This is a genomic window from Kribbella pratensis, from assembly GCF_004365355.1.
GTDB lineage: Bacteria > Actinomycetota > Actinomycetes > Propionibacteriales > Kribbellaceae > Kribbella.
The window spans coordinates 1,117,995-1,230,358 of record NZ_SODP01000002.1 but is presented as its reverse complement, the minus strand read 5'-3'; the positions used below and the strand labels follow the sequence as shown (position 1 = coordinate 1,230,358).

Genomic DNA, 112,364 nt, shown 5'->3' with positions numbered 1-112,364 from the left:
CCCGCGCGCTGTGGTCCGGCCCGGAACTGGCCGAGCGGCTCGGAGTGACCACGCGGACCATCCGGACCGACGTCGATCGCCTGCGGCAGCTCGGCTATCCGGTGGAAGCCGCGCCCGGTCTGACCGGCGGCTACCGGTTGGGCGCAGGCGCGGCGCTGCCACCTCTGCTACTGGACGACGACGAAGCGGTGGCGGTCGCGATCGGACTGCGCACCGCCGCCAACGGAGGTGTGGAGGGCATCGGCGAGACCTCGATCCGGGCGCTGGCCAAACTGGAACAAGTTCTGCCGCCACGCCTGCGCCACCGGGTCAGCGCGATGCAATCGGCGACTCTCGCCGTACCGGGCGCCGGGCCGAAGGTCGACGCCGACGTGATGATCGCGATCGCCGCGGCGATCCGCTCCGAACACCGCCTGCGCTTCGACTACGCGAACCACGACGGGCGGTTGAGCAGCCGTGAAGTCGAGCCGCACCGGCTGGTCAGCATGGGCCGGCGCTGGTACTTGATCGCGTGGGATCCGGAGCGCGACGACTGGCGGACCTTCCGGGTCGACCGGATCACGCCGAAGATCCCCGGCGGCGCGCGCTTCACTCCCCGGGAGCTGCCGGAGACCGAGGTCGCTGCCTACCTACAGCGCGGCGTCGGGACGGCAACCTGGCGGTACTTCGCCCGCGTCCTGCTGCACACCTCCGCGGCCGAGGTCCGCGCGAAGCTGCCGCTGCCGGTCGAGATCGAGGAGCTCGGACCGGACCGCTGCCAGATCCGGCTCGGATCGGACACCCCGCAGATGCTCGCGCTCTATCTCGGGCTGCTCGACGTGGACTTCGAGGTCATCGACGCGCCGGAACTCTCGGCCGCGCTGACCGCACTGGCCGATCGTCTGCACCGCGCTGCCCGTTCGGATGCCCCTGGCAACGATCAGTCATCCTGAGGTAGGAGACCGGAACCATCCTGACGGCCGATGGGCGACGGAGTTCCGCGCGCGACTCTTGAATCATGACTGGGGATTTCCTACCCCGGCGCCAGAAGGCGTCGGTGCTGAGCCAAGCTCTGACTGTTGTGATTCTGCTAGCCGTGGGGGCGGTCGTGCTCTGGCTGTATTCCTAGGAATCCCAGCGGACGTCGGCTTCGCCCGGGCGAACCACGCCGGCCTCGTAGGCGACGACGACCGCCTGGACCCGGCTGGACAGCCCGAGCTTCGACAGGACCGAGCTCACGTGGGTCTTGACCGTGGTCTCACTGACGAACAGCTTCGTCGCGAGGTCGCGGTTCGACAGGCCGCGAGCCATCCAGACCAGGATCTCGCGCTCCCGTTCGCTGAGCTGGGCCAGCAGTCCGACCCAGCGCGGATCCGGCTGGGCGGGCGCGGCATTCGGCGTACCGCCGCCGACCTGGCGCTCGAGCTCCATGCAGCGCTCCAGCAACACCCGCGTCGACGCCGGGTCAACCAGGGAGTCGCCTCGGTACACGGCGCGGACGGCTGACACCAGCAGATCCGGATCGGTGTCCTTCAGCAGGAACCCGGACGCCCCGGCGCGTACCGCTGCCAGCACATACGCCTCGTCGTCGAACGTGGTCAGCACGAGTACGGCGGGACGTGCGCGTCCGGCCGCCCGATTCGCCGTCGTGATCCGCTCGGTCGCGACCAGACCGTCCATCACCGGCATCCGGATGTCCATCAGAACGACGTCCGGGTCGTACTGCTCGATCAGCCGCAGCGCCTCCTCGCCGTTCTCGGCCTGGGCGACCGTGGTCAGGTCGGGTTCGTGATCGAGGATCATCGCCAGCCCCATCCGGATCACGCCCTGGTCGTCGGCGACCAGGATCCGGATCGGCTCGTTCAGTTCTGCGGCGGCAGCCATGCCTGCACTCTCCATCCACCCAGGGGGCCGGCCGCGACGGCGAGGGTCCCGCCGACCGCTGTGGCCCGCTCCCGCATCCCGATCAACCCGTTGCCGCGGCCGCTCTCGCTGCGCCGCGCGGTCTCCAGCACGTTCACCGGCGGCGGCCCGCCGTTCCCGTTGTCGTCGATGGTGAGCAGCTCACCCTGCGGCCCACTCTGCCAGGTGACCCGCGCCGCGGTCGCCTTCGCGTGCACCATCACGTTGGTCAGCGCCTCCTGGATGATCCGTACCGCGGTCAGGTCCGCCGCCGACGTGAGCTGGCGCTGCCGCGGCGGCAGGTCCATCGTCACGTCGATTCCGACCGCCTTCAGCCGCTCACCCATCCGCGCCACATCGGCCAGATCCGGCACCGGCGCGGTCCCACCGCCCGATCCCGTGTCGCCGGCGATCTGGGGCGAGGCCGTGTTCAGCACCCGGACCGTCTCCCGCATCGCGGTCAATGCTTCCTTGCCGCTGGCAATGATCCAGCGGATCGCCTCCCGCAGTACTTCGGGGCGCTGGTCGGCCACCCGGTCGGCTGCCTGCGCGCGGATCACGACCGCGCTGACGTGGTGCGAGATCACGTCGTGGAGGTCCCGAGCGATCCGCGTTCGCTCCGCCACGGCCGCCCGCTCGGCCTCGACCGCGCGGAGGCGGATCAGCTCGGCGTTGCGCTGCTCCAGGAGCGCGACGCTCTTGCGTCGACGGCGGGCGTCCGCGCCGAGCAGCACCATCCCGCAGATCAGTGCCTCCGCGAACACGAACAGCGACACGTCGATATAGCTGTACAGGCTCGGCACGTCGCGCGGGAGGCTCCGGTACCGGTCGCCCAGCAAGACGTCGCGGTTCACGTGGCTGAGGACGAAGGCCACCACGGTCGGCAGCCCGATCATCAGCCCGGCCAGGCTGCCCATCGTGAAGAACAGGCAGGTGAAGCGCCGTACGCCGGCTGACGCGGCCAGGTAACCGACGACGAGCAGCGGGACCAGATGGATCTCCGACTGCAGCGCCGCGTCGCTGATCTCGGGCTGGCCGAAGATCGTCAGCCCGAGCTGGGCTGCCAGTCCGGTGCCGGCGGCGGCGTACAGGAAGGGGTAGAGGACCGAGACGATCACGAGCATCGTGCGCGGGATCCGGCGTACGAACGCGACCGTGGCGACCAGGAAGACGCCGGTCACCACGGAGACGGCCGGGTTGTGCGGGCGGAGGCCGGTGCCGTTGATGAGGTTCAGCGCGGCGAACCAGACCAGGCCGATGACCGCAGCGAGCAGCAGATCCTGCTGCCCCTGCGACATCCGACGCCAGAGTCCCATCACTTTAGTGACCCCTCGGCGTCGTGGCTCGGCGCTGCTCGCGCCCAGGCACGCACCTCCCGGCACTGGACGAGCGCCCACGATGCTCCGCATCGAGGCCACTCGTCCAGCACCGCGATGCACGCACCTGAACACGAGCATCACTCGAGCCACAACGCCGAGGGGTCACTTGCCCAGCGTAGTCAGTCGGTGTTTGCCGAAGCTTCATCTGCGCGGAGGGGCAGTTCCTCCAACTTTTGGAGGAGGCTCGGCGTCCGAACTGATACTCAGGGGCTACAGGTGGGGCGCGAGGACGGTCCCTGAGACCGATGTGTCGACCGCGCTGATCCGAAAGGCTGTACCCCATGAGGAACGACCTGCCGCCACGCCGTCGCGGCGCGGTGCGGACGCGGTTGCTGTCCGTGATCGGTGTGGTCGGGGTCGGCGCGGTCGCCGGCTCGCTGCTGCTGTGGCACGCGCAGGTCGGGGACTTCCTCGGTCTCGCCGCGGACAAGGAGCCGGTGGTGTCGACCGTGAGCGCGCCGGCGGTCGGTGCGCCGCCCGCCACGACCCCGGCGGCCAGTACGCCGACGCCGACCCGTCGGCCGACGTACCCGCCGTCCACTCCGCCGAAGACCCCCACGACGACTCCGACGACTTCGACGAAGCAGAAGACGACTTCGGGCGTGCGGGAAGAGAGCATCAACGGGCTGTCGCCGAAGCTGAAGGCGCGCCTGAAGAAGGCGATGGCGGCCGCGAGGGCCGACGGCATCACGATCAGCATCACCTCGGCCCGGCGCAGCGCGACCAAGCAGCAGCGGCTGCTGAACGCAGCGATCAAGAAGTACGGCTCGTACAAGCTGGCGACGCGCTGGGTGCTGCCGCCGAAGTACTCCGCTCACGTGCAGGGCAAGGCCGTGGACATCGGTCCGGCGGCCGCGATGACCTGGCTGAACAAGAACGGCTGGCGGTACGGCGTGTGCCGCCGGTACGACAACGAACCATGGCACTTCGAGGCGCTGACCGCGCCCGGTACCAAGTGTCCGCCGCGCGAACCGCACGCGGTCGCCAAGGCCGACTGAAACCCAAGGGGGAACTCACCATGACCATGACCTACGCGCAGCCCCTGACCCGGCGCTACACCCGCGCCCGCCTGGCCGTGCCCGCTCTGTGGCGGCAGGTGATCCGCTCGAACGACAAGACAGACGTGACCACCGTGGCGGAGCCGGACCGATCGGCGTACACGCAGCTGGAGATCTACGACGGCGTACTGGCCGCGTTCGAGCGCCGGGACGAGGTCGCCGAGGTACTGCGGACGTCCGCCGACCGCGACACCGCCGTACGCCGGCTCCGCGCGCAGTTCGGACTCAGCCATCTGCAGGCGACCGCACTGCTCGATCTGCCGCTCACGACCGAGTGCCGGGACCGGATCGCGCACCGCGCTGAGGAGCTGCGCAGCGCGCTCGGCCGCTGACCTTCGTCCCCCCGCGGCTCGCCGCGAATCTGCGCAGTTTGCGTGCCGTGGGGAGGATGGAAGGGTGATTACGATCGAGCAGGCCGGACGACTGCGTAAGGCCGGGGTGCTGTGGGCGCCTGCGGCAGGGGATCGTTTCGTCGTACCGGACCGGGATATGGACGACGACGTGTTCGTGGTGAGCGACATGACCGTCGAGGTGCACGACTACCAGGGCAGCAAGGTGATCGGCTTCAACGGCACCACCGAGTGGGCCTTGGACAGCATCGAGCAGCGCGAGGTGATCTGGCTTCCGCGCGAGGAACAACTCCGCGCTCTCCTGGGCGAACACTTCCGGTCCCTGGAGTCGGTCCCGGGCGGCTACCGGGTGAGTTTGGCCGAAAGCACCCACACCGCCGAGGACGCCGAACAGGCCTACGCGCAGGCAGTCATCCACTTGCTGGGCGCTTAGCCGAACGTGAAGACGTAGGCCTCGGCGCCGGGCGCGAGGAACGTGAGCTCCAGCGTTCGCTTGCCGACTTCGCCTTGCCGGCGGAAGAGCTGGTAGAGCCGTCCGTCGTCGATGAGACCTTGTCCGTCGGCGGACACGTCGACTCCGTGAGATTCTCCGGGCGGCTGCCCGTCGATCAGTAGCCGGAACGGCACGGGCTCAGCTCCGCGGGCGAGTACGAGGTTGGCATCGCGGGCATGGAAAGTGAAGGCGATCTGACCGCCCGCTTTCATGAGCACCACCCGCTCCTGCTGGACCTTCCAGTCGCCGGCGAGCGCCTGGGATGCGACCCCGCCGCCCCTCCCGCTGCCGAGGTACGTCTCGGGTGTCTGCAGATCGGCCCAGTCGGCGGCCGCCTCCACGCCGAGGCCGGTGACGCTGACGGGCTCGCGGTCGATGCCGAGCAACCGCTGGATCACCCGCTCGGACTGCTCGTAGCGCCCCTCGCCGAAATGGGTGTCACGGATCGAGCCGTTGCGATCGACGAAGTACAGAGCGGGCCAGTAGTGGTTGCTGAACGCACGCCAGACCTCGTACTCGTTGTCGATGACGATCCCGTATTCGATCCGCCGCTCCTCCGCTGCCCGGCGTACTCGCGCGACGTCGTGCTCGAACGTGAACTCGGGGGTGTGCACTCCGATCACGACGAGGCCGTCGTCCCGATAGGCCTGCGACCAGGCGCGAACGTACGGTAGTTGGCGCAGCCAATTGATGCAGGTGAACGTCCAGAAGTTCACCAGTACGACGCGCCCGCGCAGCTCGTCGGGGCCGAGCGGCCTCGAGTCCAACCACTCAGCTCGAGCGAGCGACGGCATCCCGATCGGCGCATTCATGACCCACCCCGCCAGTACTGCTTCTTGTCCCTGTCCTTCACTGTATAGCCGAGGTTGGTGAGCTCGTTCCGAAGTTCGCGGAGGTCTGCTTTGCCTTTGTCGCCTTGGTCGAACGCCTTGGAACGGACCTTGAGGATGGCGTCGACCGCGGGCGGAAGCTCGGGGTCGTCCTCGATCCAGCGGCGGAACTCGGACTCGTGCGGGTCGCCGGCGTCGGACCACGGGTAGCCGTGGGCGCGGAAAGCGAGCGGGATCTGCTTGGCCTCCGACTTCAGCTGGTCGTGCTTCTCGCGGGCCAGCTCCCGCGCCGACGCGTCCTGCAGGACGATCTCCTTGCCGTCCAGGAACGCGACCGCGACCTTCTCCCGCGGCACCGTCACCGTCTTCTGGTTCTTCAGGAACTCGACCGACTGGTGGGTGATCGTCACCTTGAGGATGTCGTCGAGCGCCACCGCGGCCAGCAGTACGCCGGCGACCAGCCCGACGACGATGCAGATCGCGACTACCCACCACCCGTCCCAGGCGGCGATCACCGTCAGCACGCCCTGGAACGGCACCCACGCCCGCCCGGTTGCCCAGTCGGCGATCCGCGGCAGGAAGAACCCGAGCGCCAGCCCGAGCAACGGCAGCCCGCCGAACAGCAGCACCTTGTCACCGGTCGAATGCCCGATCACGGTGCGCTGCGGCGTCCCAGTCGTCGACCCCATGAGCCGAACGTAGCGTGACGAAGGGAAACTTAAGTATCAACCGACGACAACCGAAGGAGCCACGTGGCGGACGGCATCTGGTTGAGGTTCATCAGCGGCCCGGACATCGACGAGCTGGGGCTGACCCGGCTGGAGATCGTCGATGCGGTCGAGGATGCGGTCCGCGAGCACGGCGAGGGACGGACGGCGTTCGAGCCGCGGGTGCACCTGACGCCGGACAACGGCGGCATCGGCCACTTCAACGTCCTCCGCGGCCACCTCGACCGGCTCGGTGAGCGCGGGATCAGCGGCGTGAAGGTCGTCGGCGACTTCGTCCCGAACTACCAGAAGGGTCTGCCGAGCGAACTCGCGATGGCGACGCTGTTCGACCCGACGACCGGTATGCCGCTCGCGGTTCTCGACGCGACGATGATCACCGCGGCCCGGACCGGCGCGATGACCACGGTCGGCGCCCGGCATCTCGCCCGGCGGGACAGCAAGATCCTCGCGCATGTCGGCGCGAGAGGTACGGCGTGGTGGAACGTGACGATGCTCGACGATCTGCTCGATCTCGACGAGATCCGGGTGACGTCGCGGCGGCCGGAGTCGCGGGAGAAGTTCGCCGCGGAGTTGTCGGCCGAGCTGTCTACGCCGGTGCGGGTGGTGGCGACTGCGGAGGAGGCGTTCGACGGGGCCGACATCCTGGTCGAGGCGACCCGTCTGACCGAGCCCGAGCCGCTCCTCCGGACGGCTGCGATCAAGCCGGGAGCCTTCGCCATACCATACGGTACGGTATCCGCGGTTGAGCTGGATCTGCTCGACGTGATGGACAAGGTGGTCGTGGACGACTGGCGCGAGGCGCAGTCCGGGCGCTTCGGGGCATTGCGTAGGCACGTGGACACCGGGCGACTGTCGCCGGAGACGCTGTACGCCGAGATCGGCGAGATCGTCGCGGGACGCAAACCCGGCCGCGAGAACGATGCCGAGCGCAACCTTTTCTGGCATCGTGGGTTGTCGTTGCTCGACGTCGCGATCGCCCATCTGATCCTCCGCCGAGCCGAATCCGCCGACGTCGGCACGATGCTCCGCTTCCACTGATGATCAACGAACCCACGGAACTCGATCCAGCCGGACTCGAGCCGATCGAGCTGGCGCCCGCGCTGCTCGAGCGGATGGCCGCGGTTCGTGCTGCGGCTTTGCGCACTCTCGAGTCGGGGTATCCGGTGTACGGCGTCAACACCGGGATGGGCAACCTGAGCAAGGTCCGGCTGAGCGACGCCGAGCAGCGCGTCCACCAACGCAACCTGCTGCTGGGCCGAGCCGTCGGCGGCCCACCGTGGTTGTCACCCGAGGAGTCGCGCGCGGTTCTGATCGGCCGCCTGAAGACCTTCCTCACCGGCGACTCAGCCGTCTCCGTCGGCCTGATCCAGCAATTGGTAGCCCTGATCAACAGTGGCTTCACCCCCGCCATCCCCGCGGAGGGAGCCGGCTCCGCCGGCGAAATCATCCCACTCGCCCACGCCACCGGCCCCCTGCTCGGCATCGGCTGGCTCCTCGCCCCACCCATCCCAGCTGACTCGGCGAGCACGGGCAGCACGGGCAGCACGGGCAGCACGGGCAGCATGGGTGCAGGCGACGCGGGCCATGCGGGCGAGGCGGCCGCGGGGAGCGCGCGCGGTGCAGGCAGCATGGGCGCCTCGGCCGGTGCGGGTGGCATAGGCGGTGCGGCCGGTGCGGGCGGCGGCATGGGCGGCTCGACGGGGGCGGGCGCCATGGGCGGCGCGCTGCGGCCTGCCGCCGGGTTGTTGCCGGCGTTTGAGTTGGGGCCCAAGGAAGGGATTGCCTTGCTTGCCGGTACGCCTGGGGCGGCTGGGAGGGCGGCGCTGGCGGTGACGAAGGTGCGGCGGCTGGCGGAGCGGCTGACTGCCGTCGCGGCCGGGGCTATTGCTGTGGTGGGAGCCAACCGGGATCCGTACGAGCCGGCCGCGGCGCGCGGGGACGACGTACTCGCAAGCGAGTTCGCGCTGCTTCGCCAGCTCGCTGGTCCCGAGCCTGAGCCGCGCAGCCTGCAGGCGCCGGTCTCGTTCCGGGTAGCGGGTCACGTGAACGCGCACGTGCGCCGGACCGCGGAGCAGTTGGACGACGCGGTCGACCGCGCGTTCAAGGGCGTGTCCGACTCACCGGCGTACCTGGACGGCGACTTCGTCGGCACGGCGGGCTTTCATGGCATCGACCTCGCCGCGTACTGCGACCACGTGACAACCGCCCTGGCCCACGCAGCCGAGGTCTCAACGGCCCGACTGCATCGTCTCCTCGACCCCAATGTCACTGGCCTGACAGCCCAGCTCGCCCGCGAGCCGGGTCCGCAGGCCGGCCTCGTCGCAGTCCACAAGCGCGCCGTCGCCACCACTCACCAGCTCCGCCGCCTGACGTTGCCCACAGCAATCAGTACGGCGGAGACGTCCAACGGTCAGGAAGACGTGCAGACCTTCTCCTGGGAAGCGGTCGGCAACCTCGCCGAAGCGATCCGCCTCACCCGCGAGGTTGTCGCCTGCGAGCTCCTCGCCGTACGCCAAGCGTTCGCGCTCTCCGGCAGAGCGATCCCACCAGGACTGCAGGATCTCATCCAGGCGGTCGACCACGTCGTACCTCCGATCGACGCCGACCGTCCGTTCGGTGAGGACCTCACCCGCCTGCTGACCAACGTGCTCTAGCCGGCCGACGCGCCAACGTGGCCTGCAGCCGTGTAACCCAGGGGATTTATCGAAAAAGCCAGCCCGACACGCGGGTGACGCCGAGTCGCAAGTAGCCTGCATCGGGTCTGAGTCGTTGGCTTGGGTGCGCGCGCCTGCACGAAGAGCTGGAGGATATTTCGAGTGAAGCGGTTCGCGGTACCGCCTAACTGGCCGTCCCCGCCCCGTCGCAGCTGGGTCCCACCGAAGACGTGGCGGCCGGATCCGTCCTGGCCGCCCGCGCCGGAGGGCTGGCGCTTCTGGGTCGACGGCAAGGGCAACCCGGTCCGCGGACCGATCGGGCAGTACGGCGGTCCGTCGCGGCGGGTTGTCTACGCCGGCGGCGCGGCGCTCGTCCTGTTCCTCGCTGTCAACCTGTGGGCGGTGTCCGCGAGCGGGCTGTTCGGCGGCGATTCGGATGACGCAGCCGTGAAGGTCATGGGCGATCAGTCCCCGTCGCCCACGGCCTCACCCAGTACGACGCCGGCAACTCCGGCCGCACCGCGATCGACGGTCACACCGCCGCGCGTCCCGACGACGACCCCCGTGCCGACCCACGCGCCGACGCAGCGGCCGACGCAACAGCCGACCCGGCGTCCGAGCAGCACCAAGACCACCGAGCGCACGCAGACTCCCGATCCGAAGCCGACGCGGACGACGACCAGCACGAAGACCCCGACGCCGACGCGCCCGACCAGCCGGCCGTCGACCCGCGAGGAGATCCTCCGGCAGTACTGCATCGATCACGGCTGGGACCCGTCCCTGTGCGACCCGAACCGCTGGGAAACGCCGCGGCATCCCTGATCGGGCCTTGACGATCGGCGTACGCCGGACGCATCCTTAACCATATGGTTCTGAAACCGTCTGGTTCTGAAGTCGTGCTGACCAGCGTCTTCGCTGCGCTCGCCGACCCGACCCGCCGGGCGATCCTGGCCCGGCTCAAGGACGGTGACGCGACCGTCGCGGAGCTCGCGGCGCCGTTCAGCATGTCGCAACCGGCCGTCTCCAAGCACCTGAAGGTCCTCGAGCAGGCCGGACTGATCAGCCGCTCGCAGCGGGCGACCGCGCGGCTGAGTCACCTCGAGGCCGGGCCGCTCCGCGAGGCGGTCGGCTGGTTGATGGACTACCGCGCGTACTGGGCGGAGAGCTTCGACCGTCTGGACGATCTGCTCGACGACCTGAAGGAGCAATCGTGAAGATCGTCGCGGAGCCCGGCGTACCGCAGGTCCTCATCGTGCGGGAGTTCAATGCGCCGCGGGAGCTGCTGTTCCGCGCGTACACCGAACCCGAGCTGGTGAAGCGCTGGCTCGGACCGGCCGACCTCGAACTGGTCGTGAACCAGCTCGATCCGCGGCACGGTGGCCGCTGGCGGTGGACGCACTACGACGGGGACGGCAAGGGCTATGTGTTCCACGGGCTGTACCACGGGGAGCCGACGCCGGAGCGGATCGTGCAGACGTACGAGTTCGACCAGGCGCCGGGCACCGTCTACCTGAACCTGATCACCTTCGACGAGGCCGACGGGGTCACCACGCTGACCCAGAACACGGTGTTCTTCGCGGTCGAGGATCGCGACCTGTACGTCGCCGGCGGGATGGAGCGCGGGATCCGCGCGTCGATGCAGAAGCTCGACGACCTCGTCACCGAACTGGCCGAGGAGGCCCACTGATGATGCTCACCGACAAACACGCGATCGTGTACGGCGCCGCCGGACCCATCGGCAGCGCGGTCGCTCGCGCGTTCGCGGCCGAGGGTGCGACCGTGCATCTGGCCGGACGTACGGCGGAACGGCTGGAGCGGGTCGCCGACGAGATCCGGACCGCGGGCGGGACCGCTGACGTCGCCGTGGTCGATGCGCTCGACGAGAAGTCCGTGGACGAACATGCCGATTCGCTCGACCGGATCGACATCTCGTTCAACCTGATCGGCCACCAGCAGTTCTTCGGTACTCCGCTGGTGGACATGCCCCTCACGGACTTCGAGCAGCCGATCATGACAATGGTCCGCACGTTCTACCTGACCTCCCGGGCGGCCGCGCGACGGATGATCCCGCAAGGCTCGGGCGTGATCCTGACCTTCGGCGGGTACGGCGACCCGGCCGCGAACCTCGGCGGTTTCCAGATGGGCTTCGGTGCGGTCGAGGCGTTGCGCCGCGGTCTGGCGCTGGAGCTCGGGCCGTACGGGATTCGGGTGGTGACGTTGCAGACCAACGGAATCCCGGAGGCGGTCCCGGCCGACTTCCCCGAGAAGGCGGCTCAGGCGATCGCGAAACACACCGCCGACAGCACGATGCTCAAGCGCGCGGCGACCCTCTCCGACGTCGGTGCTCTCGCCGCCTTCGCGGCCTCGGACCTGGCCCGCTCCATCACCGGCACCGCGCTCAACCTCACGGCCGGCGCAGTCGTCAACTAACTCAGGAAGTCGATCACCTGCCCGCGCCCCTGCGCTGCTTGGAAGACGGGCCAGGCAATCGCAAGATCCTGCCAGGGCAGGCCGACGGGCGCGTACACCGTGATCTCGTCATCCGTGCGACGTCCGGGCGCGACACCCGTCAGAACTTCGGTCATCGTCGCGCTCACTGCATCGTGGGACAGCCCAACGTTGCCCAGGGCACCCATTTGTGCTGCGAGCGCCCGGTCGTCGACGACCACCCGCGCGGCGGACAACAGGTCTGCGGACAGCTCCACCTTGCCCGGTTCGTCGGCTCCCAACGTGGTGAGATGCAGCCCAGGCCGCACGTCCGCCGCCGTCAGCAACGCCTCCCGAGACCAGGTAGCCAACACAACAACATCCGCCCCCTCAACCACGGCCCGCGGCGAGCTCACCACCCTGCCCGGAATCCCTTGCTGAGCAAGAAATCGGGTCGCTCGCTCGGGATCGACGTCGTACACGACGAGACGGCTGACATGGCGCAGTGCCGCCAGCCCCACAACCACCATCGCGGCCTGAGCCCCCGCCCCAATCACCCCAACCACTCCACCCCTCCCCGCGCCAGCCCCGTCCGCGCCAGCCCCGTCCGCGCCAGCTCCGTCCGCGCCGAGGCCGGTCGTGCCGGCCCCGGTCGTGCCGAGGCCGGTCGTGCCGAGGCCGGTCGTGCCGATCCCGGCTGTGCCGAGGCCGGTCGTGCCGATCCCGGCTGTGCCGAGGCCGGTCGTGCCGAGGCCGGTCGTGCCGAGGCCGGTCGTGCCGAGGCCGGTCGTGCCGAGGCCGGTCGTGCCGAGGCCGGTCGTGCCGATCCCGGCTGCGCCGGCACCGTCCGTGCGGGCACCCGCGGTGTCCGCCGCCGGTTCGGGGCGGGCGAGTAGGTCGGTTGCGAGTGCTGCGGCGAGGCCGGTTCGCCAGCTGGTGATGGTGGTTGAGTCGAGGACTGCCAGGAGGGTGCCGTCGGTCAGGTCGTGTAGGCAGACGATGCCGCGGAGGGCGGGGGAGGCGTCGGGGAACTTGGCGTTGACTTTGACGGTGTAGGCGGGGATGCCTGGGATCAGACCCGGCAGGAGAGTGGTCGCGGTGCCGGGCGCCGGGAGATCGGTGCGGATTCTCAGCGGCTCGATGTCGGCCGACTGGAGGAATCCGGTGCGCAGGGCCGCGAGGGCGGTGGATACGTCGAGTGCCGCGAGGATGTCGGAGCGGGTGAGGAGAAGCGTCATCAGACGATGTTTCGTTCGGCGCGGTTTGCGGAGTGTGCGAAGCGGCGCGCGTTGAGAGGGCTGACGTCGACGAAGGGCTTGCGGTCGAGGTACAGATCGCGGATGACCTCGCCTACGGCTGGGCCCTGGAGGAAACCGTGACCGGAGAAGCCGGTCGCGTAGAGGAAGCGGGAGACCTGGTCCGCCTCGCCGATCAGCGCGTTGTGGTCCGGCGTGATCTCGTACAGCCCGGCCCAGCCGCCGGTGAGGCCGACGTCCAGGAGCGACGGTGCGCGGCGGCCCATCACGTCGGTCAGGCGAGGGATCCAGGTGTCCGTGCGGTCCAGATGGAAGCCGGGCTGCTCGTCGGGATCGGACAGGCCGACCAGCAGACCGGGACCCTCGCGGTGGAAGTAGAACGTACTGCCGAAGTCGATCGTCATCGGCAGCGCCGCCGGGAGATCGGGAATCGCTTCCGTCACCACGATCTGCCGACGGAGCGGGGTGACCGGCAACTCGACCCCGATCGACGCAGCGAGACCCTCGGACCACGCACCGGCTGCGCAGATCACCGTGCCCGTCTGGACGGTACCTCGACTGGTCCGCACCGCGGTCAGATGGTTGCCAACAGCATCGATCCCGACAACCTCGCACCCCGTCACCAGCGTCGCACCGAGTCGGCGGGCCGCGGTCGCATACCCGAGGACGACGGATTCCGGCGTACAGTGCCCGGCTGTCGGTGAGAAACACGCGCCGACCAACCCGTCGGGCGCGACGATCGGCGCGAGCTCGACCGCTTCGTCGACCGAGATCATCCGCGTCGGCTGGCCGAGCGTGTTCTGCAGCTGTGTGCTCTCGCGAAACTGCTCCACCTGCTCCTCGGTGTCCAGCAGGAACAGATACCCGACCCGATGCAGATCGATCTCCTGGCCAGGCCGTTGGCCGAACGCAGCGAACGCCTCCAGACTGCGCGCCCCGAGCGCGATGTTCACCGAGTCGGAGAAGTTGGCCCGCACTCCGCCCGCAGCCTTGCACGTCGACCCGGAGCCCAGCTGATCCTTCTCCAGCAACAGGATCCGCTCCACCCCAGCCTCGGCCAGATGGAACGCGATACTCGTCCCCATCACCCCACCACCAACAATCACCACATCGGCGGAATCAGGCAACTCCCCGCCCCGACCCACACCCGCCGCCATCACCGCACCTCCACCATCACCGCACCTCCACCATCACCGCACCTCTACCATCACCGCACCTCCACCATCACCGCACCTCCACCATCACCGCACCTCCACCATCACCGCACCTCCACCATCACCGCACCTCCACCATCACACCGCCGCCATCACACGCACGTCCGCCAACTCCAGCCGCCACCACCCCAGCAGCGTCACCCGTCGCGGGCGTGAACAGGGTGTGGTGGGTCGGGACAAGTTATTGCCTGTTCCATCTCCCGAGTTCCTGTTCAACGCCCCGAACGGTTGACGCGCGCGGCGGTGCCGGGGCCGCGGCGGTGCCGGGGCCGCGGCGGTGCCGAGGCGCGGTGGTGCCGGGGTGCGGTGGGAGCCGGCTCGGTCATGGGAGTTCGAAGGACAGGTCGGCCTCTACCGTTTGTGTATCCATCTGGGCTTTCTGGAGTTTGCCGGAGTAGTCCCAGTTCATCGACTGCCAGCGGGTGAACTGGTCCAGCACCCAGATCCCGCTCTGCCGCGATCCGTTGCCCGACTTCCCGTTCCCGCCGAACGGCAGGTGCGCCTCCGCCCCGGAGGTCGAGTTGTTCACACTCACCATCCCGGCCGAGATCCCCTGCGCGAAGCGGAACGCCTTGTTCGGGTCGGTCGTGTAGATCGAGCTCGACAGCCCGTACCCCGACTTGTTGCCCAGAGCAATCGCCTCGTCCAGTTCGGAGTACGGCGTGACGCCGACGATCGGCCCGAAGGTCTCGTTCATGAACAGCTCGTCGTCCGGGTGTACGCCGGCGACGATGACCGGGTGATAGAACAATCCGTCCGACGGATCGCCGACGAACCCGGCCCGCGGATTGTCCGCGGTGACCCGACCGGTCCGCCCGAGCACCCGGTGGTGCGGCTCGATCCACCCCAGCGACTTCTCGAACCCGGCCGCGAACTTCTCGTCCAGCAACGGCCCGAACAACACGTCCTGTGTCGGATCGCCCATCGCCGCCTTGCCGACGGCGGAAGCGAACCGGTCGAGGAACTCCTCGTGGACGGATCGATGCACGATCGCCGTCCCGAGCGAGGTGCACCGCTGTCCCGCCGTCCCGAAGCCGGAGAAGAGAGCGCCCTCCACCGCCAGGTCGAGGTCGGCGTCCTCGGTGATCACCATCGGGTTCTTGCCGCCGAGTTCGAGGCACGGCGTCTGCAAATGCCGACCGCACAGCTCGCCGATCCGCTCACCGACGACGCTCGACCCGGTGAAGCCGACCTTGTTGACCAGTCCAGCCTGCAGCGCCTGCTCGAGACCCGTGAACGTGTCCGACCCGTCGGCGTACACCACATTGAAGACCCCGGCCGGTACGCCGGAATGCGCGAAGATCTCGTAGAACGCGTCCGAAACCACCGCCGAGTACTCCGCCGGCTTCCAGACGACCGTGTTGCCGCAGAGCAAGGCCGGCACGATGTACCAGGACGGCACCGCGACCGGGAAGTTGCCGGCCGTGATCACCGCGACTGTCCCGACCGGACGGCGGAACGTGAACAGCTGCTTGTCCGGCATCTCCGACGGCACCGTCTGCCCGTACAGCCGCCGGCCCTCGCCGAGGAAGAAGTCGCAGGTGTCGATGATCTCCTGCACCTCGCCCAGCGCCTCACCCAACGGCTTTCCGATCTCCCGGGTGACGAGCGCGGCCAGTCGCTCCTTGTTGGCCCTCATCAGCCGGCCGACGTTCGAGATCACCTGACCGCGTTGCGGCGCCGGCGTCGCGGCCCACGCGGCCTGCGCGGAGCGGGCGACCGAGGCGGCCCGGACGAACACCTCCGGGCCGGCGCTGCCAACCGTCCCGACGACCTCGCTCAACCGGGCAGGATTGGTCGACGGAGTACGCCGTACCGCGTCCGCCACCCGCTCGCCACCGACAACCGAAACAACGTCATCCGCCATCCCAAACCCTCCGCTCGTCTGCCCCAACCCTCAACCACCACTCCCACCCTCGCAACCCGGCACCTCCCTCCGCGTCTGGTGGGTATACCCACCGAACCAGGGGTTGGCCCACCGGATTCAGGTGGGCCAACCCACAATCCGGTGGGTATACCCACCAAACCGGGACGAGGGGTGGGCGGGGTCAGCGGGTGGGGGGCAGGCTTTGGCTGGGGTAGAGATCCGGAATCGGGATCGGCATGCGCCACAGGTGCGAGTCCGGGTGGATCATGCCGTGCCGGATCGCGACGTACCTGAGCAGGCGGAGCGGGCCGGCGATGAGGACGAACGCCAGCGGCAGCTCGACCAGCAGAGCGCTGAGCAACGCCTGAGTGAGGTCGCCGCCGCGCTGGCTGGTCATCACGTCGAACCAGGCGTCGCAGATCAGCAGCACCCCGGTCGCGAACGCGGTCGGGAACACGAACTGCTTGCGCTTCCAGCCGGCCAGCGCGGTCAGCACCATCATCGCGAGCAACAGGATGTCGAAGCCGACCCACGTCGCGACCCAGTTCCGGGCGACGTAGTGACTCGGCAACGTGATCGCCAGATACACGGTCCACGGGATCAGGGCGGCCGCGCAGACCAGCATCAGCACGGTCCGCCACTTCCGCAGCCGGTCCATGGTTCGCCGGGACGGCAGTCCGCCCGGATGGGGCGCCAGCCGCAGGATCAGGTCCCGCCGCTCGGCAGGCGTCATCGCCGCGATCTCTTCGTCGGTGAGCTGCACATTCCGAGTATGCCTTGTGATTGCATTCACAAGCCAGTAATCTGTATCGAAGCAACTGTCGACGCTGACAGCGAGGTGTCCTGATGACCAAGCGCAGACCACCGGGTATGAGCAACCAGGATTGGGTCGAGTCGCAGATCAAGCTGGCTCAGAACCAGGGCGAGTTCGAGAACCTGCCCGGCGCCGGCAAACCACTGAAGCTGGCCGACCAGCACGATCCGGACTGGTGGGTCAAGGAGTTCCTGGACCGCGAGGACATCGAGACCGAGGCGCTGCTGCCGCCGGCGATGCTGCTCCGCAAGGAGAAGCAGCAGGTGCACGAGAAGATCCGCGGCATGCGGCGCGAGTCCGAGGTCCGCGACTATCTGGCCGATCTGAACAAGCGGATCCGGCTCAGCATCCGCGACACCACGGGACCGGTCGTGCCGACAGGCCCGGTCAACGAGGACGCGATCATCGCCCAGTGGCGGATGGATCGCCCGTCGACCGCGCCCCGGCCCAAGGTCGAGGAGCACCGGCCGGCCAGGAAGAAGTCGATCTGGCAGCGGCTGTTCAGCTGAGCATCGAGCGGGCCGCCGTCTCGATGGTCCGCTCACTCAGCAGTACGTCGTGCGCCGCCGCGCCGAGCGGGACGTACGAGTCGTAGCTCGTGACCCGGGCCAGCCGCCCGGTGTAGCCGTGGTCGATCAGCGTGGCCAGGATGCCCTCGGACACGCCACCGGACCGCCGGGTCTCGTCCGCGACCAGGACTCGGCCCGTGATGGTTGCCTCGTGCAACAGATCCTCGACCGGCAACGGCGCCAGCCAGCGCAGGTCGAGGACCCGGACGCCGGGCACCCGGGCCGCCACGCGCAGGCTCATCGGCACGCCGTTCCCGAACGTGACGATGGTCAGCTCGGTCCCGTCGCCGTACGTCCGGCCGCGCCCGATCGGCACGGGTTCATCGGGGTACGCCGAAAGCCACCGGTCGTCGCCGTCGTCGTACAGATCCCGGCGGTGGTAGAGCGCGATCGGCTCGAGGAACACGCTGACGGTGCCGGACGAGCGCGCCGCCGCCGTACAGGCATGGAGCATGGCGGCCGCGTCGTCGGGCCTCGACGGTGACGCGATGACGATGCCGGGGATGTCCCGCAGTACGCCGATCGCGTCGTCGTTGTGGAAGTGACCGCCGAAACCCTTCTGGTATCCGTACCCGGCGATCCGCAGCACCATCGGATTCGCGTACTGCTCCTGCGAGAAGAACTTCAGCGAGGCCGCCTCGCCGCGGAGTTGGTCCTCGGCGTTGTGCAGGTAGGCGAGGTACTGGATCTCTGGGATCGGCAGCAGCCCGGACACGCCCGCGCCGAGCGCCAGCCCGAGGATCGATTGCTCGTCGAGCAGCGTGTCGAACACGCGCGCCGGACCGAAGACCTTCTGCAGTCCGCGCGTGACGCCGTACACCCCGCCTTTGCGGCCGACGTCCTCGCCGAAGACCATCGCCTCCGGGTACGACGCGAGCACGTCGCTTAGTGCGCGATTGATCGACTGGCTCAGCGTCAAGAGCTCGGTCGACGGAGTGGCCTGTGGCAAGGCCCCGGCGACAGCGTCCCGGGACGGGAACCGGAGCGGGGCCGCGACGGTCTCGGCGGATGAGAGCTGCGGAAGACCGGCGACCTCGGCCGCGATGCGGAGCGCCTCGGCGTGCTTGTCCTCGTACAACTCGATGATCTCGTCGGCGGTATAGCCTGCGTCGAGCAGGTAGCGCGCCGTACCGAGAAGTGGGTCGCGTTCCTCGTCCGCGGCCAGCTCGGCGGGAGAGCGGTACGCCGCCTCGACGTCGGACCCCGCGTGGCCGAGCAGGCGGACCGTGCGCAGGCGAAGGAAGGCCGGACGCCGGTTGCGCCGTACGAAGGTCGCCGCCTCGGTCGCCATCGACAGGGCGGCGTCCAGGTCGGTGCCGTCCGCGTCGAAGTACCGCAGGCCGGGGCGGGAGCCGTACGCCTGCCGGATCCAGCCGTCCGGGGTACGCACGCTGATCCCGATCCCGTTGTCCTCGCAAACCAGCAGCAAGGGCATCGGCAGACCCTGGTACGACGCGTGCAGCGCAGCGTTGATCGCACCGGTCGCGGTCGAGTGGTTGGCCGACGCGTCGCCGAAGCTGGTCACGACGATCGCGTCGGCCGGCCACGGTGACGGTACGCCGAGCTTCGCCGACCGGTTCAGCGAGAAGGCGACCCCCATCGCGCGCGGCAGGTGGGACGCGATCGTCGACGTCTGCGGGATGATCGAGAGCTCGTGCCGGCCGAACACCTTGTGCCGACCACCCGCGATCGGCTCGCTGGTCGCCGCGGCGACGCCGAGCAGGATGTCGCGCAGCCCCTCCTTCGAGCCGCACTGGGCGGCGCGGGTCAGGTAGAAGGCGCCGGAGCGATAGTGCAGCAGCGCCGGGTCGGTCGGCTCCAGGGCGGCGGCGACGGCCGCGTTGCCCTCGTGACCGGCCGAGCCGATCGTGTAGAAGCCGGTGCCCTGCGACTGCATCCAGCGGGCGGCGAGGTCGGCGTGCCGGCTGCCGAGCTGAGCGTCGTACAGACTGCGGAGCAGCTCTGCGTCGTGCTCCCACGGGGCCGGGGCGAGGCCGCGGACGCGTTCGGCGAAGGTCCTCATCTGAACATGATCCGTGATGACGGTCCGTGCCACAGCTCGGCCCACAGGTTGAACAGGTCACCTGGTTGAGGCCACGCTGGACGGGGAACGGTGCCGATGGCTCGTTCGTTCGTCGGGGGAGGGGACCTGGGTTGTGGTGACGGTGAGTGAGTTGCGCTGATGCATCGGTCTGCACTGGTACGGCGAATGGGGGTCGCGGCGGGTCTCGGAATCGGGACAGCCGGGGCGCTCTGCGGTGTGCTGCTGTTGGGTCCGCTGGCCGCATCGATCCTGCTGGCGGTGGTGTTCCTGCTCGTCTGGCCGCTCGCGGCGGTGGTTCGGCATGTGGCCGACGAAGGGTCGTACGGCTCGTCGGCGGTGATCGCGGCTGCGTGCTCGGCGGCAGTGCTGTGCTTGCCCGGACTGGTGCGACTGCTCGCCTGGGGCGCGCTCGGGATAGCGGCGGCCCTGATGCTCGCCGCCCTGTTCATCGTGATCGACCTCGCCGTGCCGGACCGGCCGCCGCGCCGGCGCCGGTCCCGGAAGCAACGCAGGCTGGAGCGCCTCACCGAGGCTCAGTTCGCGGACGACGAGCGGCTGATCGAGTCCCTGCAGTGCCCGCTGAGTATCGAGGAGCTCTGCGGCGTCTGGTCCGACACCGCGATGCAGCTCTCCCGGGGTGCCGGCCTCCGCGACCGGCAGGCCGTCGCCGAAGTACGCCGCATCTGCCTCGACGAGTTCGAACGCCGCAACCCGGAAGGCTTCCACCGCTGGCTCGACGCCGGCGCCCCGGCGAACCCGAGCCGCTACCTCCTCGGCAACTAGGCAGCCTTCTTCCGCGCCGGCTTCTTGGCAGCCGGCTTCTTGGCAGCCGTCTTCTTGCCGGCGGCGGTCTTCTTGCCGGCGGCGGTCTTCTTGCCGGCGGCGGTCTTCTTGGTCGCTGCCTTCTTCGTGGTGGCCTTCTTCCCAGTGGTCTTCTTCGCGGCGGTCTTCTGGGTCCTCGAGCTGCGGTTCTTCCGGGCCTGCTCGACGCTGGCCCGCAGGGCGGCGACCAGATCGGTCGGGTTGGTGGCCTGCGGCTCCTCCTCGGAGTACACGACCTCCTTGCCCTGGTGCTTGGACTTGACCAGTTCCTTCACGCGCTCGGTGTAGATGTCCTGGTACGCGGCCGGCTTCCACTCGCCGCTCATGGCCTCGATCAGGTCGACCGCCATCGACAGCTGCTTGCCGGCGCCGGACTTCCGCGGCAACGAGCCGAGCTCCTCGTCCGGGTCACGGATCTCGTCGGCGAAGAACATCGTCTCGAGCACGAGCACCCGGTCGTCGGCCCGGATCGTCGCCAGGTACTCCTTGCCGCGCATCACGAACTTCGCGATCCCGGCCCGGTTGGTCTTCGCCAGCGCGTCCCGCAGCAGGGCGTACGACGACGCGTTCTCGGAGTCCGACGGCGCCAAGTAGTAGCTCTTCTGGAAGTGCATCGGATCGATCTCGTCGAGGTCGACGAACGTGTCGATCTCCAGCGACCGCGACTTGCCCGGCGCGATGTCGTCCAGCTCGTCGGGCTCGACGATCACGTACTCGCCGCCGCCGACGTCGTGTCCCTTGACGATCTTCTCGAACGGGACCTCGCGGCCGGTGCGCTCGTTCACCCGCTTGTACCGGATCCTGTCCGACGTCCCCTTCTGGAACTGGTGGAAGTCGATCTCGTGCTCCTGGGTCGCGCTGTAGAGCCCGACCGGAACCGAGACCAGTCCGAAGTTGATGTACCCGCTCCAGATCGCCCGTGCCATCGACGGCTCCTCTCCGCGTCGGCCCGGCCGGTACCCAGTTCAGAGCCGGTTGTACCGTTTCCGCGCCTCGCGGCTCTCCTTCTGGGCCTCCCGGGCGGTACGCCGGGCCTCGTCGAGGTCGGCGCCCAAACGGTGGACGAGGGCCTGAGCCTCCGCGAGCGCCTCGCGGGCGTTGTCGAGCTGGGCGTCGAGGTCCTCGACCTTCGCTTCGGCCTCCTGCGCCGCTGCGACCGCCTCCTCGAACACCTGCCTGGCCTTGGCCCGCTCGGCAGCCTCGCGCTCCTTCTCTTCCTGCGCGGCGGCAGCCTTCTCCTGGGCGGCGTCAGTCTCGGCCTGCTGGGTCTTGCGGCGGTCGCGGGCGGCCTGGCGGCGTTCGTCCGTCAACGGAGTGACGTTGGACGGTTCGCCGTTCTCGTCGACGACGCCGAAGCCGACGTGCCGGAGTGCGCTGCTCAGTCGGCCCTCGCGGACGGCATCGCCCGCGGCCGGGTCCACCAGGGCAGCGTCGAGCGTCTCGCGCAGCTTCTGGCCGACGTCCGCGCTGATCTTCTGGCCGTCCTCGGCCGCCAGCCGAGCAGCCTCCTTGGCCAGTTTGTCCAGCAGCTCGTGGCGCTTCGGCGTCAGCTCCCGCAGCCGGTCGCCGTCGAGATCGGCGGTCGCCTCACGGAACTCGTCCCCGAGCGCCAGCAGGTCGTCCAGCTCGTCCGGCGCCTTACGGGCGACCAGGTTCGTCACCCAGGCCGCCACGGTCGGCTTGCGCATCGCCTTCAGCCGCGTCGACCCGACCGGGTCGCCGTCGGCCTTCAGCTGCTTCGCGAGCTGGTTGCGAGTAGCAATGAAGTCCGCCGCCGGGGCCGCATACAGCGCATCCGCCGCCTCCTCGAAGTCCACGGAAGCGACGCTACCGCACCGACCTCGACTTACTGCCCGTTCGCCGGTACGCCGCTGGCGAGCTCGCCCCGGAGCTTCTCCAGGATCCCGCGGAGCAGACGGGACACCTGCATCTGGCTGACCCCGAGCTCCTGGCCGATCTCCTCCTGGGTGAACCCGTTGCAGAACCGCAGCTGGAGGATGCGCTTGTCCCGATCACCAAGGCCGGCGACCGCCGGCGTGAGGGTGTGCACGTCCTCGACCAGGTCGTAGCCGTCCTCGGCGTTGGCGACCGTCTCGATCAGGCTCGAGCCGCCCTCCGGCACCCCCGGCGCGTCGAGCGAGAGCGTGCTGAAGCAGCCGCGGACCGAGGCGGCCTCGGCGACCTCGGCCGGATCCGTGCCGAGCGCCGCCGCGGTCTCCTCGTCGCTCGGCACGTGACCGAGGCGCTGGATCAGCTCGGGCTCCGCCGCGGCGATGCTGCCCTGCATCTCCTGCACCCGCCGCGGCGGGCGGATCGTCCACGCGCAGTCGCGGAAGTACCGCTTCAGCTCGCCGCGGATCGTGGGTACGGCGTACGACAGGAAGGGTGTGGAAGCGTCCACGCGGTACCCGTTGGCGGCCTTCACCAGGCCCAGATACGCGACCTGTTCGAGGTCGTCGGAGTCGACACCTTTGCTGCGGTAGCGCGAGGCGATCGACCTCGCGACCGGGGCGTTCAGCAGAACGACCTCGTCAAGACAGGCCTGGCGCCGGGGATCGGGGACGCCGTCCGCCTCGAGCAGAAGCTCATGGGTGGTATCGGCGATGGTCTGCTTGCAATCTTCGACGTTGACAGCTGCGATCGTCACGGGAGAAACCTCGTCGTGTCGTCGTACATGTCCGGTGGCAAGGGGCTGAACCACTGACCTCCACCAGATCAAACTCGGCCGGAGCTTTCAAGTACTTGCCTGTTACGAGTGTTTCAAACGACTGTCGCCTGACAGTAACTGTCAGGTTTCGATGCTTGGTTTGCACCTATGAACGAGTGCTGCGCCGTCGTGGACCTGCGCCAGTACACGCTGCACCCCGGGCAGCGTGACACCTTGATCGAGACCTTCGACACGTACTTCGTCGAAGGTCAGGAAGAGACCGGGATGCATATCGCCGGTCAGTTCCGCGATCTGGACGATCCGGACCGGTTCGTCTGGATCCGCGGATTCCAGGACCTGCCCGCACGGGCGGACGCGTTGAAGGCCTTCTACTACGGCCCGGTCTGGCGCGAGCATGCCGCGGTCGCGAACGCGACGATGATCGACTCGGACAACGCCCTGTTGCTGCGGCCGCTCCGGCTCGACGATCGTTACCCCGAGAGCGACGCGCCCCGGCCGCCGATCGGCAGCACCGCTCTCCCGCCGTCGGTCGTCGCCGGGGCTGTCTATCACCGCGGGTCGGAGGACGACGGTTTCGCCGAGTTCTTCACCGATCAGGTCGTGCCGGTGCTGACTGCCACCGGAGCCGAACCGGTCGCCGTGTTCGAGAGTTTGGTTGCCGAGAACAACTTTCCGGCCTTGCCGTTGCGGGACGAGGTGGTGCTCGCCTGGTTCGCGTGGTTCGCCGACGACACGGCGTACGACGAGCATCGGCGCGAGCTAACCGGGTCGCGGGTCTGGCAGGAGCGGGTGCTGCCGGAGCTGGTCTGCCGGACCGTGGGGCCGGCGCAGGAACTGCGGCTGCGGCCGACCTCACGTTCTCACCTGCGTTAAATACGTTGCGGGACCCGGGAACGCCGGGCATCCTGGTTTGACCGAGCGGCGGCGAACGCTGCCTGGACCTAAGGAGGGCTGACGGATGGCCATCACTGTGCTGCGGCATGTCCGCATCAGTTCCATCTCTAGGTTCAGGAGCACCCCAGTTGTCTTCAGAGTACGAACTCACCGATAACTACTTCCCCGATCTCGACTCCCGCTGGTCGGAACTCACCAGCGACGAGTCCCAACCAGATCCGGCTGACGCGTTCGTCTTCAAGTTCCACTCGGTCGACGAGCAGCTCGGTCCGGATCAGCGGTGGTCCACCTGGCTGGACGTCGAGCGCGGTTCTCGCGGCCCGGAACCACGCCCTTCGTGGGTTGTGACGGAACAGGCTGCGATCGACACCGAGCTCGGCGTCCTCAAAACCGGTAAGGAAGCAGACGTCTTCCTGGTCGAACGGGCCGTCGAAGCCATCGGCGACAACCCGGCGAAGTCCTCGCTGCTGGCCGCGAAGCGGTACCGCACCGAGGAGCACCGGTCCTTCCACCGCAGCACGTCGTACGTCGAAGGCCGGCGGACCCGCAACAGCCGTGACAGTCGTGCCATGCAAAAGAAGACCGCGCACGGCCGCAGCGTCGCGGCCGGCCACTGGGCGTACGCCGAGTGGGACGCGCTGAACCGGCTGTGGAAAGCCGGCGTCCCGGTGCCGTACCCGGTCCAGATCGACGGCATCGAGCTGCTGATGGAATTCATCGACGACGGTGAGGGCGGGGCCGCGCCACGGCTCGCCCAGGTCCGGCCGTCGAAGGAACTGCTCGGTCAGTACTTCGAGCAGCTTCGCGGCGGGATGCGTGAACTGGCCAGGGCCGGGCTGGCGCACGGCGACCTCTCGCCGTACAACGTCCTCGCCCAGGGGGACCGGATCGTGATGATCGACCTTCCGCAGGTGGTCGACATCGTCGGCAACCCCAAGGGCATGGACTTCCTGATGCGCGACTGCCACAACATGGCGACGTGGTTCACCAACCGCGGGCTGGAGATCGACGACCAGGAACTGTTCGCCGATCTGCTCACGATGGTGTACTGATCGCCTCGCGCAGCAGGGGAACGAGTGGTACCAGCCGGTCGGGGTGGGCGTCGACGAGACCGTCGAGATGATTGCCCGCCTCGACCCGCTGGTACGTGTGCAACTCCGACCGACCCGCCTGGCGGACGAGTTCGGCGTACGCGTCGGAGTTGGCGCCGATCGGCAGCAGGCAGTCGTACGTGCCGTGGATCGTGACGAGCGGGCGCTCGATCCTGCCGGTCAACGCGATCCGCTGGAGCGCTTCATGTGCCGCAGGACGTTGAGCGTAGTCGTACTCCGCTTCGTCGCCGTCGTACGCCGGATCGAGCTCCGCGGTGTAGATGCGCTGGGTCAGCCGCCAGTAGATCGTGTAGTGGTACTCCCAGAGGAAGTCCGACGCGGGATCGAAACCTGCTGCGACGATCGTCTCGGGTGACTGCTGCTCGTAGCCCTTGATTGCTGGGGGCAACGACATGAACGGATTCGGGCCGTCGGCGGTCCACAACGTGCCCTCGAGATCGACGCCGCGGGTGTAGAGCTCGGGATGGTTCTCGAGTTGCCAGCGGACGAGGTAGCCGCCGTTCGAGATGCCGGCCGCGATCACCTCGTCGGCCGGGCGTCCGTAGTGCTGCTCGACCGTCTCTCGCGCGGCACGGGTCAGCTCGGTCATCCGTTCGTTCCACTCGACCATCGCGTCGCCTGGTCGCTGCGAGCCGGTGTAGAACTCGACGCCCGTGTTGCCCTTGTCCGTTGCGGCGTACGCATGTCCGAGCGAGAGGACGTAGTCCGAGATCGCGACGTCGTTCGCGTACTGCGTTCGTACGCCAGGCGCGCCGGAGACCACGAGTACGCCGCTCCACTCCTCAGGGAGGCGGATGACGAACTGCGCGTCGTGGTGCCATCCGTGTGTGGTGTTGGTGGACGACGTACTCGGGAAGTAGCCGTCGATCTGGACGCCGGGCACCCGGGGCGGCGCAGGGAGACCGGCGTGGGTGGTGCCCGCGTAATCGGCCGGATTCGTGTGGCCGGAGACAGCTGTGCCGGTGGTGCTCAGGTCGTCGAGATGAGCGAGCTCCTCGTACTCCGCGCCCGGGACGGTCACGAGACCGCTTTGGCTGCGGCGCGGCCAGCCGTACGGCCGGTGAAGAGGCAGCCGCCGACGAACGTGCCCTCGAGCGATCGGTAGCCGTGGACACCGCCGCCGCCGAAGCCCGCGACCTCGCCGGCCGCATAGACGCCGGGTAGCGGGCTGCCGTCATCGCGCAGTACGCGCGAATCCAGGTCGGTCTGCAGGCCGCCGAGGGACTTGCGGGTCAGGATGTTCAGCCGTACGGCGATCAGCGGGCCGGCCTTCGGATCGAGGATCCGGTGCGGTGACGCGACCCGGATCAGCTTGTCGCCGCGGTAGTTGCGGGCGCCGCGCAGCGCGGTCACCTGCAGGTCCTTGGTGAACGTGTTGGTCAGCTCGCGGTCCCGCGCGACGATCTGCCGCTCCAGGTCGTCGAGGTCGATCAGGTTCTCCCCGGTCAGGTCGTTCATCCCGCGGACCAGGTCGGGAAGGTTGCTGCGGACAACGAAATCGGCGCCGTTGTCCATGAACGCCCGCACCGGCGCGGTGGCCCCGCCGCGAGCCCGGCCGAGCACGCCCTTGATGTCCTTGCCGGTCAGGTCCGGGTTCTGTTCCTGGCCGGAGAGGGCGAACTCCTTCTCGATGATCTTCTGCGTGAGCACGAACCAGGTGTAGTCGTACCCGGTCGTCATGATGTGCTCGAGCGTGCCGAGGGTGTCGAAGCCGGGGAACAGCGGCACCGGCAGTCGCTTGCCGGTGGCATCGAACCAGAGCGACGACGGCCCCGGCAGGATCCGGATGCCGTGCATCGGCCAGATCGGGTCCCAGTTCTGGATGCCTTCGGTGTAGTGCCACATCCGGTCGCGGTTCACGTACCGGCCGCCGGCCTTCTCGGTGATGGCGAGCATCCGCCCGTCGACATGCGCCGGTACGCCGCTGATCATCCGCTTCGGCGGCTCACCCATCCGTTTCGGCCATTGCGACCGGACCAGGTCGTGGTTGCCGCCGATGCCGCCCGACGTGATGATCACCGCCTGGGCCGACAGTTGGAAGTCACCGACCTCGACCCGCGAGCTCGACACCCCACGCGGTACGCCGCTGGGCTCGAGCATCTTGCCCGCGACACCGTCGACGACCCCGCCCGTGACGGTCAGCTCGTCCACCCGATGCCGGAACCGGAACTCGACCAGTCCCTTCGCGACCGCCTCCCGCACCCGCCGCTCGAACGGCGCGACCAGGGCTGGACCGGTGCCCCAGGTGATGTGGAAGCGGGGCACAGAGTTCCCGTGGCCGTCCGCGTTGTACCCGCCGCGCTCGGCCCAGCCGACGACCGGGAAGAACCGCACGCCCTGCCCATGCAGCCATGGACGCTTCTCGCCGGCGGCCCAATCGACGTACGCCTCGGCCCATTGCCGCGCCCACTTGTCCTCGTCGTCCAGCCGGTCGAATCCGGCCGAGCCGAGCCAGTCCTGCAAGGCGAGATCGCGGGAGTCCTTGATGCCCATCCGCCGCTGCTCCGGAGAGTCGACGAACAGCAGCCCGCCGAACGACCAGAACGCCTGCCCGCCCAGAGACGCCTCGGGCTCCTGGTCGAGCAGCAACACCTTCCGCCCCGCATCGGCCAGCTCCGCAGTCGCAGCCAGCCCCGCCAAACCCGCTCCGACCACGATCACATCAGCGTCCATGTCGACCATGTATAGCGCACTTGCGAAGATGAGGCAGTGACGATCCTTTCTGCGCAAAACCTCGTACTTCCCGCAGCTTCGCTCGGTCCGGAGAACCCGCTCGCGCCGCTCCGGACGCAACGCGAACCGCATGTGGTCGAGAACATCGCCGACCTTCCGGACGAGCTGCGGGAGAACATCGAGTACGGGCGTCTGCACAGCACGCTCCCGTGCCTTGACCAGGACGGGTACGACCGCACCCTGGTCGAGACCTCGTTCCCCGCGCTCGTGCTCGAGAACGACCACCTGCGCGCGACCGTCCTGCCGAGCCTCGGCGGACGGCTGTACTCGATCGTCCACAAGGCGACCGATCAGGAACTGCTCTACCGCAACCCGGTGTTCCAGCCCGCGAACCTCGCCCTGCGCAACGCCTGGTTCGCCGGCGTCGAGTGGAACGTCGGCAGCACCGGCCACTGGACCGGCACCTGCGCGCCGATGCACGCCGCCCGCGTCGAAGGCCTGGACGGTACGCCGGTCCTCCGACTGTGGGAGCTCGAACGCACCCGCAACCTCGTCACCCAACTGGACTTCTGGCTGCCGGCCGACTCCGAGTTCCTGTACGTCGGCGTTCGGCTGCAGAACCCGTCCGACGTCGAGGTCCCGGCGTACTGGTGGTCGAACATCGCGGTCGCGCAGACGCCGGAGAGTCGGGTGCTCGTGCCGGCGGACCAGGCCTGGCGGTTCGGCTACGGGAGCCGGCTCGATCTGATTGACGTCGGGACGGACCTCACCTATCCCATGCGGCATCCGCAGGCCGTCGACTACTTCTTCGAGCCGATGGCGGAGGAGCAGTCGTGGATCGCGTCGGTGGACGGCTCGGGGACCGGCTTGGCGCAGGCGTCGACCGACCGGCTGCAGGGACGGAAGCTGTTCGTCTGGGGCCAGGGCGATGGTGGGCGGCGCTGGCAGGAGTGGCTGTCGCCTGGTCTGGAGGGCGACGGGTACGCCGAGATTCAGGCGGGGCTCGCTCGGACGCAGATGGAGCACTTGAAGCTGCCCGCGCGCAACGAGTGGCACTGGGTGGAGGCGTACGGGCGGCTGTCGATGGACGCCGGTGCTGCGCATTCCGAGGACTGGAAGACAGCTCGATCAGCCGGGGCCGCTGCGTTGGCGGAGGTGCTGGATGGGTTGGCCGGGCGGGAGGCTGACTGGTTGCGAGTTGTGGATGCTCCTGCGGTAGAACGGCTCGGAGTCGGGTCGGGGTGGGGAGCGTTGGAGCTGGCCCGGACAGGATGGGCGGTGTCGGCAGGTACACCGTTCGACGACGACACGATGACTGCCCGGGAGCGGGCGTGGTTGCCGCTTCTCGAAGGGCGGCTGCCGGCTGTTGACGGCGTACCGGATGGGACGTTGGTGGCGTGGCGTGAGCTGCTGGAAGCGGCCGAGGACAACTGGTTGGTTTGGTATCACAGGGGAGTCGCGCGGCATTACTACGGTGATGCCGATGGTGCGATCGACGCGTGGAAACGGTCCGGTGAGAACGCCTGGGCGCTGCGCAATCTCGGCTTGGTCACCGGCGAGCTGGCGTACTACGAACGTGCCGTCGAATTGCTGCCTGGCCTGGTTCCGTTGGTGGTTGAGGCGGTAGCGGCCGCCCTTGACTCGGACGTCGTACGGGCGGAACGGCTGCTCGAGCACGCCCCGGACGACCCGCGGATCCAGCTCCTCCGCGTCCGGCATGCCCTGGAGACCGGCGATCCGGCCGCGGCACACGACCTGCTGGCCGCGGGTATCCAGCTGGCGACGGTCCGCGAAGGCGCGAATCCACTCACCGACTACTGGGTCGCAGCCGAACAGGCACTCGGCACAGAGCGGCCGGTACCGCCGCAGTACCAGTTCGGTATGGGCGGAATCTGACAACTTCAGGTCAACTCTACCTCTAGCTCCACCGCTCCACCGGGCTCTACCATGATGCTGTAGAAAAGAATTTGTCTTTACCTGGAACCGAGTGGAATCCGGTGGCGTCTCACCGGTGTGCGGCAAGGGCCGCACGAGGCAGGAACGACAACAACGACCGCGTCGCTCGCGGGCGGCGCGTCGGGGGTGAGTGCCATGTTGACGATCGTTGTACTAGGTGGGTTCGGCCTGGTGCTGGTGGTTGCAGCCTTCATCGTGACCGACGTTCTGGCCGGAATCCGGCGGAGCGAGCCCAGCCGTACGGAGGAGAAGACCGCGGGACGGGTGATCCGGGTGCGTGGCCCGGTCCGCGGCCAACTGGAGAGCGGTGCCCCGGCGGTCTACACCGAGGTCATCGTCGAGTACTACACCCGCCGGGGCGAGGGACCGTACGAGGTCGGCCGCAAGTTCCCGGTCGGGAGCAGGATTACTTACGCCAAGGGTGACCGGGTGATCGTCGCGTACGACGTCCGGACCCCCCGCCGGGCCCGCCTGGCCGGCCGGGTCAGCCACTGGCCGACCCTCGGCCCGTACGCGGCCGCGGTACCGCAGCCGTAAGTCGCCGGCCGCACCGCCGGCCAGAACAACCTGCTTGAGCCGCTACCGGCTCAAGCAGGGAGATGAGGGGCGAGCAGGTTGTACAGCACCGGCCGACCCTGATCCAGCACGTACTCCGCCTCGTCCGCGGACAGCCGATCCGCCAGATGAGCCAGCGACTCGCCCATCGCGATGCTGAGGGTGACGGCCAGGCGGAAGTCCCGCGAATCCCGCGCGCCGAACCGCGCCGCGAGCAGCTCCGCGAACTCAGCGGCGTGCTGATCGTCGAACTCGCCCGGCTTCGACTCCAGCTCCGGATCGCCGAGGCCGCTGAGCACGACCGCCTTGAACCCCGGATCGGTCCGGTGCATCTCCCGGAACGTGTCCAGCGTGACGTCGACCGCCGCCCGCCAGCTCGACACGTCGGCCAGCCGCTCGCTGACCGCCTCGGTGTAGCGTGCCTGGTTCCGGCGCTCGATCGCCTGGATCAGGCTGCGCTTGTCCGGGAAGTACCGGTACACGCTGCCGACCGCGATCTCGGCCCGTTTCGCGATCCCGCTCGTCGACGCCGCGTCGTACCCGCGCTCGACCACCTCGGCGCAGGCCGCGTCCAGGATCCGCTCGACCTGCCGGCTGGCCCGGTCCTGGGTCGGCGTCCGGCGGAGCGGATACGCCCCCGAAGTCACCATGTCGCTCATTGTCCATCGTCCGGGGGGACAACGTTGCCACCTTCCTGTGACAGATTGCCCTCAATCGCAGTCGACGGAGGGGACGTTTTCGCATGCGCATCAGCAGAACCGCGGTGGCCGGCCTGGCTTCGGTGGCACTCGCCGCATCCGGGGTCGCCGGTACGGCGGTCACCAAACACGACTCACACGGCGGCGACGGCCTGCGGCTGAACCAGATGCAGGTGGTCGGCTCGCACAACTCGTACCACCGGGAGCTCAGCCCGAACGAGCAGAAGGTCCAGCAGCAGCAGAACGCCGGCTCGGTCGACCTCTGGTACTCGCACGCTCCGATCTCCCAGCAGTTGGAGGACCAGAACGTTCGCTCGCTCGAGCTCGACCTGTTCCCGGATCCGCAGGGCGGCCTGTACACGTATCCGCTGATCCGGAAACTGACCGGCCAGGGTCCGCTGACCGATCCGGCGATGGCCAAGCCCGGGATCAAGGTCATGCACATCCCCGACTTCGACTACAACACCAACTGCGACACGTTCGTGCTGTGCCTGCAGCAGGTGAAGACCTGGTCCGACGCGCACCCTAGCCACGTGCCGATCGCGATCAATCTCGAACTGAAGCAGTCCGACCCGAACGTGGTCGCGGCCGGCGGCGTCGTCGCGCCGCCGTGGGACGCCGGCAACCTGGACAGCGTCGACACCGAGATCCGCTCGGTGTTCACGCAGAACGAGATCCTCACGCCGGACGACGTACGCAAGCCCGGCCTGACACTCGAGCAGTCCGTGCTGACCAAGGGCTGGCCGAAGCTGAAGGATGTCCGCGGCCAGGTGATGTTCTACTTCGACAACGGCGGACCGGGCGCGATCCGCGACACCTACACCGCCGGCAAGCCGAACCTGGAGGGCCGGGCGGTCTTCACGCGCGGACCGGAGGGTGCGCCCGACGCAGCGGTGACCGAGGTGAACGACCCGCGCGGTACGGGCCAGGCTGAGATCCAGCGGCTGGTTCGCAAGGGCTACCTCGTGCGGACGCGGTCCGACGAGCCGATGGCGACGATCCGCGACAAGGACTACACGCGGCTCGGGATCGCCCTCGACAGCGGCGCACAGTGGGTGACCACGGACTTCCCGGTCGCCGGTATGGCTGCTCGCTACGACAGCGACTTCGTCGCGAAGCTGCCGGGGCACACTCCCGTACGATGCAATCCCGTCACCGCAACCGCGAAGACGGCCGTCTCGGAAGGGTGAGCTGAACATGTCGGAGCACGTGGTCGATGTGAGTTGGAGCCGTGGTGAGTACGACTTTGCCTACGACAGCTACAACCGCGACCACGAGTGGCGCTTCGACGGCGGCATCACGGTGCCCGGCTCGGCGAACCCGAAGTACCTGGGTAACCCGGGCCCGGTCGACCCGGAGGAGGCATTCGTGGCGGCGCTGTCGTCCTGCCACATGCTCACCTTCCTGTCGATCGCGGCCCGGAAGCGCCTGGTGGTGGACGCGTACGACGACCACGCCGTCGGCGTGATGGCGCCGAACGCCGCGGGCCGGCTCGCGATCACGCAGGTAACCCTGCACCCGAAGATCGTCTGGAACGGCCCCGAGCCGGACGCGGAGACGATCGACAAGATCCACCACCTGTCCCACCAGGAATGCTTCATCGCAAACTCGGTAACCACCGAAATCACCGTCGCGTAACCTCACCCCGAGCGAAGCGAGGGCATCTTTCCTTCCTTCATTTCCTTCAGACAAAAACCACCCGCCGGACCGGCCTGAGCCTCGCGCAAGCGGCGTCAGGAAGGTCGGCGGGTGGTTTTGGGTGCACCTCTGTGGCGGTGCACCGGTAACGGATCCGGCGGCGCCTCGCACTGGGCGCCTCTGCGTTGGTGCGACTTCCGTGCGGTCCAGCTCGGTGGGCAGGACCGTGCGGCGCGCCGCCGGGATCCGTTCGTCCGGTTCGCGCCTTACTGCTCGGCGGCGGCGTCGCTCCGGTCGTCAGTGGTCTGGTGGTCGACCGCCAGCAGGTCCTCGAGCTCACGGACCTGCTCGTTGGCCATCGTGGTCATCAGTCGGTGGATCGTCATGCCAGTGAGACGCGGCCGGTGCGCAGGTATGACGGGAATTTCCGATGTGACCTGAACCACTACTTCTCGTCGAGCCCGTCCAGCCGCAGCGGGACGAGTTTCCGGGCGTCGTCGTACGACGTGCCGGTCAGCTCGAGCAGGTCGACGATCGTGGACCGGAGCTGGCCCAGGACGACGACCGCGGACAGGCCGGTCGGCAGGGGCAACTCCGCAGTACGCCGCCCGAGCTCGCCCAGCACGCGGTGTGCGGCGACCTCGGCGGCCGGCTCGAACAGGGATTCGGCGATCAGGCGTGTGCCGTCGGCGAGGCGCTCGAGCAGCATCGGGTACTCCGCGGGCATCGCCTCGTCCCGCCACACCGACACCGCGCAGCGCCGGACCAGGACACGGATGTTCCGGATCGCGCGATCCAGCGGTACGACGAGATCAGCGATCTCCTGGACCCGCCCGCGGTGCCTGCGGCGGAACGGCGACAGCCGGACGACCGCGACACCCTCGTCGGCGGCGCTGCGCAATTCGTCGAGCCGGGACTCGCTCGACCGGGCGCGCCGGAGCGCATCGGTGAGCGCTTCCTCGTCGCGGGAGCGGAGGCCGTCCGCGGTCTCGATCAGGATCTCGGCCAGCTCATTCAGTACGGCGGAAGCTTGCTGCCGCGGACGCCTGATCGCGGCGGCCGGGGCGATCGTGGCCGCGGCCAGCGCGACGAGCCCGCCGAGGACCGCGTCGAGCCAGCGGCTGAAGCCCGCCCCCGGGTTGGGCAGCAGAGTGGTGACGATCGCGGCCTGGACACCGGCTTGGGTGGTCATCAGCGTGCCGGCGCCGAGCAACACGGCGACGCTCATCGCCAGCGCGATCACGAAGATGATCTGGGGGATCCCGGTGCCGAAGACGTGGACGAACAGGTCACCGACACCGACACCGACCGCCACGCCGACCATGACCTCGGCCACCCGGCGGAGTCGCTGACCGTAGCTGAAGCCGAGGCAGACCATCGCGGCGACCGGCGCGAAGAACGGTTGTTTGTGGCCGACGACGTACCGGCCGAGCGCCCAGGCGACCCCGGCGGCGAGGGCACACTGGGCGATGAAGAAGGCCCGGCTGCGCCAGCGTTCGACCCGACGGCGGATCGAGGCACGCGACCGCTGGGCCGCTTGCGGCGCGATGTCGTCGCGCAGTTCCCGCAACTGGTCCAACGTCAGCCTGACCGGATCCACCTGCCCCATTCTGCGTCGAGCTTGATTCCAGTGCCTGCGACGCGCCAAGGTTGCCCCATGAGCGACGACAGCCGTGAGGATTACGGCAGCTACTCCGTGGACGACGAGGATCAGCTGCAGGCCGAGGACACCCTGAACGACCGGGGCGTCGACGATCTGCTTGACGAGGGGTACTCGCCTCCGGAGAAGTGGTCCGCGGGCGAAGGATTCGGCACCACGGCCGACGAGGCGGTGCAGGGAGAGACCCTGGACCAGCGGATCGCCCAGGAGATCCCGGACACCGATCCGTACGCCGAGGACGGCGAGGACGTCGGCGGCCCCGAGGTCGGCGTGGTCCGGTCCGGGCGCCTGGTCGCGCCCGACGAGGGCGCGCACGGTGATGACGACGACGAACTGTTCGCCGAGGACGTCGGCATCGACGGCGCCGCGGCCGGAGCCGAAGAGGCGGCCGTCCACCTCGTCGACGACGAGGACAACTTCGAGCTCGAGGACGACGACGAGGAAGACCTCGAGAGCTACGACGACGTCGACCTCGGCGACGTCGGCGACCCCGAGGACTGACGCAGGAGCGCCGCCGGCGGGTTATGTCATCGATGACGTCGTACTTCGCGCTACCGACGACATAACCCGCCAGTGAGCTAGCGCCGGGTGACGCTGACGACGGAGCCGTGGCGCGGGACGAGGGTGACGTTCTTCGCCTGGGGCGGCTCGGGCTTCGGGTGCGGGGCCTGGAAGTTGTAGGCGCTGAGGGCTGCCCGGAGGATCTCGGTGCCCTCCATCAGCGAGAAGCCGGCGCCGATGCAGCGCCGGGCGCCACCTCCGAAAGGCATCCAGGTCCCGGGCGCCGGCGGGTCGTCGGACAGGAACCGCTGCGGGCGGAACTCCTCCGGCATCGGAAAGTGCTCCGCGTCCCGGTGGACCAGCCCGATCGCGGCCATGATCGTCGTACCGCGGGGCAGGCGGTAGCCGGCGATGTCGGTCGTCTCGGTGAGGCGGCGGCCGACCTGATACACCACGGGATGCACCCGCAGGGCCTCCTTGACCATCGCCTCCAGCTCGTCGTCCGCGCCGGCATCCGCGGCCCGCTGCCCGAATGCGAGGTCCTCCGGCCGGCGCGCCAGCTCGTGGAACGCCCAGGCCATCGCGGTCGCCGTCGTCTCGTGGCCGGCCAGCAGCAACGTCACCAGCTGATCCCGCAGCTCGACGTCGGACCAGTTGCCCGCAGCAAGCAGTCGCGAGAGTACGTCGTTGCGTCCGGCGAACGTCTCGCGGCGCTTGGCGATCTCGTCGTACAGGATCTCGTCGACCTTGCGCTGGGTGTCGAGGTACGTCTTCCACGGCCGGATCCGGAGCAGCGGCGGGTAGAAGCCGCCGAGCATGATCACCGGCGAGACCGAGACGATCTTGTCCATCAGCGGGCGGAGGGTGTTCAGCCGGTCGATGTCGGTCACGCCGAAGATCACCTGCAGGATGATCTCGAGCGTCAGGTTCCGCATCCGCTGGTGCACCTTGAACGGCTTGCCCACCGGCCATTTCGCGACCTCGGCCCGGGCGAGCTCCAGCACCATCCCGGCGTACCCGCGCAGTGCCGCGCCGGAGAACGCCGGCATCAGCTGCTTGCGCATCCGGACGTGGTCCTCGTCGTCGAGCAGCAACAACGAGTGCGAACCCATGATCGGCTCGAGCACCGTGTTGCCCTCGCCGGCGTGCATCACCGCGGGCGGGCTGCCGAACACCTCGCGGATGTGGTCCGGCCGGCTCAGGACGACGCAGACCCGGCTCGACGGCACCAGGCGGATCGTGAACACGTCGCCGTACTTGTCCCGCATCCGCGGGAAGAACGTCCGGCGGTGACTCGCGAACAGCACGGTCTGGACGAGCGTCGGGAGCTTCGGGCCCGGCGGCAGCGTGCGGGCCGTCTGCCGGTCGAGAGTCCGGGAACCGAGCAAGGGTGTCGGAGCCATACCTTCACGCTACGTCAGGCGGGTGAACGCCGGGCATCGAACGCACCAAGGGCTGCGCCGATCCGCTACAACTCGCTACAACTACCCGCGCCCGGCTCCGCTGAGCGGGGCCGGGCGCGGGTTGGGGAGGGAGGGCTCCCGGGGTGGGGGGATCAGGAACGCTTGAAGCGCAGCGTCAGGATCTGGAAGGGGCGGAGGTCCAGGGAGACCCCGTTGTCCGTCAGCTCGCGGTCGGCGAGATGGCGTTCGAGGAGGTCGACCTCGGTCGCCGATGCCGCCTGGAAGGACGGGGTGATGGTGGCCCGGGACCGGCCGCCGGTGGACTCGTACAGCCGGACGACGACGTCGCCCGACTTGTCGTCGGCGAGCTTGACGGCCTCGACGATGACGTTGTCGTTGTCCAGGGCAACGATCGGCGCGACGCCGTCGGCGCCGGTGACGACGCGCTCGGGGAGGTTGATCGCGTACCCCTCCTCGATCGCCTCCGGGATCCCCGCGCCGACGACGAGGGCGTGGTTCACGGTGTGCACGCCCTGGTCGGTCTTCGGGTCGGGGAAGCGCGGCGCGCGGATCAGCGACGTCCGGATCGTGGTCGTCGTACCGCTGTCCTCGCGCGCGGTCCGGTTGATGTCGTGGCCGTACGTCGAGTCGTTGACCACGGCAACGCCGTACCCGGGCTCGCCGACGTGCACCCAGCGGTGCGCCGCGATCTCGAACTTCGCCGCGTCCCACGAGGTGTTCTGGTGGGTCGGCCGGAAGATGTGCCCGAACTGCGTCTCCGACGCCGACCGGTCCGCGTGCACGTCGACCGGGTACGCCGCCTTGAGGAACTTCTCGGTCTCGTGCCAGTCCATCTCGGTCTCGATGTCGACCCGCTTCGCGCCCGGCTGGACCCGCAGCGTCTGCGTCACCGTGGACCGGCCGAACGACCGCTTGACCACCACGGTCGCGACACCCTCGACGGTGCTGAAGTCGACACTGTCGACCTCGGTGACGTCGCGGACGTTGTTCTTGTAGAACGAGTCGACGTCCCACGCGTCCCAGTGGTTCGGGGTGTCCACGTGCAGCTGGAGAAGGTTGCCCACGGCACCTGGTGCGATGACCTCGCGGTCCGCCTCCACGTCGTACAGCGAGGTGATCAGACCGCGCTCGTCGATCGTGACCCGGATCCGGCCGTTGTCCAGTACGCCGTTCTCGATCGTGACGGCCTGACCCGCGCCGGTGGTGATCCCCGCGCCGAGCCCGGCGACACCGTTACGGCCGTGCGGCGCCGCGTTGAAGACGATCTGCGCGTCACCCGAGCCGGCCAGCGCCTGCTGGGCCTTGGCGATGATCGCGTTCAGCTCCTCGGCCACCTTGGCGTACGTCGCCTCGGCCTCGCGGTGCACCCACGAGATCGACGAGCCCGGCAGGATGTCGTGGAACTGGTGCAGCAGCGCGACCTTCCACAGCCGGTCCAGGTCCTCGTACGGGTAGGTGTCGAGCTTGCCCGCGACAACCGCCGCCGTGGTCCACAGCTCGGCCTCGCGCAGCAGGTGCTCCGTCCGCCGGTTGCCCTGCTTGGTCTTGGCCTGCGAGGTGTACGTCGCGCGGTGGATCTCCAGGTAGAGCTCACCCGACCAGACCGGCGCGTTCTCGCGGTACTCGTCCTCGGCGGCCGTGAAGAACTCGGTCGGGGACTCGATCGTCACCTTCGGCGAGGACTCCAGGTCTTTGACCCGGCGAGCGGTCGCGACGAACTCACGGGTGGGGCCGCCACCGCCGTCGCCGTACCCGAACGGGACCAGCGAGCGGGTCGCGGCGCCGTTCTCCTGGAAGTTCCGCTGCGCGTGCGCGAGCTCGCGACCGGACAGGTCGGAGTTGTACGTGTCGATCGGCGGGAAGTGGGTGAACACCCGGGTCCCGTCGAGACCCTCCCACCAGAAGGTGTGGTGCGGGAACTTGTTCTCCTTGTTCCAGGAGATCTTCTGGGTCAGGAACCACTTCGAGCCGGACAGCTTCACCAGCTGCGGCAGCGCCGCGGTGTAGCCGAACGAGTCCGGCAGCCAGACCTCCTGGGTGTCGATCCCGTACTCGTCCAGGAAGAACCGCTTGCCGTGCACGAACTGCCGGGCCAGCGCCTCGCTGCCGGGCAGGTTGGTGTCGGACTCGACCCACATACCGCCCACCGGGACGATGGTGCCCTCGGCAACGGCCTTCTTCAGCCGCTCCCAGACCTCCGGGTAGTTGTCCTTCACCCAGGCGTGCTGCTGGGCCTGCGAGAACGCGAAGACCAGCTCCGGGTACTCCTCGGCCAGCGTGGCAACGTTGGAGACGGTACGGGCGACCTTGCGCCGCGTCTCCCGCAGCGGCCACAGCCAGGCGGAGTCGATGTGCGCGTGACCGACCGCGGACAGCTGGTGCGCGCTGGCGTGGGCCGGACGGCTCAGTACGTCGGTCAGCTGCGCGCGGGCGTCCGCGGCGGTGCCGGCGACGTTCTCGTAGTCGAGCGCGTCCAGCGAACGGCTGATGGCGCGCAGGATCTCGCGACGGCGCGGCTCCTGGGCGGACAGCTCCTTCTGCAGGCTGTCGAGCGCCTCGAGGTCGAGGATCAGGTCCCAGACCTCGGCGTTGAACACGGCCAGGTCGGCGCGGGCGAGCTGGTAGATCGGGTGGTCGCCGAGCTTGGCGCCGATGTCGACCTTCGCGTAGGCGTTGTCGAGCGGGATCTCCGGGTTCGCGGCGCCCTCGACGTAGAACTCGATGTGGTCGCCGGGGGCGGCCGCCGTACCGTCCGGGCCGAGGATCGAGAGCGGGGCGTAGGTCTGCCGCGGGTGCAGGCCCTTCAGCGGCTTGCCGGAGGTGGTGTGCACCAGGCCCTCGGCGGAGAAGCCGGGACCGCCGCTGAAACCGAGGTCGATGACCGCCTCGATCTCGCTGCCGGCCCACTCGGACGGGACCTGGCCGCTGAACTTGAACCACGCGGTGCCCCAGGCGGGACCCCACGGCAGGCCGATCTCGGCCTTCTCGTAGGTCTGCGCCAGCGCCTCGGCGGGTGACACGGGCTCACCAGGTGCGTGCCACACCTCGATGTCCAGGGGGACCGCCGCGCCGTAGATCGCGGGGCGGAGCCGCTCCCGCAGGGCGCGCCTGAGCCGCTCCTCGATGAGTTGACGGTCGTCGTGCACGAAATCAGCCTCCGGGGAAGATCCTCACGCGGCCGCCACGGCCGCACGGATGACAACGCTGTCACACCTACCCCTGGCCCGTCCAGACGCAGTTTGGCCACGGTATCCAGCCTTACCTGTCGGTAGCGGTTCGGTTGCGGCCGTGCACACGGCTACCCCGAAGGCCCGGTTGTTGTCTAGGTTGTGTGCATGGATCGCCCCCGCCTGCTGACCCCTGCCCGGCCGACTGGGATGACCAGACGCAGCATTCTCGGCTTCGGAGCCGCGGCCGCGTCGGCACTCCTGGTGCCCGGCTGCTCCCGCGGCCGCGCGGACGAGCCCGCGCCTGCCGAGGCCGGGACCTTCGTCACCGGCAACCCCGGCGGGGTCTACAACTCCTTCGGCACGGCGCTCTGCGAACTGGTGAGCGAAGTCACGGGCATGGAGCTGAAGCCACTCCCGAGCAACGGGTCGGTCGACAACCTGACCAGGGTCGCGAGCCGCGCCGGCGACCTCAGCTCGAGCCGCCCCGCCGACCTCGGCTTCTGTACGTCGGACTCGGCGCTCGCGGCGTACGAGGGCACCGGTCAGTTCAGCAAAGGCCCGCTGCGGTTCACGGCGCTCGCCCGGGTGTACGACAACTACGTGCACGTCGTGGTGCCGATGGCCTCGAAGGCCAAGGAGCTGACGGACCTGAACCCGGCCAAGAACGCGCCCCACCAGAAGATGGTCGTCAGCGTCGGGCCGAAGAACTCGGGCACGCAGGTCATCGCCGACATGATCCTGGACGAGGCGAAGGTCGATGTCACGCGGGTCAACATGACCCTGGAGGAGTCGGTCGACGCGCTGGTCCCGAAGGGCAGTGCCCGCCGGGGCTCGATCGACGCGTTCATCTGGAGCGGCGGCGTACCGACGGTGCCGATCGCGGAGCTGCAGAGCACGCTCGGCTTCCGGCTGCTGGACATCGGCAAAGTGGCCCAGATGATCGCGTTGAAGGAGTTCGGCGGTTTCGTCGTGTCGTCGATCCCGCCGTCGCAGTACGGGCTGGCCAGCGCGGTGCAGACGCTGGCGGTCCCGAACTACCTGATCGCGAAGCCGGGGTTGTCCGACTCGTGGGCCTGGTGGACGGTCAACACGCTGTTCCGCCGCCAGAACGACCTGATCCCGAAGCACCCGGAAGCCGGTGCCCTCGACCCTCGCTCGGCGATCTCCACGATGCCGGTCCCGCTCCATCCCGCCGCCGAACGCTGGTACCGGCAGAATCACATCTGAGCCGGGTGTCCGGGTCGTCTGAGTCGTCCGCGGGTCAGCGTCGTCCGGGTCAGGCGTCGTAGTCGTCGATCAGCGGGACGCGGACCTCGATCACGAGGCCGCCGCCGATCGGCGGACGGGCGACCACTCGGCCGCCGACCCGGGCCGCCTCGGAGCGGACGATCGCCAGGCCGAGACCGGTGCCCGGCATCTCCCGGTGGTGTGCGCTGCGCCAGAACCGCTCGCCGACCTTCTTCAGATCGCGTGAGCCGAGTCCGAGGCCGTGGTCGCGGACCGACATCACGACCTCGGTGCCGTCCCGCGTGACCGAGACCTCCACCGGCGGGGCGCCGTACTTCGACGCGTTGTCGAGCAGTACGTCGAGGATGTCGTCGACCTCGAGCTCCGGAGCGACTCCGCCCGGGACCATCTCGCCGACGATCAGTTCCAGGTCGTCGGCGGCGTACACGGCCTTCCAGCCGACCAGGCGCTCCTTCACGGCCTGGGCCAGGTCCAGCGGCTCTTCGTTGCCTTCGGCATCGGCTGCCGAGGGGCGGTCCGAGCCGGCCAGACGGGACAGCCGCTGGACGATCCGGCCGAGCCGGTCGATGTCGCTGAGCGCGAACCGTGCGGTCGGCGACAGCCGGGACAGGCCCTCGATGTGGATCCGGGCCGACGTCAGCGGCGTACGCAGCTGGTGCGAGGCGTCAGCGACGAACTCACGCTCACGCTGACGGGCCTGGTGCAGGCTGAGCGCCATCGAGTTGAAGCTGTCGCCGAGGCGGCGGAGCTCTGGTGCACGGCCGTCGGTCGACACCCGGGTGTCGAGCGCGCCGCGGGTGATCTGGTGGGTCGCGTTGTCGAGGTCCTGCAGCGGCCGCAGCACCCAGCGGGTGATCGGCCGGACGATACCGACGATGATCGCGCCGATGCTGATCAGCAGGCCGCCGAGGAGCAGCAGCAGGCCTCGCTGCACCTGGTCGCGGGCGTTCTCGGTCGGCACCCGCAGTACGGCGGCGCCGAGGACGCTGCCGTTGTTGACGACCGGACGGGACACGATCATCTCGCCGGAACGCCACGGCCACAGTGCGGGCGGCTCGGGCGGCAGCCGGCCGGCCAGCGTGCTGTGCAGCGCGGTCGCGATATCCGGCTCCTTCACGTCCACACCGGACACGGAGGTCGCGATGACGCGGGAGTCGACGTCGACCACGAAGACCGGCGTGTTGTACAGCTCCTGGTACCGGACTGCCAGCTCACGCAGGTTGGCGATGTCACCGGTCTGCAGCGGGGACTCCGCCATGGTGGCGAACCAGTCCGCGTCGTTGCTCCGGGACAGGAAGAGCGTGCGTGACGTACTCGTGGCGATGAAGTTCGCCAGCGGGATCACCGCGACGATGGCCAGTGCGACGACCATCGGGACGAGGGACTGCAGTAATCGACGGCGCAACGGTCAGTCCGAACCCAGGCGGTAGCCGACGCCGCGGATGGTCTGCACGAGTTCGGGCCGGCCGAGCTTCGCGCGCAGGCTGGCGACGTGGACGTCCATGGTCCGCGAGGACGCCTCGAAGACCGACTGCCAGGCGTACAGGGCTACCTGCTCGCGGGGGACCACCCGGCCGTGGTGAGCGGCCAGCACTGCTAGCACGTCGAACTCCTTGCGGGTCAGGCTGATGGGCTTGTCCGCCACCTGAACCGTCCGGGCCTCGATGTCCACGGTCAGGTCACCGACGGTCACCCGGGGGCGGGGCTGCAAGAGACCGGTACGACGTAGTACAGCATCGATGCGGGCCAGCAGTTCGGAAATCGCGAACGGTTTGACCACATAGTCGTCGGCGCCGCTCCGCAGGCCGCGCACCCGGTCCGCGGCCTCGCCGCGCGCCGTCACCGCGATCACCGGCACGTCGGACACCGTGCGGATCTGCCGGCAGACGTTGATGCCGTCCCCGTCCGGCAGTCCCAGGTCCAGCAGGACCAGGTCGCCCGGATCCGCCGCCAGGGCGTCCGCGGCGGTGCGAACGTGCGTCACCATCAAGCCGTAGCGCCGCAAAGCGGGTATCAGGGCATTGGCGATATCGAGATCGTCCTCGACCAGCAGAATCCGGACCGCGCCACTCATGCGGTGATCGTAGGCCAGGTCACGTCCTCATGTGTCAGATCTTGGTAAAGACGTAATCACGCGACTCCACGCAGTGTTCGGCAACATTAGCCTTCCGACCACAGGAGGGAACCGGTAGATGACTGTCGGTGTTCGTACCGGGGGAAGCGTGACCACGCCCTCCGAGGAAGACCTGGCCGAGTATGAGCAGGAACGCCCCGCTCGGCGGCTCAGACCTGCCCTGGACCTGGTTGTCTCGATCTGGTGCGCAATCGTCAGCCTCGGCGTGCTTGCACAGGTCTTCTTCCCATTACCACAAGGCACGCAGTTCTACTTGGTGATCTTTCTCGCAGCGGTTCTGCCGATCACGCTGCTGTGTTACCGCGGGTTTCGTCTTCCCGGCCGGACTCGCACGCATGACGATCCGGGTGTCGTGGACTGGGTTCTCGCTGCTGTCGCGCTGGCGGTCTGCGTCTATCCGCTGTTCGATTTCGACGGATTCCTCGAGCGCAGGCAGACGCCGACCAGTCTGGACGTCATCGCCGGTGCTCTTCTGCTGGTGCTGTTGCTCGAGGCATGCCGGCGTACGACGGGCTGGGTCCTGCCCGTGTTCAGCCTGGTGTTCATCGCGTACGCGTACTACGGCGGCTACCTGCCCTACACGTGGTCGCTCGCCCACCAGGGCTTCAACTTCGACGCGATCATCGCGCAGTTCACGATGGGTACGGCGGGCTTCTACGGGACGCCGTTGAGCGTCGCCGCGTCGTACATCGTCCTCTTCACCATCTACGGCGCAGTGCTCGACTACTCGGGCGCCGGCAAGTTCTTCATCGACCTGTCCTTCGCGGCCTTCAAACGCAGCCGTACGGCGCCGGGCCGCACGGTCACGCTCGCGGGTTTCCTGCTCGGCAGCGTGTCAGGCTCCGGTACGGCGACCGCGGTGTCGCTCGGCACCGTGTCGTGGCCGATTCTGCGCCGGGCCGGCTACCCGCCCGAACCGGCCGGCGGAATGCTCGCCGCGTCCGGTATCGGCGCCATCCTGTCGCCGCCCACGCTGGGTGCGGCCGCGTTCATCATCGCGGAGTTCCTGCAGGTGTCGTACCTGAAGGTTCTCGGGTTCGCGGTGATCCCGACGATCCTGTACTACCTGGGGATCCTGCTCGCGATCGAGATCGATGCCCGCAAGCACGAGACGACGTCCGCGGAGACGTCGACGGACTCGGCGTGGCGGTTGCTGCTGCGGTTCGGGTACCACTTCTTGTCGTTGTTCGTGATCATCGCGTTCATGGCGGTCGACGTACCTCCGTTCAAGGCGGTCGTCTACGCGGTGATCATCCAGTTCGGGCTGTCGTTCCTGGACCGCGAGCACCGGCTGACCGGCCGGCCATTGTTCAAAGCGCTTGCCCAGGGCACCCGTTCGGTGCTGCCGGTGGCGGCGACCTGCGCGACCGCGGGAGTGATCGTCGCGGTCACCACCCAGACCGGCCTCGGGCTGAACCTCGCCGAGATCATCGTCAACGCCGCGCACGGGCTGACCACGAATCCCACCGCGGTGCTGATCCTGACCGTGGTGCTGTCCGGGTTCGCCGTACTGATCCTCGGGCTCGCGGTGCCGGTGACCGCGTCGTTCATCATCGCGGCGGTAATCATCTCGCCGGCGCTGGTGAACCTCGGGGTGACCCAGCCCGAGGCGTACATGTTCATCTTCTATTACGCCGTACTCTCCGAGGTGTCGCCGCCGACCGCCCTGGCCGCGGTGGCGACGGCCGCCATCACCGGCGGCAAGGTGATGCCGACGATGTGGCAGGCGTGGAAGTACACGCTGCCGGCCTTCCTGGTGCCGTTCGCGTTCGTGCTCACCGACAACGGCGCGCACCTGCTCGGTCAGGGATCGGTGATCGGGATGGTCTGGACCACGCTGGTGTCGATGCTCGCCGTCGCCGCGCTCGCTGTCGTGACCGGCGGGTGGGTCTTCGTCCGGGCGACCTGGCTCGAGCGGGCGGTCTGTGTGCCGGCCGCGGCGTTGCTGCTGTACCTCGCGCCCGTAACCATCACGGCCGGAATCTGTTTGCTACTTGTTGCCGTCGTCATCAATCTGGTCCGGCGGCAGCGCCAGGCCTCTTCCGCGGAAGGAACCGTTGCCTCATGAGACTCCGCACCACTGTCGTGGCGCTTGCCGCTGTCGTCTCGCTGGCTGCCTGTGGCGGGCAGCGTCAGCCTGTCGGGTCTTCGGACAGCGGCGGCCGACTGACGATTGCCACCGGCAACACGACAGGGGTGTACTACCAGCTCGGCGGCGCGCTGGCCTCGGTGATCTCGTCCAAGGTGTCCGGATACCGCGCGACCGCCAGTGAGACCGGTGCCTCGGTGCAGAACATCCAGGGCCTGGTGGCGGGCAACTACGACATCGCCTTCTCGCTGGGTGACTCGGCGTCGGACGCTGTGAAGGGCGAGAACAGCTTCAAGTCCAAGCAGGACGTCGTCGCGCTGACCCGGCTCTACAACAACTACACACAGGTCGCCGTCCGGACGTCGGCCGGGGTCAACTCGATCGCGGACCTGAAGGGCAAGCGGATCTCGACCGGTTCGCCGAACTCCGGGACAGAGGTCATCGCGCGGCGGCTGCTGGAGGCGGCTGGGCTGGACCCGGCTCACGACGTCACTGCCCAGCGGCTCGGGTTGCCGGAGTCGGTGGACGCGATGAAGTCCGGCTCGATCGACGCACTGGTCTGGTCCGGCGGTCTGCCGACCGGCGGGATCACCGACCTGACCACGAGTATGGGCAAGGGGGTGAAGCTCTTGCCGATCACGGACCTACTGCCGAAAATGCAGGAGAAGTACGGCTCGGTCTACACCCAGGCGCCGATCCCGGCCGCGACGTACAAGCAGGCGGCCGACGTACCGACGATCGTCGTGCCGAACGTGCTGCTGGTCCGCAAGGACATGAAGGACGAGCTCGCCGAGCAGCTGACGAAGGTCATCTACGACAACATGGATGCGCTCGTTGCGGTGAACGCGGCCGCGAAGGGCATCACGCTCGAGAACGCCGAGAAGACCGACCCGGTGCCGTTGCACCCCGGCGCGAAGAAGGCGATCGACGGGCTGAAATAGCAGTTCCCGGTTTACGGGTGGGCACCGGACCTTAAGGGCTCCGGACCGGCTCGTGACCAGGTCACAGACCGTCCTCCCTCGCACACCAGGCGCAGCGGGGGAGGACGCAGGGCCCGTCTCCGCACTCCAGGCGCAGCGGCGACGGGACAAACGCCGGCCCCACAACCAGGCGCAGTGAGTGCCGGCGGACCGGGTCCCAGCGGAGGCATCCGCTTCGGGGCCCGGTCACCTTTTTACTGCGGTTCCTGTTCGTGTATCGGTGTGCCGTACAGGTAATGCGACAGCGCGGAGTCGCGCTTGGGATGCGCGTGGTACTTGATCGGCACCACCCGTCCCTCGGCGCTGTCCCACGCGTTGTCGGCCATCCGCCACATCCGGTGCGCCAGCCGGCCTGCCATCCCGGTGTGCGGCGAGGACGGGTGCGCCCGGGTCGGTGCGACCTCCTCCGCCTCCAGCAGGTCTTCGGTCAGCGTGTTCACATCCAAGCTCTCGAGCTGCTCGCAGATCTGGCGGCTGTACGTCGCCTCCAGCTGCTCATGCTGTCCGAGCAGCCGGTCGATGTGCTGCCACAGCTCGGTGTGCTGGAGATCCACGAACCGGCTGTCGCCGTACTGCCGTCCCTTGAGGAAGCGCAGTGAACGTTCCAGTTCCTTGGCGTTGCCGACGTACCTGGTGACCATGTGCGCGCCGTCGGGGAGACGCTGGACGTGCGGGAGGAGCACGTCTTCGGCGGCGGCCAGGTGCTGGGCGGCGATCGCGTAGAACCAGTCCGTCTGGTGCCTGTGCTCAGGGTGGGCCGCATCCGGGTGATGCGCCGGCTCAGCCAGCTCCCGGATCTTCGCGTGTTCGTAGCCGAGGGCCATTTCGAGCGTCGAAGCGGTCATTTCAACCACCTCCAGGGGGTCTTCTCCAGCGTGTGCCCAACCCGGCCGGACCGCAACCACCCCACCCCGCTCCGTAACCTTCCGTCAAGACAGAAGCGCCCGCCGCAAGGGGTACGGCGGGCGCTTCGGCCTGGTGGTTCAGGGGACGGTCAGGCGTCCGAGCTCTTCTTCCACAGGTTGATGCCGGCTTCGACGGCGTCGGCGTCGATGGCCTCCAGCTCCTCGGGGGAGAACTTCAGGTTGCGGACCGTTGCCAGGTTGTCCTCGAGCTGCGCGACGCTGGAGGCGCCGATCAGCGCGCTGGTGACGCGGTCGTCGCGGAGCGTCCAGGCAAGGGCCAGCTGGGCGACGGACTGGCCGCGCTCCTTGGCGATCTCGGCGAGGGCGCGGACGTGCTTGAGGGTGTCCTCGGTGAGCGAGTCCGGGTTGAGCGACTTGCCCTGCGCGGCGCGCGAGTCGGAGGGGATGCCGTCCAGGTAGCGGTCCGTGAGAACGCCCTGCGCCAGCGGCGAGAACGCGATCACGCCGACACCGAGCTCACCGACGGCGTCGAGCAGGTCCTCCTCGATCCAGCGGTTCAGCATCGAGTAGGACGGCTGGTGGATCAGCAGCGGCGTACCGAGCTCGCCCAGGATCCGGGCAGCCTCGCGGGTCCGGTCCGCGGAGTACGACGAGATGCCAGCGTACAGCGCCTTGCCCGAGCGGACGGCCGCGTCGAGCGCACCCATCGTCTCCTCGAGCGGGGTGTCCGGGTCGAACCGGTGCGAGTAGAAGATGTCGACGTAGTCGAGGCCCATCCGGCTCAGCGACTGGTCGAGCGAGGCGAGCAGGTACTTCCGGGAGCCGCCGCCCTGACCGTACGGCCCCGGCCACATGTCGTAGCCGGCCTTGGTCGAGATGATCAGCTCGTCACGGTACTTGCTGAAGTCCCGGGCGAAGTGCGTCCCGAAGTTCGTCTCGGCCGAGCCGTACGGCGGGCCATAGTTGTTCGCCAGGTCGAAGTGCGTGACGCCGAGGTCGAACGCCCGCCGCAGGATGTCGCGCTGCGTCACGAACGGCTTGTCGTCGCCGAAGTTGTGCCACAACCCCAACGAGATCGCCGGCAACAGCAACCCACTCCGCCCGGTCCGCCGGTAACTCATCTGGTCGTCATACCGGCCTTCGGCCGCCACATATTCAGTCACAAAACCCCAGTCTGCCCCATCCCCAACCAATCGCAAACCCCTTGTTTTCAAGCAGAAACCCCACAACTAACACCAAGAACCCCACCTTCTTGATCAGGTCGGTTGGGGCGGCTGCAGAAGCCGTGGGTGGGTCTGGTCGTGGAGTCAGTCGCCGAGCTCCAGCCGGATCATCCGGCGTCGGCCCGCACGGTAGATGAACGGTCCTGGCTCGTCGGCAAGCGCCTCGATTTGTCGCCACCGCGTCATCACGACCTCGAGCTGTCCCCATTTGGTTCGCGCATCGTCGCCGGCCAGCGCGATCATCTTGACGCCGCTCTCGCGGACGGCGCGGCGCTCGGCCAAGTTCTCGCGGATGTTGCGATCGCGCGAGATGACGAGCCAGCCCTGCGCCGCCGCGACCGGTAGCCAGGCGGTGTCAGGCGTGCGGGTGTCGACAATCGGGCAAGGCGGACGCTCGCGCTTGTGTACGACAGCCCCTGGATCGCCAGGGCACGTCATGTCGTTACGGAGCGGACAGAGGACCTTGGCCAGACCGAGGATGTCGGCGTCGAGGTAGTAGCGGACGACGGATTCGCGCATGGTGAAGCGGGTGGGCTCACGCGGCAGCGTGACGCTGCTCCTCGTACGACAACGCCCACCGCACCTCCGAGATCGAGATTCCGAAATCTGTGGCGAGCTCGTCGGCCGATGCGCCATCTTCCGCCTGCTCGAAGATGCTGACTGTGCTGATGCCGGCCACTGCAGGACGACCGAATCGCACGTCAGGGCGAACCTCCACCGGCGAGTCGGCGCTGTGTGGCTTCCAACCGGCAGCCACGTCGCCGTCCCAGACGACTCGCTCCAGGAAGACACCCCCCGCATACGTGAGCATCAGTTGATCGCCGACACTGCTGACGACCTGGAACTCTGGGGCCAGGCCTGCTTCCTCTTGCGCACGCAGCACCAGGGTGCGTCCGCTGACCCACGGCTTGCTGTGTGCCAGTGGATAAGGAATCCCGAACTCCGAGCGGAGAACGCCGATGAAGGTACGCAGCTGCGACATCGGAATCTGCTTCCGCCGACGGTACGCGCTCAGCCAGCCTGCTTCGATGAACTCGGCCCAGCTGACCGTACGACGACCGACGGGCTCGCTCCGGATGATCGGGTCGTACTGCACGCCCCTGCGCTCGCCACCCTCAAGCCAGTAATGGAGCGTCGCCGCGGGCAGGCCGAGTAGGCGCGCTGCCTCGGCCTCGGTGAACAGCTCGCGCTCGAGCACAGAAGGGGCGGTGGTCACATTTCCAAGTCTGCCAGACAGATCGCCTCTCACTGATGAGTCCTTTCGGGTGTTGAGGGCAACCAGTGCTGTGGATCGCCTTCTAGGTGAGGTCGGGCCAGGGTGGGGGTGGGGTGGTGGTGAAGAAGTGGAGGATGTTGAGGAGGCGGCTGGTGGTGGGGGCGGTCCAGTGGCGTTGGGCGGGCCAGGGTGGGGCTGGGAGTTTGGCGAGGGCCCAGGAGAGGTGGAACCAGAGGATGGCGGCGGCCAGGTCTTCCTCGGGGGTGGGGGACTGGGCGGCGTATGCGGGGAGGATCTTGGCTACCTGGGTCAACGGGAGTTTGGCGAACTCCATGGCGCGTGGGGCCCAGGCTGCGTCGCCCCAGTCGATGAGGGCGCGGAGTTCATTGCCGGGGCCGGCGAGAAGGTTGTGTGTGGCAACGTCCCCGTGGATGAGCACCTTGGGTCCGCTGTCGTCGAAGCGCTCCGCGAGTCGGGTGAACCAACCGGTCAGCCAGCTTGCCGTCACGGGATCGACGTAGCCGCGGGTGGCCAGGTCGTCGACCGTCCGCCACGGGTCGCCCCAGTCGTCCTCCGGCACGCCGGGGAGGTCCAGAGCCCTCTGCGGTCGAGACTCGCGGCCATCACGGCGCCGGTCTCCTGGCTGAGCCTCGCTCCAGAGGTCTCGGGATGCTCTGGGGCCGCCGCCCGGCTGAGCTTCGGTCGAGCGGTCTGGGAGTGTTCCGGGTGCGCCGCCTGGCTGAGCTTCGGTCCAGCGGTCTGGGAGTGCTCCGGGGGCGTCGCATGGCTGAGCTTCGGTCCGGGGGGCGAGGGGTGCTCCGGGTGCGCCGCCTGGCTGGGCTTCGGTCCGGTGACTTCGTGGTGCAGGGGTGTCGGCTGGCTGAGCTTTGGTGGGGAGGTCTTGTGGTGCGGGGGTGTCGGCGGGCGCGCGTTCGAGGTGGTGGAGGCGGGCGAGTTCGTCGGCGAGGCCGGTGGGGGCTTCGGTTGGTTCGGCGCCGTGGATGCGTTCCATGACGACGTACGGAGCGGCGAGGAGGCGGTGGGTTTCGTCGTACTCGAGGATCTCCGGGGTGAGTACGCCGACGAGGCGGGCGGCGGGGACAACGTGGGTTTCTTTGCGGAGATCGTCCTCGTAGCCGGGGCGGGAAGCCCGGAGGAACAGGTCGTCGCCGAGGATGAAGGCGCGGTTGGCCACGCCGCCCGCGACCTCTTTCACGTGTTCGGCGTCGACGCCGTGGCGACGGGCGACCGTGGTCACCTGGTGCAGGAAATCGTGATGCTCGGGCAATCCACTTCTCCGTCGCGCGCGGGAGTTGCCGGCCGGATCCGCGAGGCGGGGTGGGGCGGCATCCACCGAGTTTGATGTACTGCGGGCGTGCGTGTCGATGTAGATCCGGAGACCGTCGGGCGACGGGAGTTCTACGCGCTGCTGAACTCCGTGGTGGTGCCGCGACCGATCGCGTGGGTGTCGAGCCGGTCCGCCGACGGCGTGCTGAACCTCGCGCCGCACTCGTTCTTCACGGTCTCGTGCGTCAAGCCGCCGATGGTGCAGTTCACCTCGGTCGGGCGGAAGGACAGCCTGAACAACGTCGAGGCGACCGGCGAGTTCGTGGTGAACTTCGCCGCGGAGCCGCTGTACGAGCAGGTGAACGCCTCCGGGACGAACTTCCCGCCGGAGGTCTCGGAGTTCGAGGCGATCGGCGTGACCACCGAGCCGTCGCGGACGGTCTCCGTCCCACGCGTCGCCGAGTCGCCGGTCGCGATCGAGTGCACTCTGCACACCACCCTCGAACTCGGCGACTGCACCCTCGTGATCGGTCGGGTCCGGCACATCGCGATCGATGCCGCGATGATGGACGGCGATCACCCCGAGGTACGTCGACTCCGCCCGCTCGCCCGTCTTGGCAAGGACGAGTGGACCACCCTCGGCGAGGTCCGCTCGATCACGCGCATCCGCCACTCCGACTGGCCTGGTCACTTCACACCTCCTGGTAGCTGACTGGTAGCTGACGGGTAGTTGAACGGCGCGGATTAGTTGCTGAGGGCACCTGTCATGACCGCCGCGGCAGCTCCGACGTCGCCAGGACCTTGGTCAGGGTTTCGAGCTCGGAGGACAAGCGCAGTGGCGTGTAGTCCGGCGACAGCGTCGTCGCAGGAAACCAGCGGAAGTCGGGCGTCACCATGAAGACCTCGGGCGACAGCGGTCCGGGGTCGTGAGCATGGCTGCGCGCCGCGACGTTGAGCAGCAGACCCAGCGCCGGGATCACGGACAGATCCCGGATCACGTGCAGCATGAGTGTGTCTCGGGCCGGCACAGCCGCGAGCACGCCGTGTGGTGCATGGTCCACACGCAACGACTCGCGGAGAACGGTGTCGAGGACGAGCGCCCGTGAGGCCGCGAACGGTGTCCCGGTGACGAAGTCGACCTGTAGGCCCTCGTGTTCGACATGCTCGACGTGGTCGGTCAGGCCGCGAAGATTGGCGAGGCCGAAGCGTTCGGCCTCCCCCCAGGTGATGCCCATGTCCGCGGGCTCGAGGAACATGGTCACGATCCCGTCATCGGTCGTGGACGGAACCGACACCAGGCCGGGCAGGAAGTCAGGCCGGTCGGCGGTCCAGTCGGCAGGCAGCGCGTCGCGAGGCACGAGTCGCTGGATCAGCTCGCGCTCGGGATCTGTCGGTGGTGTCGGTGGACCGTGCCGGAGTTGCTCCAGCAGTTGGTCGAAGTGGTCCTCGACGAGCACCGGCCAATGATCCTCGTCGAACTGGGCGACGATGCGGGCTAGGTTGCTCAGACCGAGCATCGGATTGTCGGCAGAGCGATCGGCCGGAACCAGAGCCCCGCCGCCCAGGTAGGCGAGATCGAGCCCGCGCTCGGCCGCGGCGGACAGGGCGAGATGCACGAGTCGGGTGGCCTGGCGGCGGGACAGCGGGGTCAGGGTCGGGTCGGGACGGCTGGAGTTGTTGCCTCGGGCATATTCGGTGGCTGCGTCGATGGTCATCGTGGTCCTCCTTCTCGGCAGAGAAAGTACGAGGATCGGCGCCTGCCGGAGACCGCGATTTCCGAATCTGTGGACAACTCCCGGGATACTCTGCGCAGACCCGTCCGGGAGCCCGAAGGAGTCTGTATGTCCAGCAGCCCGTCGTCGCGGCCGACCTCCGAGACCCGGCTGTCGCTGTCGCACATCACCGCGCAGAACGAGACCAACCTGCTCGGGACCGTGCACGGTGGCGTGATCATGACGCTGGTCGACTCGGTCGCGGGTGTCGTGGCTGCGCGGCACTCGGGCGGGCCTGCGGTAACGGCGTCGATGGACGAGATGGTGTTCCTCGTCCCGGTGCGGGTCGGTGATGTCGTGCATTTCAGCGCGCAGGTGAACTGGACCGGGCGCAGTTCGATGGAGGTCGGCGTACGGATCACGGCCGATCGATGGGATGCGGTGGGTCCGCAGATGCACGTGGCTTCGGCGTACCTGGTGTTTGTCGCGGTGGACGAGGACGGCAAGCCGCGCGAGGTTCCGCAGGTCGTCCCTGTGACCGACGAGGACCGCCGGCGGCTGCGTGAGGCCGAGATCCGGCGGAGTCACCGACTGGCCCGCCGCGCGGCCATCATCGCCTCCCGCGAGCAGTCGGGCGAAGAAGCGGATGAGGGTGGTGGACGATGAAACTCCTCGGCAGCGCCAGGCGGAACTCGTCGGCCGTGCTGCTGGTGGTGCAGTTGCTCGGCGTGCTGGCCCATCCGGCGATGGAGGGATCGCCGCCGGGCCGCGTCGCGGTCGAGATCCCTCGGCATCCTGGCCGTCGGACTGTGATTGCTCGACGCGTTCGACCTGAGCTCTTCGCGACCGGTGCGACCTTCACCTTGGTGGCTTGGGGTTTCGCCTACTTGTACGTCTTCGTCCAGGTCGTGTCCCGCCTCGTCGGCCTCACTTTGACGAAGCCCAGCAACACCTAGAGCCGCGGCCACCCGGCCAGCAGATCGGCTGCCGCGCGTGCGGCGACCTCCGGCGCTTCGGTCATCGCCGCGACCCGGTAGCTGATCAGCGCTCCCTCATGGAGCAGCAGCAGACGATCCGCCAGCTCACCCGGATCTGCGAAACCGGCCGCGCGCGCCTGCGCTTCGAACTCGGATCGCATCCAGCGCTTCTGGCCGACGATCACTGGCATCGCCGGGTGGTCCGGCGCCGCGAGCTCCACGCTTGCATTGATGAACCCACACCCGTTGCGCGACCCGGCCAGCCAGTCCGTCAGCGCCGCGAACAACGCCAGGATCACGTCTTCCGGCGTCGCCGGCTGCCGCGCGGCCAGTTGCTCGTCGAGGAACAGGTGCCACGCGCGGTCCCGCTCCTCGAGGTACGCCGCGATCAGCCGGTCCTTCGACCCGAACCGGTCGTACAGCGTCTTCTTCGTCACGTCCGCCGCCGCGGCGATCGCATCCACACCGACCGTCCGGATGCCCTGCTCGTAGAAGAGCGTCGACGCGGCCTCGAGAATGCGCTCGCCCGCGGGGGTCAGCCGGGGCGCCGCGCGCACCTGCCGGTCCACGATCAGTCTCACCTGCTGGTCGAGCATACTGACAGTATACCGACCGGTGTGGTTACTGTCGCTGTCATGACCACACCCAAGGCGCTCTCGCTGGCGGCCGGAACCGGATTCGTCGTGTTCTGGAGCTGCGGCTTCATCGGCGCCCGCTGGGGTACGCAGTACACGAACGCGTTCGACCTGCTCGCCTGGCGATTCCTCGTCGCGGGCGCGATCGCCGCGGCGATCCTGGCGATCAGGCGGCCGCGGATCTCCCGCCGGGACCTTGCGACGCAGATCTCGATGGCGTTCCTCACCCAGTTCGTCTACCTAGGCCTGATCTTCACCGGGATCGACCACGGGATCACGGCCGGCGTCACCGCACTCATCGGGTCGCTGCAGCCGCTGCTCATCGCGACCGTGGCGGGCCCGCTGCTGGACGAACGGGTCAGCCGGCGCCAATGGCTCGGCCTTGTTCTCGGTCTGGCAGGTGTGGGCCTGGTGGTCGCCGACGACCTCGGAGCCGGCCACGGATCGCCCCTGTTGTTCCTCCTGCCGATCGCCGGCCTCCTCGGTCTCGTGGCAGGCACGTGTCTGGAGCGCTCCCGCAAGCCGAGTACGAGCTCCCTGGATGCGTTGGCCGTGCAGAGTCTTGTGTCAGCTGTGCTCTTTACCGCGTTGGCCACCTCGACCCACAGGATGACCGTGCCGGATCAGCCCGGCTTCTACGGCGCAGTGCTCTGGCTGGTGCTGCTGGCAACGGGCGGTGGCTGGGGTTTGTACCTGGTCAATCTCAAACTGTCCGGCGCAACTCGCATCAGCTCGCTGCTCTATCTGGTCCCGCCGACCACGATGGTGTTCGCGTTCCTCATCTTCCACGAGACCATCGGCGCACTCGCTGTCGCGGGCATGCTGGTTTGTGCGCTCGCCGTACTGCTGATCCGGATCCGTGAACAAGTACGCTGCGGGGATGGCGGAGACCCGGTGGCTGGACCAACGAGAAGCACAGGCCTGGCGCGCGTACATCGCGGCGCAACGAGTAGTGAGTAGCCGCATCGAGCAACAGCTGCAACGCGACGCCGGAATCCCGCATACGTACTACGAGATCCTGGTCCGGCTGTCCGAGGCGCCGGGCAATCGGCTGCGGATGAGTGAGCTCGCCGTCGCGACACAAGGCTCGCGTAGCCGGCTCTCACACGCGGTCAACCGGCTCGAGCAGAACGGCTGGGTCAAGCGCGAGGGTGTCGAGTCCGACCGCCGCGGCCAGGTCGCGATCCTCACCGAGCTCGGCCGGCAGAAGCTGGTCGACACAGCGCCCGGACACGTCGAGGAGGTGCGCAAGTCGATCTTCGACGCACTCACCCCGGAGCAGGTGGAGCACCTGTACGACGTGTGCGCGACGCTGGCCCGGCACTCCGGGGACACTGTCGACCGCGCCGCCTGGGAGCGAAACTGAGATGAGGCGACGACCGGTCGCGCTGATCGCGCTGACTGCTCTCGTGGTCGCCGGCTGCGGCGACAGCAACTCCCCAACCGCAGGTCCAAGCACCGTGCCGTCCTCCTCCGTGCCGACCACGGAGGAGCCCACATCCGAGCCCAGCGAGCAGCCGAGCAGCCCGGAACCCACACCGACCCACACCCTGACCGAGACCCCTTCCGAGACGCCGACCGAAGGCTGCATCGACCAGAAGCTCCAGAGCCTCACGCTGCGCGAACAGGCCGCCCAGCTCATCATGACCGGCATCGACGCGAGCGGTATGACGTCCGCTCAGAAGGCCGTCGTACAGCAGAAGTCAGGCAGCGTCTTCCTGATGGGCAGCAGCGGCAGCCTCGCCCACACTCGCTCCGCGATGAGTGCAGTGAACACAGCGGGCACAGTGAAGGGCATCAAGCCGCTCATCGCCGCGGACCAGGAGGGCGGCCAGATCCAGCGCCTCAAGGGCCCTGGCTTCGACCGCATCCCCGCAGCGACCGTCCAGGGCACGTGGTCCAGCTCCAAGCTCACCGCACAGGCACAGCTCTGGGGCGGCCAGCTCAAGCAGGCCGGCGTCACCGTCGACCTGGCACCGGTGGCAGACGTCGTGCCCAACTCGTTGAAGTCGCAGAACGCTCCGATCGGCCAGCTCAACCGTGAGTACGGCGACACGCCGGCGGACGCCGCCCGCGGCGTACAGGCCTTCGTGCAGGGGATGCGCAAGGCCGGAATCGCGACGTCGGTCAAGCACTTCCCCGGGCTCGGACGGGTGCGCGGCAACACCGACTTCTCGTCGGGCGTCGTCGACAACGTCACGGTTCGCGACGATTCCTACCTGCAGCCGTTCGCCGACGGGATCAAGGCCGGTGCGTCGATGGTGATGATCTCGACGGTCACGTACACCAAGATCGACCCGAACAACCGCGCGATCTTCTCGCCGACCGTCATCCAGGGCATGGTCCGTGGCGACCTGGGCTGGCACGGCGTCGTGATCACCGACGATGTCGGCGCGGCCGCGGAGGTCGCATCGGTCCCGGCCGGCGCCCGCGCGACCCGGTTCGTGGCGGCCGGCGGCGACATCGTCATCAACGCCAAGGCCGGGCTGACCGCGACGATGGTGGACGCGCTCGTTGGCAAGGCCCGCCAGGACCAGTCGTTCGCCGCGAAGCTCGCGAGTAGCGTGCGGCGTGTGCTGACGCTGAAACAGGACCAGGGCCTGGTGAATTGCGGATGACCGAGGACGAGCCCGATTACCGGTTCACACTCGCGAACGAGCGCACCTACCTCGCCTACCTGCGGACGTCGCTCGCCTGCTACGCCGGCGGACTGTCCGCGGTCCAGTTCCTCGACCTCGGCCCGGACCGCTGGCCGGCCCGGATCATCGGCGTCATCCTGGTCTGCGCCGGCATCGTCACGACGGCCGGCGCCTTCCGCCGCTGGCAGCAGAACCTGACCGCGATCCGCCGTGGCGGCGCGTTGCCCGTGACCCGGCTGCCCTTGATGCTCGGGGCAACGATCGCGGTCGTCGGCCTGATCGGCCTGCTGTTCTCACTGTGGCGATGAGCACACCTGATCCCGGCCGGCAGCCGGAGCGGACGCTGCTCGCGTGGCGCCGTACCGCCCTGGGTCTGATTGCCAACGGCGCCCTCCTGCTTGCCTCCGGCCACGGCTCGTCGGACGTCCGCACCGGGCTCGGAATCGTCGTACTCGTGCTGTCTTTGGGCTGCTGGACGGCCGTCAGCGCCGTCTACCGCCGGTCCGCGGGCGGCGCAACGCACTACCTCGGCCACGAGCATGTGCTCCGGGTCGCGGCAGGCTTGGTGCTGGTCGTCGGGCTCTTCGATCTGTACGCCGTGATAACGCGATGAAACCGATCGGTTACCGACTGTGCAACGCTCCGCTGCACGGTTCATCACAACGCGATACGTTGCCCCGGGCGGATGCCGCATCAACTGCATGTTCCCCCTAGCATGTTCACGGTTTGTCCCTCGTTCACCCGGAGCTTGAAGTGCCGTTACGTCTGCGTCCGAACGACCCGACGTTCTACGACCTTTTCACCGAGTCCGCCAACCACCTCGTGGACGGATCCCGGATCCTGGCCGAATTGCTCGGCAGCACGGCCGGCACCGGGCTGGCCTCGAGCCACCAGATCGCCGCCCAGATGAAGGACGCGGAGCACGCGGCCGACGAGACCACCCACTCGATCATCCGCCGGGTGAACTCGACGTTCGTCACCCCGTTCGACCGCGAGGACATCTACCGGCTGGCCTCCGATCTCGACGACGTGATGGATTTCATGGAGGAGGCCGTCGACTCCGTCCACCTGTTCAACCTGGAGAAGCTGCCGGAGGAGATCGCCGAGCAGATCGAGGTGCTCCAGCGGGCCGCGCAGCTGACCGCGGAGACGATGCCCAAGCTGCGGACTATGAAGGACCTGGCCGAGTACTGGATCGAGATCAACCGGCTGGAGAACACCGGTGACGCGGTCCACCGGCGGCTGATCGCCAAACTGTTCAGCGGCGAGTACGACGCCCTGACGGTGATGAAGGTCAAGACCGTGGTCGACCTGCTGGAGGCCGCGATCGACGCCTTCGAGCACGTTGCCAACACGGTCGAGCAGATCGCCGTCAAGGAGAGCTGAGCGTGGAGCTCGCGCTCGTCATCGCCCTCATCGTCATCGCGCTCGGGTTCGACTACACCAACGGCTTCCACGACGCCGCCAACGCGATCGCGACCTCGGTCTCCACCCGTGCGCTCACGCCGCGGCTGGCGCTGGCGATGGCCGCGGTGTGCAACTTCCTCGGCGCCTTCGTGGGCACGGCGGTGGCCGAGACTGTCGGCAAGGGCATCATCAGCACACCGTCCGGCACCCACGGCCTGGTGGTCGTCATCTCAGCGCTGATCGGTGCGATCACCTGGAACCTGGTCACCTGGTACTTCGGCCTGCCCAGCTCCTCGTCGCACGCGCTGATCGGCGGACTGGTCGGCGCCGGTATCGCCTCGAGCAGTGTGGTGATGTGGTCCGGCATCGTCGACAAGGTCGTCATCCCGATGGTGTTGTCGCCGGCGATCGGTTTCGTCGGCGCGTTCCTGCTGATGACCGCGATCCTCTGGCTGTTCCGGCACCGCAACCCGGGCAGGACGACACGCGGCTTCCGGATGGCGCAGTCGGTGTCGGCCGCCGCGATGGCTCTCGGCCACGGTCTGCAGGACGCACAGAAGACGATGGGCGTGATCTTCCTCGCCCTGGTCACCGTCGGGTATGTGAACAACGGCGACGCGATCCCGCTCTGGGTGAAGCTCTCCGCCGCGACCGCCATCTCGCTCGGCACCTACTCCGGCGGCTGGCGGATCATGCGGACGCTCGGCCGCCGGATCATCCACCTGGACCCGGCCCGCGGGTTCGCTTCGGAATCCGTCGCGGCCGGAGTCTTGTACGTCATGGCGATCGGCCTGCACGCGCCGGTCTCCACCACCCACACGATCACCTCCGCGGTGATGGGTGCCGGGTCGACCAAGCGGCTGTCCGCGGTCCGCTGGGGCGTCGCGAAGGGCATCGTGACCGCCTGGGTGCTGACCATTCCCGCCGCCGGGCTGGTCGCCGCACTCTGTTACGGCCTTGCGCACCTGATCTTGGAGTGAGTTCGCGGCCAGGAGTTCATTTCGAATTCACCCACTAGGCCTACCGTCGAGCGACGGTACCGTCCGTCCGCCTAGGGGGAGTGATCGCGATGGACCTTTCGTTCCTGGTCGTGGTGGTGATCATCACCGCGTTGGTCTTTGATTTCACCAACGGTTTCCACGACACCGCCAACGCGATGGCGACATCGATTGCCACGGGCGCGCTCAGACCCAAGGTCGCTGTTGCCGTGTCCGCGGTGCTGAACCTGGTCGGCGCGTTCCTGTCCACCGCAGTGGCCAAGACGATCTCCAGCGGCCTCGTCGATGACACGAAGGTGACGGTGCCGATCATCTTCGGCGGCTTGGTCGGCGCGATCCTGTGGAACCTCGTGACCTGGTACTTCGGCCTGCCGAGCTCCTCGTCGCACGCCCTGTTCGGCGGCCTGATCGGCGCCACCTGGATCGCGGCCGGCAGCAGCGCGGTGAACTTCGCCACGGTGGTGCAGAAGATCATCATCCCCGCGGTCGCCGCGCCGATCGTGGCCGGCGTGGTCGCGATGCTGGGCACCTTCGTGGCCTACAAGATCACTCAACGAGCCCGGCAGAAGTCGGTCAACGACGGGTACAAGTCCGGTCAGGTCGCGTCCGCGTCACTTCTCTCGCTCGCCCACGGCACCGGTGACGCACAGAAGACGATGGGCGTCATCACACTGGTCCTGATCATCTCCGGCAGCCTCGCGCCGGGTTCGGGCCCACCGACCTGGGTGATCTTGACGGCCGGCCTCGCGATCGCCCTGGGCACCTACTTCGGCGGCTGGCGGATCATCCGGACGATGGGCAAAGGCCTGACCGATGTCGAGGCGCCGCAGGGCTTCACCGCCGAGACCAGTTCGACCGCGGTGCTGCTGGCCTCGTCCCACCTGGGCTTCCCGCTGTCCACCACGCAGGTCTGCTCCGGCAGCATCCTCGGCACCGGTGTCGGCAAGCGGCTCGCGCAGGTGCGCTGGACGGTCGCCGGGCGGATGGTGATGGCCTGGCTGTTCACGCTGCCCTCCGCCGCGATCGTCGGCGCCATGGCCGGCCGGATAGCCGATACCGGCAATGCCGGCGTCGTCATCGTCGCGACCCTCGCGATCGTGGCCGGCGGCGGACTCTACGTGGCGTCGCGGCGCAGGCCGGTGACGCCGCAGAACGTCAACGAGTACCCGGCCCCGGACCCGATCCCGGCCCCGGCCGCGACGACGGCCACGACGGTCTGAGAGGAGTACTGCGATGCATATCCACTGGAGTGCACTCGGGCAGGTGGCTCTGGTCAGCCTGCTCTTCGGGGTCGGGCTGGCGATTCTGTTCGCGCTCGGTGTGAACGCGATGTCACGGCGGACGGTGGCGCTCGACGAGAAGAGGCAACCGTCGATCATCGACACCTCGGTGGCCGGCGTCTGCTTCGCCGCGTGCGTGGGAGCGGTGCTCTACGGGCTCTACCTGATCATCCCGCAGTTCCACTGATGCGCTGAGAGGTACGACGGGCGGTCTGGCGGCTGCCCGTCGTACGCCTTCTCAGCGGTTCCTTCTCAGTGGTTCCAGCTCAGCGGTTCCAGCGCCGGACCGACTTCGCCACGTCTTTGGCCCGGATCGAGCCGAGGTTGTACTCCCACGCGGCCAGCAGCCGGTCGCCCAGCACCTCCGCGTCGAGATACGTCCGCGGCCGTACTGCGACCGCCCACGTCGCAGCGGCGGCGTGGCCCTGCTGATGCAGCAGGTGGTCCACCGTGGCCTCGATACGGCCCACCTGCTCGTCCCGCAGGCCGTCACAGGCCCACTCCTGCAGGATCCTGGGGTCGTCTGCGGTCATCCGGGCCAGATAGGTCAGCGGCCCGCGCCAGAAGCCTCTGCTGCCGATGCTGTCCAGCGTCTCGAGCGGGAACCAGCCGTTCTGGTTGCGCCGGCCGTTCACCGCGGACTCGATCTCGCGGGCGCGATCCTGGTTCAGCCCGCGGGTCGCCCAGTCGACGAAGAACGCACCGGCGTCCGGGATGTGCTCGGCCACATGCGGCGCCGGAGTCATCGCGCCCGGGTCGAACAGATGCAGCTCTTCCGGTGAATCGAACAAAACCTTCCCCGCCCGTTCGTGTCTGCGAGCCATCGATGCCGGCCCGCCGCACAGGGACCCCCCAGGTTCCTGCTCTGTCAACGAAGGCCTTCGTACCCTCGTTCCGCCCCGAGGGTCAAGGTCCTGTCCGCCGTCTTAACGACGTTTGGCGGCTCGGCGGGCGAGCTCCTCCTGGTCCAGGCGCTCGGCCTCGGCCGGGGTCGGCGCACTGCCGCCGTACGCCGCGGGCAGCCACCAGGCACCGGCGGGCTGCTCGGGGTAGGCGCGGATGGTCTCGTCGAGCATCCCGGCCATCGTGGATCGCAGCTGCGCGGTCGCCTCGCCCGCGTCGTCGTCCCGCGTCACGGTGATCGGTGCGCCGATGGTGATCGAGATCGGGCGGTGCCGGGAGAAGTCCCGCGGATGGTCCTTGGTGAACATGCGCTGCGTGCCCCACAGGATCATCGGGATGACCGGCACGCCGGCTTCGGCCGCCATCCGGACCGCGCCGGACTTGAACTCCTTCAGCTCGAAGGAGCGGCTGATCGTGGCCTCCGGGAACACGCCGACCACCTCGCCCGCGGCCAGATACTCCAGCGCCTGCTGGTACGACGCCGCGCCCGCGTCCCGGTCGACCGGGATGTGGTGCATCCCGCGCATCAGCGGACCGGAGTACCGGTTGCGGAACAGCACCTCCTTGGCCATGAAGCGGACCAGGCGCTTGCTCGGCAGGGCGCCGTACCCGCCGAGGATGAAGTCGACGTAGCTGATGTGGTTGAGGGCGATCAGCGCACCGCCGGTCCGGGGCACGTTCTCCGCGCCGGTCAGGTGGAGCTTGAGGTCGAGAACCTTGAACGAGGTCTTCGCGAAGGCGATGACAGGCGGATACACGAGGTCGCGCATCCCTGAACGCTACAGGCTTCGTCTAGGGTGGTCGGTGACAACTTGAGATCGCGGGAGCTCGCACCGTAGTGGGCTGAGAGGGCGGCTGGACCAGGAATCGCACCTGGCCGGCGCCGCCGACCGCCGAACCTGTCCGGGTAATTCCGGCGTAGGGAGCACCAGCATGGTGAATGTCAGCACGATCCGTCCGGCCGTCACCACGGGTCCGATCTCGGGCTCGGAGAAGATCTATCGCGGGGAGCTCGGCGTACCGGCTCGCCGCGTGCATCTGACCGACGGCGAGCACTTCGACCTGTACGACACCTCCGGCCCGTACACCGACGCGTCGGCGCGGATCGACGTACAGGCGGGTCTGCCCGCGGTGCGGCGGGAGTGGATCGCCGGGCGCGAGCCGCGGACCCAGCTCGGGCATGCGCGGGCCGGAGTGATCACCGACGAGATGAGGTACGTCGCTGTCCGGGAGGGCGTCGATCCGGAGTTCGTCCGGGCCGAGGTGGCGCGCGGGCGGGCGGTGATACCGGCGAACCGGCGGCATCCCGAGAGCGAGCCGATGATCATCGGCAAGAAGTTCCTGGTGAAGGTCAACGCGAACATCGGCAACTCCGCCGTCACCAGCTCCGTCGAGGAAGAGGTCGAGAAGCTCGTCTGGGCGACCCGGTGGGGCGCGGACACGGTGATGGACCTGTCCACCGGGAAGAACATCCACGAGACGCGGGAGTGGATCCTGCGGAACTCACCGGTCCCGATCGGGACGGTGCCGCTGTACCAGGCGCTGGAGAAGGTGAACGGCGATCCGGCCGCGTTGTCGTGGGAGGTGTACCGCGACACGGTCATCGAGCAGTGCGAGCAGGGTGTCGACTACATGACCGTGCACGCCGGCGTGCTGCTGCGGTACGTGCCGCTGACCGCGCGCCGCATCACCGGGATCGTGTCGCGTGGCGGATCGATCATGGCGGCGTGGTGCCTCGCGCATCATCAGGAGTCGTTCCTGTACACGCATTTCGCGGAGTTGTGCTCGATCCTGCGGGAGTACGACGTGACGTTCTCGCTGGGCGACGGGTTGCGGCCGGGGTGCATCGCGGACGCGAACGACGACGCGCAGTTCGCGGAATTGCGGACGCTGGGTGAGCTCACCCGGATCGCCTGGGAGCACGACGTACAGGTGATGATCGAAGGTCCGGGCCACGTGCCGATGCACAAGATCGCCGAGAACGTGCGGCTCGAGGAGGAGCTTTGCGGCGAGGCGCCGTTCTACACATTGGGGCCGTTGGCAACTGATGTGGCGCCCGCCTACGACCACATCACGTCGGCGATCGGCGCCGCCCAGATCGGCTGGCTGGGTACGGCGATGCTCTGCTACGTCACGCCCAAGGAACATCTCGGCCTGCCGGATCGTGACGACGTGAAGACCGGCGTGATCACGTACAAGATCGCTGCCCACGCGGCGGATCTGGCCAAGGGGCATCCGGGTGCGCAGGCCTGGGACGACACGTTGTCCAAGGCAAGGTTCGAGTTCCGCTGGGAGGATCAGTTCAACCTGTCGCTGGACCCGGACACGGCTCGCTCCTTCCACGACGAGACCCTGCCGGCCGAGCCCGCGAAGACGGCTCACTTCTGCTCGATGTGCGGGCCGAAGTTCTGCTCGATGCGCATCACCGCCGACATCCGCGCGTATGCCGAGGAGCACGGCCTGACGTCGACGGAGGCGATCGAGGCCGGCTTCGCCGAGATGTCGGAGACCTTCAAGGCCGCCGACCAGAAGCTGTACCTGCCGCTGGCTGACTGAGAGCCTGTGTCCGGCCCGGTTCACCGTCCTCCCGGGCCGGACACGGGGAGTAGTCGGGTGAAGCGATTCAGGTTTTGTCCTTCACTCTACGTGAATAAGACTGTAGCCTTAAGCCGTTCAGAAGGAGGTGCAGGGCGATGGTCTTCGTTCTCACGGTAGATCAGCGAGGCAGCCGAAGCACGACCGATCTCGTACCCGAGCTGCTGAACTCCCTGAACCGCCGCCCGCGCCGGTCCGGACTGCTGCGGCGGTTCGAGCGGACCGCCGGCGACGAGGTGCAGGGCGTGCTGTCCGAGGCCCGGCCCACCATCGACGTGATCGTCGAGCTGCTGCGCGCGGACTCGTGGTACGTCGGCCTCGGTGTCGGCGAGGTGGCCGAGCCGCTGCCCCGCAGTACCAGAGCCGGGAGCGGGGAGGCGTTCGTGTTCGCCCGGGAGGCCGTGACGCGGGCCAAGTCGAGCCCACACCATGTGAACGTGGTCGGCGCGAACCCGCGGGTCGCGGAGCAGGTGGAGACGGTGCTGTGGCTGATGGCGTCCGTACTGCGACGCCGGAGCGAGCGTGGCTGGGCAGTGGCGGACCTGTTGGCTGAAGGACTCACCAGGCGGGAGATCGGCGTGAAACTCGGCATCAGCCAGTCAGCGGTGACACAACGCGCGCAGGCGGCGGGATTCGCCGAGGAGCAGCGTGGACGGGTGCTGGCCGCGGACCTGCTCGGTGCTGGAGTCGCTGCGTGACGGCTCTGGTCCTGTCGTTGACGGCTGCCGGCCTGATCCTCGCTGTGCTCGCGTGGGTGCCCAGATCCGGTTCGAACCTCGAGATCGCGATCAGTGGCGTGATGCTCGCATGCCTGGCCGCTGTGGGTGTTCTGCTGCTCTCAGGCCACGGAGTGGCCGGCTGGGCCGAGCGCTGGTGGAATGTGCTGCTCCTGCTCGCAGGTGGGTTAGCCGTCACAGGGGGCGGACCACTGACGACCTCTGTGCTCGCCCTGGTCGACCGGAACAACACCAGGGCTCAGTCGACCCAGAAAGCCGGCGAGGTACTGCGTGGTGGCGCGCTGATCGGCGCTCTCGAGCGGACTGCGATCTACGCATCGCTGGTAGCCGGTTGGCCGGAAGGTATCGCAGTAGTACTGGCGATCAAGGGCCTCGCCCGTTACCCAGAGCTCCGCAGTCCGGACCAGCCTGCGTCGGTGACTCCCCAGGCTGTCGCCGAACGGTTCATCATCGGCACCTTCACCAGCGTGCTGTGGGCAGTGACCTGCGCTGGTCTCCTACGTTCACACTGACGTCAGACGCGGACGACGACGTCGTCGGCGACCTTGTCGTGCCAGGTCTGCTGCTTGGCGTCCCACAGCGGCCAGAGCAGGTTGAGGATGCAGAGCTGGTTGAAGATCTGGGCGCAGACCTCGCGACCGAGGTTCTTGCCCATGCCGATCAGCTGACCGGTGTGCGCGTCTACAACCCGCAGTCCGGTCACTTTCTTGCCGAACGACTGACCGGTGCGGCCCTGCTGGATGATGCGGTTCCACACCCAGATGCCGAAGGCCACCAGGAATCCACCGATCATCGCGATCCCGCCGGCCAGGCCCAGCTCCTCCTGGTCGCCGTCGATGATCAGTGCGGCCAGCACTCCGGCGATCGACGGAATGACCATGATCAGCGTGTCGACCAGTGAGGCGCCGACCCGGATCGGCCAGTCCGCCAGCCGGCCGGGCGGTGCGTACCCGTACCCGCCGCCCGGAAAGCCTTGCCCGTAAGGGTTGTAGTCCTGAGGCGGATACTGACCAGGCGGCGGATACTGACCGTCGTACGGCCCTGAGGGAGGGGTGCTCACGTCAGGTCAGAGCTTGATGACGTAGGTGTTGTTGATCTTGTCGGCGAACGTCTGCCGCTTCTCGTCCCACAGCGGCCACAGGTAGCCGATATAGCAGGCGGCGCCGTCGAGGATGTGGGTCAGCTGCCGCAGGAACGTCTTGCCGGCGCCGATCGGCTGGCCGGTGTCGGCGCCGACAAGCTTCAGGCCGAGCGCCTGCTTGCCGACGGTCTGACCGCTGCTGCCCTGCCGGATCAGGATGTTCCAGATCGCCAGACCGACGCCGCCCAGGTAGAAGATCAGGCCGATGATCGCGAGTACGGAGTTGTTGCTGTTACCGGCGATTGCGGAGCCGATACCGCACGGCACGCCGATGATCAGCGCGTCGACGAACCAGGCGCCGACCCGGTTCGGCCAGGCCGCCAGGTTGCCCGGGATACCGCCGAAGCCCGGCTGGCCGTACGGCCCGAAGCCCGGCTGCTGTCCGTACGCCTGACCGTACTGACCAGGCTGGCCGTACTGACCAGGCTCGCCGTACTGACCAGGCTCGCCGTACTGACCCGGCTGCTGCCCGTACTGCGCGGGCTGCTGGGGATAACCAGGCTGCCCGTACTGACCCGGCTGCTGGCCGTAACCCGGCTGCTGACCGTAACCCGGCTGGCCGCCGTACCCGGGCTGCTGCCCGTACTGGCCCGGCTGCGGCCCCGGCTGACCGGGCTGACCGTACTGGCCGGGCTGGCCGTACTGACCCGGTTGCTGGGGGTCCTGCGGGCCGTAACCCGGCGGTGGCGTCGGAGTGCTCACGCACGATCCCTTCTACTGAAGACACATTGAGGAGTGAGTTGCAGGCTACGGGTCCGACGGCTCAGACCCGTCGACGGATCCCACCGGTCGAGAGTTACCGTTGTGGGGTGAGCGTCTCGCAGAGCGTCGTACTCCGGCCTGCCGGTCCGGTCCAGCCGCTGGACCGCCGGGTGTGGGGCCTGTCCGCGGTGGGTGTCGGCGGGTTCGCGCTGGCCGGGCTGTACCAGCTGTCCGGCGACCGGATCGGCGTTCCGTGCATCCTGCACGCCACCACCGGTCTGAACTGCCCGCTCTGCGGGTCGACCCGGATGGCAGCCGCCTTGCTGCGCGGCGATCTGGACGCCGCCTGGCACTTCAACCCCGTGATCCTGGTGCTGGGCCCGCTCGTCGGTGTTGCCGTCGGCTACCAAGTGCTTGCCTGGGGCCTCGAGTCGCTGCGGCTGGTGCGCCTGCCCAGGCTGTCGATGAGCCCGCGGGTCGCGGACTGGCTGATCAAGGGTGTCATCGCCCTGCTCGTCGTGTACGGCGTCGCTCGCAACCTGAACTGACCAGCCACGACCCTGCCGACCCTGCTGACTCTGCCGCGGGGCCATGCGGGCCCCGCGACAGGACAGGTCAGTTGGACGCGAGACCGATGATGTAGAACAGCAGCCCGAGTCCGGTCAGGGCGGCGCCGCCGATCCACGCGACCTTCGCCAGCGTGTCCGAACGGCCTTGCTCACGGAACTTGCTCTGGGCAATCAGGCCCAGCACGATCGAGGCCGGCGTACAGATCACCAGGCAGACGATGCCGATGATCGCCAGCGTCTGCGGGGTGTTGTTCTGCGGTGCGGCGCCGCCGTACCCGTATCCGCCCTGCCCGTACGCGCCGTACTGGCCGGGCTGCTGACCGTAGGCACCCGGCTGCTGCTGGCCGTAACCGCCCCGCTGCTGGCCATAGCCCTGCTGCCCGTACTGACCGGGCTGCTGGCCGTACCCCGGCTGCTGCTGTCCGTATTGACCAGGCTGCTGGCCGTACTGACCCGGCTGGCCCGGGTACTGCGGCTGGCCGTACTGCCCAGGCTGCTGGCCGTACTGGCCGGGCTGGGGCTGACCGTACGGCCCCGGCTGCTCGGGCTGGGTCTGGCCGTACGGATTCGGCTGACCGTACTGGCTCGGCTGTTCACCCGGAGTCTCGGGAGTGTCCTGCGGCCGGTTCTGGTCGTTCTGGTCGTCGCCGGGAGGTGGCGTCGGAGTGCTCACCGCGGTTCCCTTCTGAGAACGTCGAGGAATCCCCGAAGGCTATCTTTTCCACAGGTTCGCGGTCACGTCCCCACACCGGACCGCCCGTTCGCTCCGCGGCTGGAACGCCGACGGCCGCCGCGACGAACCTCGTCCCGGCGGCCGGCAGCAAACCGTCGTACGGCGGATCAGCCGAAGCGGCCGGTGATGTAGTCCTCGGTGGCCTTCTCCGCCGGGTTGGAGAAGATCTGCTTGGTCGGGGCCATCTCGATCAGCCGGCCCGGCTTACCCGTCGCGGCCAGGTTGAAGAACGCGGTCTGGTCCGAGACCCGGGCCGCCTGCTGCATGTTGTGCGTGACGATGACGACCGTGAACTGGTCCTTCAGCTTCTCGATCAGGTCCTCGATCGCCAGCGTCGAGATCGGGTCCAGGGCCGAGCACGGCTCGTCCATCAGGATCACCTCGGGCTCGACTGCGATCGCGCGGGCGATGCACAGCCGCTGCTGCTGACCACCGGACAGACCCGCGCCCGGCTTGTCGAGGCGATCCTTGACCTCGTTCCACAGGTTCGCGCCGTGCAGGGACCGCTCGACCACCTCGGTCAGCTTCTTGCGGTCCTTGACGCCGTTCAGCTTCAGGCCGGATGCGACGTTGTCGAAGATCGACATGGTCGGGAACGGGTTCGGCCGCTGGAACACCATGCCTACGACCCGCCGGACCGCCACCGGGTCGACGCCGGACGCGTACAGGTCCTGCTGGTCCAGCATCACCTTGCCCTCGACCCGGGCGCCGGGGATCACCTCGTGCATCCTGTTCAGGGTCCGCAGGAACGTGGACTTGCCGCAGCCGGACGGGCCGATGAACGCGGTGACCGAGCGGGGCTCGACCGTCATCGACACGTCTTCCACGGCCTTGAAATCGCCGTAGTAGACGTTGAGGCCGCTGACCTCGATGCGCTTAGCCATATCGACTCAGAACCTCTCGTGACTATTTCGACTTGATCGCGCTGAACCGGGCGACGAGCCGGGCCAGCACGTTGAGGACAAGGACCAGCAGGATCAGCGTCAGCGCGGCCGCCCAGACCCGGTCCGCGGCCGGCTGCAGCGCCAGCTCGGTCCGGTCCTGGTTGATCATCGTCGGCAACGCACCCATGAATCCGTTGAACGGGTTCAGGTTGATGTTCTTCGAGTAGCCGACCAGGATCAGCAGCGGCGCGGTCTCGCCCATCACGCGGGCCAGACCAAGCATCACGCCGGTGACGATGCCGCCGAACGCCGTCGGCACGACCACCTTCATGATCGTCTTCCACTTCGGCACCCCGAGCGCGTACGACGCTTCCCGCAGCTCGTCCGGGACCAGCTTGAGCATCTCCTCGGTGGACCGCAGGACGACCGGGAGCATCAGCAGCACCAGGGACAGCGACACCGCGAAACCGACCCGGTTGAAGCCGAAGATCGTGATCCAGACCGCGTAGATGAACAGCGCGGCGACGATCGACGGGACACCGGTGAGAATGTCGATCATGAAGCTGACGACCCGGGCGGCCCTGGTGCCTTTGCCGTACTCGACCAGGTAGACCGCGCCGAGGACGGCGATCGGCACCGCGATCAGTGCCGTGATCAGCGACATGATCAGCGTGCCCATGATGGCGTGGTACGCGCCGCCGCCTTCGCGCCGGACGGTGATGCCGCGCTGCGACTGGCTCCACCAGTCCGCGCTCAGCAGCAGGTGGTAGCCCTTGCTGATCACAGTCCCGAGGATCCACAGCAGCGGGATCATCGCGATCACGAAGGCAAGCACGATCAGTACGGTCGCCAGCGTGTTCTTGAACGCGCGGGCCCCGGACTTCCCGGTCAGATCCAGCGCCTGACCGTCGTACGCCGGCTTGTTCTCTGCGATCGCGGTCATGAGGATGCTCCTTGGGCGACACCGGCACCGCGCTTGCGGCGGGGACGGCGGCCGCCGGGGCCGCTGCGGTCGACGATGATCCGGGCCGCGGAGTTGACCAGGAACGTGACGACGAACAGGACCAGGCCGGCCGCGATGTAGGCGCCGGTCTTCTCCGGCGAGTCGAACTCGGCCGCGTTGTTGGCGATCTTCGACGCGAACGTCTCGCCGCCGGCGAAGATCGACGAGTTCCACGGGTCGTTGCCGTTGGGCACCGACAGGATGATCAGTACGGCGACGGTCTCGCCGAGCGCGCGGCCGAGGCCGAGCATCGACGCGCTCACCACGCCGGAACGCCCGTACGGCAGGACCGACATCCGGATCATCTCCCACTTGGTCGCGCCGAGTGCCAGCGCGCCCTCACGGTGCGCGATCGGCGTCTGCGCGAAGATCTCCCGGCTGATCGCGGTGACCACCGGCAGGATCATGATCGCCAGTACGACGGAGGCCGTGAAGACCACGCCGACGTTGTCGCCCGGCGGCTTCTCGAACAGCGGGATCCAGCCGAGCGCGTCGGACAGACCGTTGATCACCGGCAGCAGGATCGGGGCGAAGAACAGGATGCCCCACAGGCCGTAGATGATCGACGGCACCGCGGCCAGCAGGTCGACCGCGTACGCCACCGGCTGGGCCAGCCGCTTCGGTGCGTAGTACGTGATGAAGAGCGCGACGCCGATCGCGACCGGGACCGCGATCAGCATCGCGATGATCGAGCTGACCACGGTGGTGTAGAACATCGCGGCGATACCGAACCGGGGCTGGTCGCCGCCGGGCTCCCAGATCCGGGAGAACAGGAAGCTGCTCTTGTCGTCGGCCAGCGCCGGGATCGCCAGCGCCAGCAGGAAGATGCCGACGAACGCGACGATCAGCACCACCAGGCCGCCGGAACCGCGGGCGAACGCGCTGAACAAGCGGTCACCGAGGTGACCAACGGGGCCGAGCTCCATTTTCTTGCCGGGCTCGGTCGCGACGGCGGTGCCGGTGGCCGCGACGGCGGGATCCGCGGCCGCGGGCTCGGGGCCGGACTCGGTCATCACTTCGGCCGAGAGCTCCGCCTCGTGCTCGGCGTGCTCCTCGGCCAGGTCCTCGAACCGCGGGGTCGGTCCCGCGTCCTCGTGGACCAGGTCCTCGATCTTGGGTTCTTCCTGTCCGGCGGCCGTGCCGTCCGGCCGGTCGGGCGGTGCCGTGCCGTCTGGACTACTCATCGATGGTGCTCCAAGCGCCTGAGTCGTGAATCTGTCACGTCTGGTCTGACGAGGCGAGCCCCGGCCGTCATCCGATGCACGATCGGACCGCCGGGGCTCGCATCAGTACTGCTTCGAGGTCAGCTGATCGCCTGGATGGCGGCGTCGACCTTCGTCTGGATCTCGGCCGGGAGCGGCGCGTAGTTCAGGTCGGTCAGCGAGGCCTGGCCGTCCTTGCTGACGAAGTAGCTCAGGAAGCTCTTCACCAGCGCGGTCTTCTCGGCCGGGAGGCCCTTGGTGCAGGCGATCTCGTAGGTGGCCAGGATGATCGGGTACGCACCCGGGGCCTTGGTCGCGTAGTCCAGCTTCAGGGCCAGGTCGGACCCGGTGCCGGCCGGCTTCGCGGCGGCCAGGGCCTTACCGGCGGACTCGGCGGACAGCTCGACCGGGGTGCCCGAGCCGGTGTCGATCTGGGCGGTGGTCAGCTTGTTGTCGACGGCGTACGACCACTCGACGTACGTGATCGAGTTCTTGGTGCTCTTGACGCCCTCGGCGACACCGGCGGACTTCTCCTTGCCGGCGCCCGTGCCGGTCCACTTCTTGGCCGGCTCGCCGGTCCACGCGCCACCGCCCGCGGCCTTCAGGTACTTGGTGAAGTTCTCGGTGGTGCCGGACTCGTCGGAGCGGAAGAAGACCGAGATCGGCGCCGACGGGAAGGTCACACCCGGGTTCAGCTTGGCGATGGCCGGGTCGTTCCAGGTCTTGATGGTGCCCTGGAAGATCTTCGCGGCGGTCGGGCCGTCGAGAACGAACTTGTCCACGCCGTCGACGTTGATCGCGATCGCGATCGGGCCGATCACCATCGGCAGGTCGATGGCCGGGTTGCCGCCGCAGCGCTTCGTGGCCGCGGTCATCTCGTCGGGCTTCAGCGCCGAGTCGGAGCCGGCGAAGTCGACCTGGTTCGCGTTGAACTGCTTGATACCCGCACCGGAACCGGTCGGGTTGTAGTTCACCGTGACGTCGGCGCACTTCTCGTTGTACTTGCTGATGACCTCGTCGATGGCGTTCTTCTGCGCCGAGGAGCCCTCAGCGTTCAGGGTGCCCTGCGGGCAGTCTGCACCGGCGGACGACGTCGAGGAACCGGGGCTCGAGGAGCCGGACGGCGTGGGGTCACTGCCACAGGCGCTCAGAGCGAGGACGCCGAGGGATGCCACGGCGACGGAGCCGACGCGGAGCAGGCGATTGACGGACACGAGAGTGTTGCCCTTCTGCGGGAATCAGACTTCTTGAACTTCCACAGACGGTAGGGAGACCAGATGACCGACCGGTCCGTCACTGGTGAACGAGCGGTGAACGGTTCCGGTAGCCTGTGCGACGGCTGGCATGCCGACAGGCGGCCATTAGGTGAACTGAGTTAAGAGCCGTCACGCTCTGTCGATGTAAACGGCTGTTTGCTCACGTTCCGGTAACGCTCAGCGCACTGTCAGCGTGAACGATCGACTGCCCGTCGTTTGGATCGGCAGCCCGTGATACGTCATCCCTGGGACGGCAACACGGTAGTACGTCGTCGTGCCGCGCCCGGCAGCCCGGACGTACATCGTTGCCTTACCTTTAGCAACCGGCACGGTCAGCACGCTGCGCCAGTACTTGCCGTCCCAGCGCTGCAGCGCACCCTTCACGGTCCCGCCCGGCTTCACGTCCACGGTCAGCTTCACCATCTGCCCGACCTGCGCGGTCCTGACGTTGAACCCGGCAACGGCGAAGTCCGCCAGCGTCGGGATGTACTTCGTGCCCGAGAACGCCATCGCCGTGACGATCGAATAGCCCTTCCAGGCCGGGGCGTAGAAGCGATATTCGCGACCGCCGACCGCGATCGGTCGGGCCTCGAACCCGTACAGGTCGAGCGAGGTGTAGCGGCCGGCGTACTCCCAGGGCTTGGCAGCGCTTGCCCTGGTTTGCATCGTGACCGGAATCCCGGCGCCACCGAACAGCCGGCCCTTGCCGCAGTTGCCCGGGTCGTCGCAGAGCAGCGCGCCGGCGATACCGGAGATCGTCATCGGCTTGCCGAAGACGCCGTACGCCGGTCCGGCCTTGAGACCGAACTTCACGTCCGTGTAGTCGACCTGCTCGGGTGACATCCCGCCCCACTCGTTCGTCGCAATGACTCGAGCCGTCAGCGGGCGCGGGCGCGGCGGCACGACCACGGTCGTGGTGCCGAGCGGGTGTGAGAACTGCTCCGTCGTGTCGGCGGGCCTGGACCAGACCCTCACGATCTCCTCGCCGACCTTGCCGACCGGCAGGTCCAGCGGGTCGCCTGGGGTGTTGTCCTTCGGAGCCGGCGGGTTGGTCCAGGTGAGCCGTAGCGACCCGTCCGCCTGCGGAACCGCGGCGGTCACTGTCGGGGCCGTGGGGATGTTCGTGTCGAACCAGGGTGAGTACGCGGCTGCGCTGTCGCCGGTCGCGTCGGTCGTCACCACGGCGATCCGCGCAGTCTTCCCCGACTGCACTGCCCAGTGATGGTTGAAGTCGTTGTTCGAGGTAGCGAGCCAGTCCGTCGGAGCTGTTCCGTCCTGGTACTCGATGCGCAGCCTGTTGGAGGCTCCGGCATCCGTCCAGTGCACCCCCATCAGGCTGGTCGCCGCATCCGACCAACCGACCTGCACATCGGTCGGCGGCGGTGGTGCGGCGTGGGCCGTGGTGGTCTGGAGTGCGCCGAGCAGTACGGCGGCGGTCGCGGTGGCGACGATTCTGCGCATGTCGGAGTCCCCCAGGTGAACGGCGCCTGGAGGTCACCCCTGCCACCAGCGCGCTGTCGGAGCGTAGCGCATCGGGGCGCACGGTCAGCTGGAGAAGTCCTCCGGGGCGACGCTGTCCAGGAACTGACGGAAGCGCTCGAGTTCGGCCTGTTCTTCCTCGGGGGTGGCGATACCGGCCTCGCGGAGCACCTGTTCGGTACAGCGGATCGGCGTACCGAGGCGGACGGCGAGTGCGACCGAATCGCTCGGTCTGGCGGAGACGCGGGCGCCGTTGGCGAGCACGAGTTCGGCGTAGAAGACGGCGTCGCGCAGCTCGACGATCTCGACTGCCTCGATATGTACGCCGAACGCCTCGATCAGGTCGCGCATCAGATCGTGGGTCAGCGGTCGCGACGGGCGCAGGCCCTGCTCCTCGTACGCGATCGCGGTTGCTTCGACCGAGCCGATCGAGATCGGCAGGTAGCGGTAGCCCTCGGTCTCGCGCAGCATCATCACCGGGGCCCGGTTGGGCGATTCCATCCGGATCCCGATCAGTGTCAGTTCTCGCATCATCGTCATGGTGCGCCCCGAACCTCTCCTCAGACCGGCACCCGGTGGGACGCCGGTTCCTCGGGTAGGAACATACCCGTCACCTCCAGTGTCACCCGGCCGCCCCGTCGGCTGTGCCTGGATCGTCACCGAGCCGTGTCGCGGGGCTACGGCGCACCGAAGCGTTCATGCACCAGGCGGCCGTCAGCGAGCCGATGTGCGACCAGGAACGATCCCGTGGAGAACTTGCCCACCTTGAGGCCGAGCGCCCGGCACAGCGCCGGCAGCACCGGCCGGTGCGAGCAGACGACCGTCACCTTGCCCTCCCGCCAGACCCGCTCCGCCAGGCCCCGCAGTCCGTCCGGATCAGCGTCGTACCCACGCTCCGAGATCTCCGGCCAGAGGTGGATGTGCCGGTCGATAGAGGCGGCGTACGGCGTCAATGTGGCGACACAGCGCTCCGCGTCGCTGCTGATGATCCGGTCAGCGCCCAGAGCGGCCAGTACGTCGGCCAGCCGCTCCGCAACAGCCTCACCGTTGCTGGTCAGCGGGCGGACCGTGTCCTTGCTGTCCCAGTCCTTCCGCTTCACCGCCTCCGCGTGCCGCACGACCACCACCGTGGCCACCACGGGAACTGCATGCTCCAGTGCGTCGAGGATGTCCACGTCACGCGGGTAGCTGAGCTTGTTGCGGGCCTTGTCGACCGGGAGCCAGCTGATCTCGTCGACTTCGTCGTTCGGCTCGAAATCGCCCTCGTTCACAGGTATAGCGGCCCAGTAATGGACCAGCTTCTCGGCGGTCCCGCCGTTCTTGCGGACGGCGTACCGCTGCACGCCGAGGGGCGGACCGAGCACGACCTGGACCAGGGTCTCTTCCTCGATCTCGCGGCGCGCTGCGACCAGCACGTGCTCATGGGCGGTCAGCTTGCCCTTCGGCAGGGACCAGTCGTCGTACCTGGGACGGTGCACCAACAGCACCTCACGGGTGCCGCGGCGCTCTCGCCAGACGACACCACCCGCGGCGATAACGGTCGCCGGGTTGCTCATGCCTTCACCTTAGGAAACGTGCTCCGCCAGCTAGCTGATGGGGTCGATCGCACGGCGGCGCCCGCGTGTCGCGATCAGGCGCTCCTGCAGGTCACGCAGCGGCTGCCCGTCCGGTCCGATCAGCCGCGGCTCCCAGCTGTCGTCCGGCTGCAACCACCAGGAGCCCGTGGTGTCGTCCATCGCCAGGTCGAACATCTCGCCCAGCTCGATGACGTGGTCCGGCTCCTTGAGCTGCACCAGCACCTCGACCCGGCGGTCCAGGTTGCGGTGCATCAGGTCGGCCGAGCCGATCCACACCTCCGGCTCACCGCCGTTCTCGAACAGGAACACGCGGCTGTGCTCGAGGAAGCGGCCCAGGATGCTGCGGACGCGGATGTTCTCCGACAGACCAGGTATGCCGGGACGCAGCGTGCAGATGCCGCGGATCCACAGGTCGACCGGTACGCCGGCCTGTGACGCCCGGTAGAGCGCGTCGCACAGGGCCTCGTCGACCAGGCTGTTCACCTTGATGCGGATCCGTGCCGGGCGGCCGGCCAGGTGATGCTGCACCTCGCGGTCGATCCGCTCGACAAGCCCCCGCCGTACCGACTGGGGAGCGACCAGGATCCGCCGGTACCCGGCGCTGCGGCCGAAGCCGGACAGGTGGTTGAACAGCAGTGCGACGTCCTCGGTGACCACCTTGTCACTGGTGAGCAGGCCGAGGTCCTCGTACAGCCGGGCGGTCTTCGGGTGGTAGTTGCCGGTCCCGATGTGCGCGTAGCGGCGCAGGCCGTCGGGCTCGTCGCGGACGACCATCGAGAGCTTGCAGTGCGTCTTGAGACCGATCACGCCGTACACGACGTGGCAGCCGGCGTGCTCCAGCTGACGGGCCCACTTGATATTCGCCTGCTCGTCGAAGCGCGCCTGGATCTCCACCAGCACCAGGACCTGCTTGCCGGCCTCGGCCGCGTCGATCAGTGCGTCGACGATCGGCGAGTCACCACTGGTCCGGTACAGGGTCTGCTTGATCGCCAGCACGTGCGGATCGGCAGCCGCCTGCTCGATGAAGCGCTGAACGCTTGTGGAGAACGAGTCGTACGGGTGGTGGACCAGCACGTCGCGCTGCTTGAGGGCGTGGAACATGTCGGCCGGGTTGGAGGTCTCCACCTCGGCCAGGTGTGGATGCGTCGACGGCACGAACCCGGGGTACTTCAGCTCGGCCCGGTCCAGGCTGGCGATCGTGAACAGACCACGCAGGTCCAGCGGGCCGGGAAGCTCGAACACCTCGGACTCGGTGACGCCCAGCTCGGACAGCAGCAGCGCACGCACCTGCGGGTCGATCGACTCCTCGACCTCCAGCCGGACGGGCGGACCGAACCGGCGACGCAGCAGCTCCTTCTCGAGCGCGGCCAGCAGGTTCTCCGCGTCGTCCTCTTCGACCTCGAGGTCCTCGTTGCGGGTCACCCGGAAGGTGTGGTGCTGGGTGACCTCCATGCCCGGGAACAACTGGCCCAGATGGGTCGCGATCACGTCTTCGAGCGGGACGAAGCGGCCCTCGTCGACCTTCACGAACCGGGGCAGCAGCGGCGGCACCTTGACCCGGGCGAAGTGCTCGCCGCCGGTGTCGGGGTTGCGGACCACGACCGCCAGGTTCAGGCTCAGGCCGGAGATGTACGGGAACGGGTGCGACGGGTCGACCGCCAGCGGCGTCAGCACCGGGAACACGCGCTCCCGGAAGAAGCGGGTCATCTCTTCGCGTTCGCTGTGCTGCAGCTCGTCCCAGCGGAGGATCTCGATGCCCTGGTCGACCAGCGCCGGCTGGACCGACTTGCGCCAGGTCTCGGCCTGGCGGTCCATCAGCTCGCGGCTCCGGGCCAGGCTGCGGTCGAGAACCTCGCGGGGGAGCAGGCCGCTGGCCGCCCGCACCGCGACGCCGGCCGCGATACGGCGTTTCAGGCCGGCGATCCGGACCATGTAGAACTCGTCCAGGTTGCTGGCGAAGATCGCGAGGAACTTGGCCCGCTCGAGCAGCGGGATCCGGTCGTTCTCGGCGAGCTCCAGGACACGCTGGTTGAACGCGAGCCAGCTCAGCTCCCGATCGGAGAACCGGTCAACTGGAAGATCGCCGGCCGCACTGATGTCGTACGGCGGCTCGACGTCGTACTCCCGGTTGTGGGATGCCAGCAAGTCTCCAGCCACGCCGTCCAGCATCGCACCCTTTGGTGAACGAGGGGTAGCCGTCCGCGTTTTGCCAGATGTGACGTTTTCGTTGCCTGTGGACCGCTTCTTGGGCCTGCGGTTGCTAGCGTCACTCCTTGTGAACTCACGACTGGATTCGGTACTGCGAGACACGGTGAACGCCGTACAGGCCAATGCGCTGACCCCGCTCTACGCCCTCCCCGCGGCCGTCCGGCGCCGCCTCGCGGGCGCACCGATCCAGATCGACGGCAACGTCCTCGACCCCGACCTCCAGCTCCTCCTCCGCCTCGACAACCTGTTGCCTCACACAACAAAAACCGACGCGGCCACGGCCCGCGCCCACTTCCGCAACCTCTGCAAACTGATCCCCGGCAACCCCGCCGAACTACAGCGAGTAACCGACCTAACCGTCCGCGGCGCCGCCGGCCAACTAGGAGCCCGCCTCTACATCCCAAAACCGGGCACCCCGACCAGCTCTGGCGCACGCTCCAGCTCCACCTCGGGTTCTGGCTACAGCTCCACCTCCGTCTCGGTCTCGGAGCCCGCCACCGACCGCAGCTCCGGCTCCGGCTCGGGGCCTGGCTCAGGCTCCGGTTCCGGCTCGGGACCCGCCACCAGCACCAGCTCCGGCTCCGCCTGGGGTTCTGGATCCGGCTCCGACTCGGATTCTGGCTCTAGCTCCGCCTCGGCCTTCGCCACCGGCCCCATGGCCGGCTCCACGACCGGCCCGAGCTCCGCCTCGGGGTCCAGGTCGGGCTCCGCCACCGGCCCCGTGACCGGCCCCACCACCGGTTCTGGCTCGGGTTTCGGTTCCGGCTCGGGTCCTGGCTCCGGCTCCGGCTCAAGTTCACGTCTCGGCTCGGGCTCGGGCTCTGGTTTCGGTTCCGGCGGGGTGGGGCAGGGGTTGTTGGTGTTCTTCCATGGCGGCGGTTGGGTCGTCGGCGACCTCAACACCCACGACGGCCTGTGCCGCGCGATCGCCGCCGACGCAGGGATCCGCGTCCTGTCCGTCGACTACCGCCTCGCCCCCGAAGCCCCCGCACCGACGGCCGCCGAGGACGCGATCGCCGCCTTCACCTGGGCAGTCGAGCACGCCGAGGACCTCGGCGTCGATCCGGACCTGGTCGCGGTCGGCGGCGACAGCGCCGGCGGCAACCTGGCCGCCGTAGTAGCCCAGCAGACCGTACGCCGAGGCCTCCCGCACCCCGCCCTCCAGGTCCTGCTCTACCCCTCAGTCGACCTGGTAGCCCGCCGCCCCAGCCGAGACCTGTTCTCCGAAGGCTTCATCCTCAGCGAGAACGACATCATCTGGTACCGCGACCACTACACCCCCGACCCCACCATCCGCCCCGACCCGATCGTCTCCCCGATCCGCTCAGACGACCTGACCGGCCTCCCACCCACCTACCTCACCACAGCCGGCTTCGACCCCCTCCGAGACGAAGGCCTCGAATACGCCGCAGCCCTCCAAGCCGCCGGCAACCAAATCACCCACGTCCCCCACCCCACCCTCTGCCACGGCTACGCCAACCTCCTAACCGTCCCCGGCAAAATCCGACAAGCCCACACCCACCTAACCAACCACCTCCGAAACGCGCTCTATTAGAGCGTTCTAGTGCTACGTCAGCGCTCTTCCAGCTCGATCTCGAACATCACCCAATTGCCTTTGCTCGGAGACAGGACGACCTGCTCCGTGTATCTCGCCGCCTTGCTCACAACCGGTGCGGCGGCGGGTGAATCCTTCGTCGTGTATCGCCCAACGGTGACGGCTGCCGAGCCGCGCAGACGACCATTGCTTCTACGGACCAACTCGCTGACATCAGACACGCGCTCGCGGTAGTCCCCACTGAGGCCCCCATTCGAGGCATTGGTCCTCACGGCAATATCGGCGTACTGCTTGCATCCCACACAGCCGGCATCGCTCGCCGCAAGCAGAGGCCCGCTGTCGCCCGTCTGAGAGGCGTAGTTCATCAAATCAACGTAGTGACGAACGAACTGGTCAGCGGCCGCCAGACTGAGCCCGTACGCCGCAACCGGCCGCTCGGGAGCCGCAGGCGTCGCGGAGGCTAAGTCCCTTGACGGACTCACCTCGCCCCGCGCGCCGCCACCACACCCACCCAGAAGGACGACGACACTCGCAAACACCGCTGCCCAACCGACGAGCCGAACTGACATGTGTACGACGCCGGGCACGGCTCAGCGGCCTGGGTCGACAAGGACGGGAACGGCCTCACGCACCAGAATCGGCGTCGCCGGGCCGGTGATCGGGACGGTGCCGTCGATGTAATGCCAACCGGTGTCGGCGACGTTGAAGCGGGCCGCGTAGTTGGTCGTCAGCGTCAGGCTGACATCGGCGCGCTTCATGTATTTGTGGGTGATCTCCTTCGACGGGTAGGCCTTTCCCGGCGTACTCGTCGTCAACGCAGGGCTGCCGTCGCCGAAGCTCCACGTATAACTGATGGGGGTCGCTTCGATGACTACGGGAAAGCCAAGCAGTGTCACGGTTGTCGTCGAGACCTTGCTCTCGTCGGTGTAGACAATGGTGTCCAGATTGACGAGAGTCCGCCCGTTGGGCTGCACCTTCACCGACAGTCCAGGGAAGATTACGTTCTTCGTCTCCGAACGGATCAGCTCCCAAGTGACATCCTCTGGCCGCGGACGCACCACCTCCGGAGGCATCGTGCGTGCCGTAACTCGCCGATCGTCACCGCCAGGCTGGCATCGGGTCGGACCGGGCACCGTTCCATCTGGCTGCATGCGACCGCAGAGTCCGACGTTGATTTTGAGGTCGGTTAGGTCCGTGGAATCTCTGCCGGGGTCTTCCTTCGCACCAGATGAATCAGTTGACCCTTCGGGAGACCGCGTAGAAACCGTCCGGGGGGTCTTCGATGTCGCTGTTGGATAGATTGACTTGTGGACGTCAAGGCGGTCGGTGGCTGTTGCCGATGCACCTTCTTTATCGTCACTTACATTCACCGTGGGTGAACTTGGCCTCGTAGTCACGCCCTCCTGCGGAGAGAGCGGCGTGTTGCTACCGGCCCAGACGCTGCCTGACGCGGCTATCAATGCGATCGGCAATGCGGTGGACGTGACGATCACGGCACGGATCTTCTTCATTGCTTCACAAGCTTCATCTCATACATTACCCAACTACCGGCTTTCGGCGACAATGCGAACTCGCGCTTGTACTTGGCTGCCGGTATGTTGCGCGGGGCCGCAGATTTCGATTTCTGGCTCACGTACGCGCCGACTGTCACCAAGGCTGATCCGCCAACACGCCCGCTGTCGCCGCGATACAATTCTGGTACGTCGGTGATTTGCTCGCGGTAGTCGCCCTTTATGAGACCATTTGCAACATTCGCCTGTGCCACAAAGCTCGCGTATGACTTGCAGTTTTCGCAGCCGGCCTCGCTAGCCCCGAGTAGTGGGCCGGTGTCGCCCGTTTCGGCGGCGTAGTTCAACAGAGTGTTGTAGTACCGAACGAACTGCTCGGCTGCTGCGAGAGTGAGCCCGTTGGCGTTCGCCGGCCGTGTAGGTGGCCCGCTGGGCGTCGTTGACGGAGGAGGGGTCGCTGTGGACTCGGTCGGGGAGCCGGTCTGGGTGTTCACCGAGGGCGATGGCGGAGCCGTGTTGGGACGCCCGGCCTCGGGGCTACCGGCACCACATGCTGTCAGGAGTGTGGCGGTGCCCAGGCAGGCCAGGAACGTGCGGGTTGGCCTGTTGCGGTGTGTCACGAGTGTCTGCCCTCCGTAGTCGAAATGATCGTAACGGGGGTTGGGCTCGGGGTTCGATGTCAAAAGGTGCAGTTGTGGATAACTGGGGGCCAGGAGCCGCCCGGCTGGGGGGTTAGAGGCTCGGACGGCTCCTGGTTGGTGGTGGGACGGGTGGGTGCCGGGGGTATGACGCGAAGTGAGGGGGTGACTTCGGTGTGAGGTCGTTCACAGGAGGGTCAGGCGGGGTGAGCCGCTCGAGTACAGGTCGGGCGAGGCGAGCGGCTCGAGTACGGGTCAGGCGGGGCTAGCCCCACGAGTAGATCTGGGAGGGGCGAGGCGCTCGAGTAGGTCTCCGGACGGGCGAGGCGCTCGAGTGCGCGTCAGGCGGGGCCAGGTGCCCGACTGCCGGCCAGGTGGGGTGAGAGCGGCTCGGGTGCGGGTGGGCGGGGGGAGCGGATCAAGCGTGGGTTAGGCGGGGGCGTATTGGACGTCTAGGGCGGCGGTGGTGAAGTTGAGGGAGGTGTAGAGGGATCGGGCTGGGGTGTTGGTGCCGTCTACGTAGAGGACTATTGAGTCGAGGTGCCGGTCCTCCTGTAGGTGGTGGAGGCCTTGGAGGGTTAGGGCTTTGCCTAGGCCGGAGCCTTGGTGTGTGGGGGAGACGCCTACTACGTAGACCTCGCCGATGCCGTCCTCGACCTTTGTCCAGTGGAAGCCGGCCAGGGCGCCCGTGGTGGAGTCGACGGCCAGGAAGAAGCCGTTGGGGTCGAACCACGGCTGCTGGATGCGGTCGGTCAGGTCGTCGGCGGTCCAGCTGCCCTGTTCCGGGTGGTCGGCGAAGGCTGCCGCATTGACGGATAGCCAGGCGGCGTCGTCCTGTCCGGAGACAAATGTGCGTACTGCGATTCCGTCCGGCCAGACCGGGTCCGGCAGCGGAGCCCTGGTGCGGCGGAGGAAGTAGAGCTCGCGGGTGACCTTGAGACCGAGACGCTGGGCCAGCTCGTCCGAGCCAGGTAGACGTCCGTGGGCCCAGACACGAGTGCGGGAACCGCCGTGGTCGAGCAGCATGCGCAGAAGCGCCGTACCGAAGCCTTGTCGCCGGAAGTGCGGGTGGACGACCAGTTCGGCCGAGCCGTCGGGCGCAAGAGCGGCGTACCCGACGAGGTTGCGGGCACTCTGCAGGCCGGTGACCTCGATGGTGCCGGGATCGCCTTCGTACGCGAGGACGTGGAGGTCGTTCGGATGCTCGCCGTCGAGGTGCAGGAGGGTGCGTTCGGACAGGGGGTTCACGCCGTCGCTGTGTGCAGCCGCGCGGGCGAGTTCGGTGACGGCGGCGGCGGTGGCCGAGGGCAACGGTGAGGGAACGGCTTCGAGGGTCACCAGAACACAGTAAAAGGTTTCAGCTGAGTTCCTTCTCAGGTTCTGGCAAGAGGGTTTGCTGCTCAGGTAGCTTCAGCGGATTCACAACCAAGACAACGGAGTAGACATGGCTCTGACAGGACGAGACAAAGCGCGGCTGGGGGGACGGCGGGCGGTCGGAGTGCTCGCCGCCGGGACGGCCGCTGTGCTCGCCTTGGCCGCGGGGGGATCCGTGAGCCAGGCGGCCGCGACGCAGACGGCCAAGGAGTCGCAGACCGCCGTACAGGCGAAGAAGCCGAAGCCGACGCACACCCAGATCCAGCTGCTCTCGATCAACGACTTCCACGGCAACCTGGAGCCGGCGACGGGTTCGGGCGGCAACATCAACGGCATCCCGGCGGGCGGCGCGGCGTACCTCGCGACGTATCTGAAGGACCTGCGGGCCGCTGCCAAGGCTAAGGGCCAGGACTCGGTCACGGTCGCCGCCGGTGACCTGATCGGTGCCTCGCCGCTGCTGTCGGCCGCGTTCCACGACGAGCCGACGATCGAAGCGCTGAACGGGATGGGACTCGAGGCTGCGTCGGTGGGCAACCACGAGTTCGACGAGGGCTGGCACGAGCTGCTCCGGATGCAGACGGGCGGCTGCCTGCCGGACGGGGACGGGCAGAACAACCAGAACTCGTGCCCGGACCCGGCGCACCCGTTCACCGGCGCCAAGTTCAAATACCTGTCCGCGAACGTGTTCTTCACCAACACCCAGAAGACCCTGTTCGCGCCGTACACGATCAAGACGTTCGCGGACGGCCAGAAGGTCGGCTTCATCGGCATGACGCTGGAGAACACGCCGAACATCGTCACCAAGTCCGGTGTCGACGGCTTGACCTTCAAGGACGAGGTCGAGACCGCGAACGCGCTGGTTCCGGAGCTGAAGAAGAAGGGTGTGAAGTCGATCGTCGTGCTGCTGCACGAGGGCGGTTTCCCGGCCGACCCGAAGGCGTACAACAGCTGCCCGGGCATCTCCGGCCCGATCGTCGACATCAACGCCGGCCTGGACCCGGAGATCGATGCGATCCTCTCCGGCCACACCCACCAGGCGTACAACTGCTCCCTGCCGGACAAGGCCGGCAAGCCGCGACTCGTCACCAGCGCGTCGTCGTTCGGGCGGCTGGTCACCGATGTCCGGCTGAGCATCGACAACGCGACCGGCGACGTGGACCGGGTGAACACGCTGGCGAACAACCAGATCGTCACCCAGGACGTCGTGCAGGACCGCAAGACGGCCGACCTGATCGCGAAGTACAAGAAGCTGGTCGCCCCGATCGAGACCAAGGTGATCGGCCACATCACCACCCCGTCCGTGGTGCGGACGCCCGACGACTCGCTCGAATCGCCACTGGGCAACCTGATCGCCGACGCACAGTTGGCCGACCCGTCCGTGGTGTCCGGTGGGAAGACCCCGGTCGCCGCGTTCATGAACCCGGGTGGCATCCGCGCGGACCTCGCGTCGAACAACGGTGAGGTCACCTTCGGGCAGGCGTTCACCGTGCAACCGTTCAACAACTTCCTGGTCTCGATGGACATGACCGGGGCGCAGATCAAGACGCTGCTCGAGCAGCAGTTCTCCGGGCTGAACGGTCCGGACGCGCCGAAGTACAAGGTCCTCCAGGTCGCGGGCATCACCTACACCTGGAACCCGGCCGCCGCAGCGGGCTCGAAGGTCGTCGCCGGCTCGATCAAGATCGGCGGGCAGCCGCTGGTGGACGGTACGTCGTACCGCATCGTCACGAACAACTTCCTCTCCGACGGCGGCGACGGCTTCCCGGCCTTCACCACCGCGACGAACAAGGTGTTCGGCGGCCTCGACATCGACGCTTTCGCCAACTACCTGACCGCGCACGACCCGTACACCCCGGTCGCGACCGACCGGATCTCGATCGGTTCGTGAGCCTGACCGAAGACTGAGCGAGAGCCGGTACGTCGCGCGCCCGCGCGACGTACCGGTTTTTCGTCCTCACCGACCTTCCTGGTACCTTGCGTGCTCAGGCACTTACGGAAGGTGAGTGAATGGCGCACGTTGCTCCGACCTCACATCGACGGGCCCCTCGCGCGTCGCATCGTGGGCACCGCAGCGATGCAGGTGATGGATCGGTCCGGACTGGTAGCTGGCTCGGATTGGCTTTCGCGTTCGTCGTCGGCTGGCTGCTGACGCTGCAATCGCACGTCGGCGTTCATGCAGCCGGCGTCACCTTGCTGGTGATGCTGGTGCCGGTCACAGTCGGGACGCTCGTGGCGGGGTTCCGGCAGGGGTTCGGGTCCTGGAAGGCGGCGCTGTGCGCGGCGGCCGGGCTCGCTTTTACGGTGCTGAAGTTCTTCTTCTGAGCCGGGCTCAGACCTTCGCCTCGGCGGCCTCACGGGTGGTCGGCGGTACGACGAAGCGGTAGCCGACGTTCCGCACGGTCCCGATGAGGGACTCGTGCTCGGGGCCGAGCTTCGCCCGCAGGCGGCGTACGTGGACGTCGACGGTCCGCGTGCCGCCGAAGTAGTCGTAGCCCCAGACCTCCTGGAGCAGCTGCTCACGGGTGAACACGCGGCCCGGGTGCTGCGCCAGGAACTTGAACAGCTCGAACTCTTTGTAGGTCAGGTCGAGCGCCCGCCCGTTGAGCTTCGCCGTGTACGACGCCTCGTCGATCACGACGTCGCCGCTGCGGATCAGCGTGGACTCGGGCTCGTCGTTCCGCGTCGCGGCAAGCCGGCCGATGACGAGACGCAACCGCGCCTCGATCTCGGCGGGACCCGCGGTGTCGAGCAGTACGTCGTCCGCGCCCCAGTCGGCGTTCACGGCGGTCAGACCGCCCTCGGTCACGACCAGGATGAGCGGTACGTCGATGCCGGTGGTGCGGATCAGCCGGGAGGCGCTCCGAACGGCGACCAGGTCGCGGCGGGCGTCCAGCAGCACCGCGTCCGCGTCAGGCGCGTCGACCAGCGCGGCGACCTCGGGCGGCAGGATGCGAATCTGGTGCGGGAGCAGAGCGAGCGAGGGCAGGACCTCGGCGGAGGCCTGCAGCGCGTTCGTCAGCAGAAGCAACGTGCTCACGCCGTCTCCTTGTGCTGATCATCGGATCCCGAGGGTTGGATCCGGTCCTCGTGCACGTCAGGCCCCGACGGCGTCGTTGCCGGGGGCCTGAGACACACTGGGCATAACAGCAAGCTGACATAATAGCCGAAGACTTAACCGATTAGTGAGGCGCCGACCAGATGCCGGAAGTCACCATCAGGTACTTCGCTGCCGCGCGTTCAGCCGCAGGGGAGTCGTCGGCGACCGCCGAGGCGGGCTCCATCCGCGACCTGGTCACCGCCGTTTCGACCGACCGGCCGGAGCTGGCGCGGGTGCTGTCGATCTGTACCTTCCTACTGGACGGGGAGCGCGCCGACCCGGCCACGCCGCTGCGCCAGGGCGCTCTGGTCGACGCGCTACCACCCTTCGCGGGCGGCTGACCGACCCGGCCGGGGCGAGCTTCCCGAGAGGTAGATTTCGTCGCGTGGCGATGGAGTCGGGGACGCTACTCACTACGGTGGGGCGGGCGGGGGTCCTGTTCGGCAAGGCCTGGCCGCGCCTGTTCGCGGTCTTCCTGGTGGCGCAGCTGGCGCACCGGGGTCTGCAGTGGGTCGCGGTGCAAGCGGGCGCCAGAGCTGAGGCTGCCGGCATCGCAGTACTCGCTCTGCTCGTCGTGGTCTCGCTCGCGATGTACGTCGGCATGTTCCTGGTACTGCGTGGTGAGCTGCGCTTCCACCGGCGGGCTGTGGCCGAGGGGACGCTTGCTCCGGACGGCATGGAGCCCGGCAACGAGCACAAGCCGCTCGACGCGCTCGCTGCGGCGCTGCTTCCGTTCCTGGCGTTCTATGCGGCGTACAAGTTCCTGCAGAACGAGGCGCTCGACTACGAGTACCAACTGGCCGTTCACAAGGTCAACGAGACCGCAGCGACCGTTCTGAACGGCGGTGCGGTGCCGCAGCCGTCGGAGGGTCTGCAGTCGCTGTCGACCTGGCTGTTCCTCGGCCTCGGTGTCACGGCGTACCTGCTCCGCTTCGTGTTCAAGAAGTGGAAGAAGGAGAAGGAAGGCCCGGTCCGCAAGCTGTTCGTCACGTATCTCGAGGCGCTGTGGATCTTCGTGGTGGTCTACCAGGCGACGTCGGTCATCCCGCCGCCCAAGACCTGGCTGAAGGAGCGCGTGGTCTGGCAGTGGATGCATGACGGCTACACCTGGGTGCTGGACCACCTGCTCGGTGTCGACCAGGTCCGCGCGGTGTGGGATGCGGTCACCGGCTTCGTCGCGGCCGGTATCGGCGACCTGTGGGATGCCGCCGTACTGCCGTTGATGTGGATCACGATGACCGCGGTCATCTACGGCCGCGTCGTGCAGAAGCTTGACGCACCACGCTGGCGGTTCGACCGGATCACGCATCGCTGGCAGCAGACTCCGCGGATCGTCCGCATCGCCGGGAACTCAGTGGTCTCCGACTGGAAGGACCGCTGGATCCCAGTGGCCAATGCGTTCCGGCTGGTCGTCCGCTCTGGGCTGCGGCCGATGTTGGGGTACTTCCTGGCCTGGGCGGTCGTCACGTTCGCCGCCAGCGCAGTGTGGATCGCGCTGAAGCTCTGGGTGCTCGGTCCGCACACCCTGCAGTTCTGGATGGTCATAGACGAGCCGTTGAACCTGATCACCGACGGCCTGAAGATCTCGCTGCAGGTCAGCCTGCTCGCCGCGGCGTACGACCGGATGATCGGTGGACTGGCCGGATACCTGACGCCACGGACCCGCGCGGTCCACGAGCAGTCGGCCGGCGACCACGGCGTCACCGACCTGAGTGCTGCTACCTCGGGAATGCCAAGTACTGAGGGAGCTTCGTAGCGAAGGTGATCGTCGGCTGCACGGTGCCGGCGACAGACGTCGGTACGACGAACACCGCGACCGTCTCGAACGGCTTCCCGGCCACCGGCTTCACGTAGTACTGCGCCAACTGCCCGCGCCAGCTCTCCGGCTTGTCGTCGTACCCGCCCGTGCAGCCGGTCGGACGGTCCTGGTAGTCGTCCGCGATCAGGGTCTCGTCCCAGATACGACCGTCCGGTGCGCGCAGGTGGACCTGGCAGCCGCTGAGCCCTTCGAGCGCAGACAGCTGGTTCACCTGGATCCGGAAGTACACGCGGATCCGCGTTGTCCCGTCCGGCAGGGCGTCACCCGAACCGGTCCGCACCGGCCGCGGATCCTGCTCGACGCTGGCGCCGTACCAGATCGCGCCGTTGTACGACGTACCGCCGGCCGACACGACGACGGGATCGCGGGGCTCAGCGTCGTACCAGGACTTGTAGTCGCTCCGGGTGGTCCACCAGCCGGCGAGCGGGATCGCCAGCACGAGCGTCGCGAGCGCGACCGTGTTCGTCCGGAACCAGCCGCGGCGGGCGCGGCGCGCGCCGGTCATGTGTCGCTCGCGGGGGTCAGCGCGACAACGTCTTGCACCTTCGGGGCGTCCGGGCCGAGCGGGACGGTGACCTGGGGCTCGAGGTCGTTGAGAATCGACTTCTCCATCACCAGCAACGTTGCCCCTGGCACCTTGTCGGCCGGCATCTCGACCACGAACGAGCCGCGAACCGGGATGTCCGGCGAGAGCTCGCTGCCGGTCAGGTCGACCTCGTTCAGACCGTTGCGGTTGGCACCGAGATAGGTGACGCCGTCGGACGACCTGATCCGCACGTTCGAGACGTGGATCGGTTCGCGGGTGGCGGTGATGGTGGCGTCGACGACCACGAAGTCGGTCAGCGTGTCGCGGTCCGGCGTGGAGTGCGGGATGCGGAGCTTCCTGCCGACGCGTACGTCGCTGACGGTCAGGTCGAACCGCGGTGTCTTCACCGTGCGGCCGATGATGCCCTTGACCGGCGTAGGGTCCTGGATGTCCTTCTGCGTGGGCGTGAGGCGATACAGGCCGACTATCGCGACGAGCACCGCCAGCGTGAGGCCGAGATTGAGTACCCTCCGCGCCCTCACTTGCGAGTCACCTTGACGGTGCTGTCGGCAACTACCTTGTCCGGCAGCCACTTCTCGTGGTGGTCGAGGATCGACTCGTCCTCGTGCTCGTAACCCTGCACGGTCAGGTCGACCTGGGTCGGGAGTTGCGTGGCCTTGGGCAACTTCCAGACGTACGCGATGTCCTCGCCGGCGTCGGGCGTGAGGACCGGATCCATGGTCTCGTCGCCGACGTTGGTGGTGCCGAGCGGCGGGTCGGTGTCCTTCACCCCTGGTACGCCGATGAGCCGGATCAGGTCGGACGGCGGCGTCGTACCGGTGTCGTCGGTGACCTTCAGCTTGGTCACGACCGCGATCAGCGCACCGCCGTCGTCCGGGGTGAACAACGGCTTCAGGTCCTTCACGGTGACGACGCGCTGGATCGTCACCTCGAACTGGCCGGCCTCGATCGCGGTGCCCGCATCCACGTGCGGAGTCTCCGCTCCGGCCTTCTTCAGACCGCCGAAGGCCGCGGAGATCGCCAGCAGCACGACGCCCGCGCTGATCGACCACGTCCGCAGCGTGCGGCCGCGCACCGTCAGGTCCTGGAACTCCGGGAGCTCTTCCGGCTCCTCTTGTTCCGACCCCCCGCTCCCCGTTTCCTGCACGTCGGAAGCGTAGCCAGCCAGAGGGCCTCGTCAGTCGTCCGGGCGACCGCGCAGCCGCTTGGTCTGGCCGCGGCGCTTCTTGTCGTCCAGGCGCCGCCGTACCGACGCTTTGCTCGGTTTGGTGGGCCGCCTCTTCCGGGGCGGCGGTGCGATCGCTTCACGCATCAGCGTGACCAGCCGCTCCCGAGCAGCCTCCCGGTTACGCCATTGCGACTTGTACTCCGAGGCCGCGATCGTCACGACCCCGTCCACCAGCCGCGACTGCAGCCGCTCGAGCGCCCGCGCTTTCAGTACGTCGCTCAACGCCGACGTACCCGCCACATCGAAGCTCAGCTCGACCCGGCTGTCGGTGGTGTTCACCGACTGCCCGCCCGGTCCACTCGACCGTGAGAACCGCCACGCCAGCTCGCCCTCAGGAATCACCACCCCGGACCGCACCACCAACCCACTCTCCACACGCCCATTAAGTCAGAATCACCGGATGAACGCCTGCGTGTTCTGCGCCCTCATCGCCACCAACTCACCTGACCTGTTCAAGAAAGAGGACGCCGCCGTCGCGTTCTTCCCCCTTCCGGGCGAGGAAATCGCACCGGGCCACACCCTGGTCGTCCCGCGCCGTCACACCACCGCGGGCGTGCTGGATGCCCCGACCGCCGATCTGGCCAAGGTCATGGACCTGGCGCAGCGCATGGCTCAGCGGATGATGACGGGGCTCGGTGCGACCGGTGTCTGCCTGTTGAATGCGAGCGGGCCTGGCTCCGGTCGCGGGCTCGACCACCTCCACGTCCACGTGGTGCCGCGGTACCCGGGCGACGGTGACGACACCCTGCCCTGGCCGACCGGGCACTCCCGGCACCAGCTGACCGTTGACCCGCGTGCTGTTCTCAGTGGGTGAAACGGGTGGTTGAAAGGTGGATGAGGGGTCGTACCGTGGATAACTGTGAGTCTTGGTGTGTGGGTGCTCGTCGCGGCTGTGGTCGTCGGCGTGCTGCTCAGTGCGCTCAAGGCCTGGGCTGACGGGCGGTTCCGTGGGAAGAGCGAGGACGACGTGGAGCGGGTGACGGCCTCGGAGGTCGGTGGGGAGCTCGGCGAGCGGGCAACCCTGCTGCAGTTCTCGTCGGCGTTCTGCGCGCCGTGCCGGGCGACCCGGCGGACGCTGGCCGAGGTCGAGGGCATGGTCGAGGGAGTGCGGCACGTCGAGCTGGACGCGGAGTCCCACCTCGAGTTGGTACGCCGCCTCGACATCCTGCGTACGCCGACCACGCTGGTGCTCGACAGCACCGGAGCCGTGGTCAAGCGTGCCAGTGGAGCACCGCGCAAGCCCGACGTGATCGCCGCGCTGGCGACCGCGATCGACCGCCAGGCGAGCTGACGACCGTCCGGTACGTGCCACCGAATGGCGCATGGACCTGCGCGTAGGCAAGACTCTCCAGGTGAGCTCTCCAGCCGGTTGGTACGACGACCCCGCGGACCCGACCCAGCAGCGGTACTGGGACGGCAACACCTGGACGGACCAGCGCCGTGCGCAACAGGGCCCATCGCCGTACCAAGGGCAGTTCGGCGCCGCATCGCAGTACGGTCAGGCCGCTCAGCACGGCCAGGTGTACGGCGGTGGCGCGGCTCCGAGCGAGCCGACCCGCCCGGCGCAGCCGCAGTACGGCCAGTACGCCCCGCCGCAGCAGCAGCCGCAGCAGCCGCAGTACGGCCAGTACGCCGGACCGCAGCCGCACTATGGCCAGCAGGCGCAGTACGGGCAGCCGCAGTACGGGCACCCGCAGCAGCAGGGTTACGGCTACCCGGGCAAGCGTCCGAACACCACTCCGGACGGTCAGCTCCTCTCGGGCTGGTGGCGGCGGGTGTTCGCGCGGATCATCGACTCGATCATCGTCGGCATCATCGGACTGCCGCTGACCGGCTACTTCTACTACAAGTACTCACAGGTCCTCTGGGACTACTTCAAGACCACGATGGACGCGGCCGCGGCCGGCACCCCGACGACCACGACCTCGCTGCCGCCCGAGGTCTACAAGTGGATGATCCCGGCGGTCCTGATCGGTCTCGTGGTGTCGTTCGTCTACGAGTACCTGTTCCTGACCAAGAAGGGCGCCACCCCCGGCAAGATGCTGCTCGGGATCGCGGTCCGGCTGCGGGACGTCCCCGGCAACCCGCCCGGCGCGGCGGTCGCCAAGCGGTACGGCTTCGACATGGGGCTCAGCGTGCTCGGCCTGGTCCCGTTGGTCGGCACGCTGGCCGGCTTCATCGCGCTGCTCAACTACCTCTGGCCGCTCTGGGACGACAAGAAGCAGGCGCTGCACGACAAGGTAGCGGCCACGAACGTGGTCCGGGTCTGATATCACCATGTGATCAGTTGTCTCAACTAATGGGACCACGTTCGGCAGGCCCCTCCGGGTTCCGTACGCTCGATCCGTGGTTTACACGACATGGCTGACGAAGCGCAGGGCAGTGGACAACTGCCGGGTGCGCTCATCGCTGTGTCGACGCCGCTGACCAGGCGGCGTCCCGAGCGCTGCGGAACCGGTCGCTGAGCACGGTTCCGCGTACGTCGCCTCCCCGCACACCCGGGCGGGTCCGGCTCGACAGCCCTCCTCCTCGCAGGAGTCGTCATGTCCGAATCATCGGCGGCACAGAAGGTTGATCCCCGCGGACTCCGGTTCGCGGCCGGGGTGACCACGGTCGTCCTGGCGTTGACGCTCGTACTGAACAACCCGTGGCCGCTGGCCGTGCAGGCCGTGGTGTTCGCGATCTCGGTCGCGTTCGGCGTGCAGGCCTCGCCGTACGGGCAGCTGTTCAAGCGGCTGGTCCGGCCACGGATCGGACCGCCGCAGGAACTGGAGGACGCGGCCCCGCCGCGGTTCGCCCAGTTGGTCGGCCTCGTCTTCGCGGTCGCCGGTCTGATCGGGTACCTGACCGGCGTCACCGTGCTGGGCGTGGTCGCCACCGGATTCGCCCTGGTCGCCGCGTTCGTGAACGCGGCCGTCGGGCTCTGCCTCGGCTGCGAGGCCTATCTGCTGATCCACCGCATTCGTACGCCAACCACCGCTACCAACTGAGAGGCAGCACACATGAGCAGGGAATCCGCGCTCGTCTCGGCCGACTGGGTCGAGGAGCACAAGTCCGACGACGGCGTTGTCCTGATCGAGGTCGACGAAGACGTCTCGGCGTACGACGCCGGCCACATCGCCGGAGCCATCAAGCTGGACTGGAAGGACGACCTGCAGGACGCGGTCCGCCGGGACTTCGTCAACCAGGAGCAGTTCAGCGCGCTGCTGTCCGAGCGCGGCGTCAAGAACGACGACACGGTCGTGCTGTACGGCGGCAACAACAACTGGTTCGCGGCGTACGCGTACTGGTACTTCAAGCTCTACGGCCACGAGGACGTCCGCCTGCTCGACGGCGGCCGCAAGCGCTGGGAGCTGGACAGCCGCGAGCTGACCGACGAGGTCGTCAAGCGCGACGCGACCGAGTACGCCGCCAAGGAGCCGAACCTGGAGATCCGCGCCTTCCGCGACGAGGTCCTGGAGGCCATCGGCGTGAAGAACCTGGTCGACGTACGCAGCCCTGACGAGTACGCCGGCCGGCTGCTCGCCCCGGCCCACCTCCCGCAGGAGCAGGCGCAGCGCGCGGGTCACATCCCGACCGCGGCCAGCATCCCGTGGAGCAAGGCGGCCAACGACGACGGCACGTTCCGTGCGGACGACGAGCTGAAGACGCTGTACGCCGACGCCGGCGTGGACTTCGGCAAGGACACCATCGCGTACTGCCGGATCGGCGAGCGCTCGGCGCACACCTGGTTCGTGCTGCACGAGATCCTCGGCCAGGAGAACGTGAAGAACTACGACGGTTCCTGGACCGAGTGGGGCTCGCTGGTCGGCGTACCCGTTGCCCTCGGCGACGAACCCGGAAAGGCCTGACACATGTGTGGAGCAACGAAGGGCGGCCTCGACCTCAAGGGCGTCGACGTCGACAAGGAAGCCGTGATCCAGGGCCAGGTGCTGCGCGGCGAGGAGCCGGTCGGCGGCGCGTACGTGCGGCTGCTGGACTCGACCGGTGAGTTCACCGCCGAGGTGCCGACGTCGGCCACCGGGCACTTCCGGTTCTTCGCGGCGCCGGGCAGCTGGACGCTGCGGACGCTGGCCCCGAAGGCCGACCCGGTCGACCGCCAGGTGGTCGCGCAGTACGGCGAGGTCGCGGAAGTGGCCGTCACCGTCTGAGCAGTCGGTCGTTACACAAGGTGCCACCACCACCCATCGGTGGCCCACCCTGAAGTAGGCACGAAGGGCCCGGACCTTGCGCGTCCGGGCCCTTCGGCATGCCCGGGATTGCTTACGGGGCAGGGATTTCGGGTCATCGCTGCCGAGTTACGGGTCGGTGGGGGAAATCTCGCGGGACGAGCGGCAATGTAACGGTTAGGTCTCAGAGCGCGGTCGGCTCGTCACCTACCGCAATCGGCTGAGTTGTGTCTGTGTCCTGACCCGCGCTTCGGGTCACGTCATCACTCAGGGAGGAGGGGTCAATGCGACCCCGCATCGGATACAAGAAGCTCGCTGCCGTCGGAGTTGCGGCGGTCGTCGGCGTGGCTTCTACGATCGCGCTGACCTCGGGTTCGGCGTCCGCCTCGCCGGTTTTCGGATACAGCGGTTACTCGTACGGCACCGACGTCGAATCCGGCCTGGCGAACAGCGGTCCGCAGGTCATCAGCAAGTTTGGTTGCACCACTGACGCCACCAAGCACGACAAGAACGACCTGTCCACGGCGAACGTGAACAACCAGGCGATCGCACGCTCGGTGAAGACCGACACGCACGCGTTCAACAACAAGAGCGGGACGGGCGTCACCAGCACCGCGACGGCCGCCGACATCCGCGTCGGCAACCTGCTCACGCTGACCGGCGTGAAGACCACGACGACGGCGAAGTACTACAAGGGTCAGCTGTCGTACACGGGTGACACCACGTTCGCGGGCGTGAAGATCGGTGCGATCTCGGTGCCGTCGCTGCTCAAGCCGAAGTGGAACACCAAGATCGCGGTTCCGGGTCTCGGTTACATCGTGCTGAACCGGGTCGGCGGCGTGAAGACCGCTTCCGGCATCTACTCGTACGCGCAGGCGGTCGTGCTGCACGCGACGGTGAAGAACCAGTACATCCCGCAGGGCGTCGACGTCGCGGTGCTCAAGACCCGCGCGGAGATCTCCAAGCCGGCCACGGCACTGGTGATCGGCTCGGCGTACGGCACCAAGGCCACGGCCGACAAGCTGGTCGTCTCCGACGCCACGTCCCTTCAGACCACCTGCCAGGGCACTGAGGGCAAGACGGTCCGGGTCGCGGTCGGCGAGCTGAACATCCCGAAGGTTGCCTACGTGGGTGGCGTCTACACCACCAAGAACGGCGCCATCGGCACCGACAAGTCCTACATCAACTTCACCTCGCACGTCGCGGGCGTGAAGGTCGGCAGCCTGTCCATCGGTGCGATCGAGTCCTCCGCGTCCGCGTGGAAGACCAAGGACGGCAAGGGCGGCGTGAGCTCGTCCTCGACGATCGCCTCGATCAAGGTCGGCGGCAAGACCTACGCCGTCCCGACCGGTGAGAACAAGACGCTGAACATCCCGGGTATCGCGAGCCTGACCTTCAACAAGGTCCTGCGGCAGAAGCGCTACATCGAGGTCGACGCGCTGGTGATCAACGTCTACAGCCTGAACACCAAGGTCGTCGTCGGCCACTCGGCCGCCGGCGTCGTCAGCTGATCCCAGCAGACGCCGTCTGAGTCGAACCTCACCGACCCAGAACACCTCGGCCCCCGGATCCCGCACGGATCCGGGGGCCGGTTCTGTTTATGCGTCGAGGATGAGAGTTACCGGGCCGTCGTTGGTGAGGGAGACGTCCATGTGGGCGCCGAAGCGGCCGCGTTCCACCTTGGCGCCGAGGGCTTCCAGGGACTCGCAGAAGGTGTTGTAGAGCGGTTCCGACACCGGGCCCGGGGCGGCGTTGTTCCAGGACGGGCGGCGGCCCTTGCGGGTATCGGCGTACAGGGTGAACTGGCTGATCGCGAGGATCGGGGCGTGCTCGTCGGCGGCGGAGCGTTCGCCGTGCAGGATGCGGAGGGTCCAGATCTTCGCGGCCAGCGCGGCCGCCTTCTCGGCGGTGTCGTCGTGGGTCACGCCCAGCAGGACCAGCAGTCCGGGCTCGTCGACAGCTCCGACCACCTCGCCGTCCACGGTGACCGATGCCCGGCTGACTCTTTGTACTACGGCTCTCATGAGGCCATCCTCTCCTGCCGGAGATCGTCCGGTGATCGGACCTCGGGACCGGCAAATATCCGCTTTCATGACCGATCTGGCAGGATTCGTCCATGGCGTCGACTCTGATCACTGTTGCTCCCACCGGTGCCGAGACCGCGAAGGCGGACTGCCCGGCGTTGCCGACCACGCTCGACGAGCTGGTCGAGACCGCGAAGCGGTGCGAGGCCGCGGGAGCGGCGATGATCCACATCCACATCCGCGACGGGGAGCACAAGCCGACCCTCGACCTCGGCCGGCTGACGGAGACCGTCGCCGCGGTCCGGGAGAACACCGCGCTGATCGTGCAGCTGTCCACCGGCGGCGCGGTCACCGATCCGTACGATCACCGGCTGCGCGTGCTCGACGCCGTACCCGACTCCTGCTCGCTGACGATGGGGACGGTCAACTTCGGCGACGACGTGTTCATGAATCCGTGGCCGTTTGTGACCCAGCTCTACCAGCTCACCCAGGAGCGGGAGGTCGTGCCCGAGTTCGAGCTGTTCGACCTAGGCCATGTCGCCGCGCTGCACCGCCTCCTCGGCACGTACGGCCTGCCGTACGGCGAACGCGTGCACTGCGACCTGGTCATGGGCGTTCCCGGTGGCATGCCCGGTACGGCGGACGCGCTCGTCGCGGCCGTCAACGCGTTGCCGGATGCAGTCACGTCCTGGTCCGCAACGGGCATCGGCCGTACGGCGATCACGGTCGCCCTGGCCGCTTTGTCGAAGGGCGGCAACCTCCGTGTCGGTATGGAGGACACGCTCACGCTGGCGAAGGGGCAGCCGGTCACTCATAACGCGGAGCTCGTCGAACGCGCCGCAACCCTCGCCACGCTCGCGCAACGACCGCCGATGTCGCCGGACGAAGCGCGTTCCCTGCTGAACGTGAAGCGATGAGGTAGCCGACGATCCCGGCCGCGATAATCGTTGCCTCCAGCAATAACCAGTCCCGGAGGTAGTCTCGGGGCAGGATCGTCGGGTTCACGCCCTTGCCCTGACGCAGCATCAGCGGCACCGCGATCAGGCTGGTGATGCCGACGTACAACAACGTCGTCCGGATGGCGCCCACGGTCCGATGGCCGTCCGGCCTGCTCGCCCACCGCGTCACCAGCCATCCGGCGGTGACGGTCAACGGCACCAAGAAGAAGTCGTCCGCCAGCACCGCGCCACCCAGCCAAAGCGGCAGCCGGACCAAACCGTGCAGGTCGACGGTGGTGGCCAGCTTCCAAACGCCCCAGAGGCCAAGCAGCACGCCCACGCCTGCCAGTCCCATTCGGGTCTTCATGCGATGACCTCCAGCCGATGGACCCATTTGGTTTGGAGTACGCCGGGCCGGTTGGGCGCAATGATCCTCGCCGGGAATCCGTGGTCCAGCGCCAGCTCTGTGCCATTGAGCCGAAGCGCCAGCAGTGTCAGCGAGTCAGCTGCGAACTGTTCCGGCAGCTCACTGGTCGCGTAGAACCCGCCCTTCTCCATCGACACCACGCGCACGCGCGAGTGCGCCGGCGCGCCACACAGCTCGAGCAGATCCCGGATCCGCACGCCCTCCCATCGCCCGCCCTGGCTCCAGCCCTCCACGCACGCGATCGGCAACGCCGAGCGACTCTGCGGAAGCTGCTGCAACTCCTCGAGGGTGTACGAGAGCTCTCGTGGTCCTTTGACCGTGAACCGCCAGTTGTCGTCGATGCCGGTCACGCCGGCCGCGTCCGCCGTACGGTTGACCGGGAGTCCTTGCGGTCCGATGTTCGGCTTGCGTGGCGCCAGTACGGCAACCGGCCCGAGCGCGGGCACCGATTGGCCGACCGAGGTGATGCCTACCACCGCGGCCGCGCCGGCCACTGTCCGGAACAGGCCGCGGCGGGTGAGCCCTGAGATTGCCGGAGGCAAGGAGTTCGGCACGATCTCGGCGATGCGCCGCCAGTTCGCCCGGATCAGCGGGAGCTTGACAGCGATATGCACGAAGAGGGCGCCGACGATGATCCAGGCGAGCGCGTAGTGCGTCTGGCGGAACGGGAACGGCCACGGATACCACTGCAGGGTGTTGAGGAACCCGATGAAAAGCTCGAGAGCCATCGCCGACACCAGCACCAGGATCGACGCCCGCTCGAGCATCGTCTCGAGTGCCTTGCGACTCGGCGGCCACGGGAGCTTCGCGAACAGCTTCGGGTAGACCGTCCACAACTTTGCCAGTAGCAACGGGACCGCGATGGTCCCGCTCACTACGTGCACGCCTTGCGTCACGCGGTACAGCGTCGCGGGACGGCTCGGGATCGGCAGCCAGCTCGGGGTGTCCTGCTGGAAGTGGCTGTACAGCCCGGTCAGGAAGCAGATCACGACCACGGTGCCGAGCCAGCGCCCGATGACCGTCGCCACCCTCGGGTGGTGCAGGGACGACTGGAACGACTTCTCGGTCGGCAGCGTCGGCAGCTTCATGTTTCCACTACAACCCCGCTGGGGACGTCTGTACGGCGTACACCGGTTACTGCTCGCGAACGGCGTATTACTGGTCGCGAACGAGATCGGCGGGGAACAGTTATCCACAGGTCTGCGTCTGTACGGCGGATGGTGATACCGATCGGGGCATACTCTGAGCGAACTGATCGCTGGCTGGAGTGATTTCTGGGCGGACCGATCCCTCTTGGCGGACGGGGCGAAAGGAGTGAGGCGGAGTGAAGACGCAGGAGCGGTCGTCCGAGGATGACGAGCGTGCGATGGCGGATCTGGCCGAGGTCGCGGACTGGCGAACGGTCTGGGGCCCGCCGGACACCGGCATGGACGCGATCCGTGCCCTGGTGAACCGCGTCACCGCCGCCACCGGCTGGCGTCCGTGGGCGCCGGGCAACATCGACCCCGATCGGTACACGTGGGGCTTGGTGACCCAGCGCGAGACGGTGATGCTCGTGCTGCCGGACGCCGTGCTTCCGGAGAGCCCGCGAAGCGGCTGGTCGGCGTACGACATCGCTTCCGGTGAGCTTCCACTGGCCGAGGAAGGTCTGGACGACCACTGGCCGGGTCAGCTCGAGCTCGCCCGCCGCTACTGGGGCCCGCCGGTCTTCGTCGGGCCCGGGAGCGATCTCCGCGTCCCACCGGAGTGGCGCGGCCGCCGCCGACACCTGGCCGTCTGGCTGCGCCCAGGAGCCGAGATCCACCTGTACGCGTCCCAGCCGGGCCCGGACGACACTGCCGCCGGATTCGGGTACTCCGTCTACGCCAGCGAGGTGGCCTGATGGCCGAGGAAGAAAGCGCGGAACATTACCTCCAGATCCTCTTCGCCAAAGGCCGTGAAATCTGGGCCCAGTGGAGGCGGATGACCGGCGCCATCAGGGACAACTGGGGCCGTCGGCAAGGAACGCGCGCCGTGGTCGAGGAGGGACTCAGACGGCGGAGCTGGGACCAGGATCACTACGACGCGACGCGCGACCAGGACCCGCGTGACCGCACCCGGGATTACGAGCGCACTGCCGCCGAGGTGCGGGCGGCCGAGGAGTTGGCGGCAGACAACCGCGGCCTGGAGCAGCAACGGCAGGCGCTGCAGGCGGAGGTGGACGACGCCCAGCAACGCCTCGATCAGCAGGACGCCCAGCTGAACGCCGACCGTGACCGCGACGGCATCCCCGACGACATCGAGAACCGGACCGACCGCGACCGGGACCACATCGACGACGCGACCGAGCGTCGTGACGAGATCGACGAGCAGAACGCGGACGCCCACGACCGCGACGGCGACGGCGTGGACGACGCGGTCGAGAATCGCGAGGCGCAGCAGGCGCGCGACGACGAGGCAAGGCGTAAGCAGGAGGAGGACCGGCGCCGCGATCAGCAGCGCGAGGACGGCCTCGATGCCGCGGACGCCGTGCCGGCAGCCGTCGGCGCGGCCGAGGCCGCCACCGCACTCGACAACGAACTGAACGACGAGCGCACCGACGCCCTGCAGCAACAAGACCTCGCAGCCGACGGCGAGTTGCAGGACCCGGCAACCCAATCCGAAAACCTCCAGCAAGCCGAAACCGCCGTCGCTGACCAGGACCAGCTCAACTCGCCCGCAGCCGACCAGCCCGGCCTCGACGCAGACAACACCCAGACCGACCTTTCGCAGAACGGTCAACTCCTCGACGAGGACGGCGTACTCCGCGACTCAACAATCGGCGCCGAGGGCCGGCAACAGCCGTCGGACCTCGACCAAACGGGCCAGTTCGTCGATCAGGACGGCGCTGTACGGAGTCAGACGATTGGTGCTGAGAACCAGCAGGACGCGGGCTTGGATCAGGGCGGCGAGTTCGTCGACCAGGATGGTGCCCTGCGGGATCAGACGATTGGTGCTGAGAACCAGCAGGACGCGGGCTTGGATCAGGGCGGTGAGTTTGTCGACCAGGACGGCGCCGTACGGAACCAGACGATCGGTGCCGAGGGTCAGCAGCAGGACGATCTGACGCAGCAGACGACCGGGCCGGATCAGCAGTTGTCTGGGCAGGATCAAGAGGTTTCTGCGCCGGAGCCGCAGCGGGTACAGGGTCCTGAGCAAGGGCAACAGCAGGCGCAGGCGGCCGAGCAAGGGATGGGCGAGCAGAACGCCAACCCTGCCGGCCAGCAGTTGAATGCGCAGCAGGTCGGCAGCGCTGCCCAGTCCGGCGTCGACCAGAGCGCCTCGCTCGGTTCCGATGAACAAGGCCAGAGCCAAGGTGGTCAGGCAAGCCAAGCTGAGAGCCAGTGGCGACCGCCCGCCGAGGAGCCGGTGCTCGACGAACAACGGGCGAAGAGCGGGCCAGCCCAGCCGGGAAGCGAGATCCCAGCGGGCGAACGTGACACGCTGACGCGCACTACCCAGCAGGGCCACGCCCCAGCCGCCGGTGCCACCAGCCGCGAAGGCGGCGGCGTAGCAACCAGCGAACGCCCCGGCACCCCCGCCCAGCAACGCGGCCAGGACCGCAACCGAGCCGACCGAGGCCGAGACGACAGCGGCCGCGAACGCTAACCACCAACCATCAAAACGGTCCCCGCCAACCACCAATCATCACCACGGTCCCCCGCCAAACACCACCCGGCGGGGGACCGCTGCATTTCCCCCGAACAACATCCCGCAGCCAGCCCCGCAGCCGTCTATCTCCAACCGACAGCGGCCTGGGTTGGGTTAGTAGACGATGGCTTGGGTGGATTCGGTGAGGATTTCTTCGGTGAAGGTGGGGGCGCCGGCTAGGCGGGTGCCGGGGCGGAGGTCGGGTTGGGTGAGGTTGCGGCGTTTGGCGCATTGGGTGCAGACGGTGAGTTGGCCGCCTTCTAGTACTGCGGTGAGCAGGTCCGTGAGTGGGGCGGCGTGGGGGAGTTCGAAGGCTTCGGCGCGGCCGGGTACGGCGAACCAGACGGCCTCGCCGGTCAGCCAGAGTGAGACCGTGGCGCCGGCCGCGACGGCTGAGGCGGCGACGGTGAAGGCCTGGTTGGCGCGTTCGGGTTCCTCCGCGCCTGCAGTCAGTTTGATCACCAGCGTGCGGGACATCCCGCCACGCTAATGGAAGCCGCGGGGGACGCGGGTGCGGGAGGTCACGTCGTGGGAGGCGGGGCGCCGGGAGAGGGATCCTCTAGAGTGGGATCCGTGCTGCATGTCGTTTTCACCTCGTTGCTGGTGCTGGTCTGTGTGTTCATGGGCTGGTTCTCGGCGTTTGTCGTCTACCGGCTGTATCGCGGCCGCAACGCGGGCTGAGTGATTCGATGGCGTTCGAGATTCCGCAGGACCTGCACCCGGACCTGATGCCGCTCGCGTGGCTGCTCGGTCGGTGGGAGGGGCGCGGACACGGCGACTACCCGACGATCGAGAAGTTCGAGTTCGGGCAGCAGATCGACTTCAGCCACAACGGCAAGCCGTACCTGCACTACGTCAGCCAGACGTTCGTCGTCGGCGAGGACGGCACCAAGGAGCGCCCGCTCGCGGTCGAGACCGGGTTCTGGCGGCCGCAGCCGGACAACAAGGTCGAGGTGATCCTGGCGCACCCGACCGGTATCGCCGAGATCTGGTACGGCGACGTCGACGGCGCAAAGATCGAGCTGCAGACGGACGTCGTGGCGCGCACCGTCACCGCGAAAGAGGTCACCGCCGGCCACCGCCTGTACGGCCTGGTCAACGGCGAACTGCTCTGGGCGTACGACATGGCCGCCGAGGGCCAGGCACTCCAGCCCCACCTCTGGGCCACGCTCGTCCGCTCCTAGACACCGTCCAGAACCATCGCGTGTTGCTGCGAGGGCCCAGGCCAGAGAACTGACCTGGGCTTTCTGTCGCTGTCCTGTCGTCAGACCTTGGGGTGGCTCGGGGTGATCTGCGTCGCGACCGAGGTCCAGCTGATGACGTCGCCGCTCTTGTACGGAATCGGGTCACCGTCACCGTTGAGCGGTGCCGTTACGGTAGCGACCTCACGGAGACCGATGAACTGGCCCGTCTTCGAGTCGATGATCAGCTCCTTGCGGACACCCCACATCTCCACCAGCCCGATCGCCCGACCGGCCTTCCCGTCCAGGTTCACCACGTCCGGAAGGAGCCGGATGCCGTGGATGCCGCGCAGTGCGTTGTACACCGTGGCCCGCTGCTCCGACGTCGCGAACCCGGACACCAGGATGCTTCCGGCGCGCTCGAACGCCCGATAGTCGCCCTGTGCCGGCGCGTCACCCAGCCCCGGCCAGGTGTGGTCGTTCTTGCGCAGCGCCGCGAGCAGGGCGGCCGGGTCCCGGGGGAGCCGAGCGATGAAGTCGGCCGACGGGGCCAGCCAGCCGGCCTTGCAGCTGCTCGTCGTGCCCTTCGGCTGCAGCAGAATGCTGCCCCCGGTCATGACGGCGCAGGCGTCCGCGGTCTTGATCTGCTGCGGCTTGACGTTCAGCGGGTCGATCCTGCGCCAGAGCTGCTCAGCAGCCTTGCTGGAGAACTCCCGCTCGGCGCCGAGCACCGAGATCGCGGTGAACGGCGGCTTCTGGGTGGACGGAACCCACCACTCGCTGACTGACAGGCGGGTGCCGTGGTAGGCGTTGCGAGGACCGAAGTTCCATCCTTGCTGGATCCGCTGGGTGACGTGGCGGTACTGGCCGGCTGGGATCGGTGCGTCCTGGACACTCGTCGACTGGTTGGCGGCGGTCGCCAGGAACGTGCCGGCGTCGGCCGACGCGCCAGGCGCAACAGTCCCGTCGGTCCTGGTGACGACGTCGTTGACCAGGAAGCCGACGGCCAGCGTCCCGGCGAGGGCGCCGGCGAGCACCATCCGACGTCGTCCGGTGGAGCGGCGCTCGGCCGACTGCCCCGACAGCACCCGCTGACGGGCGCGGGCGAGCGCCAGCGGAGTGGCCGGCGGTACGTCGTCGTTCAGGCGCTTGAGCGCATCGATCTCGGTCATGAGCGGTTCTCCTGGAAGTCTGAGCCGAGCGCCGCGCGCAGGACTCGACGGGCACGGTGCAGGCGGGACGCAACCGTCCCGGCGGGGATGTTCAGGGCAGCGGCGATCTCGGGATAGCTGAGGTCTTCCCACGCGTAGAGCAGCAGGACGTCCCGGTCGGTCTGCCGGAGGCCGGCCAGTACGCCGGCCAAGGCGCGTGAGGTCGCCTCTGCGTCAACCCGGTCGACGACCTCGGCGGACAGACTGTCTGTGCCGGCCGGCGCTGCGTCCGGGGCGGAGCGCGAGTACGCCCGGTACTGGCGTATCTCGTCACGACGTCGGCGACGGATCAGATTGGTCGCGATGCCGTACAGCCACGGCCGCACACCGGACGGTGCCCCTCGGTAGCGATCCTGACGCTCGAAGGCGATCAGAAAGGTCTGAGCGACGAGGTCGTCCGCCTCGTCGGTACCGATCCGACGAGCGATGTACCGGTGGATCGCGGGGGCGTGCAGGTCGAACAGCAACGCGAAAGCGTCAGCGTCCAACGGTATCCGACCTGGTATCGAGGGCGGGCCATGGATCTCTGGTATGCGTTCGCGACCGAGCGACGCGGTCTGCGGCTGATTCATACCTGTTGTTGTCCGACTCCCATGCAGCGCTTCTCGACAGATCCCGACTAGCTCTCGGCGACCCAGGAGTACTCGACCTTCGGGCGCCCGCTGCGGCCGTCGTAGCGTTGGGTGCGCAGAGCTTGGCCCTGGTCGGCGAGGTGTTCCAGGTACCGGCGGGCGGTTATGCGCGATGTGCCCAACGACGCGGCGATCTCCTCGGCGGTCCAGCCTTCACGGTCGGCGAGTAGCTGGACGACGCGGTCCAGGACCGAGCCGGCCAACCCCTTCGGCACTGACGAGACCGTTGCTGGATGCAACAAACGGTCCACCTCGTCCTGATCTGCGACCACCTGTCCCGCCTCAGCGGCCCGGCGTTGGCGTGCGTACGCCGACAACCGGTCCCGCAACGTCTCGAAGGCGAACGGCTTCAGCACGTACTGCACGACGCCGATCCGCGCGGCGGCCTGGACGGCGGCGACCTCGCGCGCGGAGGTGACCGCGACGACATCCGTTTGGTTGCCTAGGGCTCGCATTCGGCGGACCACGTCGAGACCGTGGCCGTCGGGTAGGTGCATGTCGAGCAGGACCAGGTCGACGTCGCCGCGCGCGAGCACCTGCAGCGCGCGTCCCGCCGTACCGGCGACTCCCACGCAGGCGAAGCCCGGCAGCCGATCGACGTACGTGCGATGGGCTTCCGCGGCGACGGGATCGTCCTCGACGACGAGGACGCGGAGTGGGTCAGGCACTCGCGCCCACCGCCCGCGGCAACCGCACTCGCACCGTCAGCGCCGGTACTTCGTCCAGCTCGGAATCCGGATCGACCATCAGAGAACCCTGCCACCGCTCGACCGTGCTCCGCACCAGCACGAGCCCCAACCCGTGCCCGGGCTCGGCCTTGGTCGACCACCCGCGCTCGAACATGTGCGCCAACTCCACCGATCCCAGCTCGGCGCCGGTATTCGTCACGATCAGATCGATCGCACCCGGCAGAGCGGCCGCGCGGAACTCCACCTTCCGCGGAGCCGGCCCACCGCGCGCGGCCTCGATCGCGTTGTCCAGCAGGTTTCCGACCACTGTCACCACGTCCTGCGCAGGCAGCCGCGTGTTCAGCTGCTCCTGCCCGAGGTCGAGCGAAAGCACCACACCGCGTTCCTGAGCCTGCGCCAACTTCGCCAACAGCAACGACGCCAGCACCGGATCCCCGACCGTGCCGACGACGCGATCCGTCATCGCCTGCGCGAACTGCAGCTCCGACACCGCGAACTCGCGCGCCCGCTCCGGCTTCCCGATCTCGATCAGGCTGACCACCGTGTGCAGCCGGTTCGACGCCTCATGGTTCTGCGCCTGCAACGATTCCGCCAGACTCCGTACGGCGTCCAGCTCGCCGAGCAGCCGCTGCAACTCGGTGTGATCCCGCAGCGTGACGATCCGCCCGCGGCCCGACGGCTGCTGGTTCACGACGACAACGCCTTGGGCACCGAGATGGAGCTCGTCGTACGCCGTGCGCCCGGTCGCGAGCAGGTCGGCCAGTGGGGCGCCGAGATGCAGGTCCTCCAATGGCGTGCCTGGAGCAACGGAGCGTAACCCGAGCAGCTGCAGCGCCTCGTCGTTCGCGAGCTGGACCCGCCCGTGGAGGTCCAGCAGGATCAAGCCCTCGCGCGCCGCGTGCAGCACGCCTTCGTAGAAGTCGAGCATCCGCGCCAGGGACTGCGTGCCCATGCCGCGTGTCGCGCGACGTACCCGCCAGGTGACGAGCGCGTTGCCGGCGATCGCCACCCCGAGCATCAAGCTGGCGATCCCGAGCATCGAGCGCAGGTCGAGCCGGGCCAGCTCCCACCAGCTCGGCGCGGCCAGGCCGGTGGCCGCCGCGTCCCGGAGGGCCTGGGCGCGGGACCGGCTGACCATCACGATCCAGACCATCGCGATCAGGACGGTGACCGTGACGGTCTGCAGCCAGAGAACCTGGCGGCGCAGCTCCCACGGACGGTGTCGCATGCGGACAGTCTGCCCCTGATCCACACTGCGAACGATATGAACGAAATGAGCACTTCTCCTGTGCGTCACGTCACAGTTACTCACCAGGCCGCAAAATACCCCTCCGCCAGGCCGATACAGGGAGTCCCACCATGTCGAGCCCGACCGAACCCCGCCCCACTCCGGTACGTAACGACCGGACCCATTTCCTCTACATCGCCGTCATCGTCGCCGTCCTGCTCGGTATCGGTGTCGGGTTCCTGTTCCCGGACTTCGCGGTCGAGCTGAAACCGCTCGGCACCGGGTTCGTGAACCTGATCAAGATGCTGATCAGCCCGATCATCTTCTGCACGCTGGTGCTCGGCATCGGCTCGGTCCGGCAGGCCGCCAGCGTCGGCAAGGTCGGTGGCCTCGCGCTCGTCTACTTCCTGGTGATGTCGACGGTCGCCCTGGTCATCGGTCTCGTGGTCGGCAACCTCGTGCAGCCGGGCGCCGGGCTCGATCTGACCGACAAGCTGCGCAAGACCGGCCAGGCCCAGGCAGCCGGCGCGCACACGAGTACGACGGACTTCATCCTCGGCATCATCCCGAAGACGCTGCTGTCCTCGCTGACCGAGGGCCAGGTGCTGCAGACCGTACTGGTCGCGCTGCTGATCGGGTTCGCGCTGCAGGGGATGGGCTCGAAGGGTCAGCCGATCCTGACCGGCATCGGTCACATCCAGCGGCTGGTCTTCAAGGTCCTGTCGATGATCATGTGGACGGCGCCGATCGGTGCGTTCGGTGCGATCGCGGCGGTCGTCGGTGCGACCGGCTGGGATGCGCTGGTCAGCCTGGGCAAGATCATGCTGGCCTTCTACATCACCTGCCTGCTGTTCGTGATCGTTGTCCTAGGCACCATTCTGCGACTGGTCACCGGACTGTCGATCTTCTCGCTGTTGCGCTACCTCGGTCGTGAGTTCCTGCTGATCGTGTCCAGCTCGTCGTCGGAGACCGCCCTGCCCCGACTGATCGGAAAGATGGAACACCTCGGCGTCGACAAGTCGGTGGTCGGTATCACCGTCCCGACCGGCTATTCCTTCAACCTGGACGGCACCGCGATCTATCTGACGATGGCGTCGCTGTTCATCGCCGAGGCGATGGACCAGCCGTTCTCGATCGGTCAGCAGATCTCGCTGCTGCTGTTCATGATCGTCGCCTCGAAGGGCGCCGCCGGTGTCACCGGTGCCGGCCTCGCCACCCTCGCGGGCGGTCTGCAGTCGCACCGGCCGGAGCTGCTCGACGGTGTCGGTCTGATCGTCGGCATCGACCGGTTCATGTCCGAGGCCCGTGCGCTGACGAACTTCGCCGGCAACGCGGTCGCGACGCTGCTGGTCGGGCACTGGGTCGGCGAGTTCGACAAGGAGCAGGCGCAACAGGTGTTCGCGGGCAACGACCCGTTCGACGAGGTCGCCTTCGCCGCCGGCGACACCCACGCCGGCGACATCCCAGCCGGCGACACCCCAGCCGGCGAGACCCCGGCCGGTGTCGCCGCCGGCCAGGCGAGCGTCGGAGCCGGCCCCGCCGAGACCCGCTAGACCGACCACTAGACCAACTTCCACCCCTCCACGCGCTGCCCGCCGGGCCACAGACCGGCGGGCAGCGCTGTGCCTGCGGATCCCCAGGCCATCACAATTGCCGCGCGGGCGGCGTCTCCTGCGGCGCGACCGCGTCAGGTGCGGGCCGTGATGGCCTGGGGATCCACGCCGCGGCGCGCCACGAACGCGCGGGTGGTCTACTTCCCGTCGAGCAGCTCGATGACGGGAGCGAAGTCCTCGAGGTAGCCCGAGTTGACGCTGATGTAGCTCGCGCCGATCTGGTCGCGGCGGCGCAGGAGCTCGTCGGCCATCTCTTGCGGAGTGCCGCGGAGCAGCATCAGCGAGTCCATCGCCTCGAGCTCGTCGGGGTCCACTCCGGAGGCGCGCTTCGTCCAGGGCGGCAGCGGGCGGGTGCCGGCGGCGAGCAGGTTCATCGCGAGCTCGATGTCGTCGGCACGGGAGCCGGCCAACTCACGCAGCTCACGCGCGACGGCCGCAACCTCCGAGCGAGGTGTCGTAGCGTCTTTGGCAATCGAGACGATGTCTGCCCGCGCGGCCGCCAGGGCGAGCGCCTTCGGTCCGCCGGCAGCCAGCATGATCGGCGTACGCCGCTCGCCGTCGAGCTCACGCAGCAGGTCGAGGGTCGCGATGACCTGCTCCCGTCGCTCCCGCGCCGTTCCCCAGGGCAGACCGATCTCCGCCGTCTGCTGCTCCGCGACCGGCCGACCGGTCCCGATGCCGAACTCGAACCGCCCGTCGGTGAGCACGGTCAACGTATGCGCCTCCCAGGCAGCCTGCCGCGGCGTACGCAGCGGTGCCGCCGCGACGAACGTGCCGACGCGGATGTCCGCGACCGCGGCCGCCATCGCCAGCGAAGCGAACGGCGCGGGGAGCTGCAGGCCGTCCGGCATCAGCACGGTCGAGTAGCCGAGATCCGCCGCCTGCCGGACCGTCTTCACCCACTCCTCGCCGGTCGTCGGGCTCCCCGCTACGCCGAACCGGAATCGCCTGTCGCTCATCACCCTGTCCCTCCGTCGTTTGATGACTCCAGCCTCGCTGCACCAACGGTCTGTCCACATCCCACGACGGGAGGCGTTCGCCGTACGCCGCGCGACGTACTCTGGTGACATGTCACGCAAGCGCAGCCCCCTGCTGGACCGACCCGGCGCGGTCGAGGCCGACGGACTCGACGCCGGTGTCGCCGCGCACTACGGCTCGGATCTCCGCGAACAGCGGGCCCTGATCGCCGGTGAGGCGTTCGTCGACCTGTCGCACCGCGACGTGGTCACGATCACCGGTCCGGACCGGCTGACGTGGCTGCATGCGCTGACCACCCAGTTCTTCGAAGGTCTCAAGCCTGGTACGTCCACCACTGCGCTGCTGCTCTCGCCGACCGGGCACGTTGAGCACGTGATGTACGGCGTGGACGACGGCCAGACATTCTGGTTGCACACGGAGCCTGGTGCCGCTGAGGCGCTGGTGGAGTGGCTGCAGAAGATGGTGTTCATGTCTCGCGTGGAGATCGCGGACGTGAGTGACGAGTACGCGATCATCTGGCGGCCCGGGCCTGCTGAGGGTGAGTATCTGACCCGCTCGGGTGAGGACTCGTTGGGTGGGCATGAGGTGTTCCTGCCGCGCGCCGAGCTGGCCAACCTGGAGGGTGCGGCCGCGGGTGTCTGGGCGTACGAGGCGCTACGGATCGAGGCGGGGGCGCCGCGGTTGGGGCTGGACACCGACGAGCGGGCGATTCCGAACGAGCTCGGCTGGCTCGGGGTCGGCGTACATCTGAACAAGGGGTGCTACCGCGGGCAGGAGACGGTCGCGCGGGTGCACAACCTCGGTCGGCCGCCGCGGCGGTTGGTGCGGCTGCACCTGGACGGCTCGGTCGACCGCCTGCCGCAGCACGGCGACGCCGTACTCGCAGGGGAGAAGCAGGTCGGGGTCATCGGGTCGGCGGCTCGGCATCACGAGCTGGGTCCGATTGCACTGGCTGTCGTGAAACGCAACGTCGACCCGGAGGTCGTGCTCGACGTGGTGGCGGAGGACCAGCCGACGGTGAAGGCGAGCCAGGAGGTTCTCGTCGACCCCGAGGTCGGGCTGCACGTGCGCTCGCGGCTGTGAGGGGAATCATTCGCAACACGCCGTTTTGCACCTGTACAGTTCAGCCGTGACCGAACCTGTGATCCTGGCCGACGTCGTCCGCAGCGATTTCGTCGAAGGCCACCACCGCGGCTCCGTCGTGGTGACGCGTCCCGACGGCAGTGTGGACTGGTCCGTCGGCATCGTGGGCGAGCCGATGTTCCCCCGCTCGTCCAACAAGCCCATGCAGGCACTCGGCATGCTCCGCAACGGGCTGCCGCTCACCGACGAGCTGCTCGCCCTCGCGGGCGCGTCGCACTCCGGTGAGCAGTTCCACGTGGACGGCGTACGGAAGATCCTCGCGACGGCCGGTCTCGACGAGAGCGCGCTGCTCACGCCGGTTGCGTACCCGCTGGACGACGAGACCCGGGACGCATGGGTCAAGGGCGGTCACGGCAAGGAGCGGGTGGTGATGAACTGCTCCGGCAAGCACGCCGCGATGCTGCTCACCAGCAAGCTCAACGACTGGGACCTCAAGACGTACCGCTCGCCGGATCACCCGCTGCAGAAGGAGATCCGGACCGCGATCGAGGACACCGCCGGCGAGAAGGTCTCGTATGTCGCTGTCGACGGCTGCGGCGCGCCGATCTTCGCGCTGACGCTGTCCGGTCTCGCCCGCTCGTTCGGCCTGTTCGCGGGCGCGGCCCCGGAGACCCAGGAGGGTCGGATCGCCGACGCGTTCCGCGCGCACCCGGAGTACGCCAGCGGGAGTACGCGCGACGAGGCCGAGCTCATGCGAGCCACTGACGGCCTGTTCTGCAAGGCAGGCGCCGAGGGTGTGTACGCCGTCGGTCTCGCGGACGGCACCGGGATCGCGCTGAAGCTCGAGGACGGTATGCCGCGCGCCCGCAAGGTCGTGATGGCCGCAACCCTCCAGCGCCTCGGCATCACCAACGAGACGATCGAGAACCACCTCCACTTCGACCTCACCGGTGGCGACAACGTCGTCGGCCAAGTCCGCCCGCACGCCCCGACGTTCAGCTGATCGGCGGACCGCCCGCGGTCACTTGGCGCGGAGTCGGTCGACCGGTGGCGACGCGATCGGGAGTGGCGCGACCGGGGCCGGCAGGTCGTACCCGGCGTACAGACGGCGCCGGATCGCCTCGAGCGGGAAGGTCTCGCGGTAGATCGCGAGCTTGACCGTCACGCCCTCCAACGTTGCTCTGAGCAACATTTCCTCGACGGCGGGGTCGGCGGCGCCGCGGGCCGCGAAGACGTCGCGGATCGCGTCCTCGACCAGTGACAGCCGGTCGGACTTGGCCTGCTCGACGCGGGCGAACACGTCGTGCGTGGTCGGCAGCATCATCAGGCTGATCGCGAGCCGCTGGATGTGCAGCGTGGTCGCGGCCGCCATCAGGGCGCCGTCGATGATGCCGGCCAAACGTTCATCCGGTGTTCCCTGGATGGTCAGGATGCCGGCGATGCCGTCCAGCCAGCGGTCCAGGAGCTCGGCGGCGAGCTGTTCCTTGGTGGCGAAGTAGTACGCGACAAGACCGCGGGAGACGCCCGCCGCGGCGGTGATGTCGGAGATCGAGGCGGCCTCGTAGCCGTTGGCTGCGAAGACCTCCAGAGCCGCCGCCAGGATGCGTTCGCGGGAGCGTTCGCGCATCTCCCGGTTGACGGTGGCGGATCGGGGCACTGATTCCTCTCCTGGTCGGAACCCTGAAGCGCCGGGCAACCCCCATCCTCGTGCCCGACGCCTCGGGGCAGACCCCCCGTGATTACGGCCCCTCCCCAGGCGCCAACTATAGACTGGACGTCCAGTCAACAAATGTCAAAGGATTGCCCGGTTCGTGGGACACACGCAGTAACCGGTAGGATGGATGCGCTGCGCCCTGTGTCGAGTGGCCCAATGTGGTTTTTGACAGCAACGAGCCGTAGCCACCGCCTGAACCCACCTGACTGCTTGGAGCGCTTCCTCATGCCTGTCCGTAACGACCTGCGCAATGTCGCGATCGTGGCCCACGTCGACCACGGGAAGACCACCCTCGTCGACGCGATGCTGTGGCAGTCCGGCGCGTTCGGTGCCCACCAGCACGTCGACGAGCGGGCGATGGACTCCGGCGACCTGGAGCGTGAGAAGGGCATCACGATCCTCGCCAAGAACACCGCCGTGCGGCACAAGATGGCCAACGGCGAGCAGATGACGATCAACATCATCGACACCCCCGGCCACGCCGACTTCGGCGGCGAGGTCGAGCGCGGGCTGTCGATGGTCGACGCGATCGTGCTGCTGGTGGACGCCTCCGAGGGCCCGCTGCCGCAGACCCGGTTCGTGCTGCGCAAGGCGCTGGCGCGGAAGATGCCGGTGATCCTGGTGGTGAACAAGGTCGACCGTCCCGACGCCCGGATCTCCGAGGTCGTCGACGAGACCTACGAGCTGTTCCTCGACCTGCTCGACCACGACGCCGACCAGAGCGCGCTGGACTTCCCGGTCGTCTACGCGTCCGCGCGGGCCGGCCGTGCGTCGCTGACCCAGCCGGCCGACGGCGGCATGCCGGACTCCGAGGACCTCGAGCCGCTGTTCGAGACGATCCTGAACAACGTTCCCGCCCCGGAGTACACCGAGGACGCGCCGCTGCAGGCCCACGTCACCAACCTCGACGCCTCGCCATTCCTCGGCCGGCTCGCGCTGGTCCGGGTGCACGAGGGCACGCTGAAGAAGGGCGCGCAGGTCGCCTGGTGCAAGCACGACGGGTCGATCGAGCGCGTCAAGATCACCGAACTGCTGGTCACCGAGGCCCTGGAGCGGGTCCCGGGCGACTCGGCCGGCCCCGGCGACATCGTCGCGATCGCCGGTATCCCGGAGATCATGATCGGCGACACCCTCGCCGACCCGGAGAACCCGAAGCCGCTGCCGCTGATCACCGTGGACGAGCCGGCCATCTCGATGACGATCGGCACCAACACGTCCCCGCTGGCCGGCCGCCAGAAGGGCACCAAGGTCACCGCCCGCCTGGTCAAGGACCGGCTCGACAAGGAGCTCGTCGGCAACGTATCGATCAAGGTGCTCCCGACCGAGCGTCCGGACGCGTGGGAGGTGCAGGGCCGTGGTGAGCTGGCGCTGGCCATCCTGGTCGAGCAGATGCGTCGCGAGGGCTACGAGCTGACCGTCGGCAAGCCGCAGGTGGTCACCCGCGAGATCGACGGAAAGCGGCACGAGCCGGTCGAGCGGCTGACGATCGACTGCCCCGAGGAGTACCTCGGCACAGTCACCCAGCTGCTCGCGGTCCGCAAGGGCCGGATGGAGCAGATGACCAACCACGGCACCGGCTGGGTCCGGATGGAGTTCCTCGTGCCGGCGCGTGGGCTGATCGGGTTCCGCACCGAGTTCCTCACCGACACCCGCGGTACGGGCATCGCGCACCACGTGTTCGAGGGGTACGAGCCGTGGTTCGGCGAGCTGCGGACCCGCCCGAGCGGTTCGCTGGTCGCGGACCGGGCCGGCGCTGCGACGTCGTACGCGATGATCAACCTGCAGGAGCGCGGCACGATGTTCGTCGAGCCGACGACCGAGGTGTACGAGGGGATGATCGTCGGCGAGAACTCGCGCGCCGACGACATGGACGTGAACATCACCAAGGAAAAGAAGATGACCAACGTCCGGTCGTCCACCGCCGACGAGTTCGAGAAGCTCGTGCCGGCGCGCAAGCTGTCGCTGGAGCAGTCGCTGGAGTTCTGCCGCGAGGACGAGTGTGTCGAGGTCACGCCGGACGCGATCCG

The 112,364-nt window shown here is 68.1% G+C and carries 119 protein-coding genes (2 of these 119 cut by a window edge); 58 read left to right on the top strand and 61 right to left on the bottom strand.

The features are described from left to right. On the top strand, window positions 1–932 hold the 3' portion of the coding sequence (locus EV653_RS22590; protein ID WP_134105703.1) for a helix-turn-helix transcriptional regulator. The gene continues 49 nt to the left of window position 1, outside the view; 932 of the gene's 981 nt are visible here — the last part of the coding sequence; its start codon lies beyond the left edge, outside the window; the stop codon is at window positions 930–932. 172 nt (window positions 933–1,104) lie between these two features. Here the strand turns inward: EV653_RS22590 and EV653_RS22585 are convergent, their stop codons facing one another. Further along, on the bottom strand, window positions 1,105–1,845 hold the full coding sequence (locus EV653_RS22585) for a response regulator (protein ID WP_166679590.1): 741 nt from the start codon (window positions 1,843–1,845) through the stop codon (window positions 1,105–1,107). Then, window positions 1,842–3,197: a sensor histidine kinase gene (locus tag EV653_RS22580; protein ID WP_134105701.1), complete on the bottom strand. Its 1,356-nt coding sequence runs from the start codon at window positions 3,195–3,197 to the stop codon at window positions 1,842–1,844. The genes EV653_RS22585 and EV653_RS22580 overlap by 4 nt, the downstream gene beginning before the upstream one ends. 344 nt (window positions 3,198–3,541) lie before the next feature. Here EV653_RS22580 and EV653_RS22575 point away from each other — a divergent pair, with 344 nt between their 5' ends. From EV653_RS22575 to EV653_RS22565, 3 genes are all read left to right on the top strand, one after another. After that, window positions 3,542–4,258 (top strand): M15 family metallopeptidase, encoded by a 717-nt coding sequence (locus EV653_RS22575; protein WP_134105700.1) that lies wholly within the window; start codon window positions 3,542–3,544, stop codon window positions 4,256–4,258. A 20-nt stretch (window positions 4,259–4,278) separates the two neighbouring features. Beyond that, a complete protein-coding gene (locus tag EV653_RS22570; protein WP_134105699.1) occupies window positions 4,279–4,650 on the top strand; it encodes a hypothetical protein in 372 nt (123 codons plus the stop codon). A 64-nt stretch (window positions 4,651–4,714) separates the two neighbouring features. Continuing rightward, window positions 4,715–5,101, top strand: a complete 387-nt coding sequence (locus tag EV653_RS22565) for a pilus assembly protein CpaE (protein ID WP_134105698.1) — start codon at window positions 4,715–4,717, stop codon at window positions 5,099–5,101. Here EV653_RS22565 and EV653_RS22560 read toward each other — a convergent pair. Further along, on the bottom strand, window positions 5,098–5,973 hold the full coding sequence (locus EV653_RS22560) for a redoxin domain-containing protein (RefSeq protein WP_202871782.1): 876 nt from the start codon (window positions 5,971–5,973) through the stop codon (window positions 5,098–5,100). The genes EV653_RS22565 and EV653_RS22560 overlap by 4 nt on opposite strands. Then, window positions 5,970–6,680, bottom strand: coding sequence for a YqeB family protein (locus EV653_RS22555; RefSeq protein ID WP_134105697.1), 711 nt, complete (start codon window positions 6,678–6,680; stop codon window positions 5,970–5,972). Before EV653_RS22555 ends, EV653_RS22560 begins: the two co-directional genes overlap by 4 nt. Before the next feature lie 63 nt (window positions 6,681–6,743). Here EV653_RS22555 and EV653_RS22550 point away from each other — a divergent pair, with 63 nt between their 5' ends. The 6 genes from EV653_RS22550 (at window position 6,744) to EV653_RS22525 (ending at window position 11,803) form a co-directional block, all read left to right on the top strand. Then, window positions 6,744–7,757 carry an ornithine cyclodeaminase family protein gene (locus EV653_RS22550; protein WP_134105696.1) on the top strand — a complete coding sequence of 338 codons (1,014 nt, stop codon included), beginning with the start codon at window positions 6,744–6,746 and terminating at the stop codon, window positions 7,755–7,757. After that, window positions 7,757–9,373 (top strand): aromatic amino acid lyase, encoded by a 1,617-nt coding sequence (locus tag EV653_RS22545; RefSeq protein WP_134105695.1) that lies wholly within the window; start codon window positions 7,757–7,759, stop codon window positions 9,371–9,373. The genes EV653_RS22550 and EV653_RS22545 overlap by 1 nt, the downstream gene beginning before the upstream one ends. A 162-nt stretch (window positions 9,374–9,535) precedes the next feature. After that, window positions 9,536–10,195, top strand: coding sequence for a hypothetical protein (locus EV653_RS22540; RefSeq protein ID WP_134105694.1), 660 nt, complete (start codon window positions 9,536–9,538; stop codon window positions 10,193–10,195). Window positions 10,196–10,239: 44 nt separating this feature from the next. Beyond that, complete coding sequence (locus EV653_RS22535; RefSeq protein WP_134105693.1) at window positions 10,240–10,587, top strand: ArsR/SmtB family transcription factor; 348 nt, start codon at window positions 10,240–10,242, stop codon at window positions 10,585–10,587. Then, the gene (locus tag EV653_RS22530) at window positions 10,584–11,060 is read left to right on the top strand and encodes an SRPBCC family protein (protein WP_166679512.1); all 477 of its coding nucleotides are present in this window, start codon (window positions 10,584–10,586) and stop codon (window positions 11,058–11,060) included. The genes EV653_RS22535 and EV653_RS22530 overlap by 4 nt, the downstream gene beginning before the upstream one ends. Continuing rightward, window positions 11,060–11,803 carry an SDR family NAD(P)-dependent oxidoreductase gene (locus EV653_RS22525; protein WP_134105691.1) on the top strand — a complete coding sequence of 248 codons (744 nt, stop codon included), beginning with the start codon at window positions 11,060–11,062 and terminating at the stop codon, window positions 11,801–11,803. Before EV653_RS22530 ends, EV653_RS22525 begins: the two co-directional genes overlap by 1 nt. On the opposite strand, the gene EV653_RS22520 is transcribed toward EV653_RS22525, so the two are convergent. From EV653_RS22520 to EV653_RS22505, 4 genes are all read right to left on the bottom strand, one after another. Next, window positions 11,800–13,038, bottom strand: a complete 1,239-nt coding sequence (locus EV653_RS22520) for an ornithine cyclodeaminase family protein (protein ID WP_134105690.1) — start codon at window positions 13,036–13,038, stop codon at window positions 11,800–11,802. The two genes, EV653_RS22525 and EV653_RS22520, sit on opposite strands and share 4 nt — an antisense overlap. After that, on the bottom strand, window positions 13,038–14,213 hold the full coding sequence (locus EV653_RS22515; RefSeq protein ID WP_202871781.1) for an NAD(P)/FAD-dependent oxidoreductase: 1,176 nt from the start codon (window positions 14,211–14,213) through the stop codon (window positions 13,038–13,040). The genes EV653_RS22520 and EV653_RS22515 overlap by 1 nt, the downstream gene beginning before the upstream one ends. 379 nt (window positions 14,214–14,592) lie before the next feature. After that, the gene (locus EV653_RS22510; RefSeq protein ID WP_134105689.1) at window positions 14,593–16,137 is read right to left on the bottom strand and encodes an aldehyde dehydrogenase family protein; all 1,545 of its coding nucleotides are present in this window, start codon (window positions 16,135–16,137) and stop codon (window positions 14,593–14,595) included. Between the two features lie 181 nt (window positions 16,138–16,318). Further along, a complete protein-coding gene (locus tag EV653_RS22505) occupies window positions 16,319–16,900 on the bottom strand; it encodes a hypothetical protein (protein ID WP_202871780.1) in 582 nt (193 codons plus the stop codon). An 83-nt stretch (window positions 16,901–16,983) separates the two neighbouring features. Between EV653_RS22505 and EV653_RS22500 the strand changes: the two genes are divergently transcribed. Further along, window positions 16,984–17,460, top strand: coding sequence for a J-domain-containing protein (locus EV653_RS22500; protein ID WP_134105688.1), 477 nt, complete (start codon window positions 16,984–16,986; stop codon window positions 17,458–17,460). On the opposite strand, the gene EV653_RS22495 is transcribed toward EV653_RS22500, so the two are convergent. Beyond that, window positions 17,453–19,543: a thiamine pyrophosphate-dependent enzyme gene (locus EV653_RS22495; protein WP_134105687.1), complete on the bottom strand. Its 2,091-nt coding sequence runs from the start codon at window positions 19,541–19,543 to the stop codon at window positions 17,453–17,455. The genes EV653_RS22500 and EV653_RS22495 overlap by 8 nt on opposite strands. A 159-nt stretch (window positions 19,544–19,702) precedes the next feature. Between EV653_RS22495 and EV653_RS22490 the strand changes: the two genes are divergently transcribed. Next, a complete protein-coding gene (locus tag EV653_RS22490; protein ID WP_134105686.1) occupies window positions 19,703–20,347 on the top strand; it encodes a hypothetical protein in 645 nt (214 codons plus the stop codon). Here the strand turns inward: EV653_RS22490 and ku are convergent. From ku to EV653_RS22475, 3 genes are read right to left on the bottom strand one after another with little or no spacing between them, the layout of a single operon-like run. Beyond that, window positions 20,344–21,312, bottom strand: a complete 969-nt coding sequence (gene ku / locus EV653_RS22485; protein WP_134105685.1) for a non-homologous end joining protein Ku — start codon at window positions 21,310–21,312, stop codon at window positions 20,344–20,346. The genes EV653_RS22490 and ku overlap by 4 nt on opposite strands. Before the next feature lie 39 nt (window positions 21,313–21,351). Next, on the bottom strand, window positions 21,352–22,203 hold the full coding sequence (locus tag EV653_RS22480) for a hypothetical protein (RefSeq protein ID WP_134105684.1): 852 nt from the start codon (window positions 22,201–22,203) through the stop codon (window positions 21,352–21,354). A 29-nt stretch (window positions 22,204–22,232) separates the two neighbouring features. Beyond that, a complete protein-coding gene (locus EV653_RS22475) occupies window positions 22,233–23,033 on the bottom strand; it encodes a sigma-70 family RNA polymerase sigma factor (protein ID WP_238159966.1) in 801 nt (266 codons plus the stop codon). Between the two features lie 168 nt (window positions 23,034–23,201). On the opposite strand from EV653_RS22475, the gene EV653_RS22470 reads away from it, so the two are divergent. Together EV653_RS22470 and EV653_RS22465 are read left to right on the top strand one after the other, a co-directional pair. Further along, a complete protein-coding gene (locus EV653_RS22470) occupies window positions 23,202–23,927 on the top strand; it encodes an NIPSNAP family protein (RefSeq protein WP_134105683.1) in 726 nt (241 codons plus the stop codon). 149 nt (window positions 23,928–24,076) lie between these two features. Further along, window positions 24,077–25,000: a serine protein kinase RIO gene (locus EV653_RS22465; RefSeq protein ID WP_134105682.1), complete on the top strand. Its 924-nt coding sequence runs from the start codon at window positions 24,077–24,079 to the stop codon at window positions 24,998–25,000. On the opposite strand, the gene EV653_RS22460 is transcribed toward EV653_RS22465, so the two are convergent. Then, window positions 24,984–26,081 (bottom strand): tannase/feruloyl esterase family alpha/beta hydrolase, encoded by a 1,098-nt coding sequence (locus EV653_RS22460; protein WP_238159965.1) that lies wholly within the window; start codon window positions 26,079–26,081, stop codon window positions 24,984–24,986. The two genes, EV653_RS22465 and EV653_RS22460, sit on opposite strands and share 17 nt — an antisense overlap. Beyond that, complete coding sequence (locus EV653_RS22455) at window positions 26,078–27,733, bottom strand: FAD-binding dehydrogenase (RefSeq protein WP_202871779.1); 1,656 nt, start codon at window positions 27,731–27,733, stop codon at window positions 26,078–26,080. Before EV653_RS22455 ends, EV653_RS22460 begins: the two co-directional genes overlap by 4 nt. Before the next feature lie 36 nt (window positions 27,734–27,769). Here EV653_RS22455 and EV653_RS22450 point away from each other — a divergent pair, with 36 nt between their 5' ends. Further along, the gene (locus tag EV653_RS22450) at window positions 27,770–29,629 is read left to right on the top strand and encodes a DUF5107 domain-containing protein (protein WP_134105679.1); all 1,860 of its coding nucleotides are present in this window, start codon (window positions 27,770–27,772) and stop codon (window positions 29,627–29,629) included. A 195-nt stretch (window positions 29,630–29,824) separates the two neighbouring features. Then, the gene (locus EV653_RS22445) at window positions 29,825–30,226 is read left to right on the top strand and encodes a DUF3592 domain-containing protein (protein WP_238159964.1); all 402 of its coding nucleotides are present in this window, start codon (window positions 29,825–29,827) and stop codon (window positions 30,224–30,226) included. A 50-nt stretch (window positions 30,227–30,276) separates the two neighbouring features. On the opposite strand, the gene EV653_RS22440 is transcribed toward EV653_RS22445, so the two are convergent. Next, window positions 30,277–30,894 carry a TetR/AcrR family transcriptional regulator gene (locus EV653_RS22440; RefSeq protein ID WP_134105678.1) on the bottom strand — a complete coding sequence of 206 codons (618 nt, stop codon included), beginning with the start codon at window positions 30,892–30,894 and terminating at the stop codon, window positions 30,277–30,279. Between the two features lie 92 nt (window positions 30,895–30,986). Here EV653_RS22440 and EV653_RS22435 point away from each other — a divergent pair, with 92 nt between their 5' ends. Further along, a complete protein-coding gene (locus tag EV653_RS22435) occupies window positions 30,987–32,132 on the top strand; it encodes a phosphatidylinositol-specific phospholipase C1-like protein (protein WP_134105677.1) in 1,146 nt (381 codons plus the stop codon). Between the two features lie 7 nt (window positions 32,133–32,139). Then, window positions 32,140–32,580, top strand: a complete 441-nt coding sequence (locus EV653_RS22430; RefSeq protein WP_134105676.1) for an OsmC family protein — start codon at window positions 32,140–32,142, stop codon at window positions 32,578–32,580. Between the two features lie 445 nt (window positions 32,581–33,025). Here the strand turns inward: EV653_RS22430 and EV653_RS22425 are convergent, their stop codons facing one another. After that, window positions 33,026–34,189, bottom strand: a complete 1,164-nt coding sequence (locus EV653_RS22425) for an FUSC family protein (RefSeq protein WP_134105675.1) — start codon at window positions 34,187–34,189, stop codon at window positions 33,026–33,028. Between the two features lie 48 nt (window positions 34,190–34,237). Here EV653_RS22425 and EV653_RS22420 point away from each other — a divergent pair, with 48 nt between their 5' ends. Next, on the top strand, window positions 34,238–34,741 hold the full coding sequence (locus EV653_RS22420; RefSeq protein ID WP_134105674.1) for a DUF5709 domain-containing protein: 504 nt from the start codon (window positions 34,238–34,240) through the stop codon (window positions 34,739–34,741). Window positions 34,742–34,818: 77 nt separating this feature from the next. Here EV653_RS22420 and EV653_RS22415 read toward each other — a convergent pair whose 3' ends face one another. After that, window positions 34,819–36,144 carry a cytochrome P450 gene (locus EV653_RS22415; RefSeq protein ID WP_134105673.1) on the bottom strand — a complete coding sequence of 442 codons (1,326 nt, stop codon included), beginning with the start codon at window positions 36,142–36,144 and terminating at the stop codon, window positions 34,819–34,821. Window positions 36,145–36,296: 152 nt separating this feature from the next. Further along, window positions 36,297–39,311, bottom strand: coding sequence for an alpha-mannosidase (locus tag EV653_RS22410; protein ID WP_134105672.1), 3,015 nt, complete (start codon window positions 39,309–39,311; stop codon window positions 36,297–36,299). A 189-nt stretch (window positions 39,312–39,500) separates the two neighbouring features. Here EV653_RS22410 and EV653_RS22405 point away from each other — a divergent pair, with 189 nt between their 5' ends. Continuing rightward, window positions 39,501–40,562 (top strand): TAXI family TRAP transporter solute-binding subunit, encoded by a 1,062-nt coding sequence (locus EV653_RS22405; RefSeq protein ID WP_134105671.1) that lies wholly within the window; start codon window positions 39,501–39,503, stop codon window positions 40,560–40,562. Between the two features lie 49 nt (window positions 40,563–40,611). Here the strand turns inward: EV653_RS22405 and EV653_RS22400 are convergent, their stop codons facing one another. Next, a complete protein-coding gene (locus tag EV653_RS22400) occupies window positions 40,612–41,955 on the bottom strand; it encodes a sensor histidine kinase (protein WP_134105670.1) in 1,344 nt (447 codons plus the stop codon). A 36-nt stretch (window positions 41,956–41,991) separates the two neighbouring features. Continuing rightward, window positions 41,992–42,657, bottom strand: coding sequence for a response regulator transcription factor (locus tag EV653_RS22395; RefSeq protein ID WP_012918592.1), 666 nt, complete (start codon window positions 42,655–42,657; stop codon window positions 41,992–41,994). A gap of 118 nt (window positions 42,658–42,775) precedes the next feature. On the opposite strand from EV653_RS22395, the gene EV653_RS22390 reads away from it, so the two are divergent. Together EV653_RS22390 and EV653_RS22385 are read left to right on the top strand one after the other, a co-directional pair. Continuing rightward, window positions 42,776–44,785: a TRAP transporter permease gene (locus EV653_RS22390; RefSeq protein ID WP_134105669.1), complete on the top strand. Its 2,010-nt coding sequence runs from the start codon at window positions 42,776–42,778 to the stop codon at window positions 44,783–44,785. Then, window positions 44,782–45,747, top strand: coding sequence for a TAXI family TRAP transporter solute-binding subunit (locus EV653_RS22385; RefSeq protein WP_134105668.1), 966 nt, complete (start codon window positions 44,782–44,784; stop codon window positions 45,745–45,747). The genes EV653_RS22390 and EV653_RS22385 overlap by 4 nt, the downstream gene beginning before the upstream one ends. A 233-nt stretch (window positions 45,748–45,980) precedes the next feature. On the opposite strand, the gene EV653_RS22380 is transcribed toward EV653_RS22385, so the two are convergent. The 5 genes from EV653_RS22380 to EV653_RS22360 form a co-directional block, all read right to left on the bottom strand. Next, window positions 45,981–46,631 carry a hypothetical protein gene (locus EV653_RS22380; RefSeq protein ID WP_134105667.1) on the bottom strand — a complete coding sequence of 217 codons (651 nt, stop codon included), beginning with the start codon at window positions 46,629–46,631 and terminating at the stop codon, window positions 45,981–45,983. Between the two features lie 149 nt (window positions 46,632–46,780). Continuing rightward, window positions 46,781–47,815: an L-glyceraldehyde 3-phosphate reductase gene (mgrA, locus tag EV653_RS22375; protein ID WP_134105666.1), complete on the bottom strand. Its 1,035-nt coding sequence runs from the start codon at window positions 47,813–47,815 to the stop codon at window positions 46,781–46,783. A gap of 144 nt (window positions 47,816–47,959) precedes the next feature. Next, window positions 47,960–48,394: a hypothetical protein gene (locus tag EV653_RS22370; RefSeq protein WP_134105665.1), complete on the bottom strand. Its 435-nt coding sequence runs from the start codon at window positions 48,392–48,394 to the stop codon at window positions 47,960–47,962. 16 nt (window positions 48,395–48,410) lie between these two features. Then, the gene (locus tag EV653_RS22365) at window positions 48,411–49,091 is read right to left on the bottom strand and encodes a DUF433 domain-containing protein (protein WP_134105664.1); all 681 of its coding nucleotides are present in this window, start codon (window positions 49,089–49,091) and stop codon (window positions 48,411–48,413) included. 82 nt (window positions 49,092–49,173) lie between these two features. Further along, the gene (locus tag EV653_RS22360; RefSeq protein ID WP_238160179.1) at window positions 49,174–50,286 is read right to left on the bottom strand and encodes an aminoglycoside phosphotransferase family protein; all 1,113 of its coding nucleotides are present in this window, start codon (window positions 50,284–50,286) and stop codon (window positions 49,174–49,176) included. Window positions 50,287–50,466: 180 nt separating this feature from the next. Here EV653_RS22360 and EV653_RS22355 point away from each other — a divergent pair, with 180 nt between their 5' ends. Continuing rightward, the gene (locus EV653_RS22355) at window positions 50,467–51,090 is read left to right on the top strand and encodes a flavin reductase family protein (protein WP_134105662.1); all 624 of its coding nucleotides are present in this window, start codon (window positions 50,467–50,469) and stop codon (window positions 51,088–51,090) included. A 52-nt stretch (window positions 51,091–51,142) separates the two neighbouring features. On the opposite strand, the gene EV653_RS22350 is transcribed toward EV653_RS22355, so the two are convergent. Further along, window positions 51,143–52,093: a hypothetical protein gene (locus EV653_RS22350; RefSeq protein ID WP_134105661.1), complete on the bottom strand. Its 951-nt coding sequence runs from the start codon at window positions 52,091–52,093 to the stop codon at window positions 51,143–51,145. Window positions 52,094–52,219: 126 nt separating this feature from the next. Between EV653_RS22350 and EV653_RS22345 the strand changes: the two genes are divergently transcribed. Both EV653_RS22345 and EV653_RS42215 read left to right on the top strand, forming a co-directional pair. After that, on the top strand, window positions 52,220–52,756 hold the full coding sequence (locus EV653_RS22345; RefSeq protein ID WP_134105660.1) for an acyl-CoA thioesterase: 537 nt from the start codon (window positions 52,220–52,222) through the stop codon (window positions 52,754–52,756). Continuing rightward, the gene (locus EV653_RS42215; RefSeq protein WP_238159963.1) at window positions 52,753–53,046 is read left to right on the top strand and encodes a hypothetical protein; all 294 of its coding nucleotides are present in this window, start codon (window positions 52,753–52,755) and stop codon (window positions 53,044–53,046) included. Before EV653_RS22345 ends, EV653_RS42215 begins: the two co-directional genes overlap by 4 nt. On the opposite strand, the gene EV653_RS22335 is transcribed toward EV653_RS42215, so the two are convergent. Next, on the bottom strand, window positions 53,043–53,663 hold the full coding sequence (locus EV653_RS22335) for a TetR/AcrR family transcriptional regulator (RefSeq protein WP_134105659.1): 621 nt from the start codon (window positions 53,661–53,663) through the stop codon (window positions 53,043–53,045). The genes EV653_RS42215 and EV653_RS22335 overlap by 4 nt on opposite strands. Window positions 53,664–53,702: 39 nt before the next feature. Between EV653_RS22335 and EV653_RS22330 the strand changes: the two genes are divergently transcribed. The 9 genes from EV653_RS22330 (at window position 53,703) to EV653_RS22290 (ending at window position 60,213) form a co-directional block, all read left to right on the top strand. Beyond that, a complete protein-coding gene (locus EV653_RS22330) occupies window positions 53,703–54,662 on the top strand; it encodes a DMT family transporter (protein ID WP_134105658.1) in 960 nt (319 codons plus the stop codon). Beyond that, complete coding sequence (locus tag EV653_RS22325) at window positions 54,655–55,068, top strand: MarR family winged helix-turn-helix transcriptional regulator (RefSeq protein WP_238159962.1); 414 nt, start codon at window positions 54,655–54,657, stop codon at window positions 55,066–55,068. Before EV653_RS22330 ends, EV653_RS22325 begins: the two co-directional genes overlap by 8 nt. 1 nt (window position 55,069) lies before the next feature. Beyond that, complete coding sequence (locus EV653_RS22320; protein ID WP_238159961.1) at window positions 55,070–56,320, top strand: glycoside hydrolase family 3 N-terminal domain-containing protein; 1,251 nt, start codon at window positions 55,070–55,072, stop codon at window positions 56,318–56,320. Continuing rightward, window positions 56,317–56,649 carry a YidH family protein gene (locus EV653_RS22315; protein WP_134105656.1) on the top strand — a complete coding sequence of 111 codons (333 nt, stop codon included), beginning with the start codon at window positions 56,317–56,319 and terminating at the stop codon, window positions 56,647–56,649. Before EV653_RS22320 ends, EV653_RS22315 begins: the two co-directional genes overlap by 4 nt. Next, a complete protein-coding gene (locus EV653_RS22310) occupies window positions 56,646–56,954 on the top strand; it encodes a DUF202 domain-containing protein (protein ID WP_134105655.1) in 309 nt (102 codons plus the stop codon). Before EV653_RS22315 ends, EV653_RS22310 begins: the two co-directional genes overlap by 4 nt. A gap of 140 nt (window positions 56,955–57,094) precedes the next feature. Beyond that, the gene (locus EV653_RS22305) at window positions 57,095–57,727 is read left to right on the top strand and encodes a DUF47 domain-containing protein (protein ID WP_134105654.1); all 633 of its coding nucleotides are present in this window, start codon (window positions 57,095–57,097) and stop codon (window positions 57,725–57,727) included. A gap of 2 nt (window positions 57,728–57,729) precedes the next feature. Further along, window positions 57,730–58,728: an inorganic phosphate transporter gene (locus EV653_RS22300; RefSeq protein WP_134105653.1), complete on the top strand. Its 999-nt coding sequence runs from the start codon at window positions 57,730–57,732 to the stop codon at window positions 58,726–58,728. Between the two features lie 89 nt (window positions 58,729–58,817). Further along, window positions 58,818–59,966 (top strand): inorganic phosphate transporter, encoded by a 1,149-nt coding sequence (locus EV653_RS22295; RefSeq protein ID WP_134105652.1) that lies wholly within the window; start codon window positions 58,818–58,820, stop codon window positions 59,964–59,966. Window positions 59,967–59,979: 13 nt separating this feature from the next. Next, window positions 59,980–60,213 (top strand): hypothetical protein, encoded by a 234-nt coding sequence (locus EV653_RS22290; RefSeq protein ID WP_134105651.1) that lies wholly within the window; start codon window positions 59,980–59,982, stop codon window positions 60,211–60,213. 79 nt (window positions 60,214–60,292) lie between these two features. Here EV653_RS22290 and EV653_RS22285 read toward each other — a convergent pair whose 3' ends face one another. Both EV653_RS22285 and EV653_RS22280 read right to left on the bottom strand, forming a co-directional pair. Continuing rightward, entirely contained in the window at window positions 60,293–60,817 is a 525-nt protein-coding gene (locus EV653_RS22285; protein ID WP_238159960.1) for a hypothetical protein, read from the bottom strand. A 135-nt stretch (window positions 60,818–60,952) separates the two neighbouring features. Continuing rightward, window positions 60,953–61,699 (bottom strand): lysophospholipid acyltransferase family protein, encoded by a 747-nt coding sequence (locus EV653_RS22280; RefSeq protein WP_134105649.1) that lies wholly within the window; start codon window positions 61,697–61,699, stop codon window positions 60,953–60,955. A 163-nt stretch (window positions 61,700–61,862) separates the two neighbouring features. On the opposite strand from EV653_RS22280, the gene thiC reads away from it, so the two are divergent. From thiC to EV653_RS22265, 3 genes are all read left to right on the top strand, one after another. Beyond that, entirely contained in the window at window positions 61,863–63,485 is a 1,623-nt protein-coding gene (thiC, locus tag EV653_RS22275) for a phosphomethylpyrimidine synthase ThiC (protein WP_134105648.1), read from the top strand. A gap of 137 nt (window positions 63,486–63,622) precedes the next feature. Continuing rightward, window positions 63,623–64,222, top strand: coding sequence for a transposase (locus tag EV653_RS22270; RefSeq protein ID WP_134105647.1), 600 nt, complete (start codon window positions 63,623–63,625; stop codon window positions 64,220–64,222). Further along, window positions 64,219–64,773 carry a hypothetical protein gene (locus EV653_RS22265; protein ID WP_134105646.1) on the top strand — a complete coding sequence of 185 codons (555 nt, stop codon included), beginning with the start codon at window positions 64,219–64,221 and terminating at the stop codon, window positions 64,771–64,773. Before EV653_RS22270 ends, EV653_RS22265 begins: the two co-directional genes overlap by 4 nt. A gap of 2 nt (window positions 64,774–64,775) precedes the next feature. Here EV653_RS22265 and EV653_RS22260 read toward each other — a convergent pair whose 3' ends face one another. Continuing rightward, on the bottom strand, window positions 64,776–65,321 hold the full coding sequence (locus tag EV653_RS22260) for an RDD family protein (RefSeq protein ID WP_134105645.1): 546 nt from the start codon (window positions 65,319–65,321) through the stop codon (window positions 64,776–64,778). 6 nt (window positions 65,322–65,327) lie between these two features. Then, window positions 65,328–66,104, bottom strand: a complete 777-nt coding sequence (locus EV653_RS22255; protein ID WP_134105644.1) for an RDD family protein — start codon at window positions 66,102–66,104, stop codon at window positions 65,328–65,330. Window positions 66,105–66,211: 107 nt separating this feature from the next. Between EV653_RS22255 and EV653_RS22250 the strand changes: the two genes are divergently transcribed. Further along, window positions 66,212–66,652 carry a DUF2752 domain-containing protein gene (locus tag EV653_RS22250; protein WP_134105643.1) on the top strand — a complete coding sequence of 147 codons (441 nt, stop codon included), beginning with the start codon at window positions 66,212–66,214 and terminating at the stop codon, window positions 66,650–66,652. A 67-nt stretch (window positions 66,653–66,719) separates the two neighbouring features. Here EV653_RS22250 and EV653_RS41740 read toward each other — a convergent pair whose 3' ends face one another. The 11 genes from EV653_RS41740 to EV653_RS42605 all read right to left on the bottom strand — a co-directional run bounded on the left by EV653_RS41740 (window position 66,720) and on the right by EV653_RS42605 (window position 77,750). Beyond that, on the bottom strand, window positions 66,720–67,346 hold the full coding sequence (locus EV653_RS41740; RefSeq protein ID WP_202871777.1) for a hypothetical protein: 627 nt from the start codon (window positions 67,344–67,346) through the stop codon (window positions 66,720–66,722). 167 nt (window positions 67,347–67,513) lie between these two features. Beyond that, window positions 67,514–68,290, bottom strand: coding sequence for a phosphate ABC transporter ATP-binding protein PstB (gene pstB, locus EV653_RS22240; RefSeq protein ID WP_134105642.1), 777 nt, complete (start codon window positions 68,288–68,290; stop codon window positions 67,514–67,516). A 22-nt stretch (window positions 68,291–68,312) separates the two neighbouring features. After that, complete coding sequence (pstA, locus tag EV653_RS22235; protein WP_134105641.1) at window positions 68,313–69,233, bottom strand: phosphate ABC transporter permease PstA; 921 nt, start codon at window positions 69,231–69,233, stop codon at window positions 68,313–68,315. Beyond that, complete coding sequence (pstC, locus tag EV653_RS22230; protein ID WP_441294982.1) at window positions 69,230–70,219, bottom strand: phosphate ABC transporter permease subunit PstC; 990 nt, start codon at window positions 70,217–70,219, stop codon at window positions 69,230–69,232. The genes pstA and pstC overlap by 4 nt, the downstream gene beginning before the upstream one ends. Window positions 70,220–70,596: 377 nt before the next feature. After that, the gene (gene pstS / locus EV653_RS22225; protein WP_134105640.1) at window positions 70,597–71,709 is read right to left on the bottom strand and encodes a phosphate ABC transporter substrate-binding protein PstS; all 1,113 of its coding nucleotides are present in this window, start codon (window positions 71,707–71,709) and stop codon (window positions 70,597–70,599) included. Window positions 71,710–71,928: 219 nt separating this feature from the next. Continuing rightward, window positions 71,929–73,212, bottom strand: a complete 1,284-nt coding sequence (locus tag EV653_RS22220) for a hypothetical protein (RefSeq protein WP_134105639.1) — start codon at window positions 73,210–73,212, stop codon at window positions 71,929–71,931. Window positions 73,213–73,296: 84 nt separating this feature from the next. Next, a complete protein-coding gene (locus tag EV653_RS22215) occupies window positions 73,297–73,770 on the bottom strand; it encodes a bifunctional nuclease family protein (RefSeq protein WP_134105638.1) in 474 nt (157 codons plus the stop codon). 137 nt (window positions 73,771–73,907) lie between these two features. Continuing rightward, complete coding sequence (locus EV653_RS22210) at window positions 73,908–74,786, bottom strand: NUDIX hydrolase (protein WP_134105637.1); 879 nt, start codon at window positions 74,784–74,786, stop codon at window positions 73,908–73,910. A 30-nt stretch (window positions 74,787–74,816) separates the two neighbouring features. Then, window positions 74,817–76,976, bottom strand: a complete 2,160-nt coding sequence (locus EV653_RS22205) for an RNA degradosome polyphosphate kinase (RefSeq protein ID WP_134105636.1) — start codon at window positions 76,974–76,976, stop codon at window positions 74,817–74,819. Window positions 76,977–77,088: 112 nt separating this feature from the next. Then, window positions 77,089–77,271 (bottom strand): hypothetical protein, encoded by a 183-nt coding sequence (locus EV653_RS41270; protein ID WP_166679453.1) that lies wholly within the window; start codon window positions 77,269–77,271, stop codon window positions 77,089–77,091. Between the two features lie 203 nt (window positions 77,272–77,474). Beyond that, window positions 77,475–77,750 carry a hypothetical protein gene (locus EV653_RS42605; protein WP_166679452.1) on the bottom strand — a complete coding sequence of 92 codons (276 nt, stop codon included), beginning with the start codon at window positions 77,748–77,750 and terminating at the stop codon, window positions 77,475–77,477. Window positions 77,751–77,856: 106 nt separating this feature from the next. On the opposite strand from EV653_RS42605, the gene EV653_RS22200 reads away from it, so the two are divergent. Beyond that, window positions 77,857–78,570 (top strand): alpha/beta hydrolase, encoded by a 714-nt coding sequence (locus EV653_RS22200; RefSeq protein WP_202871776.1) that lies wholly within the window; start codon window positions 77,857–77,859, stop codon window positions 78,568–78,570. A gap of 17 nt (window positions 78,571–78,587) precedes the next feature. On the opposite strand, the gene EV653_RS42205 is transcribed toward EV653_RS22200, so the two are convergent. The 4 genes from EV653_RS42205 to mshD form a co-directional block, all read right to left on the bottom strand. Continuing rightward, the gene (locus EV653_RS42205; RefSeq protein ID WP_238159958.1) at window positions 78,588–79,139 is read right to left on the bottom strand and encodes a DUF6318 family protein; all 552 of its coding nucleotides are present in this window, start codon (window positions 79,137–79,139) and stop codon (window positions 78,588–78,590) included. A 21-nt stretch (window positions 79,140–79,160) separates the two neighbouring features. Beyond that, window positions 79,161–80,081, bottom strand: a complete 921-nt coding sequence (locus EV653_RS22190; protein WP_134105634.1) for a hypothetical protein — start codon at window positions 80,079–80,081, stop codon at window positions 79,161–79,163. Further along, entirely contained in the window at window positions 80,078–80,572 is a 495-nt protein-coding gene (locus EV653_RS22185; RefSeq protein ID WP_238159957.1) for a DUF6318 family protein, read from the bottom strand. Before EV653_RS22185 ends, EV653_RS22190 begins: the two co-directional genes overlap by 4 nt. Window positions 80,573–81,145: 573 nt before the next feature. Continuing rightward, window positions 81,146–82,054 (bottom strand): mycothiol synthase, encoded by a 909-nt coding sequence (gene mshD / locus EV653_RS22180; protein ID WP_134105632.1) that lies wholly within the window; start codon window positions 82,052–82,054, stop codon window positions 81,146–81,148. A gap of 106 nt (window positions 82,055–82,160) precedes the next feature. Here mshD and EV653_RS22175 point away from each other — a divergent pair, with 106 nt between their 5' ends. Together EV653_RS22175 and EV653_RS22170 are read left to right on the top strand one after the other, a co-directional pair. Continuing rightward, window positions 82,161–83,978, top strand: coding sequence for a bifunctional metallophosphatase/5'-nucleotidase (locus EV653_RS22175; RefSeq protein WP_134105631.1), 1,818 nt, complete (start codon window positions 82,161–82,163; stop codon window positions 83,976–83,978). A gap of 227 nt (window positions 83,979–84,205) precedes the next feature. Then, on the top strand, window positions 84,206–84,412 hold the full coding sequence (locus EV653_RS22170) for a hypothetical protein (protein WP_238159956.1): 207 nt from the start codon (window positions 84,206–84,208) through the stop codon (window positions 84,410–84,412). 7 nt (window positions 84,413–84,419) lie between these two features. Here EV653_RS22170 and EV653_RS22165 read toward each other — a convergent pair whose 3' ends face one another. Further along, window positions 84,420–85,127 (bottom strand): response regulator transcription factor, encoded by a 708-nt coding sequence (locus tag EV653_RS22165; RefSeq protein WP_134105629.1) that lies wholly within the window; start codon window positions 85,125–85,127, stop codon window positions 84,420–84,422. Window positions 85,128–85,288: 161 nt separating this feature from the next. Here EV653_RS22165 and EV653_RS22160 point away from each other — a divergent pair, with 161 nt between their 5' ends. Beyond that, window positions 85,289–85,528 (top strand): MoaD/ThiS family protein, encoded by a 240-nt coding sequence (locus EV653_RS22160; RefSeq protein ID WP_134105628.1) that lies wholly within the window; start codon window positions 85,289–85,291, stop codon window positions 85,526–85,528. A 50-nt stretch (window positions 85,529–85,578) separates the two neighbouring features. Beyond that, complete coding sequence (locus EV653_RS22155; RefSeq protein ID WP_238160172.1) at window positions 85,579–86,943, top strand: hypothetical protein; 1,365 nt, start codon at window positions 85,579–85,581, stop codon at window positions 86,941–86,943. On the opposite strand, the gene EV653_RS22150 is transcribed toward EV653_RS22155, so the two are convergent. From EV653_RS22150 to arfB, 4 genes are read right to left on the bottom strand one after another with little or no spacing between them, the layout of a single operon-like run. Further along, complete coding sequence (locus tag EV653_RS22150) at window positions 86,906–87,511, bottom strand: hypothetical protein (protein WP_134105627.1); 606 nt, start codon at window positions 87,509–87,511, stop codon at window positions 86,906–86,908. The genes EV653_RS22155 and EV653_RS22150 overlap by 38 nt on opposite strands. Then, on the bottom strand, window positions 87,508–88,074 hold the full coding sequence (locus EV653_RS22145) for a hypothetical protein (protein WP_134105626.1): 567 nt from the start codon (window positions 88,072–88,074) through the stop codon (window positions 87,508–87,510). The genes EV653_RS22150 and EV653_RS22145 overlap by 4 nt, the downstream gene beginning before the upstream one ends. Next, the gene (locus EV653_RS22140; RefSeq protein WP_134105625.1) at window positions 88,071–88,700 is read right to left on the bottom strand and encodes a hypothetical protein; all 630 of its coding nucleotides are present in this window, start codon (window positions 88,698–88,700) and stop codon (window positions 88,071–88,073) included. The genes EV653_RS22145 and EV653_RS22140 overlap by 4 nt, the downstream gene beginning before the upstream one ends. A 30-nt stretch (window positions 88,701–88,730) precedes the next feature. Next, complete coding sequence (gene arfB, locus EV653_RS22135; RefSeq protein ID WP_305000374.1) at window positions 88,731–89,144, bottom strand: alternative ribosome rescue aminoacyl-tRNA hydrolase ArfB; 414 nt, start codon at window positions 89,142–89,144, stop codon at window positions 88,731–88,733. Between the two features lie 37 nt (window positions 89,145–89,181). Here arfB and EV653_RS22130 point away from each other — a divergent pair, with 37 nt between their 5' ends. From EV653_RS22130 to EV653_RS22100, 7 genes are all read left to right on the top strand, one after another. Beyond that, a complete protein-coding gene (locus EV653_RS22130; protein WP_134105623.1) occupies window positions 89,182–89,595 on the top strand; it encodes an HIT family protein in 414 nt (137 codons plus the stop codon). 45 nt (window positions 89,596–89,640) lie between these two features. Continuing rightward, a complete protein-coding gene (locus tag EV653_RS22125; RefSeq protein WP_134105622.1) occupies window positions 89,641–90,072 on the top strand; it encodes a TlpA family protein disulfide reductase in 432 nt (143 codons plus the stop codon). Between the two features lie 61 nt (window positions 90,073–90,133). Next, the gene (locus tag EV653_RS22120; RefSeq protein WP_166679509.1) at window positions 90,134–91,051 is read left to right on the top strand and encodes an RDD family protein; all 918 of its coding nucleotides are present in this window, start codon (window positions 90,134–90,136) and stop codon (window positions 91,049–91,051) included. Window positions 91,052–91,324: 273 nt separating this feature from the next. Beyond that, the gene (locus EV653_RS22115) at window positions 91,325–91,771 is read left to right on the top strand and encodes a DUF4395 domain-containing protein (protein ID WP_134105620.1); all 447 of its coding nucleotides are present in this window, start codon (window positions 91,325–91,327) and stop codon (window positions 91,769–91,771) included. Between the two features lie 12 nt (window positions 91,772–91,783). Then, a complete protein-coding gene (locus EV653_RS22110; protein ID WP_134105619.1) occupies window positions 91,784–92,632 on the top strand; it encodes a sulfurtransferase in 849 nt (282 codons plus the stop codon). A gap of 3 nt (window positions 92,633–92,635) precedes the next feature. Next, window positions 92,636–92,932, top strand: coding sequence for a DUF1416 domain-containing protein (locus tag EV653_RS22105; RefSeq protein ID WP_134105618.1), 297 nt, complete (start codon window positions 92,636–92,638; stop codon window positions 92,930–92,932). 302 nt (window positions 92,933–93,234) lie between these two features. Then, window positions 93,235–94,461: a choice-of-anchor P family protein gene (locus EV653_RS22100; protein WP_134105617.1), complete on the top strand. Its 1,227-nt coding sequence runs from the start codon at window positions 93,235–93,237 to the stop codon at window positions 94,459–94,461. A gap of 87 nt (window positions 94,462–94,548) precedes the next feature. Here the strand turns inward: EV653_RS22100 and dtd are convergent, their stop codons facing one another. Beyond that, complete coding sequence (gene dtd / locus EV653_RS22095; protein WP_134105616.1) at window positions 94,549–94,974, bottom strand: D-aminoacyl-tRNA deacylase; 426 nt, start codon at window positions 94,972–94,974, stop codon at window positions 94,549–94,551. A 92-nt stretch (window positions 94,975–95,066) separates the two neighbouring features. On the opposite strand from dtd, the gene EV653_RS22090 reads away from it, so the two are divergent. Next, entirely contained in the window at window positions 95,067–95,891 is an 825-nt protein-coding gene (locus EV653_RS22090; RefSeq protein ID WP_134105615.1) for a 3-keto-5-aminohexanoate cleavage protein, read from the top strand. Here EV653_RS22090 and EV653_RS22085 read toward each other — a convergent pair. Next, window positions 95,782–96,267, bottom strand: a complete 486-nt coding sequence (locus EV653_RS22085; RefSeq protein WP_134105614.1) for a hypothetical protein — start codon at window positions 96,265–96,267, stop codon at window positions 95,782–95,784. The two genes, EV653_RS22090 and EV653_RS22085, sit on opposite strands and share 110 nt — an antisense overlap. Window positions 96,268–96,275: 8 nt before the next feature. Next, window positions 96,276–97,427, bottom strand: coding sequence for a molybdopterin-dependent oxidoreductase (locus tag EV653_RS22080; RefSeq protein WP_134105613.1), 1,152 nt, complete (start codon window positions 97,425–97,427; stop codon window positions 96,276–96,278). A gap of 236 nt (window positions 97,428–97,663) precedes the next feature. Between EV653_RS22080 and EV653_RS22075 the strand changes: the two genes are divergently transcribed. Both EV653_RS22075 and EV653_RS22070 read left to right on the top strand, forming a co-directional pair. Beyond that, window positions 97,664–98,221: a hypothetical protein gene (locus tag EV653_RS22075; protein WP_238159955.1), complete on the top strand. Its 558-nt coding sequence runs from the start codon at window positions 97,664–97,666 to the stop codon at window positions 98,219–98,221. Further along, window positions 98,221–99,966, top strand: coding sequence for a hypothetical protein (locus EV653_RS22070; RefSeq protein ID WP_134105612.1), 1,746 nt, complete (start codon window positions 98,221–98,223; stop codon window positions 99,964–99,966). Before EV653_RS22075 ends, EV653_RS22070 begins: the two co-directional genes overlap by 1 nt. Window positions 99,967–100,122: 156 nt before the next feature. On the opposite strand, the gene EV653_RS22065 is transcribed toward EV653_RS22070, so the two are convergent. Next, window positions 100,123–100,485 (bottom strand): DsrE family protein, encoded by a 363-nt coding sequence (locus tag EV653_RS22065; RefSeq protein WP_134105611.1) that lies wholly within the window; start codon window positions 100,483–100,485, stop codon window positions 100,123–100,125. A 212-nt stretch (window positions 100,486–100,697) separates the two neighbouring features. On the opposite strand from EV653_RS22065, the gene EV653_RS22060 reads away from it, so the two are divergent. Continuing rightward, window positions 100,698–101,192: an FABP family protein gene (locus tag EV653_RS22060; RefSeq protein WP_134105610.1), complete on the top strand. Its 495-nt coding sequence runs from the start codon at window positions 100,698–100,700 to the stop codon at window positions 101,190–101,192. Between the two features lie 80 nt (window positions 101,193–101,272). On the opposite strand, the gene EV653_RS22055 is transcribed toward EV653_RS22060, so the two are convergent. From EV653_RS22055 to EV653_RS22040, 4 genes are all read right to left on the bottom strand, one after another. Next, window positions 101,273–102,361 (bottom strand): CU044_5270 family protein, encoded by a 1,089-nt coding sequence (locus EV653_RS22055; protein WP_134105609.1) that lies wholly within the window; start codon window positions 102,359–102,361, stop codon window positions 101,273–101,275. Then, on the bottom strand, window positions 102,358–102,888 hold the full coding sequence (locus tag EV653_RS22050) for an RNA polymerase sigma factor (RefSeq protein ID WP_238159954.1): 531 nt from the start codon (window positions 102,886–102,888) through the stop codon (window positions 102,358–102,360). The genes EV653_RS22055 and EV653_RS22050 overlap by 4 nt, the downstream gene beginning before the upstream one ends. A 131-nt stretch (window positions 102,889–103,019) precedes the next feature. Beyond that, the gene (locus EV653_RS22045; RefSeq protein ID WP_134105607.1) at window positions 103,020–103,700 is read right to left on the bottom strand and encodes a response regulator; all 681 of its coding nucleotides are present in this window, start codon (window positions 103,698–103,700) and stop codon (window positions 103,020–103,022) included. Next, the gene (locus EV653_RS22040) at window positions 103,693–104,949 is read right to left on the bottom strand and encodes a sensor histidine kinase (RefSeq protein ID WP_134105606.1); all 1,257 of its coding nucleotides are present in this window, start codon (window positions 104,947–104,949) and stop codon (window positions 103,693–103,695) included. The genes EV653_RS22045 and EV653_RS22040 overlap by 8 nt, the downstream gene beginning before the upstream one ends. 131 nt (window positions 104,950–105,080) lie before the next feature. Here EV653_RS22040 and EV653_RS22035 point away from each other — a divergent pair, with 131 nt between their 5' ends. Further along, window positions 105,081–106,502 (top strand): cation:dicarboxylate symporter family transporter, encoded by a 1,422-nt coding sequence (locus tag EV653_RS22035; RefSeq protein ID WP_238159953.1) that lies wholly within the window; start codon window positions 105,081–105,083, stop codon window positions 106,500–106,502. A gap of 197 nt (window positions 106,503–106,699) precedes the next feature. Here the strand turns inward: EV653_RS22035 and EV653_RS22030 are convergent, their stop codons facing one another. Beyond that, window positions 106,700–107,521 carry an LLM class flavin-dependent oxidoreductase gene (locus tag EV653_RS22030; RefSeq protein ID WP_134105605.1) on the bottom strand — a complete coding sequence of 274 codons (822 nt, stop codon included), beginning with the start codon at window positions 107,519–107,521 and terminating at the stop codon, window positions 106,700–106,702. Window positions 107,522–107,630: 109 nt separating this feature from the next. Between EV653_RS22030 and ygfZ the strand changes: the two genes are divergently transcribed. Together ygfZ and EV653_RS22020 are read left to right on the top strand one after the other, a co-directional pair. Beyond that, complete coding sequence (ygfZ, locus tag EV653_RS22025; RefSeq protein WP_134105604.1) at window positions 107,631–108,623, top strand: CAF17-like 4Fe-4S cluster assembly/insertion protein YgfZ; 993 nt, start codon at window positions 107,631–107,633, stop codon at window positions 108,621–108,623. Window positions 108,624–108,669: 46 nt separating this feature from the next. Beyond that, on the top strand, window positions 108,670–109,626 hold the full coding sequence (locus EV653_RS22020; protein WP_134105603.1) for an asparaginase: 957 nt from the start codon (window positions 108,670–108,672) through the stop codon (window positions 109,624–109,626). Window positions 109,627–109,644: 18 nt separating this feature from the next. Here EV653_RS22020 and EV653_RS22015 read toward each other — a convergent pair whose 3' ends face one another. Further along, a complete protein-coding gene (locus EV653_RS22015; protein ID WP_134105602.1) occupies window positions 109,645–110,280 on the bottom strand; it encodes a TetR/AcrR family transcriptional regulator in 636 nt (211 codons plus the stop codon). A gap of 282 nt (window positions 110,281–110,562) precedes the next feature. Between EV653_RS22015 and typA the strand changes: the two genes are divergently transcribed. After that, window positions 110,563–112,364: the 5' portion of a translational GTPase TypA gene (typA, locus tag EV653_RS22010; RefSeq protein WP_134105601.1), read on the top strand. The gene runs 64 nt beyond the window's last position; 1,802 of the gene's 1,866 nt are visible here — the first part of the coding sequence; its start codon is at window positions 110,563–110,565; the stop codon falls past the right edge of the window.

Coding starts and splice junctions, on each gene's coding strand:
- EV653_RS22415 (WP_134105673.1), bottom strand. CDS start 36,144: ATGGCTCCGACACCCTTGCTCGGTTCCCGGACTCTCGACCGGCAGACG.
- EV653_RS22210 (WP_134105637.1), bottom strand. CDS start 74,786: ATGAGCAACCCGGCGACCGTTATCGCCGCGGGTGGTGTCGTCTGGCGA.
- EV653_RS22535 (WP_134105693.1), top strand. CDS start 10,240: ATGGTTCTGAAACCGTCTGGTTCTGAAGTCGTGCTGACCAGCGTCTTC.
- EV653_RS22175 (WP_134105631.1), top strand. CDS start 82,161: ATGGCTCTGACAGGACGAGACAAAGCGCGGCTGGGGGGACGGCGGGCG.
- EV653_RS22500 (WP_134105688.1), top strand. CDS start 16,984: ATGACCAAGCGCAGACCACCGGGTATGAGCAACCAGGATTGGGTCGAG.
- ygfZ (WP_134105604.1), top strand. CDS start 107,631: ATGTCACGCAAGCGCAGCCCCCTGCTGGACCGACCCGGCGCGGTCGAG.
- EV653_RS22545 (WP_134105695.1), top strand. CDS start 7,757: ATGATCAACGAACCCACGGAACTCGATCCAGCCGGACTCGAGCCGATC.
- EV653_RS22560 (WP_202871782.1), bottom strand. CDS start 5,973: ATGAATGCGCCGATCGGGATGCCGTCGCTCGCTCGAGCTGAGTGGTTG.
- EV653_RS42205 (WP_238159958.1), bottom strand. CDS start 79,139: ATGTCAGTTCGGCTCGTCGGTTGGGCAGCGGTGTTTGCGAGTGTCGTC.
- EV653_RS22580 (WP_134105701.1), bottom strand. CDS start 3,197: ATGGGACTCTGGCGTCGGATGTCGCAGGGGCAGCAGGATCTGCTGCTC.
- EV653_RS22215 (WP_134105638.1), bottom strand. CDS start 73,770: ATGACGATGATGCGAGAACTGACACTGATCGGGATCCGGATGGAATCG.
- EV653_RS22280 (WP_134105649.1), bottom strand. CDS start 61,699: ATGCGCGACCTCGTGTATCCGCCTGTCATCGCCTTCGCGAAGACCTCG.
- pstC (WP_441294982.1), bottom strand. CDS start 70,219: ATGGAGCTCGGCCCCGTTGGTCACCTCGGTGACCGCTTGTTCAGCGCG.
- pstA (WP_134105641.1), bottom strand. CDS start 69,233: ATGACCGCGATCGCAGAGAACAAGCCGGCGTACGACGGTCAGGCGCTG.
- EV653_RS22055 (WP_134105609.1), bottom strand. CDS start 102,361: ATGACCGAGATCGATGCGCTCAAGCGCCTGAACGACGACGTACCGCCG.
- EV653_RS42215 (WP_238159963.1), top strand. CDS start 52,753: ATGAAACTCCTCGGCAGCGCCAGGCGGAACTCGTCGGCCGTGCTGCTG.
- EV653_RS22440 (WP_134105678.1), bottom strand. CDS start 30,894: ATGGTGACTTCGGGGGCGTATCCGCTCCGCCGGACGCCGACCCAGGAC.
- EV653_RS22320 (WP_238159961.1), top strand. CDS start 55,070: ATGAGGCGACGACCGGTCGCGCTGATCGCGCTGACTGCTCTCGTGGTC.
- EV653_RS22430 (WP_134105676.1), top strand. CDS start 32,140: ATGTCGGAGCACGTGGTCGATGTGAGTTGGAGCCGTGGTGAGTACGAC.
- EV653_RS22155 (WP_238160172.1), top strand. CDS start 85,579: ATGGAGTCGGGGACGCTACTCACTACGGTGGGGCGGGCGGGGGTCCTG.
- EV653_RS22555 (WP_134105697.1), bottom strand. CDS start 6,680: ATGGGGTCGACGACTGGGACGCCGCAGCGCACCGTGATCGGGCATTCG.
- dtd (WP_134105616.1), bottom strand. CDS start 94,974: ATGAGAGCCGTAGTACAAAGAGTCAGCCGGGCATCGGTCACCGTGGAC.
- EV653_RS22350 (WP_134105661.1), bottom strand. CDS start 52,093: ATGACCATCGACGCAGCCACCGAATATGCCCGAGGCAACAACTCCAGC.
- EV653_RS22470 (WP_134105683.1), top strand. CDS start 23,202: ATGAACGAGTGCTGCGCCGTCGTGGACCTGCGCCAGTACACGCTGCAC.
- EV653_RS22420 (WP_134105674.1), top strand. CDS start 34,238: ATGAGCGACGACAGCCGTGAGGATTACGGCAGCTACTCCGTGGACGAC.
- EV653_RS22405 (WP_134105671.1), top strand. CDS start 39,501: ATGGATCGCCCCCGCCTGCTGACCCCTGCCCGGCCGACTGGGATGACC.
- EV653_RS22150 (WP_134105627.1), bottom strand. CDS start 87,511: ATGACCGGCGCGCGCCGCGCCCGCCGCGGCTGGTTCCGGACGAACACG.
- EV653_RS22330 (WP_134105658.1), top strand. CDS start 53,703: ATGACCACACCCAAGGCGCTCTCGCTGGCGGCCGGAACCGGATTCGTC.
- EV653_RS22090 (WP_134105615.1), top strand. CDS start 95,067: ATGGCGTCGACTCTGATCACTGTTGCTCCCACCGGTGCCGAGACCGCG.
- EV653_RS22315 (WP_134105656.1), top strand. CDS start 56,317: ATGACCGAGGACGAGCCCGATTACCGGTTCACACTCGCGAACGAGCGC.
- EV653_RS22290 (WP_134105651.1), top strand. CDS start 59,980: ATGCATATCCACTGGAGTGCACTCGGGCAGGTGGCTCTGGTCAGCCTG.
- EV653_RS22205 (WP_134105636.1), bottom strand. CDS start 76,976: ATGCTGGACGGCGTGGCTGGAGACTTGCTGGCATCCCACAACCGGGAG.
- EV653_RS22390 (WP_134105669.1), top strand. CDS start 42,776: ATGACTGTCGGTGTTCGTACCGGGGGAAGCGTGACCACGCCCTCCGAG.
- EV653_RS22080 (WP_134105613.1), bottom strand. CDS start 97,427: ATGAAGCTGCCGACGCTGCCGACCGAGAAGTCGTTCCAGTCGTCCCTG.
- EV653_RS22380 (WP_134105667.1), bottom strand. CDS start 46,631: ATGACCGCTTCGACGCTCGAAATGGCCCTCGGCTACGAACACGCGAAG.
- EV653_RS22520 (WP_134105690.1), bottom strand. CDS start 13,038: ATGACGCTTCTCCTCACCCGCTCCGACATCCTCGCGGCACTCGACGTA.
- EV653_RS22495 (WP_134105687.1), bottom strand. CDS start 19,543: ATGAGGACCTTCGCCGAACGCGTCCGCGGCCTCGCCCCGGCCCCGTGG.
- EV653_RS22110 (WP_134105619.1), top strand. CDS start 91,784: ATGAGCAGGGAATCCGCGCTCGTCTCGGCCGACTGGGTCGAGGAGCAC.
- EV653_RS22515 (WP_202871781.1), bottom strand. CDS start 14,213: ATGGCGGCGGGTGTGGGTCGGGGCGGGGAGTTGCCTGATTCCGCCGAT.
- EV653_RS22065 (WP_134105611.1), bottom strand. CDS start 100,485: ATGTCCCGCACGCTGGTGATCAAACTGACTGCAGGCGCGGAGGAACCC.
- EV653_RS22190 (WP_134105634.1), bottom strand. CDS start 80,081: ATGAAGAAGATCCGTGCCGTGATCGTCACGTCCACCGCATTGCCGATC.
- EV653_RS22030 (WP_134105605.1), bottom strand. CDS start 107,521: ATGAGCGACAGGCGATTCCGGTTCGGCGTAGCGGGGAGCCCGACGACC.
- ku (WP_134105685.1), bottom strand. CDS start 21,312: ATGGCACGGGCGATCTGGAGCGGGTACATCAACTTCGGACTGGTCTCG.
- EV653_RS22070 (WP_134105612.1), top strand. CDS start 98,221: ATGGCCGAGGAAGAAAGCGCGGAACATTACCTCCAGATCCTCTTCGCC.
- EV653_RS22525 (WP_134105691.1), top strand. CDS start 11,060: ATGATGCTCACCGACAAACACGCGATCGTGTACGGCGCCGCCGGACCC.
- EV653_RS22270 (WP_134105647.1), top strand. CDS start 63,623: ATGGTCTTCGTTCTCACGGTAGATCAGCGAGGCAGCCGAAGCACGACC.
- EV653_RS22435 (WP_134105677.1), top strand. CDS start 30,987: ATGCGCATCAGCAGAACCGCGGTGGCCGGCCTGGCTTCGGTGGCACTC.
- EV653_RS22295 (WP_134105652.1), top strand. CDS start 58,818: ATGGACCTTTCGTTCCTGGTCGTGGTGGTGATCATCACCGCGTTGGTC.
- EV653_RS22105 (WP_134105618.1), top strand. CDS start 92,636: ATGTGTGGAGCAACGAAGGGCGGCCTCGACCTCAAGGGCGTCGACGTC.
- EV653_RS22400 (WP_134105670.1), bottom strand. CDS start 41,955: ATGGTCGTCGCACTGGCCATCGTCGCGGTGATCCCGCTGGCGAACTTC.
- EV653_RS22085 (WP_134105614.1), bottom strand. CDS start 96,267: ATGGGACTGGCAGGCGTGGGCGTGCTGCTTGGCCTCTGGGGCGTTTGG.
- EV653_RS22395 (WP_012918592.1), bottom strand. CDS start 42,657: ATGAGTGGCGCGGTCCGGATTCTGCTGGTCGAGGACGATCTCGATATC.
- EV653_RS22490 (WP_134105686.1), top strand. CDS start 19,703: ATGCATCGGTCTGCACTGGTACGGCGAATGGGGGTCGCGGCGGGTCTC.
- EV653_RS22115 (WP_134105620.1), top strand. CDS start 91,325: ATGTCCGAATCATCGGCGGCACAGAAGGTTGATCCCCGCGGACTCCGG.
- EV653_RS22040 (WP_134105606.1), bottom strand. CDS start 104,949: ATGCGACACCGTCCGTGGGAGCTGCGCCGCCAGGTTCTCTGGCTGCAG.
- EV653_RS22370 (WP_134105665.1), bottom strand. CDS start 48,394: ATGCGCGAATCCGTCGTCCGCTACTACCTCGACGCCGACATCCTCGGT.
- EV653_RS22445 (WP_238159964.1), top strand. CDS start 29,825: ATGTTGACGATCGTTGTACTAGGTGGGTTCGGCCTGGTGCTGGTGGTT.
- EV653_RS22130 (WP_134105623.1), top strand. CDS start 89,182: ATGAACGCCTGCGTGTTCTGCGCCCTCATCGCCACCAACTCACCTGAC.
- EV653_RS22220 (WP_134105639.1), bottom strand. CDS start 73,212: ATGCGCAGAATCGTCGCCACCGCGACCGCCGCCGTACTGCTCGGCGCA.
- EV653_RS22100 (WP_134105617.1), top strand. CDS start 93,235: ATGCGACCCCGCATCGGATACAAGAAGCTCGCTGCCGTCGGAGTTGCG.
- EV653_RS22345 (WP_134105660.1), top strand. CDS start 52,220: ATGTCCAGCAGCCCGTCGTCGCGGCCGACCTCCGAGACCCGGCTGTCG.
- EV653_RS22060 (WP_134105610.1), top strand. CDS start 100,698: ATGGCGTTCGAGATTCCGCAGGACCTGCACCCGGACCTGATGCCGCTC.
- EV653_RS22160 (WP_134105628.1), top strand. CDS start 85,289: ATGCCGGAAGTCACCATCAGGTACTTCGCTGCCGCGCGTTCAGCCGCA.
- EV653_RS22035 (WP_238159953.1), top strand. CDS start 105,081: ATGTCGAGCCCGACCGAACCCCGCCCCACTCCGGTACGTAACGACCGG.
- EV653_RS22575 (WP_134105700.1), top strand. CDS start 3,542: ATGAGGAACGACCTGCCGCCACGCCGTCGCGGCGCGGTGCGGACGCGG.
- EV653_RS22455 (WP_202871779.1), bottom strand. CDS start 27,733: ATGGACGCTGATGTGATCGTGGTCGGAGCGGGTTTGGCGGGGCTGGCT.
- EV653_RS22510 (WP_134105689.1), bottom strand. CDS start 16,137: ATGGCGGATGACGTTGTTTCGGTTGTCGGTGGCGAGCGGGTGGCGGAC.
- EV653_RS22335 (WP_134105659.1), bottom strand. CDS start 53,663: ATGCTCGACCAGCAGGTGAGACTGATCGTGGACCGGCAGGTGCGCGCG.
- EV653_RS22425 (WP_134105675.1), bottom strand. CDS start 34,189: ATGGGGCAGGTGGATCCGGTCAGGCTGACGTTGGACCAGTTGCGGGAA.
- EV653_RS22385 (WP_134105668.1), top strand. CDS start 44,782: ATGAGACTCCGCACCACTGTCGTGGCGCTTGCCGCTGTCGTCTCGCTG.
- pstB (WP_134105642.1), bottom strand. CDS start 68,290: ATGGCTAAGCGCATCGAGGTCAGCGGCCTCAACGTCTACTACGGCGAT.
- EV653_RS22310 (WP_134105655.1), top strand. CDS start 56,646: ATGAGCACACCTGATCCCGGCCGGCAGCCGGAGCGGACGCTGCTCGCG.
- EV653_RS22570 (WP_134105699.1), top strand. CDS start 4,279: ATGACCATGACCTACGCGCAGCCCCTGACCCGGCGCTACACCCGCGCC.
- thiC (WP_134105648.1), top strand. CDS start 61,863: ATGGTGAATGTCAGCACGATCCGTCCGGCCGTCACCACGGGTCCGATC.